Annotated in this window: 127 protein-coding genes (2 of these 127 cut by a window edge); 42 read left to right on the top strand and 85 right to left on the bottom strand. The window is 32.7% G+C overall.

The window, feature by feature from the left end; translation table 11 throughout:
* The 3 genes from A5893_RS01575 to A5893_RS01565 form a co-directional block, all read left to right on the top strand.
* A protein-coding gene (locus A5893_RS01575) for an APC family permease (protein WP_068820784.1) crosses the window boundary here: on the top strand, positions 1–820 show its 3' end. 977 nt of this gene lie to the left of the window's left edge; the window shows 820 of its 1797 coding nt (coding positions 978–1797); its start codon lies off the left edge, out of view; it ends in the stop codon at positions 818–820.
* Positions 821–823: 3 nt separating this feature from the next.
* A complete protein-coding gene (locus A5893_RS01570) occupies positions 824–1021 on the top strand; it encodes a YwbE family protein (protein WP_068820783.1) in 198 nt (65 codons plus the stop codon).
* Positions 1022–1110: 89 nt separating this feature from the next.
* The gene (locus A5893_RS01565; RefSeq protein ID WP_068820782.1) at positions 1111–1434 is read left to right on the top strand and encodes a DUF3817 domain-containing protein; all 324 of its coding nucleotides are present in this window, start codon (positions 1111–1113) and stop codon (positions 1432–1434) included.
* On the opposite strand, the gene A5893_RS01560 is transcribed toward A5893_RS01565, so the two are convergent.
* The 4 genes from A5893_RS01560 to A5893_RS01545 form a co-directional block, all read right to left on the bottom strand.
* Entirely contained in the window at positions 1424–2335 is a 912-nt protein-coding gene (locus tag A5893_RS01560) for a ribonuclease Z (protein WP_068820781.1), read from the bottom strand. The two genes, A5893_RS01565 and A5893_RS01560, sit on opposite strands and share 11 nt — an antisense overlap.
* 35 nt (positions 2336–2370) lie before the next feature.
* On the bottom strand, positions 2371–2748 hold the full coding sequence (locus A5893_RS01555; RefSeq protein WP_068820780.1) for an STAS domain-containing protein: 378 nt from the start codon (positions 2746–2748) through the stop codon (positions 2371–2373).
* Between the two features lie 55 nt (positions 2749–2803).
* A complete protein-coding gene (locus A5893_RS01550) occupies positions 2804–3748 on the bottom strand; it encodes a phosphoribosylaminoimidazolesuccinocarboxamide synthase (protein ID WP_068820779.1) in 945 nt (314 codons plus the stop codon).
* A 179-nt stretch (positions 3749–3927) separates the two neighbouring features.
* Positions 3928–4896, bottom strand: coding sequence for a PhoH family protein (locus A5893_RS01545; RefSeq protein ID WP_068820778.1), 969 nt, complete (start codon positions 4894–4896; stop codon positions 3928–3930).
* 101 nt (positions 4897–4997) lie between these two features.
* Here A5893_RS01545 and A5893_RS01540 point away from each other — a divergent pair, with 101 nt between their 5' ends.
* The 8 genes from A5893_RS01540 to miaA all read left to right on the top strand — a co-directional run bounded on the left by A5893_RS01540 (position 4998) and on the right by miaA (position 12221).
* On the top strand, positions 4998–5774 hold the full coding sequence (locus A5893_RS01540; RefSeq protein ID WP_068820777.1) for an SAM hydrolase/SAM-dependent halogenase family protein: 777 nt from the start codon (positions 4998–5000) through the stop codon (positions 5772–5774).
* On the top strand, positions 5774–6052 hold the full coding sequence (locus tag A5893_RS01535) for a putative quinol monooxygenase (RefSeq protein WP_068820776.1): 279 nt from the start codon (positions 5774–5776) through the stop codon (positions 6050–6052). Before A5893_RS01540 ends, A5893_RS01535 begins: the two co-directional genes overlap by 1 nt.
* A gap of 10 nt (positions 6053–6062) precedes the next feature.
* The gene (locus tag A5893_RS01530; protein WP_068820775.1) at positions 6063–6578 is read left to right on the top strand and encodes a hypothetical protein; all 516 of its coding nucleotides are present in this window, start codon (positions 6063–6065) and stop codon (positions 6576–6578) included.
* A gap of 63 nt (positions 6579–6641) precedes the next feature.
* Positions 6642–8465, top strand: coding sequence for an ABC transporter ATP-binding protein (locus A5893_RS01525; protein WP_068820774.1), 1824 nt, complete (start codon positions 6642–6644; stop codon positions 8463–8465).
* An 18-nt stretch (positions 8466–8483) separates the two neighbouring features.
* The gene (locus A5893_RS01520) at positions 8484–9050 is read left to right on the top strand and encodes an L-threonylcarbamoyladenylate synthase (protein WP_068820773.1); all 567 of its coding nucleotides are present in this window, start codon (positions 8484–8486) and stop codon (positions 9048–9050) included.
* Between the two features lie 70 nt (positions 9051–9120).
* Positions 9121–10533 carry a CCA tRNA nucleotidyltransferase gene (locus A5893_RS01515; protein WP_068820772.1) on the top strand — a complete coding sequence of 471 codons (1413 nt, stop codon included), beginning with the start codon at positions 9121–9123 and terminating at the stop codon, positions 10531–10533.
* 33 nt (positions 10534–10566) lie between these two features.
* Complete coding sequence (locus tag A5893_RS01510) at positions 10567–11178, top strand: IS1096 element passenger TnpR family protein (protein ID WP_068820771.1); 612 nt, start codon at positions 10567–10569, stop codon at positions 11176–11178.
* Positions 11179–11309: 131 nt separating this feature from the next.
* A complete protein-coding gene (miaA, locus tag A5893_RS01505) occupies positions 11310–12221 on the top strand; it encodes a tRNA (adenosine(37)-N6)-dimethylallyltransferase MiaA (protein ID WP_068820770.1) in 912 nt (303 codons plus the stop codon).
* On the opposite strand, the gene A5893_RS01500 is transcribed toward miaA, so the two are convergent.
* Complete coding sequence (locus tag A5893_RS01500) at positions 12205–12873, bottom strand: potassium channel family protein (RefSeq protein ID WP_068820769.1); 669 nt, start codon at positions 12871–12873, stop codon at positions 12205–12207. The genes miaA and A5893_RS01500 overlap by 17 nt on opposite strands.
* An 18-nt stretch (positions 12874–12891) precedes the next feature.
* On the bottom strand, positions 12892–13206 hold the full coding sequence (locus A5893_RS01495; protein WP_068820768.1) for a DUF3467 domain-containing protein: 315 nt from the start codon (positions 13204–13206) through the stop codon (positions 12892–12894).
* A gap of 117 nt (positions 13207–13323) precedes the next feature.
* On the opposite strand from A5893_RS01495, the gene A5893_RS01490 reads away from it, so the two are divergent.
* Positions 13324–13896, top strand: coding sequence for a hypothetical protein (locus A5893_RS01490; protein ID WP_157687345.1), 573 nt, complete (start codon positions 13324–13326; stop codon positions 13894–13896).
* Between the two features lie 148 nt (positions 13897–14044).
* On the opposite strand, the gene apaG is transcribed toward A5893_RS01490, so the two are convergent.
* On the bottom strand, positions 14045–14431 hold the full coding sequence (apaG, locus tag A5893_RS01485) for a Co2+/Mg2+ efflux protein ApaG (protein WP_068820766.1): 387 nt from the start codon (positions 14429–14431) through the stop codon (positions 14045–14047).
* 51 nt (positions 14432–14482) lie between these two features.
* Complete coding sequence (gene dusB / locus A5893_RS01480; RefSeq protein WP_068820765.1) at positions 14483–15475, bottom strand: tRNA dihydrouridine synthase DusB; 993 nt, start codon at positions 15473–15475, stop codon at positions 14483–14485.
* Between the two features lie 99 nt (positions 15476–15574).
* Here dusB and A5893_RS01475 point away from each other — a divergent pair, with 99 nt between their 5' ends.
* From A5893_RS01475 to A5893_RS01455, 5 genes are all read left to right on the top strand, one after another.
* Positions 15575–16462, top strand: coding sequence for a CPBP family intramembrane glutamic endopeptidase (locus A5893_RS01475; protein WP_198342237.1), 888 nt, complete (start codon positions 15575–15577; stop codon positions 16460–16462).
* The gene (locus tag A5893_RS01470) at positions 16455–16658 is read left to right on the top strand and encodes a putative signal transducing protein (RefSeq protein ID WP_068820763.1); all 204 of its coding nucleotides are present in this window, start codon (positions 16455–16457) and stop codon (positions 16656–16658) included. Before A5893_RS01475 ends, A5893_RS01470 begins: the two co-directional genes overlap by 8 nt.
* Entirely contained in the window at positions 16659–17462 is an 804-nt protein-coding gene (locus A5893_RS01465; protein WP_068820762.1) for a phosphatidate cytidylyltransferase, read from the top strand.
* A gap of 98 nt (positions 17463–17560) precedes the next feature.
* The gene (locus A5893_RS01460) at positions 17561–18226 is read left to right on the top strand and encodes a phosphatidylserine decarboxylase family protein (protein ID WP_068820761.1); all 666 of its coding nucleotides are present in this window, start codon (positions 17561–17563) and stop codon (positions 18224–18226) included.
* Positions 18227–18435: 209 nt separating this feature from the next.
* Positions 18436–18714 (top strand): DUF427 domain-containing protein, encoded by a 279-nt coding sequence (locus A5893_RS01455; protein WP_198342236.1) that lies wholly within the window; start codon positions 18436–18438, stop codon positions 18712–18714.
* Here the strand turns inward: A5893_RS01455 and A5893_RS01450 are convergent.
* The 14 genes from A5893_RS01450 to A5893_RS01385 all read right to left on the bottom strand — a co-directional run bounded on the left by A5893_RS01450 (position 18711) and on the right by A5893_RS01385 (position 28741).
* A complete protein-coding gene (locus A5893_RS01450) occupies positions 18711–19358 on the bottom strand; it encodes a 1-acyl-sn-glycerol-3-phosphate acyltransferase (protein WP_068820759.1) in 648 nt (215 codons plus the stop codon). The two genes, A5893_RS01455 and A5893_RS01450, sit on opposite strands and share 4 nt — an antisense overlap.
* The gene (locus A5893_RS01445; protein ID WP_068820758.1) at positions 19348–20175 is read right to left on the bottom strand and encodes an alpha/beta fold hydrolase; all 828 of its coding nucleotides are present in this window, start codon (positions 20173–20175) and stop codon (positions 19348–19350) included. Before A5893_RS01445 ends, A5893_RS01450 begins: the two co-directional genes overlap by 11 nt.
* A gap of 5 nt (positions 20176–20180) precedes the next feature.
* Complete coding sequence (locus A5893_RS01440; RefSeq protein ID WP_068820757.1) at positions 20181–20639, bottom strand: RES family NAD+ phosphorylase; 459 nt, start codon at positions 20637–20639, stop codon at positions 20181–20183.
* Positions 20639–21139: a type II RES/Xre toxin-antitoxin system antitoxin gene (gene parS / locus A5893_RS01435; RefSeq protein WP_068820756.1), complete on the bottom strand. Its 501-nt coding sequence runs from the start codon at positions 21137–21139 to the stop codon at positions 20639–20641. Before parS ends, A5893_RS01440 begins: the two co-directional genes overlap by 1 nt.
* Before the next feature lie 68 nt (positions 21140–21207).
* Positions 21208–21612, bottom strand: coding sequence for a holo-ACP synthase (locus A5893_RS01430; RefSeq protein ID WP_068820755.1), 405 nt, complete (start codon positions 21610–21612; stop codon positions 21208–21210).
* Positions 21602–22414, bottom strand: coding sequence for an enoyl-ACP reductase FabI (locus A5893_RS01425; protein ID WP_068820754.1), 813 nt, complete (start codon positions 22412–22414; stop codon positions 21602–21604). The genes A5893_RS01430 and A5893_RS01425 overlap by 11 nt, the downstream gene beginning before the upstream one ends.
* Complete coding sequence (locus tag A5893_RS01420) at positions 22411–23763, bottom strand: beta-ketoacyl-[acyl-carrier-protein] synthase family protein (protein WP_068820753.1); 1353 nt, start codon at positions 23761–23763, stop codon at positions 22411–22413. The genes A5893_RS01425 and A5893_RS01420 overlap by 4 nt, the downstream gene beginning before the upstream one ends.
* Entirely contained in the window at positions 23764–24024 is a 261-nt protein-coding gene (locus A5893_RS01415; RefSeq protein WP_068820752.1) for a phosphopantetheine-binding protein, read from the bottom strand.
* A complete protein-coding gene (locus A5893_RS01410) occupies positions 24024–24575 on the bottom strand; it encodes a hypothetical protein (RefSeq protein ID WP_068820751.1) in 552 nt (183 codons plus the stop codon). Before A5893_RS01410 ends, A5893_RS01415 begins: the two co-directional genes overlap by 1 nt.
* Positions 24576–25298 (bottom strand): SDR family NAD(P)-dependent oxidoreductase, encoded by a 723-nt coding sequence (locus tag A5893_RS01405; protein WP_082911269.1) that lies wholly within the window; start codon positions 25296–25298, stop codon positions 24576–24578. It lies immediately after the preceding gene.
* Positions 25299–25366: 68 nt separating this feature from the next.
* A complete protein-coding gene (rsgA, locus tag A5893_RS01400; protein WP_068820749.1) occupies positions 25367–26287 on the bottom strand; it encodes a ribosome small subunit-dependent GTPase A in 921 nt (306 codons plus the stop codon).
* A 95-nt stretch (positions 26288–26382) separates the two neighbouring features.
* Positions 26383–27534 carry an MFS transporter gene (locus A5893_RS01395; RefSeq protein ID WP_068820748.1) on the bottom strand — a complete coding sequence of 384 codons (1152 nt, stop codon included), beginning with the start codon at positions 27532–27534 and terminating at the stop codon, positions 26383–26385.
* On the bottom strand, positions 27531–28049 hold the full coding sequence (locus A5893_RS01390; protein WP_068820747.1) for a DinB family protein: 519 nt from the start codon (positions 28047–28049) through the stop codon (positions 27531–27533). Before A5893_RS01390 ends, A5893_RS01395 begins: the two co-directional genes overlap by 4 nt.
* Positions 28046–28741, bottom strand: coding sequence for a YjjG family noncanonical pyrimidine nucleotidase (locus A5893_RS01385; RefSeq protein ID WP_068820746.1), 696 nt, complete (start codon positions 28739–28741; stop codon positions 28046–28048). Before A5893_RS01385 ends, A5893_RS01390 begins: the two co-directional genes overlap by 4 nt.
* 128 nt (positions 28742–28869) lie before the next feature.
* On the opposite strand from A5893_RS01385, the gene A5893_RS01380 reads away from it, so the two are divergent.
* Together A5893_RS01380 and A5893_RS01375 are read left to right on the top strand one after the other, a co-directional pair.
* Entirely contained in the window at positions 28870–29880 is a 1011-nt protein-coding gene (locus A5893_RS01380) for a sugar kinase (RefSeq protein WP_068820745.1), read from the top strand.
* 97 nt (positions 29881–29977) lie between these two features.
* A complete protein-coding gene (locus A5893_RS01375) occupies positions 29978–30814 on the top strand; it encodes an alpha/beta fold hydrolase (protein ID WP_068820744.1) in 837 nt (278 codons plus the stop codon).
* A gap of 72 nt (positions 30815–30886) precedes the next feature.
* On the opposite strand, the gene A5893_RS01370 is transcribed toward A5893_RS01375, so the two are convergent.
* The 3 genes from A5893_RS01370 to A5893_RS01360 all read right to left on the bottom strand — a co-directional run bounded on the left by A5893_RS01370 (position 30887) and on the right by A5893_RS01360 (position 34075).
* Positions 30887–31612 carry a YebC/PmpR family DNA-binding transcriptional regulator gene (locus tag A5893_RS01370; RefSeq protein WP_068820743.1) on the bottom strand — a complete coding sequence of 242 codons (726 nt, stop codon included), beginning with the start codon at positions 31610–31612 and terminating at the stop codon, positions 30887–30889.
* 260 nt (positions 31613–31872) lie between these two features.
* Positions 31873–32943, bottom strand: a complete 1071-nt coding sequence (locus tag A5893_RS01365) for a WD40/YVTN/BNR-like repeat-containing protein (protein WP_068820742.1) — start codon at positions 32941–32943, stop codon at positions 31873–31875.
* Positions 32944–33127: 184 nt separating this feature from the next.
* A complete protein-coding gene (locus A5893_RS01360) occupies positions 33128–34075 on the bottom strand; it encodes an NAD-dependent epimerase/dehydratase family protein (RefSeq protein WP_068820741.1) in 948 nt (315 codons plus the stop codon).
* A 181-nt stretch (positions 34076–34256) separates the two neighbouring features.
* On the opposite strand from A5893_RS01360, the gene A5893_RS01355 reads away from it, so the two are divergent.
* The 3 genes from A5893_RS01355 (at position 34257) to A5893_RS01345 (ending at position 35608) form a co-directional block, all read left to right on the top strand.
* Positions 34257–34589 carry an ArsR/SmtB family transcription factor gene (locus A5893_RS01355; protein WP_068820740.1) on the top strand — a complete coding sequence of 111 codons (333 nt, stop codon included), beginning with the start codon at positions 34257–34259 and terminating at the stop codon, positions 34587–34589.
* A gap of 11 nt (positions 34590–34600) precedes the next feature.
* A complete protein-coding gene (locus A5893_RS01350; protein ID WP_068820739.1) occupies positions 34601–35050 on the top strand; it encodes a DUF6428 family protein in 450 nt (149 codons plus the stop codon).
* Between the two features lie 144 nt (positions 35051–35194).
* Positions 35195–35608, top strand: coding sequence for an arsenate reductase ArsC (locus tag A5893_RS01345; RefSeq protein WP_068820738.1), 414 nt, complete (start codon positions 35195–35197; stop codon positions 35606–35608).
* A gap of 138 nt (positions 35609–35746) precedes the next feature.
* Here the strand turns inward: A5893_RS01345 and A5893_RS01340 are convergent, their stop codons facing one another.
* The 5 genes from A5893_RS01340 to A5893_RS01320 all read right to left on the bottom strand — a co-directional run bounded on the left by A5893_RS01340 (position 35747) and on the right by A5893_RS01320 (position 40184).
* Complete coding sequence (locus tag A5893_RS01340; protein WP_068820737.1) at positions 35747–36130, bottom strand: VOC family protein; 384 nt, start codon at positions 36128–36130, stop codon at positions 35747–35749.
* A 17-nt stretch (positions 36131–36147) separates the two neighbouring features.
* Complete coding sequence (locus A5893_RS01335; RefSeq protein WP_068820736.1) at positions 36148–36564, bottom strand: DoxX family protein; 417 nt, start codon at positions 36562–36564, stop codon at positions 36148–36150.
* An 11-nt stretch (positions 36565–36575) separates the two neighbouring features.
* The gene (locus tag A5893_RS01330) at positions 36576–36929 is read right to left on the bottom strand and encodes a YciI family protein (protein WP_068820735.1); all 354 of its coding nucleotides are present in this window, start codon (positions 36927–36929) and stop codon (positions 36576–36578) included.
* Positions 36930–37008: 79 nt separating this feature from the next.
* Positions 37009–37578 (bottom strand): Crp/Fnr family transcriptional regulator, encoded by a 570-nt coding sequence (locus A5893_RS01325; protein WP_068820734.1) that lies wholly within the window; start codon positions 37576–37578, stop codon positions 37009–37011.
* Positions 37578–40184: a lamin tail domain-containing protein gene (locus A5893_RS01320; RefSeq protein ID WP_068820733.1), complete on the bottom strand. Its 2607-nt coding sequence runs from the start codon at positions 40182–40184 to the stop codon at positions 37578–37580. The genes A5893_RS01325 and A5893_RS01320 overlap by 1 nt, the downstream gene beginning before the upstream one ends.
* 61 nt (positions 40185–40245) lie before the next feature.
* Between A5893_RS01320 and A5893_RS01315 the strand changes: the two genes are divergently transcribed.
* Both A5893_RS01315 and A5893_RS01310 read left to right on the top strand, forming a co-directional pair.
* Positions 40246–41241, top strand: coding sequence for an aspartate-semialdehyde dehydrogenase (locus A5893_RS01315; RefSeq protein ID WP_068820732.1), 996 nt, complete (start codon positions 40246–40248; stop codon positions 41239–41241).
* A gap of 347 nt (positions 41242–41588) precedes the next feature.
* Positions 41589–42563, top strand: coding sequence for a DUF4365 domain-containing protein (locus tag A5893_RS01310; RefSeq protein WP_068820731.1), 975 nt, complete (start codon positions 41589–41591; stop codon positions 42561–42563).
* A 454-nt stretch (positions 42564–43017) separates the two neighbouring features.
* On the opposite strand, the gene A5893_RS01305 is transcribed toward A5893_RS01310, so the two are convergent.
* The gene (locus A5893_RS01305) at positions 43018–43920 is read right to left on the bottom strand and encodes a polysaccharide lyase (RefSeq protein WP_068820730.1); all 903 of its coding nucleotides are present in this window, start codon (positions 43918–43920) and stop codon (positions 43018–43020) included.
* 480 nt (positions 43921–44400) lie between these two features.
* Between A5893_RS01305 and A5893_RS01300 the strand changes: the two genes are divergently transcribed.
* From A5893_RS01300 to A5893_RS01290, 3 genes are all read left to right on the top strand, one after another.
* Positions 44401–44955: an REP-associated tyrosine transposase gene (locus A5893_RS01300; protein WP_068820729.1), complete on the top strand. Its 555-nt coding sequence runs from the start codon at positions 44401–44403 to the stop codon at positions 44953–44955.
* A gap of 167 nt (positions 44956–45122) precedes the next feature.
* Entirely contained in the window at positions 45123–45578 is a 456-nt protein-coding gene (locus tag A5893_RS01295) for a phage tail protein (protein ID WP_068820728.1), read from the top strand.
* Between the two features lie 3 nt (positions 45579–45581).
* Positions 45582–46187: a DUF2238 domain-containing protein gene (locus tag A5893_RS01290; protein WP_068820727.1), complete on the top strand. Its 606-nt coding sequence runs from the start codon at positions 45582–45584 to the stop codon at positions 46185–46187.
* Positions 46188–46250: 63 nt separating this feature from the next.
* On the opposite strand, the gene A5893_RS01285 is transcribed toward A5893_RS01290, so the two are convergent.
* Positions 46251–46982: a DUF3891 family protein gene (locus A5893_RS01285; RefSeq protein ID WP_068820726.1), complete on the bottom strand. Its 732-nt coding sequence runs from the start codon at positions 46980–46982 to the stop codon at positions 46251–46253.
* A 222-nt stretch (positions 46983–47204) separates the two neighbouring features.
* On the opposite strand from A5893_RS01285, the gene A5893_RS01280 reads away from it, so the two are divergent.
* The 4 genes from A5893_RS01280 (at position 47205) to A5893_RS01265 (ending at position 49219) form a co-directional block, all read left to right on the top strand.
* Positions 47205–47585 carry a DUF2237 family protein gene (locus A5893_RS01280; RefSeq protein ID WP_068820725.1) on the top strand — a complete coding sequence of 127 codons (381 nt, stop codon included), beginning with the start codon at positions 47205–47207 and terminating at the stop codon, positions 47583–47585.
* A gap of 259 nt (positions 47586–47844) precedes the next feature.
* Positions 47845–48270, top strand: coding sequence for a hypothetical protein (locus A5893_RS17790; RefSeq protein ID WP_068820724.1), 426 nt, complete (start codon positions 47845–47847; stop codon positions 48268–48270).
* A gap of 24 nt (positions 48271–48294) precedes the next feature.
* Entirely contained in the window at positions 48295–48588 is a 294-nt protein-coding gene (locus A5893_RS17785) for a histidine kinase (RefSeq protein ID WP_068820723.1), read from the top strand.
* Between the two features lie 106 nt (positions 48589–48694).
* A complete protein-coding gene (locus A5893_RS01265; protein WP_068820722.1) occupies positions 48695–49219 on the top strand; it encodes a GNAT family N-acetyltransferase in 525 nt (174 codons plus the stop codon).
* Here A5893_RS01265 and A5893_RS01260 read toward each other — a convergent pair.
* From A5893_RS01260 to A5893_RS01065, 40 genes are all read right to left on the bottom strand, one after another.
* Positions 49216–50454 (bottom strand): MFS transporter, encoded by a 1239-nt coding sequence (locus tag A5893_RS01260; protein WP_068820721.1) that lies wholly within the window; start codon positions 50452–50454, stop codon positions 49216–49218. The genes A5893_RS01265 and A5893_RS01260 overlap by 4 nt on opposite strands.
* A gap of 369 nt (positions 50455–50823) precedes the next feature.
* Positions 50824–52449, bottom strand: coding sequence for a cell division protein FtsZ (gene ftsZ / locus A5893_RS01255; RefSeq protein ID WP_068820720.1), 1626 nt, complete (start codon positions 52447–52449; stop codon positions 50824–50826).
* Positions 52450–52575: 126 nt separating this feature from the next.
* Complete coding sequence (gene ftsA / locus A5893_RS01250) at positions 52576–53919, bottom strand: cell division protein FtsA (RefSeq protein WP_068820719.1); 1344 nt, start codon at positions 53917–53919, stop codon at positions 52576–52578.
* Positions 53920–53921: 2 nt separating this feature from the next.
* Positions 53922–54791, bottom strand: a complete 870-nt coding sequence (locus A5893_RS01245; RefSeq protein ID WP_068820718.1) for a cell division protein FtsQ/DivIB — start codon at positions 54789–54791, stop codon at positions 53922–53924.
* Complete coding sequence (murC, locus tag A5893_RS01240; RefSeq protein WP_068821416.1) at positions 54784–56136, bottom strand: UDP-N-acetylmuramate--L-alanine ligase; 1353 nt, start codon at positions 56134–56136, stop codon at positions 54784–54786. Before murC ends, A5893_RS01245 begins: the two co-directional genes overlap by 8 nt.
* A gap of 3 nt (positions 56137–56139) precedes the next feature.
* A complete protein-coding gene (gene murG / locus A5893_RS01235; RefSeq protein WP_068820717.1) occupies positions 56140–57240 on the bottom strand; it encodes an undecaprenyldiphospho-muramoylpentapeptide beta-N-acetylglucosaminyltransferase in 1101 nt (366 codons plus the stop codon).
* A 120-nt stretch (positions 57241–57360) separates the two neighbouring features.
* Entirely contained in the window at positions 57361–58536 is a 1176-nt protein-coding gene (locus A5893_RS01230) for an FtsW/RodA/SpoVE family cell cycle protein (RefSeq protein WP_068820716.1), read from the bottom strand.
* 1 nt (position 58537) lies between these two features.
* Entirely contained in the window at positions 58538–59932 is a 1395-nt protein-coding gene (gene murD / locus A5893_RS01225) for a UDP-N-acetylmuramoyl-L-alanine--D-glutamate ligase (protein ID WP_082911268.1), read from the bottom strand.
* Positions 59933–59973: 41 nt separating this feature from the next.
* The gene (mraY, locus tag A5893_RS01220) at positions 59974–61269 is read right to left on the bottom strand and encodes a phospho-N-acetylmuramoyl-pentapeptide-transferase (RefSeq protein WP_068820715.1); all 1296 of its coding nucleotides are present in this window, start codon (positions 61267–61269) and stop codon (positions 59974–59976) included.
* Between the two features lie 7 nt (positions 61270–61276).
* Positions 61277–62737 (bottom strand): UDP-N-acetylmuramoyl-L-alanyl-D-glutamate--2,6-diaminopimelate ligase, encoded by a 1461-nt coding sequence (locus tag A5893_RS01215; RefSeq protein ID WP_068820714.1) that lies wholly within the window; start codon positions 62735–62737, stop codon positions 61277–61279.
* Positions 62738–64840 carry a penicillin-binding protein gene (locus A5893_RS01210; RefSeq protein ID WP_068820713.1) on the bottom strand — a complete coding sequence of 701 codons (2103 nt, stop codon included), beginning with the start codon at positions 64838–64840 and terminating at the stop codon, positions 62738–62740.
* A gap of 1 nt (position 64841) precedes the next feature.
* A complete protein-coding gene (locus A5893_RS01205; RefSeq protein WP_068820712.1) occupies positions 64842–65246 on the bottom strand; it encodes an FtsL-like putative cell division protein in 405 nt (134 codons plus the stop codon).
* On the bottom strand, positions 65243–66148 hold the full coding sequence (rsmH, locus tag A5893_RS01200; protein WP_068820711.1) for a 16S rRNA (cytosine(1402)-N(4))-methyltransferase RsmH: 906 nt from the start codon (positions 66146–66148) through the stop codon (positions 65243–65245). Before rsmH ends, A5893_RS01205 begins: the two co-directional genes overlap by 4 nt.
* On the bottom strand, positions 66138–66605 hold the full coding sequence (mraZ, locus tag A5893_RS01195) for a division/cell wall cluster transcriptional repressor MraZ (protein ID WP_068820710.1): 468 nt from the start codon (positions 66603–66605) through the stop codon (positions 66138–66140). The genes rsmH and mraZ overlap by 11 nt, the downstream gene beginning before the upstream one ends.
* A gap of 405 nt (positions 66606–67010) precedes the next feature.
* Complete coding sequence (locus A5893_RS01190) at positions 67011–68201, bottom strand: phosphoglycerate kinase (RefSeq protein ID WP_068820709.1); 1191 nt, start codon at positions 68199–68201, stop codon at positions 67011–67013.
* A gap of 109 nt (positions 68202–68310) precedes the next feature.
* Positions 68311–69621, bottom strand: a complete 1311-nt coding sequence (locus A5893_RS01185) for an ABC1 kinase family protein (RefSeq protein WP_068820708.1) — start codon at positions 69619–69621, stop codon at positions 68311–68313.
* Between the two features lie 99 nt (positions 69622–69720).
* Positions 69721–70368: a TetR family transcriptional regulator C-terminal domain-containing protein gene (locus A5893_RS01180; protein WP_068820707.1), complete on the bottom strand. Its 648-nt coding sequence runs from the start codon at positions 70366–70368 to the stop codon at positions 69721–69723.
* 88 nt (positions 70369–70456) lie between these two features.
* On the bottom strand, positions 70457–71113 hold the full coding sequence (locus A5893_RS01175) for a flavin reductase family protein (RefSeq protein WP_068820706.1): 657 nt from the start codon (positions 71111–71113) through the stop codon (positions 70457–70459).
* Complete coding sequence (locus A5893_RS01170) at positions 71114–71812, bottom strand: SDR family NAD(P)-dependent oxidoreductase (protein ID WP_068820705.1); 699 nt, start codon at positions 71810–71812, stop codon at positions 71114–71116.
* Entirely contained in the window at positions 71809–72507 is a 699-nt protein-coding gene (gene folE, locus A5893_RS01165; protein ID WP_082911267.1) for a GTP cyclohydrolase I FolE, read from the bottom strand. Before folE ends, A5893_RS01170 begins: the two co-directional genes overlap by 4 nt.
* Positions 72470–72889 carry a 6-pyruvoyl trahydropterin synthase family protein gene (locus tag A5893_RS01160; protein WP_068820703.1) on the bottom strand — a complete coding sequence of 140 codons (420 nt, stop codon included), beginning with the start codon at positions 72887–72889 and terminating at the stop codon, positions 72470–72472. Before A5893_RS01160 ends, folE begins: the two co-directional genes overlap by 38 nt.
* 179 nt (positions 72890–73068) lie before the next feature.
* Positions 73069–73902: an OmpA family protein gene (locus A5893_RS01155; protein WP_068820702.1), complete on the bottom strand. Its 834-nt coding sequence runs from the start codon at positions 73900–73902 to the stop codon at positions 73069–73071.
* A gap of 20 nt (positions 73903–73922) precedes the next feature.
* The gene (locus A5893_RS01150; RefSeq protein ID WP_068820701.1) at positions 73923–74591 is read right to left on the bottom strand and encodes a DUF2461 domain-containing protein; all 669 of its coding nucleotides are present in this window, start codon (positions 74589–74591) and stop codon (positions 73923–73925) included.
* Complete coding sequence (locus A5893_RS01145; RefSeq protein WP_068820700.1) at positions 74584–74973, bottom strand: DUF983 domain-containing protein; 390 nt, start codon at positions 74971–74973, stop codon at positions 74584–74586. The genes A5893_RS01150 and A5893_RS01145 overlap by 8 nt, the downstream gene beginning before the upstream one ends.
* A 46-nt stretch (positions 74974–75019) precedes the next feature.
* Positions 75020–75295: a hypothetical protein gene (locus A5893_RS01140; protein ID WP_068820699.1), complete on the bottom strand. Its 276-nt coding sequence runs from the start codon at positions 75293–75295 to the stop codon at positions 75020–75022.
* Positions 75296–75306: 11 nt separating this feature from the next.
* Positions 75307–75879, bottom strand: coding sequence for a DUF420 domain-containing protein (locus A5893_RS01135; protein WP_068820698.1), 573 nt, complete (start codon positions 75877–75879; stop codon positions 75307–75309).
* 35 nt (positions 75880–75914) lie between these two features.
* Positions 75915–76619: an SCO family protein gene (locus A5893_RS01130; protein WP_068820697.1), complete on the bottom strand. Its 705-nt coding sequence runs from the start codon at positions 76617–76619 to the stop codon at positions 75915–75917.
* Entirely contained in the window at positions 76612–76953 is a 342-nt protein-coding gene (locus tag A5893_RS01125; RefSeq protein WP_068820696.1) for a cytochrome C oxidase subunit IV family protein, read from the bottom strand. Before A5893_RS01125 ends, A5893_RS01130 begins: the two co-directional genes overlap by 8 nt.
* Before the next feature lie 15 nt (positions 76954–76968).
* Positions 76969–77667, bottom strand: coding sequence for a cytochrome c oxidase subunit 3 (locus tag A5893_RS01120; protein WP_068820695.1), 699 nt, complete (start codon positions 77665–77667; stop codon positions 76969–76971).
* Positions 77668–77700: 33 nt separating this feature from the next.
* A complete protein-coding gene (locus tag A5893_RS01115; protein ID WP_068820694.1) occupies positions 77701–78273 on the bottom strand; it encodes a cytochrome c oxidase subunit 3 in 573 nt (190 codons plus the stop codon).
* 2 nt (positions 78274–78275) lie between these two features.
* Positions 78276–79133, bottom strand: a complete 858-nt coding sequence (gene cyoE / locus A5893_RS01110) for a heme o synthase (RefSeq protein ID WP_068820693.1) — start codon at positions 79131–79133, stop codon at positions 78276–78278.
* Positions 79130–80194 (bottom strand): COX15/CtaA family protein, encoded by a 1065-nt coding sequence (locus tag A5893_RS01105; RefSeq protein WP_068820692.1) that lies wholly within the window; start codon positions 80192–80194, stop codon positions 79130–79132. Before A5893_RS01105 ends, cyoE begins: the two co-directional genes overlap by 4 nt.
* A 71-nt stretch (positions 80195–80265) precedes the next feature.
* Positions 80266–82161: a cytochrome c oxidase subunit I gene (locus A5893_RS01100; protein WP_198342235.1), complete on the bottom strand. Its 1896-nt coding sequence runs from the start codon at positions 82159–82161 to the stop codon at positions 80266–80268.
* A 20-nt stretch (positions 82162–82181) separates the two neighbouring features.
* Positions 82182–83351 (bottom strand): cytochrome c oxidase subunit II, encoded by a 1170-nt coding sequence (locus A5893_RS01095; protein WP_232456783.1) that lies wholly within the window; start codon positions 83349–83351, stop codon positions 82182–82184.
* 38 nt (positions 83352–83389) lie between these two features.
* Positions 83390–84586 carry a quinol:cytochrome C oxidoreductase gene (locus A5893_RS01090; RefSeq protein WP_068820690.1) on the bottom strand — a complete coding sequence of 399 codons (1197 nt, stop codon included), beginning with the start codon at positions 84584–84586 and terminating at the stop codon, positions 83390–83392.
* 15 nt (positions 84587–84601) lie between these two features.
* Positions 84602–85186, bottom strand: coding sequence for a c-type cytochrome (locus tag A5893_RS01085; protein WP_317040567.1), 585 nt, complete (start codon positions 85184–85186; stop codon positions 84602–84604).
* Positions 85179–85715: a DUF3341 domain-containing protein gene (locus A5893_RS01080; protein WP_068820688.1), complete on the bottom strand. Its 537-nt coding sequence runs from the start codon at positions 85713–85715 to the stop codon at positions 85179–85181. The genes A5893_RS01085 and A5893_RS01080 overlap by 8 nt, the downstream gene beginning before the upstream one ends.
* A 2-nt stretch (positions 85716–85717) precedes the next feature.
* Positions 85718–87190: an NrfD/PsrC family molybdoenzyme membrane anchor subunit gene (gene nrfD / locus A5893_RS01075; RefSeq protein WP_068820687.1), complete on the bottom strand. Its 1473-nt coding sequence runs from the start codon at positions 87188–87190 to the stop codon at positions 85718–85720.
* Positions 87191–87211: 21 nt separating this feature from the next.
* Complete coding sequence (locus A5893_RS01070) at positions 87212–90235, bottom strand: TAT-variant-translocated molybdopterin oxidoreductase (protein ID WP_068820686.1); 3024 nt, start codon at positions 90233–90235, stop codon at positions 87212–87214.
* A gap of 38 nt (positions 90236–90273) precedes the next feature.
* Positions 90274–91665 (bottom strand): cytochrome c3 family protein, encoded by a 1392-nt coding sequence (locus tag A5893_RS01065; protein ID WP_068820685.1) that lies wholly within the window; start codon positions 91663–91665, stop codon positions 90274–90276.
* 439 nt (positions 91666–92104) lie between these two features.
* Between A5893_RS01065 and A5893_RS01060 the strand changes: the two genes are divergently transcribed.
* Positions 92105–92320, top strand: coding sequence for a hypothetical protein (locus tag A5893_RS01060; protein WP_068820684.1), 216 nt, complete (start codon positions 92105–92107; stop codon positions 92318–92320).
* A gap of 81 nt (positions 92321–92401) precedes the next feature.
* Here the strand turns inward: A5893_RS01060 and A5893_RS01055 are convergent, their stop codons facing one another.
* Positions 92402–93382 (bottom strand): deoxyhypusine synthase family protein, encoded by a 981-nt coding sequence (locus A5893_RS01055; RefSeq protein WP_068820683.1) that lies wholly within the window; start codon positions 93380–93382, stop codon positions 92402–92404.
* Positions 93383–93488: 106 nt separating this feature from the next.
* On the opposite strand from A5893_RS01055, the gene A5893_RS01050 reads away from it, so the two are divergent.
* On the top strand, positions 93489–94622 hold the full coding sequence (locus tag A5893_RS01050) for a BamA/TamA family outer membrane protein (RefSeq protein WP_068820682.1): 1134 nt from the start codon (positions 93489–93491) through the stop codon (positions 94620–94622).
* Positions 94623–94719: 97 nt separating this feature from the next.
* Here the strand turns inward: A5893_RS01050 and A5893_RS01045 are convergent, their stop codons facing one another.
* The 9 genes from A5893_RS01045 to A5893_RS01005 form a co-directional block, all read right to left on the bottom strand.
* Complete coding sequence (locus A5893_RS01045) at positions 94720–95811, bottom strand: AI-2E family transporter (protein ID WP_068820681.1); 1092 nt, start codon at positions 95809–95811, stop codon at positions 94720–94722.
* A gap of 102 nt (positions 95812–95913) precedes the next feature.
* Positions 95914–96795, bottom strand: coding sequence for a 4-hydroxy-tetrahydrodipicolinate synthase (gene dapA, locus A5893_RS01040; RefSeq protein ID WP_068820680.1), 882 nt, complete (start codon positions 96793–96795; stop codon positions 95914–95916).
* The gene (locus A5893_RS01035; protein WP_068820679.1) at positions 96792–97325 is read right to left on the bottom strand and encodes a DUF6913 domain-containing protein; all 534 of its coding nucleotides are present in this window, start codon (positions 97323–97325) and stop codon (positions 96792–96794) included. The genes dapA and A5893_RS01035 overlap by 4 nt, the downstream gene beginning before the upstream one ends.
* A gap of 111 nt (positions 97326–97436) precedes the next feature.
* Positions 97437–99464: an NAD-dependent DNA ligase LigA gene (gene ligA / locus A5893_RS01030; protein WP_068820678.1), complete on the bottom strand. Its 2028-nt coding sequence runs from the start codon at positions 99462–99464 to the stop codon at positions 97437–97439.
* Positions 99465–99490: 26 nt separating this feature from the next.
* Positions 99491–100231 (bottom strand): LytR/AlgR family response regulator transcription factor, encoded by a 741-nt coding sequence (locus tag A5893_RS01025; RefSeq protein WP_068820677.1) that lies wholly within the window; start codon positions 100229–100231, stop codon positions 99491–99493.
* Positions 100228–101265 (bottom strand): sensor histidine kinase, encoded by a 1038-nt coding sequence (locus A5893_RS01020; RefSeq protein WP_068820676.1) that lies wholly within the window; start codon positions 101263–101265, stop codon positions 100228–100230. Before A5893_RS01020 ends, A5893_RS01025 begins: the two co-directional genes overlap by 4 nt.
* A gap of 2 nt (positions 101266–101267) precedes the next feature.
* Positions 101268–101606 (bottom strand): DUF4288 domain-containing protein, encoded by a 339-nt coding sequence (locus tag A5893_RS01015; protein WP_068820675.1) that lies wholly within the window; start codon positions 101604–101606, stop codon positions 101268–101270.
* Between the two features lie 15 nt (positions 101607–101621).
* Positions 101622–102434 (bottom strand): LiaF transmembrane domain-containing protein, encoded by an 813-nt coding sequence (locus A5893_RS01010; protein ID WP_068820674.1) that lies wholly within the window; start codon positions 102432–102434, stop codon positions 101622–101624.
* A 109-nt stretch (positions 102435–102543) separates the two neighbouring features.
* Positions 102544–103311, bottom strand: coding sequence for a DUF3891 family protein (locus A5893_RS01005; RefSeq protein ID WP_068820673.1), 768 nt, complete (start codon positions 103309–103311; stop codon positions 102544–102546).
* 163 nt (positions 103312–103474) lie between these two features.
* On the opposite strand from A5893_RS01005, the gene ald reads away from it, so the two are divergent.
* The 3 genes from ald (at position 103475) to A5893_RS00990 (ending at position 107682) form a co-directional block, all read left to right on the top strand.
* Positions 103475–104620: an alanine dehydrogenase gene (gene ald, locus A5893_RS01000; RefSeq protein ID WP_068820672.1), complete on the top strand. Its 1146-nt coding sequence runs from the start codon at positions 103475–103477 to the stop codon at positions 104618–104620.
* A 248-nt stretch (positions 104621–104868) separates the two neighbouring features.
* Complete coding sequence (locus tag A5893_RS00995) at positions 104869–106551, top strand: glutamine--tRNA ligase/YqeY domain fusion protein (RefSeq protein ID WP_068820671.1); 1683 nt, start codon at positions 104869–104871, stop codon at positions 106549–106551.
* 279 nt (positions 106552–106830) lie between these two features.
* Positions 106831–107682 carry a pirin family protein gene (locus A5893_RS00990; protein ID WP_068820670.1) on the top strand — a complete coding sequence of 284 codons (852 nt, stop codon included), beginning with the start codon at positions 106831–106833 and terminating at the stop codon, positions 107680–107682.
* Between the two features lies 1 nt (position 107683).
* Here the strand turns inward: A5893_RS00990 and A5893_RS00985 are convergent, their stop codons facing one another.
* Positions 107684–108169: a cupin domain-containing protein gene (locus tag A5893_RS00985; protein WP_068820669.1), complete on the bottom strand. Its 486-nt coding sequence runs from the start codon at positions 108167–108169 to the stop codon at positions 107684–107686.
* Positions 108170–108515: 346 nt separating this feature from the next.
* Here A5893_RS00985 and groES point away from each other — a divergent pair, with 346 nt between their 5' ends.
* The 4 genes from groES (at position 108516) to A5893_RS00965 (ending at position 111471) form a co-directional block, all read left to right on the top strand.
* A complete protein-coding gene (gene groES, locus A5893_RS00980) occupies positions 108516–108809 on the top strand; it encodes a co-chaperone GroES (RefSeq protein WP_068820668.1) in 294 nt (97 codons plus the stop codon).
* Positions 108810–108955: 146 nt separating this feature from the next.
* On the top strand, positions 108956–110602 hold the full coding sequence (gene groL, locus A5893_RS00975; RefSeq protein ID WP_068820667.1) for a chaperonin GroEL: 1647 nt from the start codon (positions 108956–108958) through the stop codon (positions 110600–110602).
* 254 nt (positions 110603–110856) lie between these two features.
* Complete coding sequence (locus tag A5893_RS00970; RefSeq protein ID WP_068820666.1) at positions 110857–111039, top strand: hypothetical protein; 183 nt, start codon at positions 110857–110859, stop codon at positions 111037–111039.
* A gap of 3 nt (positions 111040–111042) precedes the next feature.
* Positions 111043–111471, top strand: a complete 429-nt coding sequence (locus A5893_RS00965; RefSeq protein WP_068820665.1) for a type II toxin-antitoxin system death-on-curing family toxin — start codon at positions 111043–111045, stop codon at positions 111469–111471.
* Here the strand turns inward: A5893_RS00965 and A5893_RS00960 are convergent.
* Positions 111446–111640 carry a DUF433 domain-containing protein gene (locus tag A5893_RS00960; RefSeq protein WP_068820664.1) on the bottom strand — a complete coding sequence of 65 codons (195 nt, stop codon included), beginning with the start codon at positions 111638–111640 and terminating at the stop codon, positions 111446–111448. The two genes, A5893_RS00965 and A5893_RS00960, sit on opposite strands and share 26 nt — an antisense overlap.
* Before the next feature lie 147 nt (positions 111641–111787).
* Here A5893_RS00960 and nfi point away from each other — a divergent pair, with 147 nt between their 5' ends.
* Both nfi and A5893_RS00950 read left to right on the top strand, forming a co-directional pair.
* The gene (gene nfi / locus A5893_RS00955; protein ID WP_068820663.1) at positions 111788–112486 is read left to right on the top strand and encodes a deoxyribonuclease V; all 699 of its coding nucleotides are present in this window, start codon (positions 111788–111790) and stop codon (positions 112484–112486) included.
* 135 nt (positions 112487–112621) lie between these two features.
* The gene (locus tag A5893_RS00950) at positions 112622–114208 is read left to right on the top strand and encodes a M28 family peptidase (RefSeq protein WP_068820662.1); all 1587 of its coding nucleotides are present in this window, start codon (positions 112622–112624) and stop codon (positions 114206–114208) included.
* 263 nt (positions 114209–114471) lie between these two features.
* Here the strand turns inward: A5893_RS00950 and A5893_RS00945 are convergent, their stop codons facing one another.
* Positions 114472–115343: the 3' portion of a hypothetical protein gene (locus A5893_RS00945; protein ID WP_068820661.1), read on the bottom strand. Its footprint extends 508 nt past the window's final position; 872 of the gene's 1380 nt are visible here — the last part of the coding sequence; its start codon lies off the right edge, out of view — the gene reads right to left on this strand; it ends in the stop codon at positions 114472–114474.

Genomic DNA, 115343 nt, shown 5'->3' with positions numbered 1-115343 from the left:
ATTCTTTTTATTAAGTGTTTCTGTACTACTAATCACTAAAGGAAATGTTACCTTATTAGCAGGAGTTTATACGCTTTCCTTCTTATCTGTTATGGCACTTTTTGTTATTGGAAATATGTTGCTTAAAATTAAAAGGAAGCGTTTGCCTAGACCAGAAAAAGCAAAATGGACAGCCTTAATTTTTGCACTGGTTGCAGTAACTTGTGCAATTATTGGTAATATATTAATAGTACCAGAAAATCCTGCAGAACCAAGAAACGTTGTCGTATTTTTAGAATATTTTATTCCTACAATTCTGTTCTTAGTCATAATGCTGAACAGAACTACGCTCTTAAAATTTTTAATTAATTTTATTCAGTACCTATTTGCTCCGATTAAAAAAGCTATTGATAATAGTAATTTAGAGGTCCCATTAAGAAGGGCAGTAGTATCAATCAGTAGAAATCTACAAAAAAATATCAACAGAATAAATCAGCAAGAATTTGTTTTTTTTACAAAAGGTGATAATGTGGCGAATTTAAATCACGTAATGAACTATATTAGAAATAATGAGCATACCAAAAAAATTAGGATTGTTACTATATTAAAAGAGGGTGAAAAAGTGGCTGAAAATTTAGAAACTGATATTAATGTATTAGATAGAATGTACCCGGAAATTGATATACATTTTATAAAATTAATGGATAAATTTGGACCCGAATTAATAGACAAGTTATCCAACGAATGGCATATACCTCCAAATTTTATGTTTATTGGATCGCCTGGAGATCGTTTTCCATATAGAATTGAAGAACTTGGCGGGGTAAGATTAATAATTTAAAAAATGGATGGAACTGTAAGAGCAGATATTAAACCCGGGATGCTGGTTAACATCGTTTTAAAAAAAGACCAAAGAAGCGGTGAATTAACAGAAGGAATTGTGAAACGTATCTTAACAAGCGCACCAAAACATCATAGAGGTATAAAAGTGATGTTAGATGATGGACAAGTTGGAAGGGTACAAGAAATTATTGAAGATTAAATCCTTTATCAAGCAGCTAATTTTTATTCCTAGAAATCTCTGACAAATTTCTTAATCTGGGATACTATTTTTGAATTTTCTTATTTAACATGATTAAAGATTTAATAAAATCGCCTTTAGGTAGATTGAGAATTATAGGTTTTTTAGAAGGCTGCTCCTTTTTACTTTTAGGATTTACAATGGGCTTGAAATATCGATTTTTGATGCCATTACCTAACTATGTTGTTGGTATGGCTCATGGTGTGCTTTTTGTAACCTATGTAATTTTAGTTTTGCAAGTTTCTTATATAAAAAAGTGGAGCTTAATTATCATGTTTTGGGCTTTTATTGCTTCTCTTTTGCCTTTTGGAACTTTTTATGCTGATTATAAAATTTTTAATAGAACAGTTCCTGAAAAAGAAATTAAATCATAAAAGTTTCACCTTCTATGGCTAAATAAGTTTCTGGAAATATCTCTTTTGCCTCCATTAACAATGGAGATAAGTCTCTATATCTGGCAGAAAAATGGCCAATCATTAATTTTTTAACTACACAATTTTTAGCAATGATAGCTGCCTCTACAGAAGTAGTATGAAAGGTTTCCTTCGCCCTATCTACCATATCATGCATAAATGTGGTCTCGTGATAAAGCAAATCTACTTCTTCTAATTGCTTAAGGTATGAACCATCTGCAACAGTATCAGAACAATAAGCATAACTTTTAGGTGCATCTGCTTCAGTGGTTAAATCAATAGCCTTATGAATATTACCTAGTTCATCTTTAAAATCTATCCCTTTTTTTATTAGGGCATAATATTCTTCAGGAATGTTGAGTTTTTCTACAACCTCTTTATTTATCCTTCTTAACCTTTGCTTTTCTTTAAATAAAAACCCTGTAGTTGGAATTCTATGGTTTAAAATGATAGTCTCTACACTTACATCATTGGTTTCTAAAATAGTTTCCGCTTTATCATTTTGGATAGGATAATATTCTATTGGGAATTTAATAACCGTAGCCGAATGTTTAAATTGAAGTTCTAAAATTTCTTGAATTTGCGGAGGTGCAAAAAGATAAAGCGGCTTTTTACGTCCGTTTAAATGCATAGAAGAAATCAGGCCTACTAAACCAAAATAATGATCGCCATGTAAATGGCTAATAAAAATATAATCTATTTTATGGTACTTAATTCCGAATCGTAGCATTTGTTGCTGAGTGCCTTCTCCGCAATCAATCATCAAAAGTTTTTCGTTTACATTAAGTATTTGGGAGGTTGGGTTTCTATGAAAAATTGGTGTTGCCGAACTACTGCCCAAAATCGTGATTTCAAATTTCATCTTCGGATTTGGGGTTTAAATGAAAGGAAATAAACTTACTTCATCTCCTTTTTCAATTGTTTTTCAACTTCTTCCATAAAAATTAAATCAATAGCTTCTTCTACTTTAGGTACAATGGTAATCACATTATCTAGCTGAGAAATATTGATTAATCTTGATACGGCTTCATTAATACCTGTTAATATGAACACACCGTCAGAATTTTTACATAATCTATGTCCAACTAATAAACTACTTAAACCGCTAGAATCAGCATATTTTACATTAGACATATCTAAGATAATATTTCTTTGTCCTTCGGTATTAGTCAAGATTAATTCTGATTTTAATTGTGGCGAAACTAGGGAGTTTAATTTGCCTTCGTTCAGTTTAATTAAAATGTATTTTTCGTGTTTATCTATTGTAAATTTCATAATCTTAGTAAGCTGTCTAAGTTAATTATTTTCTTGTAAAATAAAACTGAAAAGTTTAAAGCATTTTTAATGCTGTTAAAACGTTATTTTCTACTCTGTTATAAATATTTTCATGGTTTTCTTTCACGAAAGATTTCCCTGTAATCTTCTCAAACAGCTCAATATATCTATCAGAAATAGATTTAACCTTCTCCTTATCCATTAAAGGTACTTGTTGCCCATCTTTTCCTTGAAAACCATTTTCTATTAACCATTTCCTAACAAACTCTTTTGAAAGTTGCTTTTGAGGCTCTCCTTTTTGTTGCAATTCTTCGTATCCGTTTTTATAAAAATAACGGGAAGAATCTGGTGTATGAATCTCATCTATCAAATAGATTTTTCCATCGGCTTTGCCAAATTCATACTTTGTATCTACTAAAATTAAATCTCTTTCTGCCGCAATCTCAGTTCCTCTTTGGTTTAAAGCTTTGGTGTATTTTTCTAATTGTAGGTAATCTTCTTCACTCACAATTCCCCTTGCTAATATATCTTCTCTAGATATGTCCTCATCATGCCCAACAGATGCTTTTGTTGTTGGGGTAATAATAGGTTCTGGTAATTTATCATTTTCCTTTAAACCTTCTGGCAATTTAACACCACAAACTTCTCGCTTTCCTAAAGCATATTCTCTGGCTGCATGCCCTGCTAAATATCCTCTAATTACCATTTCTACTTTAAATGGTTCACAAATTCTACCGATAGTTACGCTAGGATCAGGAACATTAATTACCCAATTTGGGACAATATCTTTGGTTGCTTCTAAGGATATTGCAGCAATCTGATTCAACACCTGACCTTTATAGGGAATTGGTTCTGGCAACACCACATCAAATGCCGAAATACGGTCACTAACTACCATCACCAAATACTTATTTTGTATTGTGTAAACATCCCTAACCTTTCCTTTGTAAAAATTGGTTTGGTTTGGAAATTTGTAATTTGTTTCTTTTATTGCTTGCATTCTTTTTAGATATACGTAATGAGATTTGAGTATTGAAAACTATTAAGAGTTTTTAAATTGATTCTCCTATCATTATTACAATTTTTGTTTTGTATAAGTCAACTTGTGATTGTTTATATTTTTTATTAATACATTTTGCAAGTGAGTCTCTATTCTCATATCTAGCGTCTCAATTCTAACTACTCTTGAATATCTCCGTAAGCTTCTAAAATCTTAACTACCAATTTATGACGCACTACATCTTTACCGCTTAGATAAATCACATCAATACCTTTAATTCCCTCTAAAATTCTCAGGGCATTATGTAAACCAGATTGTTGTTTTTTTGGTAAATCAATTTGAGTAACATCACCAGTAACTATAAATTTAGCTGATGGTCCCATCCTTGTTAAAAACATTTTGAGCTGCATATCAGTAGCATTTTGCGCTTCATCTAAGATCACAAAACAATTATCTAATGTTCTACCACGCATAAATGCTAAAGGCGCAATCTCAATGGTTCTATTCTCCAAAAAAGTCCTCAACTTATCAGGCGGAATCATATCGTCCAAAGCATCATAAAGCGGACGTAAATAGGGATCAATTTTTTCTTTTAAATCACCTGGTAAAAAACCTAAATTTTCTCCTGCCTCCACAGCTGGACGGGTTAATACAATACGTTTGATTTCTTTATTCTTTAACGCCCTTACCGCTAAAGCAACAGCAGTATAGGTTTTTCCTGTTCCGGCAGGGCCGATAGCAAATAGCACATCGTTTTTAATAATGCTTGTTACCATCTTACGTTGGTTAACAGTTCTAGCTTTTACCATTATCCCATTAGGACCAAAAACAATCACTTCAGAAGATCCCTGTGATTCTTCTCCTTCTTTGGCGTTGGCAGCTATTCTAGCAGAACTATCAGTTCCTAATATGCTATCAATATCTCCTGTTGATAAATTTTGATATTTATCTAGGTGAGAAATTATCGCGTTAAGCTTTTCATTGAAATTGTTGAGTTCTGTTTCATCTCCTAAAGCTTTTACTTCATTGCCACGAGTAACAATTTTAAGTTTCGGAAAAGATCGTTTTATAATGTCGTAAAACTCGTTATTTGGCCCCCAAAGCACTACTGGGTTAACAGATTCTAAAGTAATTAATAGTTCGTTCAAGTTAGAGATTTTATGTTTCTGATATGAATGTAAATTAAAAATTTAATATTTGTAGCATTAATCTTGTGATACAAGATTAAGAATAAATATTTACAATATTAATGGCAATTATTACTTTAACAACCGACCTAGGTTACAAAGATTTCTATCAAGCGGCATTAAAGGGAAGTATCTTAAATACTTTACCTAGCGTAAATATTATTGACATCACCCATGAAATTGAAGCTTTTAATATTTCTAAAGCTGCCTTTCTTTTAAAAAATAGTTTTTATTACTTTCCTAAATATACCGTTCATTTAATAGGTATTGATACCGTTTATAGTGCTTCAAATAAATATTTAGCCGTAAAATATCGTGACCATTATTTTGTAGGTTCTGATAATGGTATATTTTCATTGATTTTTGATGAAAATCCGCAAGAAATTGTGGAATTGAATATTTTACAAAGCTTAAAGTTTTTACATTTTCCTTTGGCTGATATTTTTGTAAAGGCCGCTTGTCATTTAGCTTCAGGTGGCGAATTAAAAGAAATTGGCGATTCAACCTTTGAAATTGAACATCGGATGAATTTTAATCCGGTAATAGAAAAAGATCTGATTAAGGGATGTGTTATTTTTATTGATTCTTTTGAAAACGTAGTCACTAATGTTACAAAAGATTTATTTACCAAAGTACAAAACGGCCGCAAATTTACGCTCCACTTTAAAAGGAGTGAATTTATTACTCAATTGAGCTGGCACTATGATGAAGTGCCCGAAGGAGAAAAATTATGCTTATTCGGAATCTCTGATCATTTAGAAATTGCCATTAATAAAGGAAAGGCCAGTGGCTTATTAGGTTTAAAAGCTAACGATATGATAAGAATAGAATTTCATTGATGATTGTACGTTTAGTGAAAATGGTCTTTAATGAATCTGAAATTGATAATTTTAAATCGATTTTTGAAAGTGCACAGCTTAAAATCGCAAAGATGCAAGGTTGTTTAAAAGTAGACTTGCGTCAGGAGATTGATAAACCAGAAATATTTTTCACTATTAGCCATTGGGAAAGTGAAAATGATTTAGAGAACTACAGAAAATCAGAATTATTTATTAATACTTGGAAGCTGGTTAAACCTTTGTTTAAAGAAAAAGCCGAAGCTTGGAGTTTATCCTAAAACAAAAAAAATGAAGTATATTTTATTGAGCATTTTTATATTGAGTTCTTTTTTCGCAAACGCCTTTCAAAATGTAGATAGCCTAACTTATAGTTTGCAACGAAATAAAATAAATGGAATGTTGCAAGCCAGAAGTTCTAAATTTGGACAATTTGATAATAGCCTGAGCGAAAGGACTGGCATTTTTGGTTTTAAAACCAAAAAAGATATGCAGCGCAGCATGGATATTTTAACACAAATTATTAAAACTGATAATGATATTTTAAGAGAAACAAAAACACTTTTAGACTATAAAACATATCAGCAAGAACAGGTTGCAACACAAGGTAAAGATTATGAGTATAAAAATTTAGCTTATATGAAAACCATCAATAAACTACAAGTAGAAAACGACAGACTAGTAAAAGATAATTTAGAATTCAAGAAAAGCAAAAAGTTTTTTCAGATTGTTTCTTATGCTTTAGGCTTGGCTATTATCAGTTTTGCTCTGTTTGTATTCCGTAAAATTTCACCAAAAAAATCATAGCTGCTTTTTATATAACTAATTTGCCCGCTTAAAGCATTTTTATTGCTTAAAATTAAATTTTAGATGGCTAGAAACGGATTAAATAGCAGCTCTTCCCGGGGCGAAGAATTTACAAAATCGAAGATCAATAAGGAGAATCTCCAAAAAATATCAGAACTTTTAAAATACTTAAAACCATATCAGGGTAAATTTGCTTTAGGGATGGTTTTCTTGCTTTTATCCAGTTTAACTGGCTTGGCTTTCCCTGCATTAATTAAAGTAATGGTGGATGTGGCACAAGGTATTAAACCTGATTATGGAATGCCAAATTCTGTAAATACCATTGGATATTTAGCATTTGCCATATTATTTGTACAAGCATTTGTTTCTTTTTTTAGGATAAGATTATTTGTAGAAGTTGCCGAAAAAGCTTTGGCAGATATTAGAAGAGATACTTATTTTAGGATGATTACGCTACCCATGAACTTTTTTGCAAATAGAAGAGTTGGAGAATTAAACAGTAGGATTTCCGCAGATTTATCACAAATACAAGACACCTTAACTACCACTTTAGCCGAGATGATTCGCCAAATAGTTTTGTTAATTGGTGGTATCTCTATATTGATAATGGTGTCTGGTAAATTGACGTTATTCAATTTATCAATCCTTCCTATTATCGTAGTTGCAGGTGTTTTCTTTGGTAAGGCAATCAGGAAAATATCCCGACAAGCTCAGGATAAATTAGCAGAATCCAATACCATTGTCGAAGAAACTTTACAAGGAATATCAAATGTAAAAGCCTTCGTAAACGAATCTTTTGAAGCAAATCGTTATGATAAAAGTTTAAGAGAAGTTGTTAAGATTGCGGTTAGGGGTTCTAATTATCGTGGTGGTTTTGCATCATTTATTATATTTTGTTTGTTTGGGGCAATAATGGGAGTGATTTGGTACGGCTCTATTTTGGTGCAACAAGGTGGTTTATCTGTTGGCGATTTATTGGCTTATATGCTTTACTCGGTTTTTGTAGGAGCAGCGATGGGAAGTTTTCCTGAATTATATGCAAATGTTCAAAAAGCTTTGGGCGCATCAGAACGCGTTTTAGAAATCTTAAAAGAAGAAAACGAACCTATTTCAATCAATTCAAATGACAATGAAATTAAAGATATTATCCATGGTAATTTAAGTTTTCAAAATATTCATTTTAGCTACCCAAGCAGAAAAGATATTGTGGTTTTGGATGGTGTTTCTTTTGAGGCTAAAGCTGGAGAAAAAGTCGCAGTTGTTGGTCCGTCAGGAGCTGGAAAATCTACTATTGCCAGTTTAATTTTAGGTTTTTATCATGCCCAAAGGGGAGAAATTCTTTTTGATGGAAAACCTTTCAAAGATTTTGCTTTAACTGATATAAGAAATCAGGTTGCAATTGTTCCTCAAGATGTCATTTTATTTGGTGGAACGATTAATGAAAACATCGCCTATGGCAAACTTACGGCAAGCGATGAAGAAATTGCCGAAGCCGCAAAAAAAGCAAATGCCCATTTATTTATTACTGGTTTCCCAGAAGGTTACGAAACTGTGGTTGGCGAAAGAGGTGTTAAATTATCAGGCGGACAAAGACAAAGAATTGCTATTGCAAGGGCATTATTGAAAAATCCAGCTATTTTAATTTTAGATGAAGCAACTTCTTCATTAGATTCAGAATCTGAAAGATTGGTACAAGAAGCGTTAGAGGTTTTGATGAAAGATAGAACTTCTATTATCATCGCACACCGTTTATCAACCATAAGAGAAGCCGACCAAATTATCGTTTTAGATAAAGGGAAAATTGTGGAAAAAGGTAATCATAAAGAGCTTTTACAAAATCCAGAGGGTTTATATAAGCATTTGAGTGCTTTGCAGTTTGAGGTTTAATTTTGCACACATCCATAAATGATAAAAGAAGAAATAAACAAAGCTTTAGAAGTTTTAAAAAATGGAGGAATCATTCTCTATCCTACTGATACTGTTTGGGGTTTGGGTTGTGATGCTACAAATGAAGAAGCTGTTGCAAAAATTTTCGCTTTAAAAAATCGAGAAGATAGTAAAAGCTTAATCATCCTTATTGATACAGAAAATAAGTTACAAAGCTATGTTTCAGAAATCCCAGATGTAGCTTATGATTTAATTGAATACACTGAAAAGCCTTTAACCATTATTTATGATGGCGCAAAAAATCTTGCTCAAAATTTAATCAATGATGACGGAAGTATCGCCATACGCATTCCTAAACATGATTTTTGTCAGCAACTGATTCAACGTTTTCGTAAACCCATTGTCTCCACCTCAGCAAATATAAGCGGAGAGCCTACTCCCGCAAATTTTTCTAAAATATCTGAAGAGATTATTGACGGAGTTGATTACGTGGTGGATTTAGAACAAGAAAACCTAGAAGAAAAACAATCCTCAACCATTATTAAATTAGGTGCTGGCGGACAATTTGCTTTTATTAGGAAATAATTGAATCTTATCCGAAATTTAAACCACGATGTATATTGTTATCTTTGAAAAAAAGAAATAATTATCAATATTGAAACAACAACTTTCACATCCTGTATTTAAAATTATATCAAAAGTTGCTACGCAACTAAACGTAGAATGCTTTGTGATTGGTGGTTTTGTACGTGATATTTTCTTAAGCAGACTATCAAAAGATGTGGATATTGTGGTTTTGGGCAATGGTCCTGATTTTGCATCGGCAGTAGCCAAAGAATTAAATGTTCAAGTAAATATTTTTAAAAGTTTTGGTACAGCAATGTTAAAATACCAGGATTTAGAAGTAGAATTTGTAGGTGCCAGAAAAGAATCTTATCGCATAGATTCCCGCAAACCAATTGTAGAAGATGGCACTTTAGAAGACGACCAAAAACGCCGTGATTTTACAGTAAATGCGATGGCAATCCACCTTTCTGATGACAAGTTTGGAGAATTAATTGATCCTTTTGATGGAGTGCAACATTTACAAGAAAAAATTCTTCTCACGCCTTTAAATCCAGAAGAAACTTTTTCTGATGATCCTCTAAGGATGATGAGAGCAATTAGGTTTGCTGCTCAACTTGATTTTAAAATTTCTGAAGATGCGTTAAAAGCCATCGAAAAAAATAAAACTCGACTTAGGATTGTTTCTAAAGAACGTATTACTGATGAATTGAATAAAATTATTCTCTCCCCTATTCCGTCAATCGGGTTTAATTATTTGTTTGATACTGGCCTATTGAAAGAAGTTTTTCCGCAAATGTGCGATTTATATGGTGTGGATATCATCAATGGAAAAGGACATAAAGATAATTTTTACCACACTTTAGAGGTTTTAGATAACATTTGCAAAACAACAGATGACCTTTGGTTGCGTTGGGCAGCTATTTTACATGATATTGCAAAACCTGCTACAAAAAGGTTTGAAAAAAACCACGGCTGGACATTTCACGGTCATGAAGATAAAGGAGCCCGAATGGTTCCAAGGATTTTTGCACAATTAAAACTCCCTTTAAATGAAAAGATGAAACTGGTACAAAAACTAGTTTTGCTACATTTACGCCCAATTGTTTTAGCACAAGATGTGGTTACGGATTCTGCAGTTAGGCGCTTACTTTTTGAAGCTGGAGAAGATATTGATGCTTTGATGCAACTTTGCAATGCAGATGTTACTACAAAAAACGAATATAAAAAGACAAAATATCGGTCTAACTTCGAACTCGTTAAACAAAAAATAAAAGATGTTGAAGAACGAGACCAACTTAGGAACTGGCAACCTCCAATTACTGGCGAGGATATTATGAAAGCTTTTGATATAAAAGCTGGCAGAGAAATTGGGGTGATAAAAAATCAGATTAGGGAAGCCATTTTAGAAGGTGAAATTAAAAACGATAGAAAAGAAGCAATAGATTTGATGGTAAATTTGGGTAAAAACTTAAATTTAGAACTAGCAAATCATATTAATTAGTAATAAAATCAAAACAAAAATTATTTTTGCAAAATGGCAATTTATAGATTTAGGATAAGCTTTGAAGACTACGATGAAGTAGTGAGAGAGATTGATATCAAGTCCAATCAAACTTTTAAGGATTTGCATGATTTCTTTTTGAAAAATGTAGGTTATGATCCCGAAAAAAGCTCTTCATTTTATGTGAGTAATGATCAATGGATAAAAAATGAAGAGTTGGCCTATCTTCCTAACGCTAGAAAAGTAAATAATGCAATAGCTTTAATGGAAGATTCTAAATTCTCTAAATTTATAGATGATCCACATCAAAAATTTTATTACATCTACAATTTTGAAAAACCTTATGAATTTCATGTCGAGCTAATTAAGATTTTAGAAAATAATCCGGCTTTAACGCTTCCAAGCCTATTTAAAACAATAGGCGAGGCTCCAAAAATTGTTGTTCCAAATTTTACTCCAGAAGATTTGATTGGTGATGAAGAAGATTTTATAGATGATAGCGAAGTGGAAATTGCCGATGAAGATGAATTAGAAGGCTTAAATACCGATACAGAAGGTAGCGATGCTGAAGAAGAAGAAGAAGATAGTTTTGCCGATGAATTTTCTGATAATGAAGGATTTGACGAGGAAGACGTAGAAAGATAATATATTACATTTTGAAACAATAAAGGTTTGGGCGTTCGAGCGGGCTTTACACTATACTCCGTTTGTCCGCCCAAAAGCGGCCAATCCGGGGTGCCGTTTCAATCCCTAACGCATATCATTAACTCAATTTTGTGAGTCAACAAAAAACATTAATCGTTATTGCGGGTCCAACGGCTATTGGGAAAACAGCTTTAGCAATAAAAATTGCTCAACACTATCAAACAGAAATTATCTCCGCCGATTCTCGTCAGTTTTTTAAAGAAATGAGCATTGGTACAGCTAAACCAAATGATGAAGAATTAGCATCAGCTCCACATCATTTTATTAATTCACATTCTATCAATCAGGATTTTAGCGTAGGCACTTTTGAAAAAGAAGCTTTAGCAAAAATAGATGAGTTATTTAAAACTCATGATATTTTAATAATGGTTGGTGGTTCTGGGCTTTACGTCAATGCGGTTTTATACGGTTTTGATGAAATTCCAAAAGCAAATGAAAATATTCGCGAACAACTAAACCAACAATTTCAAAAAGAAGGGATTGAGCCCTTACAAAGTCAGCTTCAACAACTTGATCCAGAATATTATAATGAAGTCGACATCAATAATCCTCAAAGAATGATTAGAGCATTAGAAGTTTGTTTAAGTACTGGAAAACCCTTTTCTTCTTTTCGCAATGCTCCAAAAAAGTCAAGAGAATTCAATACAATTTTAATTGGTTTAGATATTGAACGGGAAAAACTTTACCAACGAATAAACCATCGAGTAGATTTAATGATAGAAGATGGTTTACTAAACGAAGTAGAATCTTTAAAAGAATATCAGCATTTGAATGCATTAAAAACTGTAGGATATTCGGAGTTATTCAGCTACTTAAATGGAGATTGTACATTAGATCAAGCAGTCGATAAAATCAAACAAAATACCCGCAACTTCGCCAAAAGGCAATTAACTTGGTTTAGAAAAAATAAAGAGTTAATGTGGTTTGAGCCTGCAAATACAAAAAAAATCTTCGAATATCTTAATTCTATTCTTGTTGATTAGTTTTACCAGAAAAGAAATTAAAAAACAATACAAAAAAGGAAATAGAACTAAATATCTGTATCATAGCTAAAATTCTACCTGTATTAGTTACAGGAAAAATATCCCCATATCCAACTGTTGCACTGGTTATAAATGAAAAATAAACGGCCTCAATCGCACTTTCCATATGCATATTTAAATAGTTGCCAGCCATATAAATACCAGCAAAGGTTAACCCCGATTCAAAATAGTTTATCACCAACAACAATAAGGTTCTGATATTAGCTCCCTTTAAATGTTGAACTTCTAAAAATATTTTAGAAAACAAATAGATATAGGTTTCTATAAGTAAATAAACGGATAACGATATGACATAAATATTATCATACCAACCATAGCAGAGAATTAAAATGGGAAAAATAATTTTGAGAACAACATAAAACTCTACAATCAATTTCCTGTTTAAAGCACCTTTAGATTTAAAGATTTCGTCAATTAAAACGCCAGGGAAAAAAAGCAGGGAGATTACAATCAATAACCGAAAAATCCTGAGGATTCCGTAATCATAATACTTATTATTATCCCAAACTTCTGCAATTTTATTCAGTTGCAATTGATAACCGCCATTTAGGCTTTCTTCAAAAACAGTATTACCTTTTAAAATTTTCCTCACCCTCTATAGATTAACCCATTATGCTTGCGCTGTGGGCCCACCAAAGTTAAAAGGCATTCCTCCTTGGTCATTCCCGCCCACTTTAATATTCCCATTAATCATTTCAAATTTGGCAATATTATCTTCTAAAGCATTTAACAATCGTTTAGCATGATCTGGCGTTAAGACAATCCTACTTTTTACTTTTGCTTTAGGTACACCGGGCATTACCCTTATAAAATCCAAAACAAACTCACTGTTAGAATGCGTAATGATTGCTAGGTTTGCGTAAATACCTTCAGCCATCTCTTCAGAAAGCTCTATATTTAATTGATTGTCGTGTTGTTCTTCCATAAAGCACTAAATTAAAAATTATCTACTTAAAGCTATAATTGATTTGATATTATTATTATATGATTTTAAGAAAATCCAAAATTACATCTATCTTCATTGAACCATAAACCTAAAAAAATGAATATCAAGTTCTACTGTATTCTTTTTGTATTTGTGTTAACAGCGTTTTCTGTCCATTCACAAGAAACTAAAAGAAAGAAATTCCAAAACACGAATGACGATGTTTATGCTGATACTTTGAGAAATAATTCAAAGCTTATCACCAAAACACAAAAACCTACCCAACAAATTAATGCTGAAATATTAGGTCAGGGTTTAGGGTTATCTATTAATTATGATACTAGATTCAAGCCTGGCAGTACGGGTTTAGGATTTAATATAGGAGCAGGAATTACTTTGGGAGCAACAATTCCTGTTGCAATTAATTATTTGATCGGCAACAATAATAAAAGAAGCTTTTTGGAATTAGGAGCTGGTGGAACAATTTATTTTACTAATAATACATTCCACATTTATGAAGAAAATAAAATTATCCCAATAACCTATATCATGTATCGCTATCAAGCATTGAAAACTGGCAATACATTTAGAATTGGTTTAACACAACTCTATGCGTCTGAAGATGATTTTGCCAAAAGAATACAAATTTTACCGAGTTTAAGTTTAGGGCAAATTCTTGGGAGGAGATAATCTATCTGAAATATCAAAAAATAATTATTACTGCCCACAACTGTTAATTCTCCCTCATAATTGATAATCCATGATTAATATAAAACATTATTCATAAAAAAAGACCTACAAAATTTGTAAGTCTATTAATATAAATTTTAAGATTATTTTAATTTAATTTAAACGGAGCCACCAAATTAAACTCAGGTATTTTCACATCAAACAAATCATTATCAACTAAACGCTTCATTTGATAAGTGCCTTTCATGATTCCCATATCGGTTTTTAGATTACATCCAGAAACATATTCATGAAACTGACCTGGTTCAATTATCGGTTGCAGACCAACCACTCCTTCTCCTTCAACTTCTCTTTTTGTTCCATTAGAATCAAAAATATCCCAATGCCTACTTAACAATTGAACACTATACTCGCCTAAATTTTCGATCATCACCTTATAAGCAAACATATAATGTTCGTTAGCTGGATTTGAATATTCGGGTTGATACGTTGTTTCTACTGAAACCTTTACTCCGTCGGTGATTTTTATGACCATGCTTTTCTAGATTTTTCTAAATTTATTAGAAAATTATTTAAATAACAAAACTTAAGCCATTTCTGTTTCAAATTTATCTCCTATTTCTTCTAAAACTTCTTGTATCTGTTCCATATTTTCTAAAGAGACCAGCTTCATTCTGTATTCTTTAAAATTCGCGATTCCTTTAAAATAATTAGCATAATGCCTTCTCATTTCAAATATACCGGTTTTTGGGCCTTTCCATTCTATAGATTTTTTTAAATGGATGCTACAAATATCAATTCTTTCTTGCAAAGTTGGCCCAGCTAAATGCTCACCAGTTTCAAAAAAATGTTTTATTTCCCTAAATATCCAGGGATAGCCAATTGCAGCCCTGCCAATCATAATGCCATCAACCTCATATTCTAATCTCCAATTGGCTGCTTTCTCTGGCGAGTCTATATCTCCATTACCAAAAATAGGAATTTTAATACGAGGATTTCTTTTGATTTCTTTAATCAAACTCCAATCGGCAACTCCTTTATACATTTGCGAACGTGTACGCCCATGTATTGTTAATGCCTGAATACCAACATCTTGCAAACGCTCTGCAACTTCGTAAACATTTTTAGTGTTATCATCCCAACCTAAACGAGTTTTAACGGTAACTGGTAAATGAGTTGCTTTAACAACGGCAGATGTCATAGCTACCATTTTATCAATATCCTGTAACAAGCTTGCTCCTGCACCTTTACAAGCCACATTTTTTACAGGGCAACCATAATTGATATCTATTAAATCTGGATTTGCCATAGAAGATATTTCTGTGGCTTGCCTCATGTGATCAATCTCAGAACCAAATATTTGGATACCAATTGGCCTTTCATATTCAAAGATATCTAGCTTTTGTCTGCTTTTCGCAGCGTCCCTAATCAACCCTTCAGAAGATATGAATTCCGTATACATCATATCAACTCCGTTCTGTTTACAAACAAAACGAAATGGTGGGTCGCTCACGTCTTCCATCGGCGCAAGCAACAAAGGGAATTCTCCTAAATCAATATTTCCAATTTTAACCGACATTCAAAAATCTATTCTGTAATTTAACCGCAAATTTACCAAAAAGAATTTATTATGGTTCACATGCAAAAGTCAACTGCGTATCATCCTTTTATACAGCTGATGTTTTTGATAATAATGGCAATTGTAGGTGCAATTGTCTTTACAGCCGTTGGATTGGTTATTTATTTTTTAACCAGTAGCAGCGGTTTTGATATATCTAAATTAGCTGGAGGCAATATCGCAAATATGGATATTGGTTTTATCCAAGCTTTACAGATAAGCAGTTCTTTTGGGATGTTTATAGCTGGGCCTATCGCCTTTGCCTACATTATCGAAAGAAAACCTGCTCAATATTTCTATTTCGACAATCCATTAAGAGGAATTTTATTGCTTTTAGTTTTTGCAATCATGCTTTTTTCTTCTCCATTATTTGAGTGGGTAACGGTAATCAATCAAAAAATGAGTTTGCCAGATTCACTTAAAAGTTTAGAAATTTGGATGAAAAAAAGTGAGCTTGAAGCTGCCATGCTAACCAAAAAATTATTGGTCATGAAAGATTATGGAGATTTAGCAATCAATATTTTGATGGTTGCAATAATCCCAGCTATTGGTGAAGAACTATTTTTTAGAGGTGGAATGCAAAATATTTTTGGTCAATGGTTTAAAAATCACCATGTGGCAATTTGGGTTACCGCAATCATTTTTAGCAGTATTCACATGCAGTTTTATGGCTTTTTGCCGAGGATGTTTTTAGGAGCTTTATTTGGCTATGTTTTAGTTTACGGCAGAAGTATTTGGTTAGCCATTTTAGGACATTTTTTAAATAATGGAACTGCAGTTGTGATGGCTTATGTTTATCAAAAACAAGGCAAAAGCTTAGATAATTTAGATAATGAAACTTCATTTAATAATTATAGCTATCTTATTAGTGCAATAATTACTTTAATTTTGCTCATCATATTCTTTAAAAAAACAAAAGACAAAACAATTAAAATAACTTATGACTAATAATTGGGTTAAAATTTATACTTCAAATCAATTCTTTCAATCTGAAATGGTTAAACAAGTTTTGGTTGACCATGAAATAGATGCCATCATCATGAATAAACAAGATTCGTCTTATAAATTTGGCGAAGTAGAAGTTCATGTTAACCAGGAAAACTTTGATAAGGCTTTAGCAATTATCCTTGAAAACGATTTATAGATGAAAACCAGAGCTATAACAGGATTAATTTTTGTTTTGGTAATGTTGGCTTCGTTATTAACTGGCGCTTATGTATTTGTCGGTTTTTATATGTTTTTGAGCTTAGTTTGTTTAATTGAGTTTTTCACTTTGGTTAAAACAACAGGTTTAAGGCCGCATAGAACGATAGGATACGTGGCAGCTGTTATTCTTTTTGCATCAGTAGCTGGGCGGTTTTTTATCGCATTTGAAACCAAATGGCTTTTAATAAACATTCCTTTATTTTTTGGGATATTCATCAGAGAATTATATAAAAAATCTAAACTTCCTTTCAGCAATATAGCCTATACTTTTTTAGGATTAATTTATGCTGTAGTTCCTTTTATCTTTTACGTTGTGATTGCTTTTATATCTGGCAGCTATAATTTTCACTTAGCTTTAGGATTTTTTTTAATGCTTTGGGCAAACGATACAGGAGCTTATTTATTTGGCGTCAAACTCGGTAAGCATAGATTATTTGAAAGACATTCGCCAAAAAAATCTTGGGAAGGTTTTATTGGAGGGATTTTTACCAGCGTTTTAGTTGGCTACATTATATCCTTCTATTTTACTGATTATGCCTTTTATCATTGGTTAATTATGGCATTTATCATCTCTTGTTTCGGTACTTTAGGAGATTTGGTAGAATCTATGTTTAAAAGAAGTATCGAAATAAAAGACTCTGGTAAAATATTACCCGGACATGGCGGTGTGCTGGATCGCTTTGATGGTTTATTATTATCTGCTCCAGTGATATTCGTTTATCTCTATTTAATTACTTATTAGTATTTTTGCGACCTGAAATATAGCTAGCAAACAACACCAAAACTAACACACAATATCGGCCCCATAAACTAGTGGCTAAAAACTAACAAACTACACACATGACCATCCATAAAGAAGGATATACCTCATTAGCACTTTGCATTTTATTTATTTTTATTACCAACGCAATTATCCATTATTATTTACCAGATGTTACTTGGTTTGTGTGGTTTTGGTATGCTGTTTCCCTATTTTTATTTTTGACCATCTTACAGTTTTTCCGCAGCCCAACTAGACTTTGGAGTACTGATGATAGACAAATAATTTGCCCTGCAGATGGTAAAGTAGTGGTAATTGAAGAAACAGAAGAAACAGAATATTTTAAAGATAAAAGACTACAAATCTCGGTTTTTATGTCGCCAGTTAACGTACATGTTAATAGAAACCCAATCAGCGGAATTGTAAAATACTTCAAATATCATCCAGGCAAATATTTAGTGGCATGGGATCCAAAATCCAGTACCGAAAATGAACGCACAACAACCGTTGTAGAAGGAGAAAAAGGTTATCAGATATTATATAGACAAATTGCCGGTGCTTTGGCTCGTAGAATTGTTTGGTATGTAAAGGAAGGTGATCCAGTTAAGCAGAGCGAACAATTTGGCTTTATAAAATTCGGTTCTAGAGTAGATGTGTTTTTGCCAATAGGATCACAAATAAATGTTAATTTAAATGAAATGGTTAAAGGCGGAATGACAGTTTTGGCTACTTTACCCAATAAATAAATTTTAATCCTATTTAATTTGGGCGTTTTAACACGCTATACACTATATCTTTTTTTGCTACTTGCAACATGGTAAGAGCAAAAAAAGGATGCCGTTTCTATCGTTAACGCAACAAAAACCAAATCATTTAATTTAAATCATTCTTTAAACTTCTTTTATTTAAATCAAACAAAATCTAAATTGTTAGGTTCATTAAAAAAACAATAATCATGAAAGCAACTTGGAACGGGCAAACAATAGCAGAGAGTAATGACACTATCGTTATAGAAAATAATCATTATTTCCCTGCCTTATCAATAAAAAAAGATTTTTTCAAATCATCAAATAAACATACCAGCTGCCCTTGGAAAGGAGAAGCGTCTTATTATTCTTTAGATGTGGATGGAAAAGAAAACACTGATGCTGCATGGTATTATCCAAATCCAAAAGATGCCGCAAAAGAAATTAAAGGTTATGTAGCTTTTTGGAAAGGCGTTAAAGTAGATTAATCCTCAGTAAATCTAAATTGCTTTTTGATTGCTTCTTTATGATGAGCATTAATTTTTTGATTAAAATCCTCAAAATTAAAATCATGATTAGTTCCCGCATCTAAAAGATGAAAATATACAGATGGTTTTAAGCTCTCAAAATATTCAATCAAATTACTACTCCAAATCAACTGACAATTTCCTTTAATTCTAGGGATTATTGTTTTAATTCCATCTTTCATTACAATGTCCCTTACGTGGTTAGATTCTAAATTTCCTTGAGGAAAAATTAAAACTAAATTTCCAGGATTATCTAATAATTCGGCGGCGTAATTTAAACTTTCACTTACAGTTGTAGTTCCTGGTGAAATAGAAAAACATCCAAAATACTTTAACCAAGGATTTATTTGCATCTGCTTTTTGAGTACCATGATGTAAAACCCTTTAAGCTCCTGTTGTTTATGAATAGCATGTAAGGCTAAATAACCTGCCCAAAAGCCATCCCAAAAACTAAAATGATTGCACATTAATAAATAGGAATGATTATCCTTAATTGGAATACCATTGATCACCATTTTATTAAACCGCCTCCGAAATAACCAAGTAATAAAATGACCTGTGGCTTTAATTATTGCAGCTGGAAGTGGTTTTGCTTTAATGATCATTCAAACAAATTGATAAATGTTTAGCAAAATTCTGATTAATCATATCATGGTTTTCATCAATAATTAATTGCTTGCTATTACTTATTTGAGGAATTATATTTCTCCCGATTTTTACTGGATAACTTTTATCCCTCTTTCCAAAAATAAAAATACTTTCTATATGATAATGATTAAGCTGTTGAATAAATTTTTGTGGATTTAGCTTTAAAAATCTTAAATAAGAAGTACATGCATAAAAACTGAACCTTAATTCTGGCGTTGCAATTTCCCGGTGTAATATCTCATAAGCCTTCTCATCTATGATTTTACTTCTTTTTAATGATGAAAGTAACCTTAACATTCCATTATCGCTTAAAGCTAATCTTTCTAAGATTTTATTCCCAATACTATTTGTACTTAAAAAATTCACTACTCTACCCGGATTTAAACTTGATGGTGCGGCCGTAATAAATTTTTCAATTCTATCAGGAACTTCTTCTACCAAAGCAGTTGCATAAAACGAACCCATAGAATAAGATATAACTGAAAATTTATCTATTGATTTGGAATCGCAAAAAGCGAGAAAAAGCTCGCTCAATTCTCTTTTTGTTATTCCTTTTTTTACTTTTTCTACGCTTTGATCAATCAATTTGGTTTCTTTATGAAAAAATAAATCGAAACCATAAAAGGTGTATTTATCTCCTAAAGTTTCCTTTAAAACTTTAAATTGTTTACCATGCATCCCATAACCATGAAAACAAAGCATTGCCTTTTTACCTTTTCCAAATTGGTAGCAATGGAGTTTAACTAACTCATTTTCAAAAATATAATCTATCATTAATTCTATTTGAAAATACGTTTATCAAAAGGAAACTTTTCTTTTTTAGAGATCTTTATTATCTTAAAATCTTTATGATAGGGATTAATCAAAAAATTGAAATCGCCTTTGGTTACTACAGATGGTATTTTTAAAACACAATATTTACCCTCGTTAACAAATTCATTTCCAAATTTTTGAGTTGCCGATGGATGAGGAAAAAGATTCCAATTTAAAGGCAACTCTTCTGAATAAACCTCCTTAATAGATATAGAATCCGGAATCTCTATAGTCAGCATCATAAAATCAGATGGTAACGTCGCTAAAGTTAAGTAAACGGCAACTTCTGCCATAGCTAAAGAACGGTTACCTGCAGTGTAAATCAATTCTACACCCACCGAATTCCATCTTGCGCCTTTAATAGAAGAGCCTTTCCCAGAAAGTGAGTCGGAATACCTTTCTCTTGTAAGCCTAAAAACTTCCATTAAATAAAAATCCCTTGATTCATATTGCTTAGTGCTGTTAACACCAATTCTTTACCGTAAGAATCTTTTAAAAGCTCTATAGGCTTTAAACTTGCCAAACCATAATTAGGCGTATTTAGCCATAGTTTAAGCTTTTCCATATCCTCAAAAAAATCTAAACCTGCTTTAGTAACCTCTGCCATTTCAATTATTTTTTCTGAATGGATTGATTTAAAATGATGAGAAGGAGCGATTTTATAACGCTGTAAAGATTTAGTAGAAATATCCAGAAAATCTGCCCAATCTGTCTCGGTAAAAGGAGATTGCTCTTGAATTACATCAAATAAAGAATATGGAATGCCAGCCCTAATAGCAGAAATGATCATCATTTTATCATCCAAAAACTCTGAATAACTTATGCTTTTTGGCTTTGCCTGATAATACATTACCTGAGGCTCACTTACAAAAGAAGTTATTTCTTGATCTATTTTATAGGGTTTGCTTTTGTTTGTAGCTGACATAATTATCTAATTAGACTTATGTCTATAAAATTAAGACATTTGTTTTGGATAAACAAATTATATACTAATTATTTATCTTCAATTTTGAGAATCACAAAAGCCCAAACATAATCTCCATCATGGCTTATACTTAAACTAAAATTGAATTTATTATATAAATCTGGGAGTTTAATAGTTGGTATTCCAGCAACTTTAGAGCGAGATATTTCTATCTTTTTAAAGGAAATAGGGCTTGGAATAATTTGTTTAATGGCTTTATAAACTGCTTCTTTTGATGCCCAAGTAGAAGCATATCTTAGCATAGGATTTTCAAATTGCTCACAATAGGCAACTTCTTCCGTAGTAAAAATTTTATTTTTGAATAACGGGTTAAAGGAAGCTTTAAAATCAGGGAGAAAAACAACATCGTTGCCAACAGCAAAATCTTTGCTTATCACTAAATTTCCAATGTCTTTATCAAAATCATTCTTCATCTACAGCAACTCCCATAATGTTAAAACCTCCATCAACAAAATGGATATTTCCCGTTACCTTTTTAGATAAATCAGAGAAGTAATAAATGGCAGTATCTGCAACATCAGCGGCAGTTATGTTTCCTAATGGAGCGGTGATTTTACCCAACTTCCTCAATTTTCTAACCCCATTAATACCACCAGCAGATGTCGTCATTACTAAACCGGCAGAAATTGCATTTATTCTTACACCACTTTTTCTAAAATAACTCGCCAAATAAAGCATGATATTTTCTAAAGCCGCCTTATTAATAGACATCCCAGCATAACCTGGAAAAACTCTTTGTGAAGCGTTGTAAGTCAAAGTTAAAACGGAAGCATTTTTAGCAAAAAAAGGCTCGGCAACCCTGCAAATCCTCAATAAAGAATAAGCACTAATATTAAAAGAATCCATTAAATCCTCAAAAGGAATATCAATATAGGAAGGTGTTTTTTCTAAATTTCCGGGTAAAGAATAGCACATTACATTTTGGCTGCCAAAAGCTACACCATGTAAAATATAATCAATCGCACCTAAATTTTCATGAATATTTGACAAAAAACTTTTAATTTCTTCCTCGTTTCTAACGTCAACATTTGCGGCAAAAGTACTGTCCATACCGTTTTGCTCAATCAAAAAAATTACATCTTCTTTAGTGTCATCAACATAATTCAAAACTACTTTACAGCCTGATTGATGCAATTTTATGGCAACTTGAAAACCAATAGAACTATCATTTCTAACGCCAAAAACTACTGCAACTTTATACTGATTATTGATCATGAATTATCTTTTGAAATTAAAATGGCACTATTAGTACCACCAAAACCATAGTTTAAACAAGTAATATAATTGATTTCTTTCTCAAAACTTTGTTGAGGCAAAATATCTCTAAAATCTGCCAAAGGCGATGTTGGTCCTTGCCATTTATCGGTTTTTTGAAAGTTTTCTTGTTCTAGATTTAAATGGTTAGCATTTAAACAAGGTAAAACCTTTTGTTTTTGAAGCATTAAAATAGCTGTAATAAATTCCACAGCTCCAGCCGCACCCAACATGTGACCAAATTGTGATTTGGGCGCAGAAATATGATAATCTTTACTTCCTAAACAATCTACTATACTCAATAATTCGATGGCATCGCCAGCTGGAGTTGATGTACCATGAGCTTTTACAACATCAGGTTTTGTTCCAGTTTCGCCTAACAAACCTTTCCACAAACGTTGCTGACCATTAAATGAAGGATAAAACATATCCCCATCTCCATCAGAATTATTATGGTAATTATCAATAACGGCTAAAATATTTGCTCCTCTGGCCTTAGCCATTTCATATTCTTCTAAACAAACAATGCCTGCTCCGAAAGAACAAACGAAGCCATTTCTATCCTTATCAAAAGGTCTTGAACTTTCTTCGGGTGAAAACCCTCTGCTTAAAACCTGCATTGCATCAAAACCCACAAAAGTTTCTAAAGAAGTACCTTCAACACCCCCGGCAACTACTCTATCCTGCAAACCAAATTTTATCAGGCGATAAGCATAACCAATGTTTCCTAAACCTGTTGCACAAGCAGAACCAATTGACTCGCAAACTCCACGGTTTTTTATTAAACAAGAAACGTTTGCAGCATCTCTATAAACCATTGCTCGATCTACTGTATGAGATCCTACAGAACGACTTTTTTTATCAAGCTCAAAAAAATTATGCCAAGCATGACGCAAAATTTCATGTCCTGCACCTCCAGAACCTACCACTACACCAGTGCCTTCTGATTGCGTCTCATTGTTTGACCAACCGGCCATTTTTACAGCATCTAAAGAAGCTAACATGGCCCAAATGCTCCCAATATCTGCGGTAGAAAGATTAGAATCAGGAATGCGATTTAATAAATCAATAAAAACTTCTGGGTAATTTTCTAAAAGTGTAGAATAAACTGGCTCAATATTCATCTCCTTTTCAGTTACAAAACCAGAAACTTTTGAACGAATTTTTTTATCCTGCTCCAAAGCCTTATCCCATTCCCTGATCAAACTTTTATTAGAAAAAAGCTTTTCAGAAAACTCTTCTAAATTAGCACAGGTAGGAAAAACCCCTCCCATACCAACAACAGCTACTTTTCTACCCTTAATTTCCATTTAACCTTTTTCTTTGGTTCTGATAATTAAATCAACAATATCTTTAACTTTTGAGCCAAGATCATCAATATCATCATCATCAAATTCAACATCAAATTTTTGTTCTGCTTTGGCGGCGATGTTAATCAATTCTGTTGATGGTGTTCCTAAATCGGCAATAAAATCTGTCTCTTCAGTAACGCTTTTTAGTTTTTCTTGATCAATAGTTCTAATGGTTTTTAATATCTCCACTAAACCCTCTATTATTTCTTGTCTTTCCATTATAATTTATTAAAAATCTCTTTTTTTAATGCTCTCCCTATAATATCAAATAATTCTGCAACCAATATGAAATCATCGCTTAAAGCGTAATTTTCTAATTTTGATTCATCAAAATTCTTAAAATATTCATTTAAATCTAAGCCTTTAGGTACTTTATAAATTCTACCATCGGCAACCATTTGCCTAAACTTATAAAACTTAATTTTTCCGATGCTGATAAACGTTTCTCCTTCTTGCAGATAATCGTGAAAATTAACATTTCCAACACTTATAAAAGCTGGTATAAATTTATCCTTTAATTGAAGTGGAGTTAAATTATTTTTTTGACATTCTAAAAAAGTAGCGCAAGATACAATGGTTGCCTGGGCAAAAGCCTCAATTTGATCAACGCCCCTAAACAAACCAAAATGATCTTCAACATCTCTTGTTTTTGGAGTATAGCTGGCAATAATCCCAACTTTAGGTTGATGCCAGTGATAGTTATCCAACAAACGTTTTGTTGAACCATGCAAAAGCATTTGCTCTGGCGGAGTTCCAACTAAATTTTCCATTTAAAACAAACCTCCGTTAATATCAATATTACTTCCGTTGATGTACGCCGCTTTTTCTGACAATAAAAAAGCAACGGTTTCAGCTATTTCATCGGCTTTGCCAAATCTCTGTGCGGGTATCATTTTTAAATATTTTTCTTTTTCAGATTCTGGTATAGCATATGTCATGGGTGTTGCTATAAAACCTGGGGAAATACTCAAAACTCTAATTTCATGACCTTGGTTTAAAGCCGCAGCTTCTTTAGCTAATGATTTTGAAAAAGCGATTAAACCCGCTTTTGTAGCTGCATAAACAGATTGAAAGGCGTTACCCGTTTCCGCAACACAAGAACTCACGTTGATAATGACTCCTTTATTTTTTAATCCAAAAATTTTGAAAGCCGTTTTAGAAATCATGATTGGCGCTTTTAAATTTACCGCCAACATTTTATCAATTTCCTTTTCTGGTTGAAAAGTAAGCGGTTTATCTAACGCAATTCCAGCATTATTGATAATAGCATAAAGCTCATCACCGTGTTCGGATTTTAATTTTTTACAGAAATCTTTAAGTTCTTCGTTATTGGATAAATCGGCAGCAAGGATATGATTTCCTTCTCTAAATTGAGTAATGTTTTCTGTTTTGGAAGCATGTAAAATGAGGCAATAATCATTGTTTAAAACTTTAGCCATAGCCAAACCCAAACCTTTACTTGCCCCGGTAATTAAAACTTTTGGTTTACTCAATTGAAATATTTATTAATTATCCCAAAAATAGTAGATTTTTTGATTTTTTTGGGTTTGATAGAAAAGGTTTATGCCCTTGTTTCGTTATTAAAATAAATACTTTGGTAGCTATCGTAACGAGTAGGTTCTATGTCTCCGTTTTCTAAGGCCTGTAAAACTGCGCAACCTGGCTCATTAATGTGAACACAATTATTAAACTTACAATTGTTCATAATCGCCCGCATTTCTGGAAAAAAATGTCCCAATTCATACTTCTCTATGTCTGCAATTCCTAATTCTCTAATTCCTGGTGTATCAATCAGTTTTCCACCAAAAGGTAATTCGAAAAGCTCTGCAAAAGTTGTGGTATGTTTTCCCATATCGCTCCAGTCAGAAATTTCTCCTGTTCTCAATTCCTTTCCAGGGATTAATCGGTTAATCAAACTAGATTTCCCAACTCCAGAATGACCAGAAAAAAGAGATATTTTATCTTTAATTACAATTTCTAATGTTTCAATATTTGTCCCTTTTATTGCAGAAACCGAATAGCAGGGATAGCCTATGTTTTGATATAAATCGAAATAATTATCTAAAATCTCTAAGCCTTCTTTGCTGAATAAATCCAGTTTATTAAAGATTAAAATTGCTGGCACTCCATAAGCCTCGGCAGTAACCAAAAACCGATCTATAAAACCTAAAGAAGTACGTGGAGATGCTAAAGTTACCACCAAACAGGCTAAATCTAAATTGGCGGCAATAATTTGAACCTGTTTAGAAAGGTTGATTGATTTTCTGATGATGTAGTTTTTACGGTCATGAACTTTAGAAATTACCGCAGTTTCCTGATCAGGTTCTAATTCAAAATCCACCCTATCTCCTACTGCAACTGGGTTTGTACTGACCAAACCTTTCATGCGCAGTTTTCCTTTTATTCTACATTCGTACCTTGATTCATCATCGCCTAAAACGGTGTACCAACTCCCTGTAGATTTTGTAACTAGTCCTTGCATTTATGCGATAAAGGTAATTATAAAATGTACTTCTTTAAATTCAAAAAGCTAAAAACGGAAGGCTTAAAGCTAAAACTCAGTTCACAAATAATCTTTCAAGCAGGTTTTTTATATCCCAAAGCTAATAATCCTAGAAAAGGTCCAATTGCTAAAAACATATATAAATATTGAAAATCTATATGTTTAGCTATGATTTGCAAAAATTGAATGCTAAAAATAGTAATCGAAAAACCAATACAATTTACAATGGTTAACGCAGTTCCTTTATTTTGTTGAGGTGCATTTTGAGCAACTAAAGTTGAAAATAAGGGGGAATCTGCCACAACCATTACTCCCCAGAAAATCATGAAAATAATGAATATCCACAAACTTTGTTGGATAAAAATTGGTGATAGTAAACAGCAAATTCCTGACAAGGATAAAGCAATAAAAGCGATTTTTTTTGTCTGGTATTTTTGTGATAGTAAGCCACTAATTATGCAAGCTAAACTCCCCACAGCAATGATGATAAAACTCCAAATACTAATTTGATGACTATTTAAAAACGCATTATTTTTAGATAAAATAATAGGTACAAAAGCCCAAAAAGCATAAAGTTCCCACATGTGCCCGAAATAACCAAAAGCTGCTTTTCTAAATTCTTTATTTTTAAATCCCTCAAAAATAGCGTTGAGTTTAAAATTTAGATTTGGTTTTCTAAACGGTCCATCGGGTAAAAAATAGATTAGGCTTCCGCCGATGATTGCTAAAGTAGAAGTTCCGTAAATAACATTTTGATAAGGAAAATGGGCTGTAATGCTTTTTAATAAATGTGGGAAAGCTGTACCTAAAACCAAAGCTCCCACTAAAAAACCTAACGCTTTTCCTAATCCTTTCTCTTCATAATCGGCAGCAATTTTCATCCCAACGGGATAAATCCCGGCTAAGAAAAATCCAGTAAAAAATCTAAATATTAAAAGATTAGTTTCAGAAATGATATTGATAGCCATTCCTAAATTAAAAATGGCGGCAAAAAAAGCACTAAATGCAAATACTTTTGATGGCGAAAATTTATCTGAAATACTGAAAAAGGCAAAAAGGAAAGTTCCAGTAATAAACCCGAATTGAACGATACTGGTTAAATCAGTTAAAAAAGAAGTAGGTAAATGAAGTGTACTTATTAAATCGTTGATAACGGCATTACCCGCAAACCATAAGGAAGTGCAAAAAAATTGTGCGACAGCAATTATTATGAGCGACTTTTTCAATCGAAACTTTCTGCTATTCTCTTGATTTGTTTTTCGTGATGTCTGGTATGGATCACCATAAATCTGAGCCAATTTTTAGCATCTAAATAACCTAAACGAGGATGTTTCATTTTATAATTAGCATCAAAGTTTTTGAAATTAATGTTTAATTCCTCTATCTTTTTTCTAATTCTTATTAGCTGATTGCTAGCTTCTTCTTTAGTGATTTTTTTCACTAAATCTGCAACTGAATCTGGTACCTTTAATTTTCCTGGAGGGAATCTTCCTAAAAATAAAATCAACCTTACTCGCCAATCTGGTTTCTTGGTTTTAATTTCCGCAGTTTTATTCAGGCATTTTTCCAGCGCAATAAAAGACATCAAATTTGCACCTAAAATGTGCGAGTAAACTTCAGAATAAGCCCAACCATCAATTGGCGGAGTTGTTAAAAAAACATCCTCATTAACTGTCTTTAAAAATTCTTCATAGAATTTTAAGGATTGCAACAAAGTTTGTTTGTCAGATTTTATGCTCATAAAATATCCACCAATTCTTGCAAATGATTAATGTGCCATTTAACATCTGCGGGTGGTTCAGTAAAGTTAGGATTAAAATAAATAGCATCCATACCAAAACCAATTGCGCCCCTTATATCTGCTTCAATGCTATCGCCAATCATGATACTCTCCTTTGCTGTGGTTCCAGCTTTATCAGTAGCATATTCAAAAATCGCTTTATCCGGCTTATTAACCCCAACCACTTCAGAAATAATTACATTTTTAAAGTAAGGAGTTAAATTGGTGTTTTTAACCTTATACTCTGTAGATTCTTTAAAACCATTAGAAATTAAATGCAAATGATATTTGTTTTGCAGATAGCTTAAGGTTTCATGCGTATGAGGAAAAAGATTGGTTTTTGTTGGACAAATATTTACATAATCATCTTCAAATTGATTAGGAATTACATCGGGTGAAAGCCCAAGATCTAAAAATGTTTTCTTAAATCGAGTTTCTCTTAAAGCCTCTTTTGTTATTCTACCTAAATGATAATCCGCCCAAAGCTGATGATTATTGATGGTGTAAGTCTCAATAAAAACATCACAAGAGTTTAGGCCTAAATCGCAAAGTTTATAAGTGGTATAAAGTTCATTTAAAGTTTCTTCTGCATTTTTATCAAAATCCCAGAGAGTGTGGTCTAAATCGAAAAAAATATGTTTGTAGGTTTTCAAAAAAGTTAAATTTAAGAATGATATTGTTATTGATTTTAAGCTTAACCGCTAATTTATAAAACGGTTTTATAATCTGTTGTTATAAACTTAATTTTTAAATTGCACTTACAAACCAATTATCAAAATTCATGAAAAAAGTATTGTGCTTTGGCGAATTATTATTACGAGTTTCCCCCTCTCCGGTAGATGATGCAGAAAAAAATCCTTTTATTCTTTATATGGGCGGTGCAGAAGCAAATACCGCAACTGCTTTAGCCGGCTGGAATGTTCCTGTTAAATATTGTACCGTTTTGCCCGATAATTTTATGTCTCGCCATGTCATCGACTATTTAGAATTTCATGGAATTTTTACTTCTTCTATTTTATTTGGCGGAGATAGAATTGGCGTTTATTACCTGGAACGTGGTGCCGATTTAAAAGGAAGTATGGTTTACGACAGGGCACATTCTTCTTTTTCTGAACTTAAAAGAGGGATTATTGATTGGGATAAGGTTTTTAGAGACGTTTCGTGGTTTAATTTTACGGCTATTAGCCCTGCATTAAATGAACGTGTTGCTGATGTTTGTCTGGAAGCATTAGAAGTAGCATCAAAAAAAGGGATTACCATTTCTTGCGATTTAAATTATAGGGCTAGACTCTGGAAATATGGAAAACAGCCTATTGAAGTAATGCCTAAATTAATAGAATATTGCGATGTGGTTATGGGAAATATTTGGAGTGCCAACAGCTTATTAGGCACTTACGTTGATACAGACATCCATAAAAAAGGAAAAAGAGGAGATTATTTGGCCCATGCAGAAAGTACCTCAAAAGAAATAATAGCCAAATTCCCGAAAGTAAAAAGTGTAGCAAATACTTTTAGGTTTGATAGCGACGCCAATGAATTAAAATATTTTACCAGTTTATATACCGATAACAAATCCTACAATTCATCAGAACATAAATGTGAAAGAGTGGTAGATCGTTCGGGCAGTGGAGATTGCTTTATGGCTGGCTTAATTTATGGTTTTTATAATCATCACTCACCGCAAGAAATAATTGAATATGCAACAACGGCAGCTTTTGGGAAACTACAAGAATACGGTGATGCTACGGGGCAAGATGTGATAACCGTAAAAAAGAAATCGAGAGAAGTATAACTTGATATTAGTTTATAGGCATGCTTTTTTTAATGGTATAGAAAACAAATAGTATTTGTTTTGGCAATAAGTTTGTTTAAGCTTTATTAAAAAGAACATGAAAAATCTAAAAATTAACGAAGGACAAGCAAACGAAATCAATATAGCCTATCAAGATTCTGGTGAAGGAAAACCTTTAATATTAATTCATGGTTGGCCGTCAACAAGTCAAATGTTTGAATCGCAATTGGTAGAATTACCCAAACAAGGTGTGAGATGCATTGCTTACGATAGAAGAGGTTTTGGCAAATCTGACCAGCCTTTTAATGGTTATGATTATAATACTTTAGCAAACGATTTAAACCAACTCATCAAAAAATTAGATTTAACAGATGTCACCCTCCTTGGATTTTCTATGGGCGGCGGAGAAGTGGTGCGCTATTTATCTAAATACAATGTTGAAGGACGAGTAACCAAGGCGATTTTAGTGAGTTCAATTATTCCATATATCAAAAAAACAGATAGTAATCCTCATGGAGTTCCAATTGAAATGATAGATGGTTTTGCAGAAAAGATAAAAGCTGATAGACCTGCTTTTATGGCAAATTTTAATAAAGCTTTTTTTGGCGATACAGTGATTGGGAGTCCAGTAAGTGAAGCATTTCTAAACTGGAATTTTGATTTATGTATGCAAGCCTCTCCGGTTGCAACTTTAGAAGCGATGTATTCTTGGGCAGAAACAGATTTTAGGGAAGAAGTAAAACATATTTCAATCCCTACACTAATTATTCATGGAGACGCTGATAAAACAGTGCCTATTGAAGTTGCAGGGAAACAAGCTAGTGAGTTAATTCCTAACAATAAGTTTTTGATTTATGATGACGAACCTCATGGATTAGCATATACTGCAAAGGATCAACTCAATGCAGATATTATAAGTTTTATGAGGCAATAAAATAGATTAACTAAAAAAAAAGCAGTTCAGATATAAATCTGAACTGCTTTTTTTTAGGTTTTAACGTTAATTTTATTCTTCCATATTATGATAAACCGCCTGCACATCTTCATCTTCCTCTAGTTTATCTAACAATTTATTTACATCTAAAGCCTGCTCTTCCGTAACCTGAGCATGGGATAAAGGAATACGTTCTAATTTAGACGACCTTAATTCGATACCTTTTTCTTCTAAAGCTTTTTGCATATTTCCAAAATCTTCGAAAGTAGCATGGACAACAGCAATGTCATTACCATCTTCATCGGCTTCCACAAAAATATCCTCTAAGCCAAAATCGATTAAATCTAATTCTAGTTCTTCAATATCCATTTCTTTGGGATCAAAAGTAAAGGTTGAAACTCTTTTAAAAATGAAATCTAAAGACCCTGTTTTACCTAAAGAACCATTTGTTTTAGTAAAATAACTTCTCACATTAGCAACGGTGCGATTGGTATTATCTGTAGCGGTTTCTACCAAAATAGCAACTCCATGTGGCGCATAACCCTCATATACAAACTCCTCATAACCGGCCATATCTTTATCCGAAGCTCTTTTAATGGCAGCATCTACTCGGTCTTTAGGCATATTAACTGCCTTTCCGTTTTGTATTGCTGTTCTTAGTTTTGAGTTAGTTTCTGGATGTGGTCCACCTTCCTTAACCGCAATTGCGATATCTTTTCCAATACGTGTAAATTGAACCGCCATTTTGGTCCAACGTTTAAATTTTCTTTCTTTACGGAATTCAAATGCTCTTCCCATTCTTTCTTTAGTATTGTGTAATTAGTATTGAGTAGTTAGTATCAAGTATCAAGACTATTTGCGTAATGTAATTTATTTGCGTCTTAAATCTTGATTCTTGTATCTTAAATCTTATTTCTTTAACCCTTTCGCAAGTTTAAAAACATTTCCAAAGTTAATTTTTCCTGAATAAATTTTAGGATAGATTTAAAATTACTTAGGCTAAAGAACTGTTATCAATAACAGCATGAATAAGTCCATAGACTAACATCAAACAAAAGTTATGGCATATTTTGAAGTTTGTAAACATTTACTCCAATAGCATAACCGTAAGTTTTATTTTCTGGTGTTTTATATATTCTAATTTTATTACAGGCAATTCCTAAATCTGCTTTTTGCCAAGTTTGCCCACCATCTTTTGTTTCAAAACCTCCAGTATAAGTACCCACAAATCCGTGATTTTCAGTTATAAAACCTACCCCAAATTCTCTAGATCTGTTTTCTTCAACTAGATTTTGTTCTACCCAGGTTTTACCCCCATCTATTGTTTTAGCAATTCTTTGTTGTTTTATATTAGGATCTGGATTATATGATTGAATGGTAACATACGCAACATTAGCTGAAGGAACAGCTATTTTCCATGTAGTTTCAAAAGGACGTTCAGATTCATAAACTTTTTGCCATGTTTTTGCACCATCTATTGTTTTTAAAATCACAGCATGTGAGGTTGTAATGTCATCGCTAGATGCTGCACAAGCAAATCCTTGGTTCTTATTTAACATCTTTATATCAAAAAGCATTTTACAATTACCCTCCATACTGCTGGATATCCATGTTTCCCCAGCATCATGAGAAACCATCATATTTGCTGGGCTACCTACCCTGCCCACTGCATAAACATGGTACTTAAAATCTATTTTACCATGGTTAATATATTGTTCTTTCACTACATCAATTGCGCATAAACCCTTAACATAATTACCTTTATAAGTTACAGGAGCCCAAGTATTACCCCCATCCTTTGTACCGTATAGTGGAATAGTATCTGTTACATTTGGGAAATAATCCGTTCCTACAGTACCAGCAAAGCCTACACTTTCATTTAAGAATGCAATGGTTCTGAAAAATGTTCCTTTTTTCTCCAGCTGTTTTGCCCAAGTTAGGCCGCCATCAATAGTGTGATAAATAGCACCATAACCATTAACATACCAACCTTTTTGTTCATCAATAAAGGAAATATCATCTTGCTTACCAGGATAAGGGTCTGTATTTAGCTTTTGCCAACTAAAATTTTGTGCATTTACTGTTCCCAATAAAAATAAAAGGAAACCAATTGTCAATATTTTTTTCATGAAAAATTAAGTTTAAGATTTTGCTTAGATAAGTATCCGTCAATCAAAAAATATTACAGACAAAATGAAATTTTGCTAATGTAGGATTGCTAAGGTATTCCTTTGTTTTATTTAAAATGAAAAATCATTAAAAAGTATATAAACTACAGCAATACTTTATTAATGATGAAATGGTTTTAATAGCTTAACTCTTTTTTAAGTTTCTAAGCATTTCATAAGTTAATTTTTCCAAATCAAATTTTGGTTGCCAATTCCAGTCTTTTTTTGCCACTTGGTCATCAATAGATTTTGGCCAGCTATCAGCTATTTTTTGTCGGGGATCATTTGCTGTATAATTAAGCTTAAAATCTGGGATATGTTTCTTTATTTCTGAAGCTAAATCTTCTGGATTAAAATTAACTCCACCAAAATTATAGCTAGAGCGTATATTAATTTTATCTTCTGGTGCATCCATTAATTCTATGGTTCCTCGGATGGCATCATCCATATACATCATTGGTAATTCGGTTTCTGCAGAAAGAAATGAAGAATAACTTCCCTTTTTTAAAGCTTCATGAAAAATATGGATGGCATAATCTGTCGTTCCGCCGCCTGGCATTGCTTTCCAACTGATTAAACCTGGATAACGAATACTACGAACGTCTAAACCGTACTTTTGAAAATAATATTCGCACCAGCGTTCACCTGCTAATTTACTGATTCCATAAACTGTGTTTGGATCCATGGTGCAAAACTGTGGTGTTTGTTGCTTTGGAGAATTCGGCCCAAAAACAGCAATGGAACTTGGCCAATAAACCCTTTTGGTGCCAAAATCTATAGCGAAATCTAAAACGTTTAACAAGCCATTCATGTTTAAATCCCAAGCCAATTTTGGATTTTGCTCGCCTGTTGCAGAAAGCAAAGCTGCCAACAAATAAACCTGTGTAGGCTTATATTTTGTAAAAATCTGCTTCAGATTTTCTTTATCTAAAACATTCACAAACTCAAACGGACCGGCATTCTTAGTATCATAATCGGGGCGACGAATATCACAAGCAACTACTTGGTTCACATTGTGAATCCTACGTAATTCGGTGACCAATTCCGTTCCTATTTGTCCGTTAGAACCTATTACTAAAATAATTTCTGCCATGTTTTTGTAGAATGCTTAAAGAGTAAAGGTAAAAATTTGAGTTGGAACTTGTTAAGTTTTTAAATACTAAGTTTAAGTAATAAGTGCTAAAAAGTAAATTTAATGATGAGGAAAATATAAACTGATTAAAATTCTTAAACACAACTTATTATCGTAATATTGCAATATTAAATTAAGTTAAATGGGAGCTTCAAAAACTGATCACTTTACAGACAAGCAAAATGAGATTGCAATCCTTGCAAAAGCATTGGGACATCCCGCAAGGATAGCCATTTTAGAATACTTAATGACCGTTGACACTTGTATTTGTGGCGATATTGTGAATGAACTTCCATTGGCACAACCAACTGTTTCTCAACATTTAAAGGAACTTAAAAATGCTAATCTAATTAAAGGAAATATCGAAGGAAATTCCATTTGCTATTGCATAAATGAAATAGAAATCGATAAAATGAAAAGCTACTTCGAAAATATTTCTAATGCCCTATCAACAAAAAAATTAAACTGCTGCTAAAATTTAACATTATGACTCTTTCAGAAATAAAAAGCATTCTTCCAAAATTAGAAAATGTAGTATTTAAATTAGAAGATGGAACTTCAGTTCCTGAACATTTTCATGTAACGGAAGTTGGGATGATTACCAAAAATTACATTGATTGCGGCGGAACCTTCAGAAATGAAAAAACTGTCGGCTTTCAATTATGGAATGCAGATGATTTTGACCATCGGTTAAAACCCATTAAGCTTTTAAATATTATTAAATTATCTGAAGAAAAATTAGGTATAGAAAACCTGGAGATTGAAGTAGAATATCAAGCCCAAACTATTGGTAAATATGGTTTAGCATTTGAAAATGATACTTTCATTTTAACTAACAAACAAACCGACTGTTTAGCTAAAGACAGTTGCGGTATTCCATCAATTAAATTAAATGTTATACAATCTGCTTGCACACCTGGCAGTGGCTGTTGCTAGTTATCAATGGCAAAAAAAATTATTATTAAGTACAAAAGGCATATTATCATTACAATATCAATTACAGTATTGCAAATTATTTGGGGGTTTGATCCTAAGTTTTGCATAATTAACATCATTTGGCTTTTTGTTTAAATCATCAAAATGAAGAAAATATTAGTACTCTGTACAGGCAACAGTTGCAGAAGTCAAATTGCGGATGGTTATTTAAATTATTTTGCTAAAGAAAAAGCTCAAATTTATAGTGCTGGTGTAGAAACTCATGGAGTTAATCCCAAAGCTATTGAGACCATGATAGAAGATGGGATTGACATTAGCAAAAACACTTCTAATAATGTTGAAGAGTATACCGATGTAAATTTTGATTTTATCATTACCGTTTGCGATCATGCAAAAGAACGCTGTCCGTTTATTCCATCACAAGCGAAAAAATTCCATTATAACTTTCCAGATCCTGCTAAAGCAAAAGGAACAGAAGACGAAATAAAACAAGAATTTAGAAGAGTTAGGGAATTGATTAAAGAATACTGCGAGCAATTTGTGAAAGAAAATTTATAAAGAATCCCTAGTTATTATATTTTCTATCATATAGTAGAATCAGCATTTAATAGATGGATGAATATCTAATTGCCATTATTTAAAAACAAAAAAAGCAAAACTCTATTGAATTTTGCTCTTAATTAAACTAATAATTGCTCACGTCATAGAATGCACCCCAACTGAATTTCCCTCAGTATCAATAAAAAATGCCATAAAGCCATTATCACCAATGTTTGTTTTAGGCATTGTCAACATTCCTCCAGCGTCAATAACTTTATCCAAAACAATTTGCAAATCTGGATTTGCATTCAAGTAAACAATGCTTCCTTCTGTACTTGGTTTATGATTTGGACTTTGAGCTAATCCACCGCCTACGAGTGGGCTTTGAGAGGGGAATACTGCCATCTTCATGCCCATCATTTCCATTTCGAAAAGTTGAGTTTCAAAAATCGTTTCATAAAAGTTTTTTGCTCTTGCTATATCAATAGCAGGAATTTCGAACCAGTTTAACGCGTTGGTTTGCGCACTTAATTTTTGCATATTATTTATATTTAAGATTAACCAATTATTCTTTTGTCTTTAGCGATGAATTTCGCAAACGCCAATAAAGCTCCTGTTACCATTATGTTTCTAAATAAATTTACTGTTTCAAGTTCCTTTTCACGGGCTAAACTTTCTGTCATGTTTTCTAATCCTAACTCATAACCCATAGAGCGTGGAAGATGAACCATTAATGCCATCAAAATCACAAAAAGAGCCATTAAGGTATAAGCAAGTTTATCATATTTACCAATTAATGCACTTACAATAAAGGCGAGAATACAAATAGCAGTAAAATAGTTCCAGAAATAAGGGAATGGTAAATAATCTGGGACAAAGGCTGCTCCAACTTCTGGTTTGCCAAAATGTAAGCCAACATACATTAAAAAAGAAAGTGGAAATATCCACCTGCCGAGATTTAAAATCTTATCCATTTTGTTTTAAATTAATTGTTTGGGAATGGGATAATTGGGCGAATTTCTACACTTCCGTGTGGATATTTTAAGATAGGACAGTTTTTACTCCAGCCTTCCACTTCAGTTAAATCATCGGCTTTGCAAATGAGATAACCCGCAACCAATAAGTTGCTTTCTGTTTTATCAGGACATTGATTTATTCCTTGATTGGAAACTATCTTCCCTTCGTATTCTATAGGTTGAGTAGAAATTAACTTGCCTTGCATCGCAATGTTTCCAATCCAACTTTGCCATGCCGGCATATCCTCTGCCATATCTTGCGGAGTAAGGATATAATTGTTTTCTCCGCTAAGGTTGCGGAATAATAAAAGGTACTCTTTCATGTATTTAATAATTAAATTGTGAATGATGTGTTAAAATTCTACAATTTGAAATCATTAAATATTGACAAATGTCAATGTTTTAAACTTTTGCTTTAAGCCTGCTGAAAGTTTCTTGTGAGATACCCAAATAAGATGCGATGAGCTTGCTGGACAGCCGGCTCATTAGTTTTGGGCGATAATCCATTAACCATTTTATTCTTTCTAAAGCGGTTAATGCTACAAAAGTATTGATGCGGTAAACAGAATTGGCATAAGATGCTTCCAGAATTTGTTTGTAAACTTTATCAAACTGAGGAACAGTTTCCATCATATTTTGAAAGCCTTGTCTATCTATTGCTAAAAGTTCAGATGGCTCTACTGCCCTGATGTTTTCAGTTGCGGGTTGCTGAGATCCAAAACTTATTAATTCTGAACACCAATTATCCTCAATAATTAAATCTCTAGTAGTTTCATTAAATTCTTTATCATAAACATAAACCTGTAAACAACCAGAAACAATAAAATAAACGTATTTACAAACCTCTCCTTGATTTAAAATAGTTTCATTTCGGCTTACTTTTAGTGATTTAAAATTTTGTAAAACTTCATTTAAATTAGTTACGTCTTCACCTAAACGACTAATGATATGTTGTTTAAGTATTTCTATCATCAATTAAACTTTCCAGCTAAGACCGCTGTCCTTTTATATTTCTTCACATTACCATCTAAATCGAAAAGCTCTGTATAAATAATGTAAATACCTGTTTTGGCTTTTTGGTTTGTTTGATCTAAACCGTCCCAAATCCATTGGCCAGATGTTGCCAAAGTTTGGTTTTGTATCAGTTTACGCACCAATGCACCTTGATCATTATAGATAGTGACGTTTGCTGCATAGTTTGGTTGTGAGAATTGATAAAGAATTTGAAGTACATCTTCATAACCATCATTATCTGGAGAAAAAGTTTTGGAGACAAATGAGATTTCCTCTACAGGATTTACATCTTCTAGAAACTGGGAATTTTTATATCCTGGCGTAGCGTAACCGGCAGAAGCGGCAGCAGATCTAAAATTACCAACTGCATTTGTAGGTTGGGTAAAACTGCTTCTTTCTAATGAAACTCCGTTTAAATCCTTTAACAATGCAAACTGCATCTTCTTATTATAATCTAACTGATCTAATTTAGAACTGTCTTTATTCAATAGGATTGCCGTTCCGCTATCATCATTAAAGGAAGGTAAACTGCTCAGTTTAATAAAATTATTGTTTTGAGTGGTGTATTGAGCCTTCACCGTATCTGGATTGGTGGTAATTACCCAATAAGTTTTAGATTGGAATAATAATGTTGTAGCACTTACTGCCCTAATACTCACCACAGAATCTTTAATGGCATCTTTTGTCGCGATTTTTAAATCCTTAAAATCTAAAATCTTATCAGAAACATTGTAAACTTCTACAAAATCTACTCCCCCACTTTTTGGGTTATACAAAAGTTCGTTGATTAAAACATCGCCTTTGGCAATTAAAGCTGGATAAACAAAGCTTAAAGTTTGGTTGCTGATGGTATTTGCTCCACAATCTGTAACGCCATTTACAGTAATGGTATAGGTTTGGTTACGGCTTAAAGCCTGATTATATTTTAAATCTACGCTAGAAAAAGACGGGCCAATTGGCAATGCGCTTTGAGGAATTCCCGCTCCATTATTAATTGAATAATGAGAAGGCAAAGTAGCTTGCAAACTATCTAAACCTCTATTAAAAGTTAAGGAAATGGTTTGTCCGTCCTTTAAAACCGCACTAAGCAATTGTAAAGGAGCAGTAGTCTTGTTGGTTAAATAAATGGAATTCTGTTTACCGGGCGTTCCTCCGCTTACATCTATACTTGCCGAATAATTTTGTGAGGGATTGCAAGTAGAAAGAGGATCAATTAACTCTAATGTCCAACCGCCATTTTTCTTTACTGCATCTTTATACCAAGCATCGGTATAATTAACCTGAGAAATCAAGTCTCCATTTTGATTAATCAGTTTTATCTGATCGCTAGCATTGTTTAAACTTGGCCAAGGTGAAAGCCCAATTACTTTACCATATTTCTTAAATTCTAAAGTATCCGCTTTAGCGCATAAAACAATGTATGAATTGGCTTTAATACTATCGTTGCCAAAAGTGGCGATAGTAGTTGGGTCGCTGTATTTAAAACCGACCAAACCAATATCTTCCGTACTGCGATTCCAAATTTCTATAAACTCTACAGAAGGTAAATCTACTTGCGGACTTGGATCGGCAAAAATTTCATTAATTACAATATCGTTTAGTTTTGCGGTATAAGGTTTTTTATAAAAAAAGCCTTTGTTTTGTGGCGCAGCAACGTTTCCCTTTAAATCTTTTACCGTACTCACCGCAACCGTATAATTTCCTGTTGCCAGCTGATTGGCTAAATTTAAAGTGACTAAGTTCCCATTAACTGTAGCGCTTGTTGGTTGGATATTTCCCGGAGTAATGTTATAGTGAGTGATTATGGCTGCATCAGTTGCATCGACTGGTTCATTAAAACTTAAGTTAATATTAGTTCCATTTGTGGTAGTAGCCGAATTTAATACAGGCGGAGCAGTATCAACTATAATATCTTGAATGATAATGTTATCAAAAAAATGTTTTTGCTGAAAAGAGGCTGTAGATTGTTGAACTAAAAAACCAAAAGAAGTAGTGGTCGTAAAACTATTATCAACTATAGAACCTTCAGTCAAAAAAGAACTTCCGGTACCGGTGCTATCTCTTTCTAAAGTGAAGTTCCCGTTGCTTTCTCTCGTTATTTTAAATTTAAAAGGATTATTTGCAGAACTGCCAACCGATCCATTTTTCCCATCAATAATTTTTGTAGTGGTAACAATTGTCCCGCTCCTTTTATATAAAGCAACCTCATCGTCTGTGTTTCCCATCCTTAAGAAGTAGCCATTAATGTTGGTGCTTTTTAAATCAGCAACATTACTAATTAAATAAACATCAACATAGTTAGCTCCAGAAGTTGAAAATTGTAAATTCACATCAAACTCCCAAGTGCAGTTTAAAGCTTTTGTATTTGGTGTTGAGATATAAAAATTGGAGTTTAACGTAGTAGAATTAGAACGCAACTGCCCATTTACGACTGTAAAATTTGTAGCTACATCTGCCTGCCAGGCAGGGTTTTGCGTAAAATCTCCATCAGTAAAGTTGTCGTTAAGTTGCGAAAATGCAACTTTTGAAGAAAACAGAATTAAAACTAGTAAAAACTTTCCCATATTTGCGCCAATAAAACAAACACAAGATATTAATAATTAATTATTTAAATAAAATCAAATCATGAAAGTTGCAGTTGTAGGCGCAACCGGCCTTGTTGGTACGGTAATGTTAAAAGTTTTAGCAGAGCGCAATTTCCCAGTTACAGAATTAATTCCGGTTGCTTCAGCAAAAAGCAAGGGTAAGGAAATTGATTTTAAGGGAAAGAAGTACAAAGTGGTAACTGTTGATGAAGCCATTGCCATGAAGCCAGATGTGGCCTTATTTTCTGCAGGTGGAGACACTTCTAAAGAGCAAGCCCCAAAATTTGCAGCCGTTGGAACTACTGTTATTGATAACTCTTCAGCCTGGAGAATGGACCCAACAAAAAAATTGGTTGTACCAGAAGTGAATGCCGATGTTTTAACTGCCGAAGATAAAATTATTGCCAACCCAAATTGCAGCACCATACAAATGGTAGTGGCTTTAAAACCACTTCACGACGAATATAAAATTAAAAGAGTGGTGGTTTCTACCTACCAATCTGTTACCGGTACTGGCGTTAAAGCTGTTGACCAGTTAATGAACGAACGTAAAGGAATTATGGACGGCCCAATGGCTTATGCTTATCCTATCGATTTAAACGTAATCCCTCAGATTGATGTTTTCCAGGATAACGGTTATACCAAAGAGGAGATGAAGATGATTTTGGAAACCAAGAAAATTATGGGCGATGACAGCATCCGCGTTACCGCAACTACCGTAAGAATTCCAGTAATGGGCGGCCATTCCGAAGCATTAAATATTGAGTTTGAAAACGATTTTGATTTAACAAAAGTGCGTGAGCTTTTAGCTGCTACTAGCGGAGTGATTGTAGTTGATGATCCTGCAAATGCGAAATACCCAATGCCGATGGATGCCCACGAAAAAGATGAAGTTTTTGTCGGTAGAATACGGAGGGATGAATCTCAAGATAACACTTTAAATATGTGGTGCGTTGCCGATAATTTACGTAAAGGTGCCGCTACTAATGCGGTTCAAATTGCGGAGTATTTGGTAAGTAAAGGTTTAATAGGATAATTCAAAACCCCTAAATAAATTATAAAGCCTTCAGATTTTTCGGGAGGCTTTTTTATTTTTATTACCGTCATGCTGAAGATAAGGAGCATCTCACAAACAGATTATTTATGTCTTTAACAAATGAAGGTGCATCATTCTTAGCTTCCGATAGAAAGGCTGTACAAGGCTCCACTTCGTTGCGGTGCTTCGTTTCACTTCGCACTAAAGCCTTACTATACGATTTATAGAGGGTTTACTTATAATTAAATAAATCAAATTTTAAAGTTTTTCGTATTTATAAATGATTATTAGCTTATGTAATTTTATATAACTATCCAAAATCTGTAAATTATAATCAACATGAAATTATGTTTAATAGAGAAGAAAGAATAGGAGTTTTTTCTGTAGCTAAAATTTTTGTTGAAGATTTCAAATGGATATTTCGTGAACAATCTTTAAATGATTTTGGGATAGATGCCTTTGTTGAAGTAACCCAAACATTGAATCCATATCAAAATAAAACTTTTCCAACAGGTAGAATATTTGCAATTCAAATAAAGTCAGGAATTAGCTTTTTTAAAGAGCTAAATTCAAATTCATATATTTATAGAGGTTCCAGAAAGCATTTAAACTACTGGTTAAACTTCTCTGTATCAGTAGTTTTAATAATATATGATAAATCATCAAATTCTGCTTATTGGCAAGAAATATGTGAATCAACCATAACTCGAACGGTAACTGGTTTTAAGGTTTGTATACCAAGAACCAACTATTTAAACATTCAAAGTAAAGAACGATTAAATAAAATAAGCTACTTTAAAGATGATTATCAATATAAGTTGAGTGTATTGAGAAATTCAATTGATATTATAAATGCAGTTATAATAAAGAAGCACTTTCTATATGTTGAATTATCTTCATGTAATTGGACAAAGGATTTTCAAGTTAGTTTATCAATTTGTGAAGATGAAATGGAATTTGCATTTGAAGCTTTTTACAGTGAAAATTCATATAGTTATTTCTTTTATCTCCCTAAGAATAAATGTTTAGTGGAAGGAATTAAAGATATTCTTCCCTGGGTTGATTTGGAGTATAATGGATTACCATTCTCAAATGATATATTTTGTAAAAATGTGAGAGAGGATACAATTGAATTTGCTAAAGCTTTTGGTATACCTGCTGATTTTCTTTCCAGTGAATCAATTTATGAGATTGCTTGTCAAATGATTGGAGATTATAATTTCAGATTGGAAATTCAATCCAATGAACTAGCTCTTAACTTCTTAAACCTAAATAATTATTTAAGTACCGAATCAAAAGTTGAACAAAGATTTTTTATATAAAATAACATTAAAGCTAGTTTAATCTGTTAAAAACGATAGCGTTTAAACTTTATTAATACCCATTCTTAACCTAGCAACGTCCCACTGTCAGTAGAATTTAGCGAAGCGCTCTCTAGAGATTATCAAATAAATAAGAGTCTCAAGACTCGATAAAATAGATTATTTTAGCTGCTGTTCAGGTATGTTCCGAAGGGCATTTCGAACTCAAAAATAAAGTGGATTTGCAATCCACAACTGCACATTTCTTTTTTCTAAAATGGATTGAAAATCCAATTCATTACAAGTTCGAGATGCGCTACGTTAACATCAAGAACAGCTTGGATTTAATGAGAACCTAACCAGACTTTGTGAGGTTATTAAAATAGGTATAAATGGTATTGAGATTTAAGAATATATTATCATACGAGCTAACTCGTATGATATATATTTAATTGACGCTTATAATTTCATCTATTTAATTAACGATAATATCATCATAATAAATGTAACTATCGTTAGAATTTGATTCCCATGTAGAATCATTGCCGCCTCTAAATGTATCAAACATTACAGCTTTAATAATTCCATTACTTTGGTCGGGTGAGTTATTGCCCCAATAAATCTGATTGTTGTATAATACAGTAGTGCCATTAATTTTTATATTTATAGTACCATTGTTACTTGTACCAGTATTGCTTGTAGCTGTCATATCTACTGTATACCAAGTATCACGACTTATACTACCAGAGCTTGGGTAGACATTAGTATAAACGATATTGGTACCATAATATTTACCTTTAGAATCTACAGGCATATTAGTATAGTACAAATAGGGTTTAAGCTTCCAATTTGCACCATCTCTCTTCCACATCAAGCGAGCGCTACCACCCTGACTTCCATTTACATTTGGCTTAACACCATTATTCTCGCCTGATAGTACTGGCCCCATACCTAAACCTACACCCAATTTTCCACCTTCAGCAAGATCCATATTTGCACTAAACTTAACTCGATATGATACATGATATATGTTTCTAGGAATTATATTTGTTCTTCCGAGAACACCTGATGCTCCCTCTGTTGCCATAGGCATTAATTTAATGCGAAGACTGGCATTACCAGTTGGGTTAGATATATAGGTTCTATCATAAAACCAATTATTGCTTGAATTATTTCCAAATTTACTAATGTAAGATCCTTCATAATAATAGGCCCCATTGGCAAAGGAGTTAAACTTTTCATCAATTGTGTCGTAAATAGCTCGTGGAGATGTTGTAGAGTCGTTTGATAATACCTTTACATCTTTTTTGCAAGAAGACATTGTTCCTGTGGCAGCTAGTAGGCATACTACTGCAGCGGTTTTTAAATTTTGTTTCATAATAGTTTATAAATTGGTGTATAAAAAATTCCTTTTCGGACAGCTTGGTTAGGGGCTGTTGGTTCCCGATAGGGGTTAATAATGATTATTACAAAAAGTCAAGATTGCTGAGTTTTATAAAAGCACTGCCAGAACTAAATGTTGAATCTAATATCGGAGAATGGAGGGTACTCAGTGAGTATCATTTGTATCCAAAATGAGCATCATTTGTATTCTACAAATTGCGGTAAATGATTATTTAACATCCAAAGAACCAACTGTCTGTAGAGTTAGCGAAGCGTTTACTATGGATTAGTTAATAAATAAGAGTCTACAGACTTCATAAAATAGATTATTTTAGATTTACAATGTCTAAAGAGGTTATTTAACTAGAAATCAGCAGGCCTCTACTGTCCGTCGAGTTTAGCGAAGCGTTCTCTACGGATTAGCAAATAAATAAGAGTCTCCAGACTCGATAAAATAGATTATTTTAGCTTCACAATGTCTGAAAGAGGTTATTTAATTAAAAATCAGCAAGCCGTTCATTTTATCACTTTTGCAGTGGTTCAATGGGTTGATATTTTTACGAGAAAAGTTTATGCCGATATTGTAATTAATAGTCTAGAATTTTGCCAGAAAAATAAAGGGCTTAAAATTCATGCTTGGTGTTTAATGAGCAATCATATCCATTTAATTATCTCTACAGAAGAGCCAAACAAACTTTCGGATTTATTAAGAGACTTCAAAAAATTTACTTCAGTTAAAATTTTAGAGGAATTAAATAATAGTAATATTGAAAGCAGAAAAAACTGGATGCTTTGGATCTTTAAAAAAGCAGGAGAAAATAACAATAGAAATAAAGAATTTCAATTTTGGCAACAAAATAATCATCCCATTGAATTAGATAATGTGAAAATATTTGATTCTAAAATGGCTTATCTCCATCAAAACCCGATTAGAGCAGGCTTTGTTAGAGAGGAAAAAGATTATTTACTTTCTTCCGGACTTGATTATTATGGAAATGAGCAAGGTTTGCTTAAAATTGATTTTTTGTAGTATCGAGAGTTTGAAAACTCTCTAATATTATTAAATCTGTAGTCACGCTACGCTTAAGACTACAGACAGAAATGGTCTGAAGAGGTTATTTAACTAGAAATCAGCAAGCCGTTCATTTTATTTTAATTGTTTGATGAAACTTATTTATTAAATGATAGATTAGATTTATGCCATACGACGGAACAACACAAGATACAATATGGCCTTTGCCTAAATTTAATTTTTCAGTAATAATATGCGGTCAAGTAGTACCATTTCAAGAAGTTTCTGGATTAGAAACAGAAGCTCAAATAATTGAATATCGGGCTGGCAACAGCAAACAATTCTCTACCGTTAAAATGCCTGGAATAGCTAAATATAAAAATGTAACGCTTAAAAAAGGAATCTTTCTGAGAGATAATAAATTTTTTGATTGGTTTAACAGCATTACTATGAATACTTTGAAAAGAGAAACCATCACTATTCAACTGTTAGATCAAACAGGAAATCCTACCATGACATGGACTTTATTAAATGCTTGGCCAACAAAAATTTCAGGAACAGATTTGAAATCTGATGGAAACGAAGTAGCCGTAGAAACTATTGAAATTGCACATGAAGGAATAACCATAGCCAACTCATAATCCGTGAAAAAATACTATTTACTCATCATATTATTCTTCGTTGGTCTTGCGGTTTCAGCAATAAACCCTCATGATTATTTCACTTGGCTATTAGAGGTTTTTCCGGCTATCATTGGCTTTATCGTTCTACTTTTAACGTTTAAAAGCTTCAAATTTTCTTACCTAACCTATGTTTTTATTTTAATCCATTGCTATATTTTATTTATTGGTGGGCATTATACTTATGCAGAAGTTCCTTTATTTGAGTGGATTAAAGAAGCATTTCATCAAACTAGAAATAACTATGATAAAGTTGGACATTTTATACAAGGATTTGTCCCAGCTATGATTGCCAGGGAATTGTACATCAGAAAACAAGTTATAAGAAAAGGAGCTTGGTTATCTTTTTTAACCGTTTGTACTTGTGTTACCATCAGTGTATTTTATGAGTTTTTAGAATGGTTTGTTGCCATTGCATCTGGAGAATCTGCAGAATCATTTTTGGGAACACAAGGTTATGTTTGGGATACTCAATCCGACATGCTTTACGCAATGATTGGTGCAATCTGTATGGTTGTTTTTTTATCTAAAATTCAGGATAGGCAAATATTGAAAGTAAAAAACGTTTGAAATGATTGAAAAGCAACATTTATTATTAAAAATCAATTCAAATTCATTTACCAAGAGCTAAAATCATTTAGAAAAAATAAATTCTTCTCTTTGTACTTCTGCAGCTTTACAAACTTTGTCAAACTCCTCAATGGAATCAAACTTTAATTGCTCCACAATTTTATATTCATAAAATACTTTGAAAGTATCGTTTTTAAATACCCAAGGCGATACTGTAATTACATTTTCTGCTTTATAAGAAACTTGGTTCATATCCCCATCCGGACTTTTAGATATTTCCATTTTTCTGCCTTCAGGTTGTATTTTATCCATGCAAATAAGAAGTGAAAATGCATCGCACCACTCTACAAATCGATATAAACGATCTGCATAATTTTGATCAATATCTAAATGTTTAAGAATGTTTTTTCTGATTTTTCCTTGCTCTTTTAAAAAGGCTTCTAATTTTTTGTCGCCATTATCTTCAGATATAAAATCAATATGCAAAGATGTGAGCAAAGCATTTAACTGACTTTTTGAAGTAGCTATTTCCATCACATTTATTTGCCGCTTTAAATCTGTTTTTTTAGACCCATCACTAACAATAAAATGTCGTGGTGCGCCGGCTTGTGTAAGATTTTTACTTTCTGTTGTTTCTTCAACACCATCATCATGTTCTGCAATGGCTATTATTGTTGGTACCATAATATCATTTGGTAAATCGATATCATATTGATAGGCCAACATGGCTGCTAACAAACCATGAGAACGTTGGTTGATAATTTTCCAACCTTTTTGATGAGAGATAACAATCATTATTTAAAATTTTGAACTTATTTTTAGAATAGATTTATTGTTAACTAGTTTCAAAAATTATACCATGCAAATAATGATTTGTTTTTAAAATTTTGATTGATTTGCAGACAATAGTTATTTTAAATTAAATGCTAAGAGCAAATCATGAAAATATAATTTAAACATTCACAAATTAATTGCGTTAACATTCTAGCAACCAAATCATATTTTTAAGATTTAGACATGACAAAAACTCATCCCATAGATAAAAACGTTTTAGGAACTCCATTACAAATTGCAGGAACTAACCCTTTAACTGGATTTTATAGAGATGGTTTTTGTTGTACTGGTCCACAGGATATTGGTAAACATGTTGTGGCTGCGGTAGTGTCAGATGCTTTTTTAGAATTCACTTTAGCTTTAGGAAATGATTTGATTACTCCATATCCTGAAAGTAATTTTCCGGGTTTAAAAGCTGGAGACAAATGGTGCTTATGCGCCTTAAGATGGAAAGAAGCTTTTGATGCTGGTTTTGCACCCTCTGTTATTTTAGAAGCAACTCATGAACATGCTTTACTTTACGTAACCTTAGAAGAATTGAAAGCAAAACAGTTTAAAATATAAATGTTGATTGATTTTAAAACCAAACAGCATTTAAGTGAGAGTATTAATCTTTTTTTAGAAAAATTTGACATCTTAAAAGCCTGATAAATAGCTATTTATCTAATATTAAAATATCTATTAATCACATAAAATTAAAGAATTCTAAACAAAAAATAATAAACCGATTACCCTAAGTAATTATTTTAAAAAATTAATATCTTGCTTTTAAATTATTAAGATTAATTTTTTTTGTTTTAAAACCTTAGTTAAAAGCTGTAAGATGGCAAATCATCAAGATTCTGAAGAATTAATTATTGCAAAAAGAGAAATTGAGTTTCAAAAAGTAGAAATAGAAACACTTACTAACGAACTCATCATAATCAAAAAAGATTTTATTTTTCAGAATGGAGAAAAACAAAAACGAGCAGAAGAGTTAATTCTTGCAAACAAAGAATTAGCCTTTCAAAACGATGAAAAACAAAACCGGGCAGAAGAGTTAATTCTTGCAAATAAAGAACTGGCTTTTCAAAACGACGAAAAGCAAATCAGAGCAGATGAGCTAGTTCTTGCAAATAAGGAACTGGCTTTTCAAAATAATGAAAAACAAAATCGAGCAGATGAGCTAAACCTCGCAAATAAAGAACTAGCTTTCCAAAATGATGAAAAACAAAACCGAGCAGATGAACTAATCCTTGCAAATGAGTAACTTGCATTTCAAAAAGAAGAAAAAGTGAAACGCTCCGAAGAGCTAACTGTAGCTTATGAGGAACTTAAAAAGACAGAAGAATATTTAAAACAGTATATTAATGGGCTAGAAGAAATGATGTTTATTACTTCTCATAAAGTAAGACAACCTGTTGCAAATATTTTAGGTATATCAACACTTCTTGACTCTGGCACTAATTATTCTCATGAGGAATTAAAAAAAATAGTGAACTATTTGAAACATTCAGCAATCACTTTAGATAATTTTACAAGAGAACTTTCTACATTTATGATTTCCCTAGAGAGGAAAATAAAATAATGATCCTCTAAATATCAGTTAAACTCAAATAAGGTTAGCTTATGCTACTTATAATCATTTTGTTAAAATCAAATTGATTTCCTTTACAAACTTATACCTTTAAATTATGAATGTTGAACTTCAAAAAGCTGATCACTCTCAGGCTGTAAAAATTTGGGAAATTTTACAAAAAGCTATTCAAAGAAGAAAAGCAGAAGGAAGCAATCAATGGCAAGATGGTTATCCAAATCTCGATATTATAAAAACCGACATTGAAAAAGAACAAGGTTTCGTTTTAATTGATGGGGAAGATATTTTAGGTTATTGTGCTTTGATATTAAATGATGAACCCGCTTATGCTGAGATTGAAGGTAAATGGTTAAGTGACGATGATTTTGTTGTTTTTCATAGGGTTGCGATTGATGATGGGCATTTAGGTAAAGGTTTAGCAAAAAAAATGATTTCTTTAATTGAGGAATATACTCTAGAAAATAATATATATAGTGTTAAAGCAGATACCAATTTTGATAATATGGCAATGCTTAAAATTTTTAAAAACCTAGGCTATACTTATTGCGGAGAAGTTTATTTTAGAGGAGGAGCCAGAAAAGCTTTTGAAAAAGTTTTAAGCAAGACCTCAATCAATATTTAATTACTAACCAACTCCAAATTCGCTCTTCTTTTTTTATCCAAAAAGTAGATTAAATACATGATAACTAAGGAGGCAACGATCAAAAGAAAATAACTGTAACTAAGATTAGTTTCATCCTTTGCAGGGAAGATTTCGATGATGAAATAACTCAGGAAAGAAACCATAACGTATGCTAACCCACCAGTTAAACCACCAGAAATTCCAGCATTTTTAGGAAACTTAGCTAAGCAATAAGTAAAATAATTATTGAACGTAAACCCAGCAGCAATATGTATTAAAAATGCGAAACCTATTAAACTATAAATGTTGCTAATAAAGCCAAGGCTTAAAATCATAACAATTACAAATGACATTTGAGCTAATAAATTTACTGAAAGTCGCTTAATAAAAGGTTTTTCTATTGTTGCCTTACCAATAAATCCACCAATCATCCAGGCAATTCCTAAAATTAAGGAGCTATATCCTGCATAAACTACAGAAAGATTAAGATGATGTTGGATGATGAAAGGACCTGTCATATTAAAAACCATCACCATGCTGTAAGCTAAACCTAACATCATTATGCCTAGTGTAAAACTGGCGGTCAAAATCATTTCTTTATAAATAGTAGCTATTTTTTTGATTTTAAATTCTTGAAAATTCTTAAGAGTTTCTCCGCTAAAAGCATATTCTAAACCTGCAAAAACAATTGCAAAAATGGCCAGGAAATAAAAGTTTGACTCCCAACCAAAAGACTTCTCTAAATAGCCACCAACAAATGGCGCAACGATTGGTCCGGTAGACCAGATAATTGTAAATAAACTTAAATAATGTTTTAATTTTTCTCCAGTAAATAAATCTACAAAATAGGCTCTTTTAGACACAACAATTGCGCTTACTGTTATCCCATGAATAACTCTCATGAAATAAATAAGATAAATATTATGCGTATTTGCCACCAAAATACAAGATGCCGCCAATATTAATAAAGAATAAAAACTAATTTTAAAACGACCAAAACTGTCTAAAAAACTACCTATAAAAAGTTGCGAAACGCCATAACTAATTAAGAAGAAACTTAAAGTAAGCTGAACTTGCAGTTCGCTAACGTGTAACTCATTAGCCATATTTGGCAAAGAGGGCAAATAAACATCTGTCGCAAAACCGGATAAAGGAATGAGTGCAAAAGCTAAAAATGTAGCAATATTTTGATGCTGCTTTTTAATCTCTTTATATTTATTTGGTTGGGTTTGCATTACTGGAAAAAATATTCTTGAATCTAAATCTTGAAAAGCTGCAAAGCTAAAAGTTTAATACTTAATCAACTTGCTATAACACCAATGTTTCAAAATTTTGACTTTTTGATTATCTGTTCCAATAAATTGAAAAATATTTATTATTGATTTTTTTTTGCGTCAACGATATTAGTTAATGACGATTCTATAAAATTATAAAGCTTCGTCATGTTGATCCGCTAGCTAGCGGAGAAAACATCCCACTGGCAAAATTGCCATTCTAAATAAAAACCTATTTGTGAGAGGTCTTCTATCGTCGACATGACAGAATTTATTCTAAACAAAAAACCACCTATAAAAGGTGTTTTTAATGTATAAGGTTTGGGTTTGTTAATCTACATTATCATGCAAAAAAGAATTGTTCTGTCTAATTTCAGTTTGTCCGTCTTCGTTACTTAAAGTAAACCTTGAAACATGAGACTCTGAAGAATGAGGAACTTCTTTTAATGGCATTTGTCTTCTCTTATATGCTGGTTCATTTTCTAATTCTTGTACTCCAGAGCTAGAACGTAATTTCATGCTTAAATCTTTAAGGCGTAAAATACGTTCTTTCGATTTACGCAATTGCTCTTCCATCGTTTCATCGGTTTTGTTGTCATCTACGCTGGCAACAATAACTTCTGGCTCTTCTTCTTCAATTTCTTCTTCTTGAGCGTAAGATTGTCCAAATTCTGATTCAGAAAACTTCATACTGAAACCGAAATCATCTGTTTCTACAACTTCTTCTTCTCTTTCTTCTTCAATCAATTGATGTTTAACTACATCTTCATATGTTTCTTCTACTTGTTGTTTAGCAGAAACAAAAGGAATTTCCGCAAAAAGATCAGCTTGTTTTTTTGGCTTATCTTCATCCTTTGCTAAAACATAAGGAACTGTTTCTTCCATTTCCACAACTGGTTCTGCTTTTTTAGAGAACTCGTTTATTGGTCTTATTAATGGAGTATCGCTAGTTAAGAACTGCTTTTTTGGTGCACTTTGTTTCGACTGTAATCTTTCTTCTTGAGTTTGGAAACCTGTAGCTATAATAGTTACAGAAACATTATCCCCTAATTCTGGATCGGTACAATTACCCCAAATTAAATCGGCAGATAAACCAGCTTGTTCCTGGATAAAATCAGTAATGATACTTACCTCATCCATCGTTACTTCTTTATCGCCAGAGCTGATGTTTAATAATATATATCTAGCACCTTCAATTTCATTATCTTTTAATAATGGAGAAGCTAAAGCACCTTCAACTGCTCTTAAAGCTCTGTTTTCGCCTTCAGCAGAGAAACTACCCATGATTGCAACACCGCTATCCTTCATTACGGTACGCACATCTTTAAAATCGACGTTTATATACCCAGGAACAGTGATGATTTCTGCAATACCTTTAGCCGCTGTGGTTAAAATATCATCAGCTTGGCCAAATGCCGAACCTAAAGTCAAGTTTCCGAAAATCTCGCGTAAGCGATCATTGGAAATAACTAAATAAGAATCGACGTATTTTTTTAACTCTTCTAAACCTTCTTCGGCTTGCATTTTTCTACGCTTGCCTTCAAAAGAAAATGGAGTGGTAATAATTGCAACAGTAAGGATATCTAATTCTTTTGCAGCTTTTGCGATAATTGGACTTGCGCCAGTACCTGTACCACCACCCATTCCTGCTGTTATAAATAGCATTCTGGTATTTGATCCAAGCATTTCTTTTACATCGTCAATATTTTCTATTGCCGAGTTTTTACCCACTTCTGGGATAGAACCAGCTCCCATTCCCTCAGTTAAACTAGCACCTAATTGTACTTTGTTTGGGATTGGACTTAACTCTAAAGCTTGAGCATCAGTATTACAGATAATGAAATCTACACCTGTAATTCCTTGCCTGTACATGTGGTTTACTGCATTACCACCGCCACCGCCAACACCAATAACTTTGATGATGGATGACTTTTCTTTTAACATTTCAAACTGCATATCCTTAATTATCAGTTAGTAAGTTTTTATTTAAATTCAACTTAATCTACTCGTAATATTAAATAATATTCCACATTAGTTATCCACAAATGTTAATTGTGTGGAAAACTTGATTGTTGTTGAAAATTACTTTAAAAAATCCTGGTCGGATATATCATCCTTAATGAATTTTTTAGTTCCTTCTAACAATGAAGCAAACAAACCTCTGTTTTTACGTGGGGCTTCTGCAACTTCTACTTTCTTACTTGGTCTGCTTTCTCTTAGTGCATTTAATTCTTCCTTCTCAATTCCTTTTATTAACAAACCAATACCGGTTGCATACATAGGGCTTTTTAAATCCTCATAAATGGCCTTAGATAGTGTTTCGTTTTTAGCTAGATGCTCATTTGGATAACCAACTCTGCAATCTAAACCTGTAACATATTCAATTAACTGAGGTAAATGTTTTAACAATGCACCTCCACCAGTAACTACTATACCACCAATTAATTTCTTCTCATATCCAGAAGATTTAATCTCGTAATGAACATGATCAATAATTTCTTCCATTCTAGCCTGTATCACAAAAGCCAAGTTTTTAACGGAAATTTCTTTAGGCTCACGTCCTCTTAAACCCGGAACGCAAATGATTTCGTTTTCTTTATTTTCTTCTGCCAAAGCAGAACCAAATTTCACTTTTAATAATTCTGCCTGGTTACGCATTACAGAACATCCTTCTCTTATATCTTCTGTTACACTATTGCCACCAAACGGAATAACCGCTGTATGTCTGATGATGCCTTCATGGAAAATAGCTACATCAGTTGTACCGCCGCCAATATCTACCAAAACTACGCCTGCTTCTTTCTCTTCATCACTTAAAACGGCTTCAGAAGATGCTAAAGGTTCTAAGATTAAATCTTGGGTCTCAAGATTTGCTTGGTCAACGCATTTCATGATATTTTTGATAGCCGTAACCTGACCTGTAATGATATGAAAATTAGCTTCCAGTCTTACACCAGCCATACCAACCGGGTCTTTAATACCAGGTTCGTTATCTACTGTAAATTCTTGAGGTAAAACATGGATAATTTCTTCACCAGGATTCATGGCTAGTTTATACATGTCGTCTATCAACTTATCAATATCTCTTCTAGATATTTCGTTACTTAAATCTTTACGAGTTAAAATACCTCTATGCTGCAAACTTTTGATGTGTTGCCCGGCAATCCCAACGTTAACGATTTTAACATCCACATTTGATTGTGAACTTCCTTCGTCAACTGCATGTACAATTGCTTTTACGGTTTTGGCAATGTTAGAAACAATTCCTCTGGTTACCCCAGAAGACTCTGCTTTACCCAAGCCCAAAATTTCCACCTTCCCGTGTTCATTCTTTCTGCCAACTATGACACAAATTTTTGTTGTACCGATGTCCAAACCGACAACGATAGAGGAACTTTTTGATGGTTTGGTTATACTTTTTTCCATGATTAGTATATATTATTAGTTGAATCCAGATTTATGTTTTTATTGATAGTGTTACTGTCTATTTTTATTTCTGTTGGCATTTTCTTAACCAAAGTAGAATCTGCTCTTACACATACAATTTGACCTTGAAATTTTAAGTTAATTGCACTGTAAGTTTCCCAGCCAACTTTTGGGATAGCCTGTTTATAAAAAACGAGCAAGTTTTTAAACTTATCTACTAGCATATCCGCATTACCTAAAATTATCTTTTGTTTGCCAACCCTTGGCACTAATTCCATATCTTTTTGGTCGTTAACGTATATCTGTACAATTTGCTGACTCCATAAACTATCTGCATCTATAAATTTTGCGGTCGTAAACAAGTCTTTTGCTATTTGCGTTTTTAACGTATCTATTTTATCGTTAAATGTTTCTAAAATTGCTCCGTTTGCTGCTAAAACCCTGGCTGTAAAATGATCTGATAAAGGAATTTTTAATCCGTTTTGATCAATATAAAAATCTTGACCAGCTATATTAAAAACTCTTAAAATAGGTACTCTCTGTTTTACATCTGCATGAAGAATCCCATCCATATCTATGTAAACCTTTGCATACTCTACAAAAGGATTCGCTTTTAATTTATCCTCTAGTTTTTGAATGTTGATGTTCTCTAATCGCCTGCCAACTAATAGTCCGTTTCTATCTTTTAAAATTTCATCAACTTCGGCTCTTTCCACAAAAAACTGGTTTCCAGGCAATATCACTTCTACCTTTTCGCAAGTATTCTCTCCTTTTTTTATCTCGATGAAACTCATCAAAGTAATTACGCTACCAAGGCTGATTATCCATGCAAACGCAATCCCAATTGCTTTCCAGTTGATTCTCTTAAACATGGTTCATTACATTTTTAAGAGGTAAAACCAAAGTGTCAATATCGCCAGCGCCAACCGTTAAAAGTAGTTCCGGATTTTCGTTTCTTATAATTTCTAAAGTTTCTTCTTTTCCACAAACACGTACTTTTCCACTATCCATTTGATTTGCCAAAACCTGACTAGTTACTCCAGGAATTGGTTTTTCCCTAGCAGGATAAATGTCTAGTAAAATCAATTCATCAACTGTATTTAAAACTTCTACAAAATCTTTCTCAAAATCCCTGGTGCGTGAAAATAGATGAGGCTGAAAAATTACAGTCAATTTTTTTGTGGGATATAAAGACCTTACCGCTTCAAAACAAGCTTTTAATTCGGCAGGATGATGCGCATAATCATCAATGTAAATTCTCTCTTCTTTTACATGATATTCAAACCTGCGTTTTACTCCTTTAAAAGAGGATAATCCTAATCTAATTTGATCTGGATTCAATTTCATCTTAAGCGCAATATCAACGGCAGCAACTGCATTTTCAACATTATGCTTTCCGGGTAAACCAAGCTCTAAATCTTTAATTGAAGTGTTTTCATTTTCAAAATCAAAAAAGAAAGTGCCATTTTCTATTCTTACATTTAATCCTTTGGCTTTCGCCGATGATGACAATGCATAAGTGGTTCCGTTTTCAAGATTTAATCCTTCCCTAAAAATCAACTCCCCATTATCCTTAACCTGTTTTGCAAACAGATGGAAGGATTCATGCAATTGCGCTTCTGCACCATAAATATCCAAATGATCGGCATCCATAGAAGTAATTACCGCTAAATTAGGGTGAAGCGTTAAAAATGAACGATCATATTCATCAGCTTCTACAACTAAAACATCACTTTTTCCAATGATTAAGTTAGAATCATAATTAGTGGCAATTCCTCCTAAAAAAGCAGAACAATCAATATCTCCGCATTTTAATAAATGAGTTATTAAACTACTGGTAGTGGTTTTTCCGTGTGTCCCCGCTACCGCAATTGTGAATAAATCTTTAGAAATCATCCCTAAAACCTGGGAACGTTTATAAAGCTCGAAACCTTTATTTTTAAAATATTTTTGAATTTTACTTTCGGCTGGAATTGCTGGGGTAAAAATGATTAATGTTTCTTTATCTTTTTGTTGGAAAGAAATTGGGATTAAATTTGGTTCATCCTCATAAGAAATACAAATACCTTCTTTTACCAATGCTTGTGTTAAACCTGTTGGCGTTTTATCATAACCGCAAACCAAAAATCCTTTTTGATGGAAATAACGAGCGAGCCCACTCATCCCAATTCCGCCAATGCCGATCAGGTAAACTCGTTTTATGTTATTTAAATCCATCATTTAACTAGCAATATTTATTACTTCTTTCGCTATTAATTCATCGGCTTTAGCCAATCCCATTTTTGTTATATTTTGTGAAAGAGAAAGCATTTTCGCTTCGTCTTTTAACAATTTCATTGTTTGATCCACCAATTCCGATTCTGCATGACGATCTACAATTAAAATGGCAGCTTCTTTACTTACCAAAGCATTTGCGTTTTTGGTTTGATGATCTTCAGCAACATTTGGTGATGGCACTAAAACCACAGGTTTATTAACCAAACAAAGTTCTGCAATAGTTCCCGCTCCTGCTCTAGAAATAATTACATCTGCTGCGGCAAAAGCTAAATCCATTCGATCTAAGAACTCATAAATTCTTATTCCTTCTGCCTTTGATTGATTGCCATAACGCTCAATAATATTTTTATAGTAGAATTTACCGGTTTGCCATATCAATTGTACCTCAGCTTCTTTAAAGGTTTCCAATCCGGCCAACATACTGGTATTTAAAGTACCTGCTCCCAAACTCCCACCTACTACCAAAACGGTTTTTTTATTTGGATCTAGTTCAAAAAAATTGAAGGCTTCTTCCCTTTTACCAGCAACATCAATAGCACTTTCCCTTACAGGATTGCCTGTTTTTATAATTTTATTAACAGGAAAAAATTTCTCCATCTTATCAAAAGCTACACATATTTTTTTAGCTCCCTTACCTAAAAATTTATTGGTAACACCGGCATAAGAGTTTTGCTCTTGAATTAAATAAGGCACTTTTTTTAAAGATGCCGCATATAATAATGGCCCGGATGCATAACCGCCAACGCCTACAACTGCGTCTGGTTTAAAGTTTTTAATGATTTTAAAAGACTTTAAAAGACTACCGATAATTTTAAAAGGCAATAATAAATTTTTTGCTAATCCGCTTCTTTGAAAACCTTGAATATCTAAACCTATAATTTTATAACCTGCTGCTGGTACTTTTTCCATTTCCATACGCCCCGTTGCACCAACAAATAATATTTCTGTTTTGGCATCTAATTTTTTCAAAGCATTGGCAATAGCAATTGCAGGGAAGATGTGTCCTCCTGTGCCGCCTCCGCTTATGATTATTCTTTTTGCCATGTATCTAAATTTTGAATGAATGAATTTTGAATGATTGAATAAGCTATTCTATATCCTTCAAAATTTATTCATTATTTTTCATTCACTCCTTCACTAATTTTATCCTTCAATCATTAATCCCTAAGCCATTGCAGGTATTTCTCCAATTATTATTTTATCGGCTTTGCCTAAATTTTCTTCTTTATATTCTTCTACATCTTTACTTACTGATAAGATGATTCCTAACGCTACGCTTGTAAATAAAATGGATGTACCACCCATGCTAATTAGCGGTAAAGGAACTCCAGTTACTGGAAATAAATTTACTGCTACTGCCATATTAGCCAATGCCTGTATGGTTAAACTGAAACCTAAACCTGCTGCTAATAATGCCCCGAATGCTTTTGGAGCTTGTGTGACTATCTTCATGATGCGATACATGAGAAAAACGTATAAGAATACCAAGGTGAAACCTCCAACTAAACCGTATTCTTCAACTATAATCGCAAAAATAAAATCGGAATAGGGATGAGGAAGAAAATTTCTTTGGGTGCTATTGCCTGGTCCTTTGCCCATAATGCCACCTGTTGCAACTGCTATCTTAGCCTGATTTTGTTGAAATGTTTTATCAGAATTTTGCATCTCTGGATGTAAATAAGCTTTCACCCTTGAAATATAAACCCCACGTCTTGGACCCAACAAAACAACTATCAGTAATAAAATTAATAAGCCACCGCCTACAACGCTGATTTGTTTAAAGCTTACCCTGCCGATTAACAATAGTAAAACACCAACACCTGCTAACATCATAGCTGTAGATAAATTGGCATAAGCAATTAATAAGAAAATGCTTCCCATGGGTAATAAAAGCCATAATACTGTGCTTTTAAAATCTTTAATATTAGTTTGTTGCTTTGTTAAAGTTCTTGCTAAATAAGTGATTAAAGCTAATTTGGCTAAATCTGAAGTTTGGAAAGTTAAACCTGTTCCTGGTATTGCTATCCAACGACTTGCATCATTTACGTGACTACCAAAAACTAAAGTATAAATCAATAAGGGAATGGTAACCACCATTAAAACTTTAGAAATACCAGCGTAATATCGATAATCTAAAAGGTGTGCAAAATATATCAATACAAAACCCAAAATAATAAATAGCAGATGCTTAAACATTAAAGATTCTGACCCTACACCTCTTTTATAAGCTAAAGTGCCTGTTGCACTATAAACTGCTAAAACAGATATCAGCGAAAGCAAAATGATAATAATCCAAATCCAGCGATCTCCTTTTGTATGATCAAGTATTGCTTTTATCATATTAAAGTTCTTTTACAGCAGCTTTAAACTGGTTTCCTCTATCCTCGTAATTTTTAAATAAATCGAAACTTGCACAAGCAGGAGAAAGTAAAACTGTACTTCCTTTTTTAGCCATGTGATAAGCGATTTGAACGGCTTCACTTGCAGAAAAAGTATTTACCATCACTTCTACATCATCTTCAAAAGCATCATGAAGTGCTTTATTATCCTTTCCTAAACAGATAATTGCCTTCACTTTTTGGCGCATTAACTCTTTTAACATGGTGTAATCATTCCCTTTATCAACTCCACCCATAATTAAAACCACATCTGTATTTAAACTTTCTAAAGCGTACCAAACAGAATTAACATTTGTTGCCTTAGAATCGTTAATAAAAGTAATTCCTGAAATATTGGCCACAAATTCTAAGCGGTGATCAATATTTTTATAATTACCCATGCTTTCTCTTATCGTCTCATTTCTGATTTCTAAAGTTTTAGCGAGAATACCAGAGGCCATAGAATTATAGGTATTGTGTTTACCCTGTAACGCTAGGTCTTGGATGGTCATTTCGAATTGATCGGAGTTGGTGAGGTTTATCATTAGATTATTTGCTTTTAAATATGCGCCATTCTTCAATTCATGTTCGATTGAAAATGGATGTTTTTGACTTTTTATATCGGCGTAAGCCATATAATTTTTTATCTCCAAATCATCATCACAATAAATGAAATGGTCTGATGCTGTTTGGTTCTGTACAATCCTAAACTTAGATTTTACATAGTTTGCCATTTGATAATCGTATCTATCTAAATGGTCTGGTGTGATATTCAACAAAACCGCAATATCTGCTTTGAACTCATACATATCATCCAACATAAAACTGCTGATTTCTAATACGTAGTAATCAAAATTTTCTTGAGCTACTTGTCTCGCAAAGCTTTTTCCGATGTTTCCTGCCAAACCAACATTTAAACCCGCATTTTGTAAAATATGGTAGGTTAACATGGTGGTAGTTGATTTACCGTTAGAGCCAGTAATACAAATCATCTTTGCATTGCTATATCTACCGGCAAATTCTATTTCAGAGACTATAGGAATATTTTTCTCTTTTAGTTTTTTTACGATGTTTACTTTATCTGCAATACCTGGGCTTTTAACCACTTCAGTTGCATTTAAGATTAACTCCTCTGTATGTTTCTGAGCTTCAAAAGGAATTTTATATTGATTTAATTCATCCTGATAAGCTTGTTTTATTTCTCCAAAATCTGATACAAAAACTTCAAAACCCTGCTTTTTCGCTAAAATTGCCGCACCCACTCCGCTTTCTCCTGCACCAAGAATAACTAGCCTCACCCCAGCCCTCTCCAAAGGAGAGGGAGTTTGAAGTGCAGAATTTTGGTGGCTATTATTCATTTTCTTTGTTCTTTTTATCTTGATTCTTGTGTCTTGATTCTCTATCTTAATTTCAACGTCACTATGGTGATGATTGCTAATAAAATTCCTACAATCCAAAAACGGCTTACAATTTTAGATTCGTGGTAGCCCTTTTTCTGAAAATGATGGTGTAAAGGCGCCATTAGAAATATTCGTTTGCCTTCTCCAGATTTTCGTTTAGTATATTTAAACCAGCTTACCTGCATTATTACTGATAAGTTTTCTATCAGAAATACGCCACATAAAATAGGAATCAGTAATTCTTTACGAATCATGATTGCAAAAACAGCAATGATTCCTCCTATTGTTAAACTACCTGTATCGCCCATAAAAACTTGAGCTGGATAGGCGTTGTACCATAAAAAACCGATGCAAGCACCAACAAAAGATGCTGCAAAAATTACCAGCTCTCCAGAGTTTGGGATGTAAATAATCTTTAAATAATCAGCGATAATAGTGTTACCAGAAACATAAGCCAGCAAAGCCAAAGTAATCCCGATGATTGCTGAAGTTCCCGTCGCTAAACCATCAATTCCATCGGTGATATTTGCGCCGTTGGAAACAGCTGTAATAATTACGATTACAAAAAGTAGAAATACAACCAATGAATACTTTTGATAATCATCGCCTAAAAATTTTAAAACCTTGGCATAATCAAACTCATTATTTTTATAAAAAGGAATATTTGTGATGGTAGATTTTACGTCCTTAGCATAATAAATTCCGTTATTTTTTTCTACCCTAATTAGTTTTTCACCTTTTTCGTTAAAAATTTCTTCTTTAAAAGTTATGTTGCCTTTTGTAGATTTTGTCACCTCAGAAACTTGACTAACTGTTTGTCTTACCAAAATATCAGGATGGAAAAACATTGTCCAACCAATAATTAAAGACAAACCAACTTGACCAACAATTTTAAACTTTCCCGCTAAACCCTCTTTATTTTTTTTAAATACTTTGATATAATCATCTAAAAACCCAATCGCTCCCATCCAAACGGTGGTTATAATCATTAAAATGATGTATATATTTTCTATCCTCGCAAAAAGCAAAACCGGAATTAAAATCCCTGCAATAATGATTAAACCGCCCATTGTTGGCGTTCCTTGCTTTTGGTTTTGACCTTCTAAACCTAAATTTCTTACTGTTTCGCCAACTTGCTTATATCTTAAATAGCTAATTAATCTATTACCGTAAACAGTAGTAATAATTAAAGAAAGAATCATAGCCATCCCAGCTCTAAAAGAGATAAACTGGAAAAGTCCAAAACCTGGAAAGTCGAACTGTTTATCTAAATATGTAAAAAGATGGTATAGCATATTCTAATTAGCTGAGTTGATTAAAACATTCCATTAATATTTTCTTATCATCAAAATCCGATTTCACTCCTTTTATGTCTTGGTATTTTTCATGACCTTTACCCGCAACCAAAATAATATCACCTGGTTTTGCCAAATGACAAGCTGTTCTAATCGCTTCCCGTCTATCGGTTATAGAAATAACTTTCTTTTGATTTACCGGAGAAACACCAACTTGCATATCTTTAATAATAGCTTCAGGATCTTCAGACCGGGGATTGTCAGAAGTTAAAATGACTTTATCGCTCCAATCACAAGCTGTTTTAGCCATAATTGGGCGTTTGGTTTTATCTCTATCTCCGCCACATCCAACTACCGTAATTACTTGTTCTATTTTTGTGCGGATATTATCAACGGTAGATAAAACATTTTCAATCGCATCTGGCGTATGTGCATAATCTACAATTGCAATTATCCTGTTAGGAGAAATCATGTAATCAAAACGACCTTCAGCTCCACTCAACTTGCTTAATATGGTTAAGACTTTGGTTTTATCTTGATCTAAAAGCAAAGCAGTTCCATAAACAGCCAATAAATTTGAAGCATTAAAACTCCCAACCAATTTGAAATAAACATCTTCACCATCAATATCTAAATGCAAACCAGAAAATTGATTTTCGATGATCTTGGCTTTAAAATCTGTCATTGATTTTAAACCATAAGTTTTTTTATGAGCTGCTGTGTTTTGTAACATCACCATCCCGTTCTTATCATCGGTATTGGTTAATGCAAAAGCAGATTTATTTAATCCATCAAAAAATGCTTTCTTGGCTTTTATATAATTATCAAATGTTTTATGAAAATCTAGATGATCATGTGTGATGTTTGTAAAAATGCCACCCGCAAAATTTAAACCTTCAATTCTTGCTTGTGCAATTGCATGGGAACTTACTTCCATAAAGCAGTAATCACAACCTTTTGCAACCATGTCTGACAACAATATGTTTAATGCAATTGGATCTGGAGTGGTGTGAGTAGATGGAATAACGATATCATTTATTTGATTTTCTACCGTAGAAATCAAACCCACTTTATAACCTAATTCCCTAAATAATTTGTAAAGCAAAGTTGTAACTGTAGTTTTTCCATTTGTACCTGTAACACCTACTAATTTTAAATCTTTTGAAGGGTTTTGGTAAAAATTTGCTGCAATTATTCCTAAGGCTTTCGCCGAATCTTTAACTTTTATATAAGTTATTCCATCTTTTAAATCGATTGGTAACTCATCACAAATAATAGCAACAGCTCCTAACTCAATGGCTTTACCAATAAATTGATGTCCATCTGAAATTGTCCCTTTTACAGCAATAAAAAGTGTATGGATAGCAACCTTCCTCGAATCAAATTCTATGGCAGCAACATCCAATTCAGTTGTGCCAACAACTTGTTCTAAAGAAACCTGATATAATATGTCTTTTAAGTTTGCCACTTATTCTAGTTCGATTAAAATTCTTGTTCCTTTATAAATTGGTGTTCCAGCCGCCAAAGATTGAGTTACAACTTCTCCCTGACCTTTAACAATCGGCTTTAAGCCAGAATTGCCTAATACAAAAAGTGCATCCTTCAAACCCATTCCACTTACATTTGGCACCAACCCTTTGTTCATTTTTACTTCTTTATAAGCGATACCGTTGTTGGTGTCAATTCCAATTTCGTTTTCATTTACAGAAGCTAACAATGTTTTAATTCCAAAGGATTTATAAACAGATTGTGATGATTTTTTATAACCCTGCTTTACTGATGGTAATTTTGTATTGCCAACCAATTGAGGTAATTTATGATTGTTATCCAGCTCTAAATCACTTCCAATTACTACATCAGCAATCTCTCTAAAAACAGGTCCAGCTACAGAGGCAGCATAATAAGATCCTTTTGTTGGATTATGCACCACCACAATCATAGAATATTTAGGATTATCGGCAGGAAAATATCCTGAGAATGATGCTTGATATTTTCTATTTCCTTTATAACCATTTGCCCCATCGGCAACTTGGGCAGTACCCGTTTTACCTGCTATTTTATAAATTGGACTTGCAATTTCCTTTGCAGTTCCTTCGGTAACTACACCTTCTAACATTTCCTTTAATAAGCTTAAAGTTTTGTCAGAACATATTTTTTCTTTTATTACTCTTGCTTTAAAAAGTTCGACAGTGTTTCCTAATCTCCTAATTTCATGAACAAATAATGGTGCAATCATTTTTCCGTCATTTGCTACTGCATTATATAGAGTTAAAAGCTGCATTGGAGTTATTTTTAACTCATAACCATAAGCCATTTGAGGTAATGTTAAACCGCTCCATGATTTACTTTTTGGTGTTTTAATCAAGGGTGTTCCTTCTCCTGGTATTTGTAAACCCAATTTTTCCCCTAATTGTAAATCTTTTAATTTACTTGTAAATGCATCTGGATTATCCTTGTAGTGGCTGTAAATTTCCTTAACTATTGCAACGTTAGAAGACCTTTCAAAAGCAACTTTCATTGGAATTACACCTTCATTTTCGTGATCTCTGATGGTGTGATTATAAACTTTAAATGTACCCCCTTGGGTATCCATCATATCATTTAATCCAAATTTCCCATCTTCAATTGCTACTAAATAAGAAGCCAATTTAAAAGTAGAGCCGGGTTCTGCACTTTGTGCTATCGCATAATTAAAAGTTTCTTTGTAATCATCCTCACCTACTTTTGTAAAATTAGAAATAGCCTTAATTTCACCTGTTTTAACCTCCATTACAATCACACAACCAAAATCTGCTGCAGATTTTATCAATTGCTTTTTTAAAGCATTTTGAGCTAAATCCTGCATATTAACATCAATTGTAGAAATAACATCGGCCCCATCTTTTGGTGCAATTTCCGCATCGTCATTTACAGGCATCCAAACACCACCTGCAATTCTTTGCACTAATCTTTTTCCTGTTTCGCCATTAATATAATCGCCATACGCACCTTCTAAACCAACCGCAGCTTTAGAATTTGCATTGTAATAACCAATAGTACGATATGCCAAATCCCTAAAAGGTAAAATTCTTTTGTTTTCCTGAACTGCTATCATTCCGCCTTTGTATCTTCCTAAATTGAAAATTGGGAATGTTTTTAAAGCTTTTAATTCTTGATAAGTGATATTTCTTTTCACTAAAAAGTACCTTTCCTTATCTTTCCTGGCGTTTCTTAAAGCCCTGGAATATTCACTTTCGGATTTATCTTTAAAATAGTTAGATAAGCTGCTTGCTAGTGAGTCCACTTTAGAGTAAAACACTTCGTCGTCTTCAATTGCGCCTGCTAATAAATCCATTCTGATATCATATTCAGGAACTGAAGTGGCTAACAAACTGCCATCTATAGAATAGATATTTCCTCTTGCTGCTTCAACATTTGCATATTTTGTACTTAAGCTATCGGCCATAGCTCGATATTTATCGCCTTGCACTAATTGTACGTGAGCCATTTTTACCAAAACAGCAACCGCAAACAAGATGATGAGACCGAAGGCCGCATATACTCTAAGCAATATGTTTGTTCTGATATTCATTTTATTTTGCGTTTAATTTAATTGGGGGTTCTACTGATACTTTTAACCCTAAAAGTGAATCAACTTGTTTTATCACTTCTGTTTGGCGACTTTTAAACATTAAATCTGCTTTTAGCGTCTTAAAATCCCAGCTTAATTCTTTTACTTCTTTTTTTAAACCTTCTATTTTTCTGATATTATTCTCTGCACTATGACGGTTTCCGATATAAATCATCCCTAATAAGGAAAGAAAAAGTACAAATGGTAAAGCTTCTGTTGCTGCCTCTTTAGAAACAGCTCCTCTAAAAAAATCAGTTAGCGCATTGTTAGATTGCTCTTTTACAACTTTAGGTTTTTGCACCTTTAGTTTAGGTTCTTCTAACTCCCGCTCTTCCTCTTCTATTTCAGATCTTAGCCTATTTGTCATCTTTTTACAGCTATTCTTAACCTTGCACTTCTTGCCCTATTATTTAATTTAATTTCTTCTTCTGATGCAGTAATTGATTTTTTAACTACCAAATCGAAAGGCTTAATTTCATTACCAAAAAAATCCTTTTCTACCGATCCAGAAAATTTCCCTTTTGCCAAAAAGTTTTTAACTAATCTATCTTCTAAAGAGTGATAAGACATCACAACTAATCTTCCGCCTTGTGCTAAAACATCTAATGTTTGCTCTAAGAATTCTTTCAAGGCTTCCATTTCCTGGTTAACCTCTATTCTTAAAGCTTGAAAAACTTGGGCTAAATATTTATTCTCTTTTCCTTTAGGGATATTTTTAGCTATAGCCGATTTTAAGTTTGCAATGGTTATTATTGGTTGATTTAACCTAGCAGTTACAATTGCTTTGGCTAAAGATTTTGCATTTTGAATTTCACCGTAAATGCCAAATATTTTATGAAGTTGATCTTCAGGATATTCATTAACCACTTTTTGAGCAGTTAAATCTCCATTTTGATCCATCCTCATATCCAAATCAGCATCAAAACGAGTTGAAAATCCACGTTCAGGTACATCAAACTGATGCGATGAGACTCCTAAATCAGCTAAAATTCCGTCTACGGGAATTAAATCATGAGCTCTCAAATTATTTTTTAAAAACCTAAAATTTTGATCTATAAAAATGAAACGTTCATCATCAATCTGATTTTTCTTGGCATCTTCATCTTGATCAAAAGCAGCCAAAATCCCATCCTGATCTAAATTTTTTATGATTTCTCTAGAATGTCCGCCACCGCCAAAGGTTACATCTACATAAATTCCATCTGGTTTAATTGCCAATGCATCAATACATTCTTTTAGCATTACAGGAATATGGTAACTATTCTCCATTTATGCTCCTTCCCTTGCTGCCCATAACTTCTTCCGCAAGATTTGCGAAATTTTCTGGCTCATCATCCATTTGTAATTCGTAAGCTTCTTTGGCCCAAACTTCAACCTTGTTAAATTGACAAGAAAGAACCACTTCACTTCCTATTTCCGCATATTCTAACAATGATTTTGGTAAAAGAACCCTTCCGGAAGCATCTAAACTTAATTCTGATGATCCACGAGTAAAATATCTGATGAATTCACGGTTTTTCTTTTCGTATTGATTTAAATGAGAAAGTTCTTCAGAGATCTTGTCCCATTCTGTTTTAGAATAAATAGTTAAGTGTTTTTCAAAACCACGGTTAATTACCAATCCTTCTACATCAACTGAAGGCAATTGCTTTTTTAGACCGGAAGGAACCATTAAGCGGCCTTTCGCGTCAAGTTTGCAATCAAATTCTCCAATTAAGTGGGACATCGTTAAAACTATAACTTTACTATAATGTAAAAGTAAGGATAGTTACCACTTTTTCCCACTTTACCCCACAAAAAGTTTTCAACAAAACAAACTGTCTCTAATTATATTTAAAGGGGCTTTTTTGTTAGAAGCAAATTAAATTTTAATAAAAAATTGGCAGAAATTAATGGGATAAGGCTCTGAATTTCAGATTAATTACACTTTTTAAAGCATAAGTGGGAAATACAGATTATAAATTTTTGATTTAAGTAAAAAAGTGGGAATAAATTTAAAATCTGAATTTTTAAGTGAATTTATTGGGATTTATTCTCTCAAAAATTGAATTTTAATATGAACAAATTATACCAAAAAAAAAACAGCGATAAGAATTTCCCATCGCTGCTTTTAAAAGAAAATTATCGGAATTTAATCCATAATGGCTTTTACACCTGGCAATTCTTTTCCTTCCATATATTCTAATAAAGCACCGCCACCAGTTGATACATAACTAACTTCATCTTCATAACCAAACTTGGCAACTGCTGCTGCTGAATCTCCACCTCCAATTAAAGAAAATGCACCATTTTCTGTTGCTTCTACAACCGCATGAGCAATCTGCTTTGTACCATTCTCAAATTTAGACATTTCAAAAACCCCCATTGGTCCGTTCCATAAAATGGTTTTAGATTTTTTGATGATTTCAGAAAATTTCTCAATCGTATCATCGCCAATATCTAATCCCATCCAGCTGTCTTTAATATGATCATTGTAGGCATTTCCAGTCTCAGCATCATTAGAAAAAGAATCTGCAATTACTGAATCTGTTGGGATAACCAGTTTTACACCTTTTTCATTGGCTTTTTTAATCAACTCTTTGGCTAAATCTAATTTATCTTCCTCTACTAAAGATTTACCCACACTACCGCCATTAGCCTTAACAAAAGTATAAGTCATACCGCCACCAATTAATAAATTATCTACTTTATCCAATAATTTCTCGATCAATAAAATTTTGTCTGAAACCTTAGCTCCGCCCATAATAGCTGTAAAAGGGCGTTTTGGATTATTTAGAACTTTTTCTGCATTAGCTAATTCTGCACCCATTAGGTAGCCGAAGTATTTCGCATCAGGGAAAAATTTTGCAATTATAGCTGTAGATGCGTGTGCTCTGTGAGCAGTTCCAAAAGCATCGTTTACATAAACATCACCTAGTTTAGATAGCTTTTCAGCAAAAGCTTCATCACCTTTTTCTTCTTCTTTATAAAAACGAAGATTTTCTAATAATAGAACACCAACTATTTTTAGATTTTTTGCTTTTTCTTGGGCTTCTTTACCGATACAATCATCCGCAAAATCTACTTCAGTACCCAATAGTTCTGATAAATGAGGAACAATATGTTTTAAGGAATATTTATCAGTTGGTCCATCTTTAGGTCGACCTAAATGAGACATTAAGATTATACTGCCACCATCCTTTAATATTTTTTTGATGGTTGGCATAGCTGCCGTCATCCTTTTATCATCGGTAATGTTAAAATTATCGTCTAAAGGAACATTAAAATCTACCCTTATTAAAGCTTTTTTACCTGAAAAATTTATATCGTCTATTGTTTTCATTATTTTTAAAATTATGCCCTAAACTAATAATAGTAAAAGGAATATTATAATTGAATTTTTAAGACTTGATTATAAGGAGATTGAAAATAGAATATAGAATAGATTAAAATTAAAACTCCAGTTTTACATGGGGTTTGTAAGTATCAGTTTTAACTTTTGCACCAAGTTCATGTAAAATATTATATAGCCCAAAATTGGTGCGATTTACATAGATAAAGTGCTTAACGCCTCTGGCTTGCTTAAATTCTGGCATTTTTGCAATTTTTTCTCCAAACCCATATAATGAATCAAAGAATTCTGTTTGACTAAAATCAAATTCTCCACTCATATATGGTTGTGCAAAAAGTGTAATCATTTCTTTATAAGCCTGATAGTAAAATTCTACTTGTTGTGGGTTATCTTTTGGTAAAATCATTTCTAAAGCTTTAAAAGCTTTGATTGTTTCATCTTTATTATTTAATAAATCGGTAGAAGTGGTAGAAAAGAATGGATAGTAAAAATCATCGGGAAGTGTTTTAATGCAACCAAAATCAATAATTCCTAAATTACCTTCTGGAGTAATTAGGAAATTTCCAGGATGTGGGTCAGCGTGAACTGCTCTTAACTCATGCTGTTGGAAATTGTAAAAATCCCAAAGTGCTTGTCCTATTTTATTTTTTAATTCTTGTGAGGGATTGGTAGCTAAAAATTCTTTTAGATGCTGCCCTTCTATCCAACTCATGGTAATGATACGTGGACCTGAAAGCTCTTTATAATATGTTGGAAATATGAGATTTGGTAAATCGGCACAAGCCTTAGAAATCTTTAATGAATTGACTACTTCTAGCTCATAATCAGTTTCTTCTACCAAACGTTCCTCTACTTCTTTCATGTAGATATCCAATTCCTTTTCACTCATTCCTAATAAGCGAAATGCGAATGGTTTAATCAGTTTCAAATCTGATGAAATAGAATTTCCTACTCCAGGATATTGAATTTTTACCGCTAGTTTTTCTCCATTTAATTCGGCTTTGTGTACTTGGCCAATTGAGGCTGCATTTGTGGATTTTAAATCGAATTTATCAAAAATTTTATCTGGTGTTTTACCAAAATGCTTTTTGAAAGTTTGCATAATCAGTGGCCCACTTAAAGGTGGTGCACTATATTGTGATAAAGAAAATTTATCTACATAAGCTTTTGGAAGGATATTTTTATCCATACTAAGCATTTGGGCAACCTTTAAAGCACTTCCTTTTAACTCGCTCAAAGAACTGTAAATATCAGCAGCATTATCCTCATTTAATTCATCTCTTGTGAGTTCTGGATTAAATAATTTCTTTGAATAATGTTTGATATAATTACCACCAATTTTAAAACCTGTACCTACAAATTTTGCAGAACGGGCTACTTTACTGGCTGGTATACTATTTTGTTCTTTCATTTTTTTTTGAGATGTGAGATGCTAGATATGAGAATTGAGACAATAGATATTAGGAATAGCAGAAGTCTCAATTCTCAAGACTCTATTCTCAATACTAAATTAAAAACCCATTTTAAAACCTGCATTTTGAAACAAGAATTTACCGTAATCTAAAATACTATCTAATGGTGTGGTATGTAATAAATCAAAAGTTACATTTATGCCTCTTTCAATGGCTTCATCTGTTTTTTCGAAGTTGGCGGAGTAATCTTTAAGCCAGAATTTTAAAACGAACATTAGCTGAATCCATAAAGCATCTTTGTATTTATCTGTCAAGAATTTTCTATCGGCAATTTCTCCTGTTTCTAATCCTTGTTCAATTAAATCATGACTAAATTCTTCAAAAACAATTTTGCCTGATTTTAATTGCATTGGAGTGTGCAAGCCTTTTTTGAAGTTTTCTGTGCTGTAATTTACGTAGCTTCTCTTAGTTTTTAAAAGTTCGAAAAAGCTATAAAAGAAAGAAAGTGCTTTTTCTCTGGCAGAATAAGTTTCCCAAACTTCTTGAGATTTTACTTCTTTTATGGTTTCTCTAAATAAATCTGCCCAAATTTCTCCATCAATACTATCAAAAGAACCAAAGTGTTTATAAAACTCTTCTTCCGGAAACTTATTTTTTTTTGCAAACGCAAATACTGTAGCTGGCTTTTTGCCCTCAGTTAGTACATGATTAATGTAGTCGTTTTGTATTTTTTGTTTAGTTGCCATTTTTTATATTTTTTGCGTTAGGGATAGTAGTGAAAATCCTTTTTTGTTTTTACAAAAAAGATTGCAGCGGATAGCCCGCTCGAACGCCCTAATTATTTCTTTTATTATTAACGTTTAGCTCTTCCACTTGTTTTCCTGGCTTTGCATAACTTAACCTAGCCAAAGGGTTTGTGGTGTAATAAGCATCTAAACCAGCTGATGTTACCGCATTTGCCATATTTAAATCAACAAATCCATCCCCACCAATTAAATCATCATCAATTAAAATATGTTTTATTTCTCCGATAACAATCTTGGTTTTATTTAAAAGAAAAGGTAGGTATTCTTTAAACTCGAGACCAATTTTAATATTAGATTCTTTTACAAAAGGAGCTGCAAAACCTTCAATATACTCTTCTGTAAAATCACAGGCACTAAATTCCGATTCTCCCGCTAAATACCTTGCACTGGTTTGATGAGCGTTTTTATAATTGTTACTGATGACATTATTTAAAGTATAAACATTATTGAACATGATGTTTTGAATGGTTTCATGTTCATTGCCATCTGGTCTTACAACCATTCCTAAATAAGGTGGATTTGCACCAACATGAAAAATTGAACTAAACAGCGCTAAATTGGTATTCCCTCCATTATTGATAGTACCTACCATTTGCAAACTTTTAAATCCCGAAATACTATTAATAAAAATAGTGCGGAAACGTTGTTCCATTTGCAAAATCTCTGCTGAGTCAATCTGCCTCATTTATAAATTCTTAATTGATGACATACCGCCATCTATACCTAAAATTTGTCCTGTTATCCAGGAGCTTTGAGGTGAAATTAAGAAAAAAGCGGCATCCGCTAGCTCTTCTGCGGTACCAATTCTGCCTAATGGATGTCTTTTATCTGATGCTTCTTTACGTTCTGGTGTTGAAATTAATTGATTTGCCAAAGGAGTTGCCGTTAATGAAGGCGCCAAGGCATTTACTCTTATTTTCATCCCAACAAATTCTGCCGCTAAAGATTTAGTTAATCCTTCTATTGCCCCTTTTGCTGCTGCAATACTGGCATGAAAACCCATCCCTTGTTGTACGGCAACCGTACTAAATAAAACAATGGATGCACCTGTAGAATTTTTTAAATTATTGATAACATTTTGGATTACTTTGACAGCACCCAATACATTTACTTTATAATCGTTTAAAAAGTCTTCTTCCTTTAACCTGGCAAATGGCTTTAAATTAATTGTTCCTGGGCAATATGCAAGTCCATCAATAGTTTCTGGCAAAGCCGATTTTAAACTATCTACATTTTCTAAAACATCTAACTCGATAAATTTAGCTTCATCTGGCAAATCTCCTTTATGGCGTGAAGCTGCATAAACATCGTTTCCTTCTTTTAAAAGTTTTTTAACTAACGCTAAACCAATTCCAGAGCTTCCCCCAATAACTAAATAATTCATGCTATGTATTTTAAAAATTCGTTACGAGTTTCATAATCTAAAAATTTACCACCATATTCTGATGTAACGGTTGAGCTTCCAGTATCCCTGATTCCTCTTGAAGAAACACATAAATGATCTGCTTCAATTACCACTGCAACATCTTCAGTATTCAAAACCTTTTTTAATTCGTTAGCTATCTGAATATTTAAACGCTCTTGTACTTGTGGTCTTTGAGAATAGTATTGTACAATTCTATTTAATTTAGATAAACCTATCACTTTACCGCTACTAATGTAGGCAACGTGAGCCTTTCCAATAATTGGCACAAAATGATGCTCGCAATTGCTAAAAAGAGTAATATTTTTTTCTACTAACATTTGGTTGTATTGATATTTGTTATCAAACAACTTAACTTCTGGCTTATTAGCTGGATTTAAACCACTAAAAATTTCTTTGATGTACATTTTGGCTACTCTTTTTGGAGTTCCTTTTAAACTGTCATCAGTTAAATCTAAACCCATAATTTCCATAATGCTTTTGAAATGCTTTTCTATCATTTCAACTTTTGTGGCATCATCTAATTTAAATGCGTCTTCCCGTAAAGGAGTATCATAAGCAGTACCAACATGGTCGTCACCAATAGCGTCAATTAAAATATCCTCTTGCGGATAAGTGTTAAGCGGGGTATTCAACATAGTTTCTTTCAGTTTCAAATAAGGTTATCTTCAAGTCTAAATCTGTATTTATTTCTGATCTTAATTGATCGTAAATTACCATTGCGATATTTTCGGCAGTTGGATTTAGTTTTTTAAATTCTTCTACATCTAGATTAAGGTTCATGTGATCGAACCTATCTAGTATTTTTTCTTTTATGAGGTCTGATAATATTTTCAGATCCATCAAGTAACCAACTTCTTCATCAACAAAACCACTAACTTTCACTATTAAATCATAATTATGCCCGTGATAGTTGGGATTATTGCATTTACCATATACGGATTGATTGCGTTCATCACTCCAATTTGGATTATTTAATCTATGAGCAGCGTTAAAATGCTCTTTGCGATATACTGCAACTTTTTGTTTTTGATTCATTGCCTTGTTAACGATTAAATGATTTGTTTTGTTTAGGAGTTTTTAAAATAAGTTAAACATTAAATTGTCATTTAGAACTGATCCTAAAAAATTTGAGGTAAATTAATTTCTAAAATTTAGTAAAATAAAAAATCCGAGATTTTGTCTCGGATTTCTTAATGCTATTTAAACTCCAAATATTATTTTATGAGATTATAAAGTTCATCCAATTTTGGTGATAGTACAATTTCTATCCTTCTATTTCTGCTTCTATCTTCTGGCGTATTTGCCAACCCAATTGGTTGATATTGTCCTTTGCCTGTGGCAGTTAATCTCTCTGGACTGATGCTTTGTAAATCTGTAAGGTAACGCACTACCGAAGTTGCCCTTAAAACACTTAAATCCCAATTGTCTTTAATCTGACCTAAATTACCCACCTTTTGATTATCGGTATGACCTTCTACAGCGATATTAATTTCTGGTTGGGTATTTAAAACTTTAGCTAACTCTTGTAAAGCTTGTTTTCCTTTATCATCAATTATGATTGAACCTGTACTAAATAATAGTTTATCCGTTAAGGAAACATATACTTTTCCATTCTTAATTTCAACAGTTAAGCCGTTTTGCTGAAACCCTAAAAGCGCTTTTTGTAATTTTTCCTTTAAAGCGTTGGTGGCTTCATCACGCTTTTTTAAAATCTCTTCTACTTCTTTTAATCTTGCTTCACGTTTTTGTAAATCGCCAGAAAGTTTGGTAATTTCTGAAGACGTGTTATTTCTTAATGTTGCATAATTTGTATTTAAACCTTCTAATTGAGATTGATAATCTGCAATTTTTGCTTTTAAATCTGAAGTATCTCTCTGTAAAGATTTAATTTGTTCATTTAAGGAAGCCGTCATAATCTGCTCTGCATCCCACCCTTTACTTAGAGAATCTTTTTGAGCAATTAGTTTTTCATATTTCTTTTTAGATAAAACCACACAAGAACTTAAGAACAAAAGTGTGATTATGGCTATAAGTGCTGATTTTTTCATTTATCTATTAATTTGAGAATTTAATTATTTCCGATGGCTTGTTTTAGAAATACAGTAAGTGGGTTGATCATTTTTAAAGATTCAACGATAGTTTCAACAGCTTTAGATGAATTCAATACATTATCATTTAATTTTTCAAAAACCGTAAAGCTTTTTAATCTCAATAATTCTATATATTCATGCTCTGCATCATAACCTTTAGGTGTAGTTTTAAGTTTATCTTCTTGATTTAAACCACCAAAGTGGGCTACAAATTCCTTGGATTCTATAATTTTTAAAAAATCTTGAGTGTTATAATCAATTTCCTGTCTGATAGCTTTTAGATGATCGGCTTGTGGCATCCAATATCCACCAGCTACAAAACTTTCTCCTGGTTGTATCTGAATATAATAACCAGGATTATCACCTCCTTTACCGGTCGAGGAAATGCCAATGCCAAAATTGTTTTTATAAGGCAGTTTATTCTTGCTAAATCTTACATCTCTGTAAATTCGCATCATAGATTTTTTACCAGAAAACTCGGGTGGAATGCTGGAGTCTATTTTTTTTATTTCTATTAAAATCTCATCAGCAAATTCTTCTACGTTTTGCCTGGCTTCTTCGTATTTCGCTTTATTTTCTTGAAACCAATCTCTATCATTATTGGCCATCAAATCTTTCAAAAATTGAAAAGTTTCTTTTTTAATCATGGTCGTAATGTTCCAAGTATTTTATCTTCGGCGAAAGCCAATATAATAATATTACTCTTGAATATCTGAAATTAAGGGGAGCTAACACTAATGAGAATAAAAATATGGTGATAACATATATCCAAGGTGACTCTTGTTCTCCTGTGATGAGATAGGTTACAATACCAACAGTTACTGCTAATGCTACATTAAAAGCATAGCCAACATACATTGCTGCGTAAAAATACCCTGGCTCAATCTCGTAGCGAAGATTACATTTTGGGCAATTATCGTACATTTTTTGGGATTTGAAACCGTACATACTGGTTTTAAACATCTCTCCTCTTCTGCATCTTGGACATTTAGCATGAAGTAATGCTTGTAATTGAGGTGTTTTTACCATGGCATAAATAAAAAACCCAATCAGGATTAATGATTGGGACTGTAAATTAATTTAAGTTAATCTTTTGCTCTTTAATATCTATGGCTACATCTTTTTTACGATATTTTTTATACCAAAGTAAACCAATTCCACTAACAACAACGTATGGAGCTGCCAATAAGTACATAATTCCTTTATTTAAACCGGCTGCAGCTGTACCTCCTCCTTTTAAATTTGATTCGACAGTTGCTTGGCACATTGCACATTGAGCAAATGAGCTATTACTTATTAAAATTAATCCTCCAATAAAAAAAAGGATACTTAACAGTTTTAAAATTTTCATAATCGTAAAAATTAAAAATTATAATATGGAGAAATCATCACATAAACAATCACTCCGGTTACAGTAACATAAAGCCAAATAGGAAAAGTCCATCTAACTAATTTTTTATGGCGTTCTACCTGCATTTTTAAGCCCCTAAAAAAGCTTAGTAAAATTAGGGGTAAAACACCAGCAGCCAAAACAATATGTGTAATTAAAATAACATAATAAACATATCGTAGATTGCCAGACGATACAATTTCTTTTGAATTTAAAACTCCGTCGTTATTTAAATCTCCAAATTTAGTTTCTGGAGCGAAATAATGAAACAAGATATAAGAAACCAAAAACAAAGAGGATAATATAAAAGTGATGATGTTGGTTCTTTTATGAGCTGTAATATTTTTGTTTTTGATAAAGTATAAAGAAACCAAAAGTAGTATACTGCATGTACCGTTAATAAAAGCATTTAGTTTTGGTAAAAAATAAACAAAACTTGGTATCTCTATAGTTACAGGGATAATTTTTCGGTTTAAAATAACTACTACTAAAAAAACAAAGATTGAAATCCCAATTATCAATCTAAAAATAAATTTATCGCTCATTGATCTATAAACATTTAAAAAACATTAAGGTTTTATTATTCTGCTTTAATTTTCCTTAATTCTTCGGTAATCATCACCTTTGTTTCATCGCTTAACCTTTTAATATCATTATAAGAAGTAGCAGTATAATATCCTCTTATTCTTTGTTCAGCATCTAAAAGAATCAGTTTATCACTAAAAATAAATCTAGACTGATTTTGTGGGTCTTTTAATACGTTAACGAAAAATTGATTTCTAATTATAGGATATAACGTTGTTGTATCTGTGGTGACAATTTCCCACTTTCCTTTCTTTGCGTTTAATTTTTTAGCATACTGAAATAAGACTGGAATACTGTCAGACTTTGGATCCACCGAAATAGATAAAAACCTAATCAAATTATTATCATTATACTCTTTGTATAAACTTAAAAGTCCCTCATTAATTCTAGGAACAATTTCTTTGTTATTACTATAGAAAAAATTAACGATTGTAAGCTTACCCTTAAAATCTTGAATATTTAATAATTCTCCATTTGAGGTTTTTAATTTTAAAGAGGGAATTTGATGATAAATTGTATCAGGAATTTTAACACCACGTTTGACATGAAAAGTTGATGATACCTGTTTCGGACCAAAAATTGGCAATGGTTTATACCTATTTTTTCCCTTTTCCTGAAGTAAATAATATAAAAATCCTGGTACTGCCAATATGGTTACCAGGATTAAAATTTTTGCTAACGGAAATTTATTCCTATACATTCATGTGTTGATGTAGATAATTACCTTCCGAAAGCATTAAAATTATGAAGTAAATGATGAAGATAAAAGACAGTGTTACCCCTACAATCATAGTATATTTTTCAAATTTTAAATGCATAAAAAATGCTACTATATAAAATGCTTTAACCAATGTTAAAATTATATATACAAAATTTTTAATAAACTGTGGAATTATAGTATCGGGTATAGCTAATGCGAATATAAACTCAACAACAGTTACTCCTAAAAGAATAAAAAAAACTTTCCAAATTTGTGATTTAGACATTGTCTCATGCTGTTCTGCATGCTCTAAATTGCTATGTTCTGATGACATTATAGTAATATTAAGTTAAACTAAATAAAAGAAAGTAAATACAAATACCCAAACCAAATCTACAAAGTGCCAGTATAGTCCCACTTTCTCTATCATTAAATAATGACCACGTTTTTCAAATACACCAGCCATAGTCATAAATAAAATGATCACATTAATTAATACTCCAGTAAAAACGTGAAAACCATGAAAACCAGTTATTGTAAAGAATAGATTCGCAAATTGATGTGCGCTAACTGTGTCGGCACCAAGCTCTTTTAATACCTCTGGGCCAGGAATTTCTCCCCACCAAAAACCTTCATGATGTAAGTGAGACCATTCTAAAGCTTGGCAGCCTAAGAACATAAAGCCACCAATAATAGTAGCAACCATCCACCAAATTACTTCCTTTTTTGAATTTCTATGACCAGCTTCTACAGCCAATACCATAGTTACAGAACTGGCAATTAAAATAAATGTCATGATACCTACAAAAACCAATGGAGCTCCTGTATCTGTAATGCCAGGTATTGATTGGAAAACCTTATCAGGATCTGGCCATGTCATTTTACTAAAGCGTTGTGCACCGTAATAAATTAAAAATGCAGAGAATGTAAAAGCATCTGATAACAAGAAAAACCACATCATCAATTTTCCGTACTCCACTTGAAATGGAGACCTTCCACCTGACCAAGGTGAGGTTTTAACTTCGTCTAATTTTGCTACTGTATCCATTAAATATAAAAGTTGTAAATTCTAAGTAAAATTTTACTGGTTCAAAAGTAAGAAAAGGTATAAATAAATCCATAGAATATCTACAAAATGCCAAAAAATAGAAGAAATTTCCATTCTAAAGGTATTCTTAACGTTTGGCAAATTACCATAACTACCTATAATTGCAGCAATTAAGATAATTAAGCCCGCAATAATATGTATAATATGTAAAAAAGTAAATGCATAAACAAAACTAATTGAAGCATTAGAATTGATAAAAAACACTCCTAAATTAGTCCAAACTGACCACCCATATATTTGTAAACCAATAAAAACTACTCCTAAAACAAATGTCAGCCACAAACCTAATCTTTGCTGAGTAAATCTTAATTTTTTATTCTGTAAAAAAGACCAATGCAAAGTAAGGCTACTTAATATAATAACTGCTGTGCTGTAAATAAAAACATTTGGTAACTGAACGTTTAATGTTTTTCCAACATCACCAGTATAAACAATGAATCCACTTGTTAAACCAGCAAAAAATATAATAGATGAAACGATGAACAACCAAAGAATAAATTTTTTAGGTTGAAGATTGTATCTGTCTATTTCCTTATTTAAAACCATTTTTATATTAAATTAAATAATAAAACTAATTGAACTATCGGCAAATATAAAAAGCTACCAAACATTAAGCTTCTTGCCGATTTAATATCTAATCTATTTACCAAAACTAAAGCTTGATAAGAAAAGGCTAATCCTGCAACTATTGATACGATCGCTATTACATTACCTCCAAAACCATAATAAGTGGGCAATAAACTGACTGGAATTAATATTAATGTAGAAAGCCAAGTTATTATAGCACTAGTTTTATCTCTTTTAGTAGTTGGTAATAATCTAAATCCAGCTCTTTTATAGTCATCATCTAAAACCCATGCTATAGCCCAAAAATGTGGAAATTGCCATACAAACTGAATTCCAAATAAAATTAAAGCAATATGATCTATATATCCATGTGCTGCAACATAACCAATTAGAGGTGGCAATGCACCAGGAATTGCTCCAACAAAAACCGCAATTGGAGATTTTCTTTTTAATGGAGTGTAAATAAATGCATAAAAAAATATAGAGAAAACAGAAAGTAAGCCTGTTAATATATTTAAGCTTCCTAATAAGAATGTTCCAAAAACACCCATTATTAAACTTAATACTAAAGCCTGTCCAGTATTCATCCTTCCTGAAGGTAAAGGACGATCAGCAGTTCTTTGCATTAACTTATCTAAGTCTTTTTCAATAATCTCATTAAATCCGTTAGCAGCAGAAGTAACTAAAAATCCTCCTATTATTAATTTTACCCAGCTTGTCCAATTAATGGCAACACGGCTTTCTTCTGCTATCAAAAAAGAAATTGATGCAGAAAATACTACTAAAAAGGTTAATCTTAGTTTAACTAAATTTTTAAAATCTTTTAAAAATGTATTCAATTGTTATTAATTAAAAGAGGCTTTTTAAATAAAATGAGAAGTAAATAAAATTGTGCACTAAACATTAAAGTTGCTAATAAAATATGAGGCGCCTGCCCCCAGGGTGTTAGACTAAAATTTGAAAGTATCAAACCCGTTAAGATTTGAAATAGTAATAAAAAAATAATGTACTTGCCATACAAAACGGTTTTGATATTATAATTGTTTCCTCTTTTTAATAGAAAGAATAATAATCCATTCGAAATTAGTAATATCATAGCTAATTCTTTATGTTGTGTAAAAACTTGTCCCACTTCATTTAACCATTCGCCTCTATTTAATTCGGTAAATCGACTTTGAACAGCATCAACTTCTTCTCTAACTTCTGTGCCCACTGTAATTTGAATTATAGATAATATGGTAATTAGCAACATAAATATTTTCATTCCGATGTAAACCTTATTATTATTAAAATCAGCATTTCTATAATTCTTTATATCGAAATAAGTATAAATAGTTACTGCTAAGATTAAGATTGCAACTAACATATGAACGGTTATAATCCAAGCCATTAAATTAGTTGAAACAACTATAGACCCTAACCAAGCTTGAAACAATACCAACAAAAGATTAATTCCACTCAACCAAAAAACTCTTTTCCTAACCTTTAATAATCTAATTGATAAAATAAAAGTTGATAATAAAAGCAATCCTGTTAAGGCACCGATTAAACGATTAATATATTCTGTATAAGTTTTAACAGCATTAAATTCTTCAGGTATCTTAATCGATTTATCATTTCTTACTTTAATAGCTAAATCAGCATACCCAGATTTATCTAAAAGTTTAGCAAACCTTTCGTTTTTTATTAATCTTTGAGTTACATATTTCTCTTTATAATCTACAGGAAGTCCAGAAACATCTGTTGGTGGTATATAATGATCAAAACATTTTGGCCAATCAGGACAACCCATTCCAGATCCAGAACTTCTTACAACACCTCCTGCAAGAATCAAGAAAAATAAAGAAATGATGGTAATTAGATTTACTCTTAAAAATGATTTTTCTGTCTTGGAATACATTTTTACTTTATAAAATTGGGGTATCTACTTAAAGTATGATACCCCAATTAAAAAACATTTAGAAAAAAGAATTATTTAACTTCTTCTCTACTATCAACATTTTTATGTTCAATATTCCATTGCTCTTGAATTCTTTCCGCTTCTTCATTTCCTTCAAAATCATGAGGAAGATTTGAACTCATAGTTGCAGACAATGGAGTATCTTGAGTAATGAAATCCTCATCATGGCCTGGCTTACTATAATCATAAGACCATCTATAAACAGTTGGAATTTCTCCTGGCCAATTTCCGTGGATTCTTTCAACTGGTGTAGTCCACTCTAAAGTATTAGCTTGCCAAGGATTTTGGGTTGATTTCTCACCAAAAAATATTGAATAAAAGAAATTAAATAAGAAAGCAACCTGTGCAACCGCACCTAAAATTGCAGCCCAAGTAATAAATACATTTACAGATAACCATTTTTGCATTGATTCAAACTCTGTAAAAGCATAATATCTTCTTGGCACACCGTCTAAACCCATAAAGTGCATCGGAAAGAAAACAAGATACGCAGAAGCAAATGTTAGCCAAAAATGTAAATATCCTAATTTAGGATTCATTAATCTTCCAAACATTTTTGGAAACCAATGATAAATTCCAGCCAACATTCCAAATATCGCTGCTGAACCCATAACTAAGTGAAAGTGAGCAACAACAAAATATGTATCATGTAAATTAATATCCAAAGCGGCATTTCCTAACCAGATACCAGTTAAACCACCAGATATGAAAAATGAAACTAGACCAATTGCAAATAACATTGCTGGGGTAAATCTTATGTTACCTCGCCATAAAGTAGCCAACCAATTAAATGTTTTAACAGCTGAAGGAACTGCAATGATTAATGTGGTAATCATAAATACTCCTCCAAGAAATGGATTCATCCCAGTAACAAACATATGATGACCCCAAACTATAAACGACAATACCGTGATTCCTATTAAAGAATATACCATGGCATGGTATCCGAAAATTGGTTTTCTGGAATTCACAGACATTACTTCTGATGCAATTCCCATTGCAGGCATAATTACAATGTATACTTCTGGATGTCCTAAGAACCAAAATAAATGTTCCCATAAAATGGGACTACCACCTTCATTAGCTAAAGCCTGACCGCCAATATATATATCCGATAAGTAAAATGAGGTTCCAAAACTTCTATCGAAAATTAACAAAACTACCCCTGCCACTAAAACTGGGAATGATAAAATTCCTAAAATGGCTGTTAAGAAGAAAGCCCAAATTGTTAGGGGCATTTTCCATAAATCCATTCCTTTAGTACGCATGTTTAAAATCGTAGAAACGTAATTAATACCTCCCATTAACGAAGAAGCAACAAATAAAATCATTGAAACTAACCATAATGTCATTCCTAAACCTGAGCCAGGCATCGCTTTAGGTAAAGCCGATAAAGGTGGATATATAGTCCATCCGCCTCCAGCAGGTCCTGATTCAATGAAGAATGTAGATAACATAATTACACTAGCAGAAAAGAATAACCAATATGAAAGCATGTTCATAAATGGGGATGCCATATCTCTAGCTCCTAATTGTAATGGGATTAAAAGGTTAGAAAACGTACCACTTAAGCCGGCAGTTAATACAAAAAATACCATAATGGTACCATGTATTGTTACTAAAGACAAATAAAAGTTTGGGTCTAATCTTCCTTCTGGTGCAAATTTACCAAGTAATACTTCCAATAATGGAAAACTTTGATCTGGGTAAGCAAGCTGAATTCTAAAAAGTATTGAAAGCGTCATTGCGATAACGCCCATAATGATACCAGTAATTAAAAATTGTTTGGCAATCATTTTATGATCCTGACTAAAAATATATTTAGTTAAGAAAGTTTCTTTATGATGTTCATGAGCATGATCATCATGATGCATTGTTGCTGAGTTGGGAATTGCAATTGTGGACATAATCTCTTTCAGTTTTAATCTTAATTATTTAATGCAATTTTATTTTCTGTTGCCAAATTATCTTTCATGGCTAATTGATATTCCTTTTTCATATCGTCTGTAACGATAGGTTTTTGTTCTTTAATCCATTCATTGTATTCTTTTTGAGAAACAACTTTAACAGCAAATTTCATGTTGTAATGGGAACCACCGCAAATTTTTGCGCAATATAATTGATAGTTATATTTTCCATCGCTTGTTTTCTCACGCATTTCTGCAGTAGTAATTGTGGGTGTAAATTGAAAAAAAGTTGCCATTCCAGGAACACAATTCATCTGCACTCTAAAATCAGGCATATAGAAACTATGGATAACATCTTGTGAACCTAAAGTAAATCTTACCGACTTATTTACAGGAAGTACAATTTCTGTTACTTTTAAATCATCATAATTCCTTTTATCAGACAAATCTAAACCCAAATTGTTTAAACCATTAAGACTGCCAATAAGTTTATAACTTTTGTTTCCAGCGATATTATCATTACCTGCATATCTAACTTCCCAGGCAAATTGATGTGCTGTAACATCGACTTGAATAGCACTGGCCATTTCATTTTTAGAAATATTTGTAATTCCTCTCCAAGTAAAGAAACCCATTAATACTAAAACAGTTAAAACAATTGCAGGCGTAATAGTCCAATATTTTTCTAATGTGTTATTATGTGGATAGTAGTATGCTTTTTTCTTTTTACTGAATTTATAACGATAAGCAAAAGTGAAAAGTAAAATATGTGTTATAACAAAAACAATGGTTGTTAAGATTAGGGTGATATTCAACATTGAGTCTATTTTAGCTCCATGTTCAGATGCCGCATCAGGTAATATTTGGGCGCCTTGTACGGTGTAACACCAATAAGATCCATATAAACCTAATACTAAAAATATCGCAAAAATAAGCCCATTAATATTATCCCATTTAATGCCTTCCTTTTTACCTTGAATTTTTTTGGTTAAATCATAAATAGCAAGAATTTTGCCTACAATACCAATAAAAACACAAATTAAAAGAAAGATTAAAAGATAATAACTAACCATTTTGGCTAATCCATCGGTTTTACTTGTTTCTTCTACCGCACCGGCTACCGCATCTTGAGCCATAACCTGATTAAAAGCTAAAGCTAACAATGCAAATAATGAGAAGATTTTTTTCATATTTAAAAACTTATAAATGTTCATTTCTTAATATCAAATTAAATTTGATGATTTAAACTTTCTTCTAAAAAAGGATGATTTTTAGGTGCCAACGGAACTTTACTAACTGCTGTTAAAACTGAAAATGTAAATAATCCAACAAAGCCTATTATCGTTCCAAGTTCTATAATACCAAATCCTGCTTCTTCTCCTAATGTACCAGGCATAATCATCATATAATAATCTAACCAATGACCGCACAATAATATTATACAAACAACTAATAACATATTTGTTTTTCTCTTAGCGTCTCTTGACATTAAAATTAAAACTGGTGACAAAAAGTTGATAATTAAATTTAACCAGAACAGTGGCATATAAAAACCTTCTAGCCTTTTATAGAAATAAACCGTTTCTTCTGGAATATTAGCATAATAAATTAACAGAAACTGTGCGAACCAGATGTAAGTCCAGAATATGGAGAAACCAAAAACAAACTGACCCAAATTGTGAAAATGATTTTCATTTATCCAGCTTAAATATCCAGCCTTTTTTAATAAAATGGCTGTTATGGTTATTGCTGCTAAACCAGAAACCCACATTGCAGCAAAATTGTACCAACCAAACATTGTAGAAAACCATTCAGCTTCTAAAGACATTATCGTATCAAATGCCCATATAGGAGTGGTGAAACCAAAAATCACCAAAAAGATTGCTGAAAACTTAATGCTTTTTTTATAACTATTTAATCCTCCATGTAAATCTTCATTTACAGAAGCTTTTGTTAAAATCCCGGCAAAAATGCTGTAGGCTGCTAAAAACAATACAATTCTTACTAAGAAGAAAATTGGACTTAAATAAATAGCTTTAGAAGCACTAAATTCTTCTGAACCCTCTGGAGTGTTCCAGTGGTAGAGGTTATGAGTAAATAAACCTGAAGCAACAACAATAATCAAGATTATACTTGCTATAGGTAAAACCCTACCAAAAGCTTGTGGTACTCTTAACAAAGATGCTGACCATCCTGCTTGAGCTACAAATTGTATCGCACAGAAGAAAACTCCCGCAGAACAAACACAAGTAAAGTAATAACTCATTAATAATAAGTTTAAGAAAGTTCGCTCTGTATGTCCTGTGAAGAAACCATACGCTACAGCAATAATCCCAACTATAACTCCAATTATGCTAAGGGTTTTAACTTTACCACTAAAGTCAAATGTTTCTGATAAATTATATGAATGATGATAAGCTCCCATATTTTTGATATTCGATTATTGTGGTTTTTGTAATTGATGAACATACATGATAACTTTCCATCTCTCTTCTGGAGATAGTTGGGAAGAATAAGAACCCATTAAGTTTAATCCGTACTGTATAGTATGATAAATTTTTCCGTCAGTTAACTGGTTCATAGCTCCACCTCTAGAGGAGTTACCGGTAGAATACGATGGTGGAGCTGGAAATTTTCCTAACTCAACAATATGACCATTACCCATTCCTTTTGGTCCATGACAAGGACCGCACATTGCAATATATAATTGCTGACCTTCTACCAAATTCTTTTTTGTTACCGGTAGAGGATTAGTAATTCCTGTACTAGCAGCTGTGTAGCCTTCCGGAGTATTTGGAAATTCGTCAAATTTTGTAAATCCGATTGGGGTTGTACCAATTGGTGGTACCTGAGCTGAAATTCCATTTTCAAAAATTGGATTTTTTTGATCTGGATTATATGCAATTGGATAATACATGTTAGGGGCATACTCTAAACCTCTACTGCGTTTATCATGGCAAGAGCTTAAAATAGTAGCTACTGCTACCATAATAATAGCTAAACCTAAAATATTTGTTTTATTCATAGCTAACATATTTTCTATCATTGTGCTTAATCTCAATAGCACCTGCTTCTTTTAATAATTCATCAATTTTTTGGCTGTCGAAACCTTTTTTTGCATCAATTGCGATTACAAATCTGTCAGCACTAGCTCTTAATTCCATAACTCGTGGTGCTCTTCCTGGAAATAAATGGGTTCTGAAAAAGAATGCAGAAACCATCCCAAAAGCACAAAAAAGAACTGTTAATTCAAAAGTAATTGGAATAAAATCTGGAATAGCAAAATTTGGTTTACCTCCAATGTTCATTGGCCAATCTACTGCCATCATGTAGTAAATCATTCCAAATCCGGTAAAGGTTCCTGTTATACCGCAAATAAATGCCACTATATCAAGTCTACTTCTTTTAACACCTAATTTATTTTCAATACCATGAATAGGCATAGGTGTATAAACATCATATATACCGATGTTATTTTCTTGTAGCTTATCAATCCCATGTAACATCTCATCTGGATCTTCAAATAAGCCTAAAATATATTTAATATCGCTCATTATTATATTTTTACGTAATCCGCTTGTTCTACACTATCATAGCTATCTAAAGATTCCACGTAGTATTCAACTTCTTCTTTATTTACTTTACCCTCGGCAATTAACTTCTTTTTAGCTTGTTCTGATGATGTTTTAAGCAATAGTCTAACCTCAGCCATTGCTACTGAAGGCAATACTCTAATAAACAACAGGAATAAAGTAAAAAACACTCCGATAGACCCAATAAAAATCGAAATATCTACCCATGTTGGATAAAACATTGCCCAACTTGATGGCAAGTAATCCCTATGTAACGAAAGCACAATAATCACAAAACGCTCAAACCACATACCGATGTTTACTATAATAGATAAACACCATGAAATTGCAATATTAGTTCTTATCTTTTTAAACCAGAATAATTGAGGCATTACCACATTACATCCGTACATCATACAACCTGCCCACCAATATGGACCTGTAAACCTATGGATGAAAGTATATTGTTCGCCTTCTACTCCAGAGTACCAAGCCACAAAAAATTCACTTAAATAAGCTACACCTACAATTGAACCTGTTAAAACAATAATTTTATTCATTGATTCTATATGGAACATGGTGATGTAATTCTCTAATCCTAACACTTTTCTTGTAACTAATAATAAGGTTTGAACCATTGCAAATCCAGAAAAGATTGCTCCTGCTACAAAGTAAGGAGGAAAAATAGTGGTGTGCCATCCAGGAATTACAGAAGTTGCAAAGTCCATAGATACTATAGTATGTACAGAAAGTACAAGAGGTGTAGCTACACCTGCCAATATTAATGAAACAGTTTCAAATCTTTGCCAAGATTTTACTGAACCATTCCATCCAAAAGATAAGATTGAATAAATTCTTCTTTTTAAACCTGTTGCTCGGTCTCTAATAGTAGCAATATCAGGCAATAAACCAACGTACCAAAACACTAATGAAACAGAAAAATAAGTAGAAATGGCAAATACGTCCCAAACCAATGGTGAGTTAAAATTAACCCATAATGAACCAAATTGATTTGGTAATGGTAAAGGCCAATAAGCTAACCATGGACGACCCATGTGAGACACAACATAAGTAGCAGCACAGATTACAGCGAAAATAGTCATCGCCTCTGCAGATCTGTTAATTGAATTTCTCCATTTTTGACGGAATAGCAATAATACAGCTGAAATTAATGTTCCAGCGTGACCAATACCTACCCACCATACGAAACCCGTAATATCCCAGGCCCAACCTACGGTCTTGTTTAATCCCCAAGCTCCTATTCCATTCCAAAATGTATAACTTACAGCAAAAAGCCAAAGGCAGGCGCCCATAGCAGCAACTATAAAACCTATCCACCAAGCTCTATTTGGCTTATTTTCTACTGGCCATAAAACATCCTCCGTTATTTTTGCGTAGGTAATGTCTTTACCAGTAATTAATGGTTCTCTTAATATTGATTCGTTATGAGATGACATATTTTAAATTATGTTTAAATATTAAGCTTCTTGTAATCCTTTATTTGTGATTTTTGTCATGTAACCCACTCCAGATTGTACGTTTAACTCTTCCAAAACATAATAAGTTCTTTCATTAGTTAATGCTTTTGAAACTTCAGAATTAGGGTCATTTGCATCTCCAAACACAATTGCATTTGCAGGACAAGTTTGCTGACATGCAACTTTTACATCGCCATCTGCCAAAGTTCTTTTCTCTATTTTTGCTTTTAGTTTACCTGCTTGTATACGTTGTACACACATTGAGCATTTCTCCATTACTCCACGGAAACGAGTGGTAACATCTGGATTTAATACCAATTGTGTAAATTCATTATTTAGGTAGTTATCAAATCTTGAATCGTTCCAGTAATTAAACCAATTAAAACGACGTACTTTATATGGACAGTTATTTGCGCAGTATCTAGTTCCAACGCAACGATTATAAGCCATATGATTAATACCTTCATTTGAGTGTACAGTTGCTAAAACTGGACAAACTGTTTCGCAAGGTGCATGTTCGCAATGTTGACACATCATTGGTTGGTGTACTACAGAAATATTTTCCATATTACCTTCCATTTCTACGATAGCATCCTCCTCAGTTAATTGCTTTCCGCCATCATCAAATGTATAGTACCTATCTATACGTATCCAATGCATTTCCCTTCTACGTCTTACTTCATCTTTACCAACAACAGGTACATTATTTTCTGCATTACAGGCAACAATACAAGCACCACAACCAGTACAAGCATTTAAATCAATAGCCATAACCCAATTATGACCAGGTTGATCATATTTATTCCAAAGATCATGGGTTTCATGCTTTTTACCATGATTACCACTTCCATGTGCTGGATCTTTTTTATATTCTGCAAAAGAAGCTTCATTTATAATACTTCTACCCTCAAAAGTATGGTGAGTTTGTGTTTGTGCCAGTTCTTCATAACCACCTGTTTTAGTTAAAGTAACAGTAGTATTATTTTGAAGTGTGCCATTTAACAAACTTAAGAATGGATAGGCATTTTGACCAACGTTATCACCTACTTTACCAGCATTTTTTCTACCATATCCTAAAGCAACTGAAACAGTTCCTTGAGCTTGACCAGGTTGGTGAAGTATTGGTAAATCAATAGAATAGTTAGAACCTTTTACAGTTACAATATCATACTGAGCCAATCCTAATGACTGAGCATATTTTGGATTGATGGCTACATAATTGTCCCAAGTTACTTTTGATACCGGATCTGGAGTTTCCTGTAAAAAAGGATTGTTAGCTTGCTCACCAGAACCTATTGCTACTGATTGATAGACTTGTAATTGAATATCTTTTTCTAGTGATTTACTTTGTTTAATAATAGTCGAAACTGAATTAGAAACATCAGCTACAGTTTGAGTGGTAACCATTGGCTTAGCAGCAATTGTTACAAAACCGGACTGTAGTATATCATCCCACTTTAATCCTGCAGAAGCTAAAACTGTTTTCTCCCAATTCGCTCTTACATAAGAGTAATAATCTTGAACTGGACTATTAGCCCATTTCAGCATGCTCATTTCGGCTTGACGCGTATTGTATATTGGATTAATGGTAGGTTGAACGATAGTGAAATATCCATCAACTACATTATCATCTCCCCAACTTTCTAAAAAATTACTATTTGGAGCTGTAATTTGACATAGCGAAGCTGTTTCGTCTATTCTATCAGCAAATGAGATTGTTAGATTTACTTTTTTAATATTTTCTGCAAAATCTTTAGCCGCAGATGAGAAGTAAGCTGGATTAGAATTTAAAAACATTACCGCTCCTACTTTCCCTGCTTTCATATCTGATAGCAAAATTGCAAAAGCAGCATCATCTCCCAAATATTGATAAGAAGGATTATCTAAATCGATAGTAGTTCCGTAAGCGCCTAAAGCACTGTTAATTGAGTTTACTATATTCTGAATGGCCACATCATTAGATCCTGAAACTACCAAAGCAGCGCCTTTTGCTGCTAATAGTTCTCGGGCTACTAATTTTACAGCTGCATCCGCTGCATTATTTGCTGAAAGTGAAGCACCTCCATTAGATGCACCAGTTATGGCTGCATATAAATTTAATAATGCTGGTCCTTCTTCTGATAATTTTATAGCTATTCTTGAATCAGCTTTGGTACCTGTCAAACTCAAACCAGATTCAAACTGGATATGACGAGACATTTTCTTTTCTTCTAAAGAGGCTAGATTTCTATTCTTTACATATTGTTTAGTAAATTGAACAGGAGAAATCCAGGAACCTAAGAAATCTGCACCAAAACTTACGATTACATTTGCTTTATCAAAACGATACTGAGGTAAAACAGCTTTACCAAAACTTGCCTGGTTTGCTTTTAATATTCCAGAATAAGAAACTGGATCTACCATGACATGTTTTGTTGCTGGATAAGCAACAGAAAAATCTGCAATAGCTGCTTTTGTTGATGGACTGCTAACAGTATTACTTACTAAAACAATTGATTTACCAGAAGCTTGAACTTTAGCTAGTTCTTGCTTAACATGATTATCAATTTCTTCCCAAGATTTATCAACTCCGTTAAAAACAGGACCTTTTAATTTTGAAATATCATATAAATCTAAAACAGCAGCTTGTGCTTGCGCATTTAAACCTCCATTATTAATGATACATTTTGGGTTACCTTCTATTTTAATAGGACGGCCTTCACGTGTTTTAACAATGATACTTCCGCCTTTGTAACTAGAATTATAAAAATTTGGGATACCTGGTGTAACCTCTTCTGGTTTAATTAAATAAGGAACAGATTTTACAACTGGAGCAACGTTGCAAGCCGCTAAGCTTACTGCTCCTAATCCAAAACCCATTGCTTTTAAAAAATCTCTACGAGGCGTAGATGCATTTAAACCAGAACCTTCTAATAATTCTTCTACAGGAAGTGGTTCAGCAAATTCGTGTTTATTTTTTTCAACGAAATCAGTGGTTTTTTGAACTTCTTCTAAACCTTTCCAATATTTTTTTGTGCGCTCCATTTAAGCTATATAAGACTGTAATGTTTTGTTGCTAACTATTAATAATGACATTTACCGCATTCAAGACCACCTAAAACCGCTGCAGTAACTTTTTCTCCTTTTTTGATCTTCTCATGAGCGGCAATTACCTTATCATAATATGGATTCCCTTTTGAGTTAACCTCAGTTTGTTTATGACAATTGATACACCATTTCATAGTAAGTGGAGAATATTGATAAACTTCTTGCATCTCTTGAATAGGACCATGACACTTTTGACAAGCAATACCCGCAACTTTTACGTGTTGAGAATGATTGAAGTAAGCTAAATCAGGTAAATTATGAATTCTAACCCATTCAATAGGTCTTGGATTATCTCCGTATTTTTGTGTCTCTGGACTATAATCTAATGCTGCATAAATTTTAGAAATTTCTGGTGAAATTTCTCCATTATATTTCTCAGTTGCTTGTACGTATTTATGACAATTCATACAAATGTTTAAAGAAGGAATTGTAGCATTTTTAGATTTCCAAGCTCCAGAGTGACAATATTGACATTGTATTTGATTTGTACCAGCATGTAGCTGGTGAGAAAATTTAATAGGTTGAACTGGTTGGTAACCTTGTTGTACACCAGTATTCCATAAACCCATCCAACCGAAAGAACCTAATGTAATTATAATGGCTATAACAACAAAAGCCACTAACTTTTTATTCTTTGCTAATTTCTTTACGGTGGCTAATCTATCCTTTGGCTCTGCGTTATCATTCTCATCATCTTCTATTAAGATAATATCTGTTCCTTTTTTAAGTAATAAACGCTCTAGAGTTCCTATAACTCTATTTAATACCAGTATAACTAGAAAAGCAATAATAACGACTGCAATTAAACCTATCAGCATAAAATCACTTACTCCAGATTCTGCAGTTGTTGTGGCACCAGTGGCTCCTGCTGCAACAGCGTCGGGTTTTTTATCCCCTTCTATTTGTATATAAGCTAAAATATTCTCTACATCTCCATCACTAAATTGAGGAAATGGTGTCATCGCAGCTTTATTGTATTCTTCATAAATTGCAACAGACCTTTTATCGCCAGATGCAATCATTGCAGGAGAGTTTTTGATCCACTTAGTTAAATAAGTCTGATCATTGTATTTCTGATTTATTCCGGCCAACGCAGGACCCAATACTCTTTTATTAAGCGCATGGCAGGAAGTACAATTAGCCTTAAACAATGCTTCGCCAGCTTTAGGATCACCAGCTACCGTAGAGCCAGCTGCTGCAGCATCTCCTCCAGTTGGGGCAGCACCAGCAACAGTAGGGGCAGCAGTTTTTGAAGTATCTGCAGGGGCAGTTTGAATAAATGATGAACCTAGAGCACCCAATGCAATAGCTGTAACTATAACAAAAGGTCTTAAAAATCTTCTAAAGTCAGATGAGAAGTTTCTCATATTGAGTTTCTTATACACTAAATTAAAATATTAGGGTTTAAAAATGTGTTATTGACATTGTCCTATAAACATTTCCGATGGACAAAAGTATAATTATTTAGTCATGGGCTGACAAATTCATGACGTGTATTAATAATTTAGAATAATTCTAAACAAGATTATTATACTATCATAGTTGAGAGAATTAGCCCTTTTGAATTGAATTTTAGTGAATGATTAAAACTGCATTTAAGTTTATGATCTTAAATATTTAAAAATAAAACTAAAATCATTTTTAACCAGCTAATTTTTGTGTAAACAAAGTTGAATTTTTTTATAATCCATTTTATGAATAAAAAAATAACGAGGAAATTTAAATAGCGTTTGAAAATTCTATTTAAAATAATTGTGATTAAAATTTAAACAGTTTATTATATTTGCCACATTCAAATTTAAAAAGATGAAAAAAACACTTGGGATTGCCATAATTGTTATTGGAGCATTAATCTTATTAGGAGCTGTGGTTTTAACCCCTGCTGTTTCTTTTAATCCAGCCGATTCTAACAACGGAACCCATGCAGCTGCAATGTACTTCTTTGGCGGTTTATTTATTGCTGGGGTTGGTGTCGTGATTTTTGCAAATTCTTTACCAGATTATAAAACGAAGAATAATTAATATTTTTATTAAAATCTATTAAATAAAAAAGCAGGTTCTTTAAATGAAGATCCTGCTTTTTTGTTTATGTTTTTTTGTTGATTATTGCCTTAATATCCAGGCAAATATTAATGGTGCTACAATAGTTGCATCAGACTCTACGATGAATTTAGGTGTATGGATATCAAGTTTACCCCATGTTATTTTCTCGTTTGGAACTGCCCCGGAATAAGATCCATATGATGTTGTTGAATCTGATATCTGACAGAAGTAACTCCAAAAGGGAATATTTTCCATCTCCATATCCTGATATAACATTGGTACTACGCAAATTGGAAAATCACCGGCAATGCCCCCACCTATTTGAAAGAATCCAATTCCTTTTCCTCCAGAATTCTTAACATACCAGTCTGCCAACCAAGCCATATATTCTATTCCGCCTTTTACGGTAGTTGCTGTTAACTGCCCTTTTATCACATATGAAGAGAATATATTACCCATTGTAGAATCTTCCCATCCTGGCACCACTATCGGTAAGTTTTTTTCAGCTGCAGCTAACATCCAGGAGTTTTTTGGGTCTATTTCGTAATACTGTTCTAAGTCTCCACTCAGTAACATCTTGTACATAAATTCATGAGGAAAATATCTTTCGCCTGCAGCTTCTGCATCCATCCAAATTTTTTGAATGTGTTTTTGTAAACGGCGAAAAGCCTCTTCTTCTGGAATACATGTATCTGTAACACGGTTGTAATGGTTTTCCAGTAAATCCCATTCATCTTGAGGGCTTAAATCACGGTAATTTGGAACTCTTTTATAATGAGAGTGTGCCACCAAATTCATGATGTCTTCTTCTAGGTTTGCACCAGTACAAGAAATGATGGCCACCTTATCTTGTCTAATCATTTCTGCTAATGATATTCCCATTTCGGCAGTACTCATTGCACCAGCTAAGGTAATCATCATTTTACCGCCTTCAGCTAAATGAGTTTCATAACCTTTGGCCGCATCCATCAATGCCGCTGCATTAAAATGAAGGTAATTTTTTTCTATAAACTGTGAAATTGGACCTCTTTCTTGATTCATAATGTGCTTTAATTTTTTCCAAAAATAAGATTTTAGGATCTATCAAAAGAAAAGGATTAACTTTTGTAAGCTGATTTTCCTTTAATTTGCATTTTTAAAAATAATAATGAAAAGAATTTTTTACACTATTTTAATCTTAACTATCTCGATTGGCGCTTCGGCGCAAAAGAAAATTATAGATAAATTATTTTCTAGCGATACTACAAGGCATAACAGTTTTTTACCAGTCCCTTTAATTGGTTTTTCTCAGGAAGCTGGATTTGAATTTGGAGCCGTTGGTATTTATTCTTTTTATGTAGATAAAACAGATAAAACCATCAGAGCATCACAAATATATGGCGTCGCATTCACTAGTACAAAAGGAGTTAGTCAGTTATCTGGTAAAGGTGACATCTGGAGTAAAGGGAATAAATGGCACTCTCTTTACGAAGCAAGATTCTCTAATATTCCATTTAACTTTTATGGATTAGGTAGTGCTACAAAAAAGGATGATGAAGATTTAATAGTACAAACAAGATGGAGAGTTGGAGCCGAAATTGAAAAACAACTGACTAAATTTTACTATCCAGGTATTGGTGTAGAATTTGAGTCTTTAAATTTTAAGGACAAAGAGATAGGTGGCATATTTGACTTGGAAAATCAAGCCACATTAAATGACAAAGATGGAGGTAGGTATTCATTTTTAAAAATTACCCAGCTTTTGGATACTAGAAATAGTAACACTTATACGACAAAGGGGTTCTATGGCAGGTTCAGATATGGTTATGCTCCCGATTTTTTTGGAGGAAATAATTTTAGCGGCAATTTATTTACTACAGATTTAAGATATTTTAAAGCCCTTAATAAAAACTTGGTTTTGGCTAACCAAGCATTTTATGAAGCTATTAGGAGTAACAAGGACATTCCATTTTATATGTTGCGACAAATGGGAAATGACCAAATTATGCGAGGATATTATTTGGGGAGATACAGAGATAAAAATTATATGGCTTTACAAACTGAACTTAGATACAGGATAATACCTAGATTAGGTATGGTGGCTTTTGGTGGGGTTGGTGCTGTATATAATAATGGTTTTCTACCAAAAGAAAATTTAAAGCCTAGTTATGGGATAGGCGCAAGAGCATTTTTTGATTTAGATAAAAGCCTGGCATTAAGACTTGATTATGCTTGGGGCGAAAAACCAACTGGAGAAAATAGAATCTCTGGTTTATATATTTCTTTAGGAGAGTCTTTTTAAGACAGAGGAATATTATTGATTAAAGTTCGGCTGAGATAAAACTAGAAACATAATGGATGATATATAATTCCTAAAGAAATAGATTATCAAATTTTTCTCAACTTAAAATTTCTTCTAAAGGTTCAAAAACCTTTTCATCTTCTCCCATAATCATTCCCCAGGGTTTAAAACTCTCTATCCTATCAAAAATGATTTTGAGAACTGCCATAACTGGTATAGAAAGAAACATCCCAGAAATACCCCAAAGCATTTCACCTATAACCACACCTAAAATTGTAATTAAAGCATTTATCCTGACTTTTGAACCCACAATTATTGGCAATAAAATGTTACTATCTATTAAATGTATAATGATTATGGTGATGAGGACTAATAAAGTTTTGGAAAGAATTGTTGCTGTTGCAAAAGTGATGAGGACGCTAATAACCAATGCCACAAATATCCCTATGTAGGGAATGATATTAAAAATCCCTGTTATTAAACCTAATAAAATTGCATATTTTATTCCTAATGCCCAAAATGCTAAACAAGCAATAGCTGCTACAATTGCCATTTCTAAAAGTAACCCGAGAATATATTTCCTGATAATTGATTGTACATTCTCAATAACATCAATCACCACCAAACTATTCTCATCTTTAAAAACAGCCATTAAAAATTTCTTAATTAGTCTGCGATAAAGCAAAAAGAAAAAGGTATAAATGAAAGTGAAGATCAAAAACAAGAATATAGACGATAAAGACAATAAAGTTGCCGCAGCAAAAACAGTGCTTGATGATAGCAACTTTGTAGTGGCTTGATGAATGTAATCTAGTTGTTTAGACGCTTTGATGTGTAGCGTACTTTCTATATAAATTTGCGCTTTTTGTACTGTAGAATTAAGTTGACTTTGAAAACGTGGCCAATCATCAGCCAAATTGCTTACTTGAGAACCAATAAAATATAGGACAAGGATAATTAAGCTTAACAAAAGTAATACTGAAACCATTGCGGCCAAACCACGATGGAACTTCCATTTTTTTTCAAAAAAGTTTGTTAAAGGCATTAAAACCATAGAAAACAAACAAGAAAATATCAATGGTGATAAGAGTTCTTTTGTGTAAATAGCAATGTAACATAAAGCTATAATACTTAACAAAATACAGGCTAATTTTAGGTAGAACGGGTATTCTTTATTTACAACTTGCATTTAAAAGAGAATGGATTTATTAAAAAAATTAAGTACCCAATAAAACTGCCAAAAAATTAAACATTAAGTAAATAAACTAATGTTTAATTTCTTTTCATCTTTTCAATTACCTGAAAGCATTTTAATCTCTACTTCAATTTTAGAACGAGTTTGTTCTGTTACCTTAACTAGTGGCAATCTTAAATGATCATCGCAAATATTTAAGGCTTTCATACCTGCTTTTACACCAGCTGGGTTGCCTTCTATAAAACATAGCTTGGTGAATTCTAATAGACTAAAATGAGCAGCATGGGCAGCGCTGAAATCTCCTTTTAAACCATGGCGCACCATTGTAGAAAGTTGCAATGGAACTGCGTTCCCGATTACCGAAATAATCCCAACTGCACCAATAGCCATCATTGGTAAAGTAACCGGATCATCGCCAGAAATCAATAAAAAACCTTCTGGTTTGTTGGCTGCTATCTCGTTAAAAATATCAAAATTTCCGGATGCCTCTTTTGTGGCGATGATGTTTTTTTCTTTAGCTAAACGCAAAGTTGTTTCGGCAGACATGGTAACACCCGTACGGCCTGGAACATTATAAAGAATGATAGGTAATTTTGAAGCTTCGGCTATAGCCTTATAATGCTGATAAATGCCTTCTTGATTAGGCTTATTATAGTACGGAACAACAGAAAGCACTGCCTCATAACCTGCCATATCAAATTTTGAAACTGCTTCTACTATTTCTGCTGTATTATTTCCTCCAATCCCGGCAACTAATGGAATTCGATTGTTTACTTTTTGAGCAGTGAATTGGAAGATTTTCTGTTTCTCTTCTTTAGTTAAAGTTGCCGATTCGGCAGTGGTGCCCATTACCACAATATAATCTACTTTTCCGCTGATTAAGTGCTCAATAACTTTTGTTAAAGCATCAAAATCAACATTTCCATCCTCAAGAAAAGGCGTAACCATGGCTACTCCGGTCCCAAAAAATTTGCTCATTTTATTTTATCTAAATAGTATTTTAATTCGGTTGTAAAACCGGTTATGCTATGTTGCTGGGTTGCCAACATAAAATCGAAGAAAGGGGAGTTCTTTTTATCATAAGCCCCAACTTTAAACAACGATTTTGATAATGCAGTAATATAAACCAAAGGGAAACAAATTTCTGTACAAAGGTTTAAAAGGATATCAAACTCATTATTTACAAAGTTTTTGATTTTATCTTTTTTAGGGATAAGATTCCATTCAACGTCTTCTAATGAGATTAGATCTATAATATTAGATTTTAGCTTTAAGCTTTTATCAGAAATGAAACCCAATAATTTAACTTTCTTATTATTTCCTGATAAACTTTTTACTATATCTTCTGCTTCGGTTAACTGATTTTGGTTTTGGATATTTACCAATATACCTATGTTTTTAGCATCATCTAAAGAAACAGATTTGTTTTTACGCATCTGTTTTTTTATCTCTTGTTTTAACTGATGAAAGCCAAACCTCAAACGTATTTGATTTATTAGTTCAATCATTTATTTATTTCTTAAATCGTTTTAAAACGATATTTAAATTTTAATTGCTGTTAAATAGGATTGCGAAAGTACTAAATAAAATAAAACTTAATATAAAGTGATTTTTGAAATTTATTGCGGTTGCTTTCCTGCTATCAATTCCAACAAAACTACATCAGAAATCATATCAATCTTTAATTTTTGGGCTTTTTCTAACTTAGCTGGACCCATATTATCTCCTGCTACCAAAAAATTCAATTTTGCAGAAATACTGCTCAAAATCTTTCCTCCATTCGCTTCTATCATTTCTTTTAATTCATCACGACTGTAGTTTTCAAAAACGCCAGAGATTAAGAAAGTTTTTCCACTTAAATTTTCTGAAGCTAAAATGATTTCCTTTTCCTCAATCTTGAAATTTAAACCATCTTGTTTTAAATTCATGATTTCATTTTCATGAACTTGTTGCATAAAATAATCTATTACACTCTGAGCTATACGTTCACCAATTTCATCTGCAGCTATTAACTCTTCAAAACTAGCTTTTATGATATTGTCGATATTCTTGAAATGTTGAGCTAATTTTTTAGCGACTGTTGCACCAACATACCTAATCCCCAATCCAAATAAAACCCTTTCAAAAGGCATGTTTTTAGATTTCTCAATACCATCTAGCATATTTAAAATCGATTTTTCTCCAAATCGATCTAATTCTTTCAGTTCTTCTATTTTGTTTTTAAGTTGATAAATATCGCTAATATGCCTTAACAGTCCTTTCTGGAAAAAGGCATCTACCGTTTCCGCACCAATCCCTTCAATATTCATCGCCTTACGGCTGATAAAATGCTGCATACGCCCAATAATTTGGGGCGGACATTCTTCATCATTTGGGCAATAATGTACTGCTTCATTATCTTGTCTAATCAATATAAATCCACATTCTGGACATTTGTTGAGGAATTCTATTTTTTCAGCATTTAATAAGCGTTTTTCTAAATTAACACGAATAATTTTGGGAATAATTTCCCCTCCTTTTTCAACTAAAACTGTATCGTTTTCATGCAAATCCAACCGCTCCATTTCATTTGCATTATGAAGTGTAGCTCGTTTAACGGTTGTACCAGCCAATAAAACAGGTTTTAAATTTGCTACTGGTGTAACCGCCCCTGTCCGGCCAACCTGATAGGTTACTTTTTCTAAAATGGTTTCAACTTCTTGCGCTTTGTATTTATAACTGATTGCCCATCGTGGCGATTTTGCTGTGAAACCTAATTCTTGTTGCTGAGCGTAGCTATTTACCTTCAATACAATTCCGTCAATATCATAACTTAGCTTAAAACGCTTCTCGTCCCACTCAGCAATAAATGTTAAAACATCTTGAATATTATTGCATAACCTGCTTTCTTCCGAGATTTTAAATCCCCAACTTTTTACCGCTTGCAAACTTTCCCAATGTGTTTTAAAAGGATTTTTATCACTATAAAAGAAATATAGAAAACAATCTAATGGACGCTTTGCAACCTCAGCAGAGTCTTGCATTTTTACCGTTCCGGATGCAAAATTTCTTGGGTTTGCATAAGCTACTTCTCCGTTTTCTAAACGTTCTTCGTTCAGTTTTTCAAATGCTGCTTTGTGCATAAAAACTTCCCCACGTATATCAAAATCATCAGGCATACTTTTACCAGAAACTTGAAGGGGAATGGTTCTAATCGTTTTTACGTTTGCGGTTACTTCATCTCCTTTTGTGCCATCGCCACGGGTTACCGCTCTTAATAATTTTCCATCTTGGTAAGTTAAACTCATGGATAATCCATCAAACTTTAACTCACAAACGTATTCAAAATCATCGCCTATGGCTTTTCTTATTCTTTGATCAAAATCTATTAAATCTTGTTCGTTATAAGTATTTCCCAAACTCATCATTGGCCATTTATGGACAATGGTTTTAAAGTTTTTGGTAATTTCTCCACCTACTTTTTGAGTTGGGGAATCTGGATTTAAAAATTGTGGATTTGCTTTTTCTAAAACTTCTAGTTCTTTCAGTTTCTGATCAAAATCATAGTCAGAAATTGAGGGCATTGCCAATACATAATAATTGTAGTTGTGCTGTTTTAATTCCCGCACAAGGGCATCTATTTGGTCTTTTGCATCAAAAAGCGACATGGCAACGAAGATACATTTTTGGGAGATTAAATTCCTAAAACTGCTTTTAATTTTGGATAACCTGTTTTGCTTACAGGTATTTTTTCACCTGTTTTTAGGATAATTAAATAACCGTCTTTGTCATAAGGTTCTAGCTTTGTGATTTGGTCTATTTTTACAATGTAAGACCTATGAACCCTCACAAATAATTTAGGATTTAAATTTTTCTCGAAAAAAGCTAAAGTCTGATTTTTTAAAAATGCGCCTTCGGCAGTATGGATGTTCACATAATCATCGTCAGCGGCTAAATGAGTAATGTCATAAACCGAAATTACCTTTATTTTATTTCCTGTTTTTACAACGATACGCTCGTTTTGAGTATTATTTTGTTGTGCAGTGATTTCTATTTTTTCTTTTTGTTGATGATTTTGAGTTTGGCTGTTAGCTAAAAATTTATCAACTGCTTTATTAAATCTTTCCTGATCAAATGGCTTTAGCAAATAATCTATCGCGTTAGCTTCAAATGCTTTTAGCGCAAATTCATCATAAGCTGTAGTGAAAATAATCGATGGCATTTCATCTAATAATTCTAGCATCTCAAAACCTGTAATCTTAGGCATTTGAATATCCAAAAAAACCAATTGTGGTTGATGTTCATTTATGGCTTTTAATCCTTCAAAACCATTTCCACATTCTGCAACGATCTCAATATCGGCGTAAGCCAAAAGATATTGCACAATAATACTTCTTGCCAAAGGCTCATCATCTATAATTAAAGCTTTGATCATGTGGTTTGAGGGATTAAAATTGTGGTTGTAAAAGTGTTTTTTGTTATTGATGTTTTTAATAAGTCCGTACGGCTATATAATAAAGCCAACCTTCTTTGAGTGCTGTTTAGGCCGAAACCTGTTCCTTTATTAGGATGCGCCGTTTCTGGGTCAAAGGGATTAGAAATGTTAATTTTTAAATATGGATTTTCAAAACTTGTTACTATTTGTATGGTAACGTTATCTAATGTATCGTAAAGACCAAATTTGATGGCGTTTTCTACAATGGGTTGCAACAACATTGGCGGAATTAGTTTTAGTAAAGATTCTCCATCATTTAAGATTTGAGTATTTAAACGATTACCAAACCTTACTTTTTCTATCTCTAAATAAAGGTCCAGATGTTCTAATTCTGATTGGAGATTTGTTAAATCATCATTTTTTTTAATGGTTCCCCTTAAAAAATCCGACAATTGTTGCACCATTTTCCTGGCTTCTTGCGGTTTGCTTAAAGTTAATGCCGAAATAGAATTTAAACTATTGAATAAAAAATGGGGTTGTAATTTCTCTCTTAAAGATGACAATTCTGCATCTCTTGTGAGCTTTTCTGCCTCGTTTTTACGTTCGATTAATTCCTGATGATCTTGTTGGTTATAATATAAAATGCTAATGGCAGACATACAGCCAATCAATAAAAAACAAAAAGCAAACCGAATTGGCAATGATGTGATGATGATATTCTGATAAATTAAATCATTGCTAATCAATTTAAAAAACGAATACCTAATGATAGCTGCATATTTTGCAGATAAAATTAAACACAACACAATTACATAAATATATTTTGTGCCTTTAGGTCGATAATAATAAAATACGTTTGAAATTATCCAACAAACCAAGCCTAAAATGGCATTTGAAACTACACTATCCTTTAAAGCAACGTTTTCTGATATGCCTAAACTTAGCAAAGTATAGTATTGCAAACTCCCCAAAATTATCAGTATGGATAAAAATGCCCACTTAAACTTTCTATCAGATAATGGAGAATTTGCCACAATTATGCTGTTTTCCTTTTTCTTAACGCATTTGCTTTCTCATCAATAAAACAAAGATAATTTTCTAGGTTGTCTGGTTCTACAATGTGATAATGTATTTCTTTGCCATGTTCTAAATTGCCCAAATGTTCTAATTCTGTTACTGCAACAAATTTCCATTTTACTGTTGTTTGTTTATTAGATTTCAGTTCATCTTGATAGATGTAACCTAATTGATGCGCCATTTCTAAAGCTAATTCTTCATTTATGGCATCTATTAATCTTAATTGCTCATCAAATTGAGGATAAGAACTTTCGCTACCCTCAATCTGAAATATCATTTTTGCTACAAACCAATTCATCGTTTAATCTTTATGTTAAAAATTTCTGATTTCTATACCGGCAAAAATAGAAGTGCCTTTTATTAACAATATTTTACTTCTATCTGGTAACACTTGTACCAATGATCTTTTGTCATCAATCCCACCAAAAATAGCGGTCATTTCTGTTACCACATCCCAGGTTGGTGGAATCACTATTTTAGTGCCTCCCATTATTTGGGTAACATCTAAAACTACTGTTCCAATAATATCAGCATGAAGAAAATTAATTTCACAGCCTCCCATAATGGTTACAATATCTCCTCCTTTAAAATCCTTTGATAGGACGTTTTTCTTATTTCCACCAAAAACAGATACACTGTCTAAAAATTCATCGCCTGTAGTGCGGTGGGTTTCATTAGCTACAGGCTCTTCATTTTTTGGTGTTTGGCTATCGTAATTTTGAGCAGCAGAATCATAAGTTAAATCGAAATTTTCTCTCCATTTATTTCTTCCATTTGCGTAATCTTTCCTTTTATATCCTTTGCCAAAAATAAACCATATCCCTATTCCAATTAAAATAATTGGCCAAGTTACGTTACCAACATTCCAGTCGGAATTCATTTTTTCTAAAAGAAAAACCCCTCCAATCAAAATCATGATAAATGAGCCTGGTTTTTTAAAATTATGCTTTACACCGCTTGCTAATCCAATTACAATCAATATCATTGGCCAGCTAAACAGCCAGGACGGGAATTGGATTAAATTAAATTGTTTCACTAATAGCGCAACTCCTACTAAGAGTATCGCTGCCCCAATAACTTTTTTTCCGTTAGGATTTGGGTGTCTTTTTATTTCTTGATTTTCCATTACTTTTTAATTTATAGGATAAATGTAAAGGCTTTTGAAAAATTGTGGAATGGAATTCCGACAAGTGGCATTAGAAACTCGGTGAACTGTGCTATTTTATCGGTAAAATCTAGGTGATTCTTAAAGCATAATAACTAGAATTGGCTTGTTGATAAGCAGAAGCTAAACCTATTTCTTTAATTAAACTTTTGGTTACTGTTTTATAAATGATTTTAACATCAAAATGATGCTCAAATGGAGAGTAATTAAATTTAACCTTTAGCTTGCCCTGGATAAACATAGGGACAATACCTCTGTAACCAGACTGATTAAAGAAATCTGAATTTTCAAATCCTTTTTCAAACATAGGATGTTCATAATCTTTTCTAATATTTGGCTGGGTCATGCAAACATATAATGCAATGTTATCGCAAAGGTTTAGTATTTTAATTTGATAATCAAGTATCTCAACTTCGTTTTGGGAAAGTTTTAACTTATTTATTAAATGTTTCTGGCGCAATTTTTCCTTTTCTACAAATACTTTACAATCGTTAGAAACATTGTTTTTCACCAAACTACAATAGTGTAAACTGCATAATATTGCTGCGTAAGAATTGGCCATGTTTACCTGCTCTATACCAAACTTATAAAACTGTAATTTTAGTTTTTCAGGATAGTTAAGAAAACTATATGGTTTCCCAGTATAATCATCTAATAAAGGATGAGAATCTGGTATAACCCATGCCCTATCATGCTGATGTATTGCGAATTTTAAAGACTCATAGTGTTTACTTGGAAGAAATTCCTTTTTTAGATTAGAAAACATCTCTCCTGCTATGTATGCATGATCATGTTGGGTTATAAAAAGGTACTGGTCTAGCTCTTCTCTTATGATCATTTTCAAAAAATAAATTTACAATTTAAAATTTCGTTTCAAAACCTAAATGTTACATTTTATAATTTATCATTTTTATATATTTTTAATAAAATCATTAACTTTTTAATATTTTTCTTAATTATTATTGATAAATAACTACTTTTAGTTTAAAAATATTGAGATTATGATTATCGGAGTGCCTAGAGAAATGAAAAATCATGAAAATAGAGTGGGTTTAACCCCTGCCGGAACTCATGAATTGGTAAAAAGAGGACATCAAGTGCTCATAGAAACTCATTCTGGTGCTGCTAGTGGTTTTAGAAATGATGATTATGAAGAAGCTGGTGCAGAAATTATTTCTACTGAGGATGAAATTTGGGGAAGGGCAGACATGATTATTAAGGTTAAAGAGCCTGAAGAACATGAATATAAAATGGCTCGTAAAAACCAATTGATTTTTAGCTTTTTCCATTTTGCATCCAACAAAAAACTGACTTATGCCATGATGGATAGTGGTGCAATATGTTTGGCTTATGAAACTGTAGAAGCAACCGATAAATCATTACCTATTCTAGTACCAATGAGTGAAGTGGCCGGCAGAATGGCCATACAACAAGGTGCTAGATATTTAGAAAAACCAGTAATGGGTCGTGGAATTTTATTAGGTGGCGTACCAGGCGTTACACCTGGAAAAGTTTTAATTATTGGTGCTGGTGTCGTTGGTGTTCAAGCTGCAAAAATGGCTTCGGGTCTAGGTGCACACGTCACCATAATTGATACCAATATCCAAAGATTAAGATACGTAAACGATATTTTGCCGCCACATGTGGTAACTATGTACAGTAGCGAATATAATATCAGAAAATTAGTTGCAAATCACGATTTAATTGTTGGTGCGGTTTTAATTCCTGGCGGTAAATCGCCGATGGTTATTACCAGAGATATGCTTAAATTAATGAGACCAGGAACTGTTTTAGTTGATGTCTCTGTTGACCAAGGCGGCTGTATAGAAACCTGCAAACCTACTACTCATGAAAATCCAACCTATATTGTAGATGGTATTTTACACTATTGCGTTACCAATATGCCAGGTGCAGTTCCTTATACATCCACTATTGCATTGACAAATAGTACATTTCCTTATGTTTTAGAATTAGCCGATAAAGGCTGGAAAAAAGCCTGTTTAGATAATTACGAACTGTTAAAAGGTTTAAACATTATAAAAGGAGAAGTGGTTTACCGAGGCGTTGCCGAAGCATTTGACTTACATTATAAAGCCGTTCATCATTTTTTAGACGGTGGTTTGGAAGAAGGAACAGAAGAAGATTGAAATGATCTAATTTTTAATCTTACCTATGAAATAATTTATTAGGGCGTTTTCACACGCTTTCCACTATATCTTTTTCTGAAAAGAAAAAAGCTTGCCCGACTACTGGCGTGGGATGCCGTTCCAATCGTTAACGCTCGCATTTTACAGCCTTTTTGCTTTAAATAATTTATCGCAACATTTAATACAAATTTATCCAATGGATAAAAATATTTAAAAATTCTTACTTTTGCGACTTGTAATTTTAGAGCATGTCAGAAGAAAAATCATTAAATTTTGTTGAAGAGATTGTAGAGAACGATTTAAGTTCTGGCAAATACGATAAAATTATTACCCGCTTCCCACCAGAGCCAAATGGCTTTTTACATATAGGGCATGCTAGTTCTATTTGCCTAAATTTTGGATTAACCCAAAAATTTAATGGCTACACCAATCTTCGTTTTGATGATACCAATCCCGTTACAGAAGATACCATTTATGTAGATGCCATCAAAAAAGACATCGCATGGTTAGGTTTTAAATGGGAAAACGAACTTTACGCTTCAGATTATTTTGATACGCTATATGAATTTGCTGTAAAGCTGATAGAAAAAGGTTTTGCCTACGTAGATGATTTAAGTGCAGAGGAAATGGCAAACTTAAAAGGAACACCAACAGAAATTGGAAAAGATAGCCCTTTTAGAAATCGTTCTGTAGCAGAAAATTTAGCACTTTTTGCTCAAATGAAAAATGGTGATTTCCCTGATGGCAGCAAAACTTTAAGAGCAAAAGTAGATATGGCTCATGTAAATATGTTAATGCGTGATCCTATTTTATATCGAATTAAACACGCAAAACATCACCGTACGGGTGATAAATGGTGTATTTACCCAATGTATGATTTTGCCCACGGACAAAGTGATGCAATTGAACATGTTACCCACTCTGTTTGTACTTTAGAATTTATTCCGCATAGAGATTTATACAATTGGTTAATTGAGAAATTAGGAATATATCCATCTCACCAATATGAATTTGCCCGCAGAAATTTAAACTATACCGTAACTAGTAAAAGAAAATTACTGCAATTGGTAAATGAGAATTTTGTAAACGGCTGGGATGATCCAAGAATGCCAACCATCAGCGGGTTGCGTAGAAGAGGTTTTACCCCTTCTTCTATTCGTAATTTTTGTGAACGCATCGGCATTGCTAAAAGAGATAATTTAATTGAATACAGTTTATTAGAATTTTTTATCCGTGAGGATTTAAACAAAACTTCTTGGAGAAGAATGGCGGTTTTAGATCCAATAAAAATGGTCATCACCAATTATCCAGAAGGCCAGGAAGAAATGTTGCATGGTGAAAACAATCCAGAAGTTGAAGGGCATGATGGCGAAAGGCAAATTCCTTTTAGCAACGAACTTTGGATAGAACGTGATGATTTTATGGAAGAACCTCCAAAAAAATTCTTTCGTTTAGGCCCTGGATTAATGAGTCGTTTAAAGAACGCCTATATTGTTAGATGCGATGATTTTGTAAAAGATGCAGCAGGAAATGTTACTGAAATCCATTGTACTTATTTTCCAGAATCTAAATCCGGAGAAGATACATCGGGTTTAAAAGTTAAGGGAACCATGCATTGGGTGAGTGTTAAACATGCAAAAACTGCCGAAGTAAGATTATATGATCGTCTTTTCACATCAGAAGAACCTGATAGAGAAGAAGGTGATTTTAAAGAATATTTAAATCCAGAAAGCTTAACTGTTTTAAAAAACGCTTATATAGAACCAGATTTAGCAAACGCTCAACAACAATTAGAAGAAAATCCAGATAGGCGTTACCAATTTATCCGTAAAGGTTATTTTTGTTTAGATGCGGATTCTACCGCAGATCATTTGATTTTTAACAGAACCGTTACTCTAAAAGATACCTGGGCTAAAGAGATTGGGAAATAGTTTTTTGTTTGAATTTTTTTGTTTGAATCTTTAGTCTGAATCTCGATTTTCAGCATACAAAGGATTTTGAAAAATTGGTAAGGTAGAAAGTTTAATAAACATCAAAAAAAACCTATAATCCTGTAAATCAATATTTAGACAAATAAAATCAATATTCAGAAAATTTTAATCTCATCAATTTAATGTAAATTAAAAAAGTGCAACTGTCAATTGGACTAATTTTTGGTTCTTTTGAAACAAAAATGGTACCTACTGTTTTATTAATTAACAGATAAGATGATGAGAAAGATTAAAGCAATTCACAAAGCCGTTTATTCCCCAATTGATGATTTAGAAACTTTTAGGGCAATACCTACTCAAAGTATTGATTACCTGGATCCTTTTCTTTTTTTAAACCATCATGGACCACAATTTTACAGAAAAAATAATAACGGATTACCTTTTGGTCCGCATCCTCACCGAGGTTTTGAAACCTTAACCTACGTTATAAAAGGAGACATTACTCATCAGGATTCTGGCGGCGGAGAAAGCGTAATTAAAGAAGGTGGCATTCAATGGATGACGGCCGGAAGCGGTTTAATTCATTCTGAAGTTTCTTCTCAAGAATTTAAGGATAATGGTGGCGAAGTAGAAGTTATCCAATTATGGTTAAACTTAGCTGCAAAACACAAAATGGTAAAGCCTAATTATGTGGGTTTGCCTTTCGGCGATATTTGCCATTTCGATTTAGACAATGGAAAAGTTAATGTTGATTTGATCTCTGGAAATTGGGGAGAAAATAAAGGGCCAAGAGATTCTTTAAGTAACCTCACCATGACAAGCATCAGGCTTAAAGCCGATGGAATACTTGATTTAGAAATTAATAAAAAAGATGAAATTTTGTTTTATTTAGCTAATGGCGAATTGGTTGTGAACGGAACTGAAATTCAAAAACATCAGTTGGTTCAGTTTGAAAATGATGATACTAAAATCTCTATAAAAGCAAATAAAGATTCTTATTTAATATTAGGATATGGAGAACCTTTCAACGAGCCAATGGTTGCGCAAGGTTCATTTGTAATGAATACTCAACAAGAAATTATGGATTCTTACGCTGATTTTAGATCAGGGAAAATGGGAACTTGGAAGTAAATTAATCCAGGCACATTTCTTCTAAAACTGCGCTTAACTGAGGATGAGTTTTAATTAATTCTTGTTTTTTAGCCATTTCAAAATCTGCAAAATCAAAGCCTGGAGAAACTGTACAGCTTACTAAACCAAAGCTTTCATAATTTTTCATTCTTGAGGCGAACCATGTATTTGCAGGAATTGTTGCCTGCAAAACTTCTCCATTTTCCACATCATTTCCTAAATAAATGGTTTTCAATTCATCTTTTTCAATATAAAGAATTTCTAAAGTAGCACCGAATTGATGAAACCATAATTCATCTGATTTAATTTTATGGAAATGAGATTTATTATCATTTTCTAACAAGAAATAAATAGCGGTGGTTAAGTTTCTTTTATTTCCATGCTCATTTTCTACCTCTTCTTTAGCTCGGTAAGTTTCTTTATAAAAACCACCTTCGGGATGCGTTTGTAAACCAAGTTTTTCTATGAAATATTTTGCTGTTTTCATGAGTTTAAAATTATAAAATAAATGAAATGGATTGATAATTAAAATTTAAGATTGAGGTTGTTTTTTGCGTAAGGGATAGTAATGAAAATCCTTTTTGTTTTCACAAAAAGATTGTAATGGATAGCCCGACCCATCCGCTAGCTAGCGGATGGGAAACGCCCAAATCATTAATTTTTATAGTCAAAACTTAACAATTTTAAAACCAAACTGACAAGCTGACACTCTCATTTTACGATAGAATAATCCTGTCTGACTTATACTGCGAAAATTTGACATTTTCTTTCTTTGGCATATTCTGTGTACAAACAAGGATACAATATAAAATTTAAAAAAAACAAAATAGATTATGGCATTGAACATTAAACCTATCGCAGACAGAGTAGTGGTAGAAGCTGCTGCTGCAGAAGAAAAAACAGCTTCGGGAATCTATATTCCAGATACAGCTAAGGAAAAACCTTCGCAAGGAATAATTGTAGCAGTAGGAAGTGGAAAATTTGCAGATTCTACAGGTGCGCAAATTCCGATGGATGTAAAAGTTGGTGATAAAGTTTTATACAGCAAATATGGTGGTACAGAAATTACCTACGAAGGTAAAGAATACTTAATCATGCGTGAGTCAGACATTTACGCAGTTCTTTAATCAGTATTGAGTATAGAGATTTGAGTATTGAGAGTTCAACTCTGTCTCTAACTAAAAAAATAAATTAATTTAAAATTTGTTTGGTTTTGTTTATTGCGATTTATAAGTCTCATTACTCAAAACTCAAATCTCATATCTAAAATAAAATGGCAAAACAAGTTAAATATAATGTAGAAGCTCGCGATGCTTTGAAACGCGGTGTAGATATTTTAGCCAATGCGGTTAAAGTAACCTTAGGTCCAAAAGGAAGAAACGTAATTATCGATAAGAAATTTGGTTCTCCAATTATTACTAAAGATGGTGTTACCGTTGCTAAAGAGATTGAATTATCAGATTCTTTAGAAAATATGGGTGCACAAATGGTAAAAGAAGTAGCTTCAAAAACTGCTGATATTGCTGGTGATGGTACTACAACTGCAACAGTTTTAGCTCAGGCTATAGTTACTGCAGGTATTAAAAACGTAGCATCGGGTGCAAACCCAATGGATTTAAAACGTGGCATTGATAAAGCAGTTGCTGCGGTTGTTGCTAACTTAAAATCTCAGTCTAAAACTGTAGGTGATGATAATAACATGATCAAACAAGTTGCGTCTATCTCTGCAAATAATGATGATGTTATCGGTTCTTTAATTGCTGAGGCAATGGCTAAAGTTGGTAAAGACGGTGTAATTACTGTAGAAGAAGCAAAAGGTACTGAAACTGAAGTTAAAACTGTTGAAGGTATGCAGTTTGATAGAGGTTATTTATCTCCTTACTTTGTTACCAATGCAGATAAAATGGAGGTTGAATTAGAAAGTCCTTACATTTTAATTTACGATAAAAAAATCAGCAACATGAAAGAATTGTTGCCAGTTTTAGAAAAACAAGTTCAAACTGGTAAGCCACTTTTGATTATTGCAGAAGATTTAGACGGAGAAGCTTTAGCTACTTTGGTTGTAAATAAAATCCGTGGTTCTTTGAAAGTTGCAGCTGTTAAAGCTCCAGGTTTTGGTGACAGAAGAAAAGCAATGTTAGAAGACATCGCAATTTTGACAGGCGGAACCGTAATTTCTGAAGAAAGAGGTTACAAATTAGAAAACGCTGAATTGTCTTACCTTGGTCAGTGTGAGAAAATCACTATCGATAAAGATAATACAACGATCATTAACGGAATTGGTCAGTCAGAGGATATTAAAGCTAGGGTTAATCAAATCAAAGCTCAAATAGATACTACAACTTCAGATTACGATAAAGAAAAATTACAAGAACGTTTAGCCAAATTATCTGGTGGAGTTGCTGTTCTTTACGTTGGTGCTGCTACAGAAGTAGAAATGAAAGAGAAAAAAGACCGTGTTGACGATGCTTTACATGCTACAAGAGCAGCTGTTGAAGAAGGAATTGTTGCTGGTGGAGGTGTTGCTTTTATTAGAGCGGTAGAATCTTTAAAAGATTTGAAAGGTGCTAATGAAGATGAAAATACTGGTATAAAAATCATTACAAGAGCTATTGAAGAGCCATTACGTCAGATTTGTGCTAATGCAGGAATTGAAGGTTCTATCGTTGTTCATAATGTAAAACAAGGTACAGCAGATTACGGTTACAATGCCCGTACAGATGTTTACGAAAACTTAATTGGAGCAGGTGTTATTGACCCAACTAAAGTATCTCGTGTAGCTTTAGAAAATGCAGCTTCAATTGCAGCTATGTTATTAACTACAGAATGTGTGTTAGCAGATGAGCCTGAAGAGGCTGGTGCTGGTGCAGGACATGGAATGCCACCAATGGGCGGCGGCGGCATGGGCGGCATGATGTAATTTTTAAAGGCTTAAAGCAAAAAGCTAAAGGCTTAAAGCTGAATTGCTTAATATATAAAAAATCCTTGTTCATTAATTTGGGCAAGGATTTTTTTTGTTTTGGAAAAGTAAGGTTTGTGGTAATAAATTTAGGATAGTTAGGATTTATTTTCATAATCAAAAAAAAATTTCAGTTGACATATACACTTTTAATCAAATCTGAAGAATAGATACATATAAAAATTTTCTTCGTAACTTTAAATAAAAAATCAGATATGGACACACAACATCAATACACAGTTGAAGAAGTATTAGAGATTGCATTGAAGCTTAATGATGATGACAGAAAATTAATAAAAGAAGAAATACAAAAATCTTTATTAAACAAAGAAGAGATTCTTAACAAGATAAATCCTATTCATAAAAAGTATGAATCAACTTACAAGGCTTTATCGTAGAAAATGCGATTTTTAACCAAAGCAGAAATTATTTTTTTAAATAAAAATAATGTTCAGAGATTCGGTGGAAATTTTGTGCCTCCAAGTAATTTATTAAATGAAAATCCACTAGATTATTTAGTAGAAATAGTAAATTCTGAATATTTTGGTCAAAAACTCTATCCAGAAATTTATGATATAGCAGCCGTTTATTTATTTAATATTATTTGTAATCATGTATTTACAGATGGGAACAAAAGAGCAGGCTTGGATAGTTGTTTGCTATTCTTAAATTTTAACGGCTATCAACTTCAAGATAAAATAACAAATGAAATTTTAACAGATTTCATTTTGTCAGTCGCTTCAGGTCATGAAACATTAGAATCTGTTCAAGGTTGGTTGAAACTACATATTGAAGTATTAAATTTTAATACTCAGAATAAGCAAGAGTAGCTAAAATATCACCTTCTCTCAATTGAGGGAAATCAGAAATTATTTCTCGAATAGACATCCCCTCCGATAACCAACTCAAAATATCGTAAATAGCAATTCGAGTTCCTTTTATACAAGGTTTTCCAAAACGGATTTCAGAATTAATTTGAATATGCTCACGGTAGTCCATTATCAAATATAATTATAAATAAGAAATTAACATCATAGATTTAAACCTCACCTCTTGCTTAATACTAAACAAATCATCACTACAAAAGAGAAATAAAGAACTCCAAAGCTTATTAATTTTTGGAGCATTCATTGCTTAGAAATAACTATGTCTTTCCCAGATAATTATGATCATTTAAGTACCTCAGAAGCTATTGCCATTCAGTGGGAAATGAGAAAAAACATTAACCTTACACCGCTAAATAAAGAAATAAAATTAATTGGTGGTGCTGATATCTCCTTCAATAAAAATGAAGATTATGTTTATGCCGGTATCATAGTTTTAGAATATCCTTCCATGAAAATAGTTTCAAAAACAACTGTTAAAGCTATTTCAAAATTTCCTTACATTTCTGGTTTTTTGGCTTTTAGAGAAGTGCCTGCTTTATTAAAAGTTTGGGAATTATTACCACAAAAACCAGATGTCATGATTTTAGATGGGCAAGGAATTGCTAATGAAAGAGGGATGGGAATTGCAACCCATTTTGGTTTATTAACGGATGTTCCTTCCATCGGATGTGCTAAAAGTAAGCTGACAGGAAATTATCAGGAACCAGAAAATCAACGCTTTGCAAACTCGCCATTAAATAGGCGTGAAGAACAGATTGGCTATGCTTTAAAAACAAAAGTTAATTGTGAAACAGTTTATATTTCTCCGGGTCATAAAATAAGTTTAACGCAAAGCCTGGAAATTATGAAAAATTGTACACTAAATCACCGCATTCCAGAGCCTACAAGATTGGCTCATTTAATAGTAAATGAAGCGAGAGTTAAGGATTTGGATAATAAGCAGACAAAGTTATTTTGATTTTCGCTATCGATTTTAATTACTAAAAAATATTATCATTAAACATATACCCATCAAATCTTTACAAAACCATTTCACAAAATATCATACATTTGAAATTGCAATAAATCTTAATTCATTAATATTTTTAAACGAATGAAAAAACAATTATTTATAATTCCATTTTTAGCCTTGGCTTTTTTGGCAAACGCTCAAGATAAAACTGCAATGAAATATGCAGCAACTATCACGAAAGAGGATGCGTCTACAAGATTAAATATTTTAGCAGCAGATGGCATGGAAGGTCGTGAAACTGGTAAAGCTGGAGCTTTAAGAGCTGCAGAATATATTAAAAGTCAGTTTCAAAGTTTTGGATTAAAAGGTCCGGTTAATAGCTCTTCTTATTTCCAAATGTTAGATTTAAAAGAGAAGTCTTTAGATAAAAGAGAGATTGTAGCAAGTGGTAAAACTTTAGAATTTTTAAAAGATTATTACATTTTACCCGGCACATTTAATGACACAAAATCGAATTATAAAGAATTTGTTTTTGTAGGTTATGGAATTGCCTCCGAAAAATACGACGATTTAACCAATGCCGATTTAACTGGTAAAGTAGCCATCATTTTAACCGGCGAACCTATGGTTGATGGGAAATCATTAATTACCGGAACCACAAAAATGTCTGAATGGAGTACCAGTAGAAATAAAAAGTTAGCTGCTTTAAAGGCAAAAAATCCAATTGCAATTATCACTTTAAGTAATGATATGGCTAGAATGCAAAACGCTAAAGCTTTTTTTGAAAGACCTTCTTTAGTCTTAGGAAAAGAAACTGCTAATCAAAATTTGCTGAATTTATATTTTAGCAAAGAGGCAATTAATAACCTCATGTCAAAATCAGACAAAAATATTGATGGTTTAATTAACAGCATTAAAGAAACCTCGAAACCTGCTACTTTCGGTTTCTTTTCTGATTTAAGCGTTGATATAAAAAGCAAAATGACCGCACTAGAAGCTAAAAACGTTTTAGGATTTATGGAAGGTTCTGATGCTAAATTAAAAAGTGAAATCTTAGTGGTAACTGCTCATTATGATCATGTTGGAGTTGGAGAAGATGGAGATGTTTTCAATGGTGCTGATGATGATGGATCTGGAACTACGGGAGTTTTAGAAATTGCTGAGGCTTTTTCTAAAGCGAAAAAAGCTGGTAAAGGGCCAAAAAGAAGCATATTATTTATGACGGTTGTTGGAGAAGAAAAAGGTCTTTTAGGTTCTGAATGGTACTCTGAAAATCCGGTTTTTCCTTTAGAAAATACCATTGCCGATTTGAATATTGATATGATTGGAAGAGTTGGCGAACTTTATAAAGGAAAGCAAGATTCGGCAAATTATGTCTATGTAATTGGGTCTGAGAAATTGAGCTCTACGCTAAAAGAAATTAGCGAAAAAACCAATAAGACTTACACTAACATGGTTTTAGATTATAAATATGATGAGCCAACAGATCCTAACAGATTCTACTATCGTTCTGATCATTATAACTTCGCTAAACATGGAATTCCAATAATATTTTATTTTAACGGAGTTCATGAAGATTATCACAAAAAAACGGATGAGGTTAAAAAAATCAATTTTCCGTTGCTTACAAAAAGAGCACAATTGGTATTTTATACCGCTTGGGATTTAGCTAACCGAGCTGAAAGACCAAAAGTAGACCGTGAAAATGATATGCCAAGTAATAGATAAAGCATAATTTAACTATTTAAAAAAGCAGGTTGATGAAAATTTAATCTGCTTTTTTTGTTTATAAGCTAGAGAGTGCACCAAGTTTTTCAAAAAGAAAAACTATAAGGATCACGATTTATCATCACCATATTATGGCACAAAAACTTTAAAAAAAGGAAAAGGCGAAGTTCTTATGAACTCCGCCTTCTCTAATCTAAATTAACGCTCTCGAATATTTTTACGTAAGCTTATCTACTAAGGTTACATAAAAAATGAAAATATTTTTATTTTTCGTAACAACCTAATGATGAGGGAAAAACCCTTGTTTTGCCCGTTAAATCTTTATTTAAATAATCATTAAAATAAATATTTGTACTTAAATCTTTTCCCTTTCCATGAATTCCACTATTTGATGGGATTTGATAATTTTCTCTCCTGCTATTTAAGAACAAAGGATCTTCATTATAAATATTAATTGGACCTAAATCTGGCTTATCAGTTTTAATATCATTGTTTTGGAAATCAGTTACAAAAGCCAGATTTCCTTTTTTATCAAAATCCAGTTCTTTTTGTAAGCTTCCATAAATGATGTTGTTAAAAAATTGAGCTTTTAAAGCATAAATTTTATTTGCATCGCCATTTAAATTATCGCTAAAATAAACGGAAGGTGTTTTACGTGGAAAGTTGAAATTGAAATTTGCCAAAGTATTTTGGTAAAAATTATAATCACCACCATATAAACCTATCATTAAATATTGACCACAATTATAAATTAAATTATTAATTGCGGTGATACTGGCTGTATATCCTAAAACTCCAGCTACCTCATGATTTTTAATGATAGAGTTGGTGATTAATAATTTGGGATTAGTATTATTACTCAAAGAATCTACCCTGATGCCTGCCAAAGCATTTTTTACAACCGCAAAATTAATTTTATTGTTGATGCTTGGTCTTAAAAAATGTAAACCTTCCCATTGTCCAGGTTCATCATCATAAATTCTTTCTGTTCTATCGCTTGTAAAAGTGATGCTATCTGTTAAAGTTCCCGTGGCATTTAATGTCCCTGAGATAAAAAGCTTGGCATCTTTATGAAAATAAATTCTAGCTCCAGGATTAACCGTTAAAACAACATTCGGGTTTACTATTGCATAAT

This window comes from Pedobacter psychrophilus (assembly GCF_001652725.1).
Classification (GTDB): Bacteria; Bacteroidota; Bacteroidia; order Sphingobacteriales; family Sphingobacteriaceae; genus Pseudopedobacter; species Pseudopedobacter psychrophilus.
This window is presented reverse-complemented; position numbering and strand designations above follow the sequence as displayed.

What these genes read in the sequence shown, in the direction of transcription:
- A5893_RS01420 (WP_068820753.1), bottom strand. Translation starts at nt 23,763, where the DNA reads ATGGAAATTAAGGGTAGAAAAGTAGCTGTTGTTGGTATGGGAGGGGTT.
- A5893_RS01455 (WP_198342236.1), top strand. Translation starts at nt 18,436, where the DNA reads ATGAAAGCAACTTGGAACGGGCAAACAATAGCAGAGAGTAATGACACT.
- A5893_RS01010 (WP_068820674.1), bottom strand. Translation starts at nt 102,434, where the DNA reads ATGGAAAATCAAGAAATAAAAAGACACCCAAATCCTAACGGAAAAAAA.
- A5893_RS01190 (WP_068820709.1), bottom strand. Translation starts at nt 68,201, where the DNA reads ATGAAAACAATAGACGATATAAATTTTTCAGGTAAAAAAGCTTTAATA.
- A5893_RS01555 (WP_068820780.1), bottom strand. Translation starts at nt 2,748, where the DNA reads ATGAAATTTACAATAGATAAACACGAAAAATACATTTTAATTAAACTG.
- A5893_RS01320 (WP_068820733.1), bottom strand. Translation starts at nt 40,184, where the DNA reads ATGGGAAAGTTTTTACTAGTTTTAATTCTGTTTTCTTCAAAAGTTGCA.
- groES (WP_068820668.1), top strand. Translation starts at nt 108,516, where the DNA reads ATGGCATTGAACATTAAACCTATCGCAGACAGAGTAGTGGTAGAAGCT.
- A5893_RS00970 (WP_068820666.1), top strand. Translation starts at nt 110,857, where the DNA reads ATGGACACACAACATCAATACACAGTTGAAGAAGTATTAGAGATTGCA.
- A5893_RS01525 (WP_068820774.1), top strand. Translation starts at nt 6,642, where the DNA reads ATGGCTAGAAACGGATTAAATAGCAGCTCTTCCCGGGGCGAAGAATTT.
- A5893_RS01560 (WP_068820781.1), bottom strand. Translation starts at nt 2,335, where the DNA reads ATGAAATTTGAAATCACGATTTTGGGCAGTAGTTCGGCAACACCAATT.
- A5893_RS01330 (WP_068820735.1), bottom strand. Translation starts at nt 36,929, where the DNA reads ATGAAAGAGTACCTTTTATTATTCCGCAACCTTAGCGGAGAAAACAAT.
- A5893_RS01090 (WP_068820690.1), bottom strand. Translation starts at nt 84,586, where the DNA reads ATGGGAGCTTATCATCATTCATATAATTTATCAGAAACATTTGACTTT.
- A5893_RS01120 (WP_068820695.1), bottom strand. Translation starts at nt 77,667, where the DNA reads ATGGATACAGTAGCAAAATTAGACGAAGTTAAAACCTCACCTTGGTCA.
- A5893_RS01170 (WP_068820705.1), bottom strand. Translation starts at nt 71,812, where the DNA reads ATGAATTATTTAGTTATTGGGGGAAGCTCTGGAATTGGTTTAGCGTTA.
- A5893_RS01550 (WP_068820779.1), bottom strand. Translation starts at nt 3,748, where the DNA reads ATGCAAGCAATAAAAGAAACAAATTACAAATTTCCAAACCAAACCAAT.
- A5893_RS00950 (WP_068820662.1), top strand. Translation starts at nt 112,622, where the DNA reads ATGAAAAAACAATTATTTATAATTCCATTTTTAGCCTTGGCTTTTTTG.
- A5893_RS01370 (WP_068820743.1), bottom strand. Translation starts at nt 31,612, where the DNA reads ATGGGAAGAGCATTTGAATTCCGTAAAGAAAGAAAATTTAAACGTTGG.
- A5893_RS01305 (WP_068820730.1), bottom strand. Translation starts at nt 43,920, where the DNA reads ATGAAACAAAATTTAAAAACCGCTGCAGTAGTATGCCTACTAGCTGCC.
- A5893_RS01510 (WP_068820771.1), top strand. Translation starts at nt 10,567, where the DNA reads ATGGCAATTTATAGATTTAGGATAAGCTTTGAAGACTACGATGAAGTA.
- A5893_RS01470 (WP_068820763.1), top strand. Translation starts at nt 16,455, where the DNA reads ATGACTAATAATTGGGTTAAAATTTATACTTCAAATCAATTCTTTCAA.
- A5893_RS01135 (WP_068820698.1), bottom strand. Translation starts at nt 75,879, where the DNA reads ATGAGCGATAAATTTATTTTTAGATTGATAATTGGGATTTCAATCTTT.
- A5893_RS01105 (WP_068820692.1), bottom strand. Translation starts at nt 80,194, where the DNA reads ATGTATTCCAAGACAGAAAAATCATTTTTAAGAGTAAATCTAATTACC.
- A5893_RS01310 (WP_068820731.1), top strand. Translation starts at nt 41,589, where the DNA reads ATGTTTAATAGAGAAGAAAGAATAGGAGTTTTTTCTGTAGCTAAAATT.
- A5893_RS01035 (WP_068820679.1), bottom strand. Translation starts at nt 97,325, where the DNA reads ATGATTGAACTAATAAATCAAATACGTTTGAGGTTTGGCTTTCATCAG.
- mraZ (WP_068820710.1), bottom strand. Translation starts at nt 66,605, where the DNA reads ATGTCCCACTTAATTGGAGAATTTGATTGCAAACTTGACGCGAAAGGC.
- A5893_RS01260 (WP_068820721.1), bottom strand. Translation starts at nt 50,454, where the DNA reads ATGCAAACCCAACCAAATAAATATAAAGAGATTAAAAAGCAGCATCAA.
- apaG (WP_068820766.1), bottom strand. Translation starts at nt 14,431, where the DNA reads ATGGTCATAAAAATCACCGACGGAGTAAAGGTTTCAGTAGAAACAACG.
- A5893_RS01025 (WP_068820677.1), bottom strand. Translation starts at nt 100,231, where the DNA reads ATGATCAAAGCTTTAATTATAGATGATGAGCCTTTGGCAAGAAGTATT.
- A5893_RS01245 (WP_068820718.1), bottom strand. Translation starts at nt 54,791, where the DNA reads ATGTTTAAGAGAATCAACTGGAAAGCAATTGGGATTGCGTTTGCATGG.
- dapA (WP_068820680.1), bottom strand. Translation starts at nt 96,795, where the DNA reads ATGAGCAAATTTTTTGGGACCGGAGTAGCCATGGTTACGCCTTTTCTT.
- A5893_RS01185 (WP_068820708.1), bottom strand. Translation starts at nt 69,621, where the DNA reads ATGAAAGAACAAAATAGTATACCAGCCAGTAAAGTAGCCCGTTCTGCA.
- A5893_RS01390 (WP_068820747.1), bottom strand. Translation starts at nt 28,049, where the DNA reads ATGAGCATAAAATCTGACAAACAAACTTTGTTGCAATCCTTAAAATTC.
- A5893_RS01490 (WP_157687345.1), top strand. Translation starts at nt 13,324, where the DNA reads ATGAATATCAAGTTCTACTGTATTCTTTTTGTATTTGTGTTAACAGCG.
- A5893_RS01345 (WP_068820738.1), top strand. Translation starts at nt 35,195, where the DNA reads ATGAAGAAAATATTAGTACTCTGTACAGGCAACAGTTGCAGAAGTCAA.
- A5893_RS00985 (WP_068820669.1), bottom strand. Translation starts at nt 108,169, where the DNA reads ATGAAAACAGCAAAATATTTCATAGAAAAACTTGGTTTACAAACGCAT.
- A5893_RS01155 (WP_068820702.1), bottom strand. Translation starts at nt 73,902, where the DNA reads ATGAAAAAATCAGCACTTATAGCCATAATCACACTTTTGTTCTTAAGT.
- A5893_RS01425 (WP_068820754.1), bottom strand. Translation starts at nt 22,414, where the DNA reads ATGATCAATAATCAGTATAAAGTTGCAGTAGTTTTTGGCGTTAGAAAT.
- A5893_RS01125 (WP_068820696.1), bottom strand. Translation starts at nt 76,953, where the DNA reads ATGTCATCAGAACATAGCAATTTAGAGCATGCAGAACAGCATGAGACA.
- murD (WP_082911268.1), bottom strand. Translation starts at nt 59,932, where the DNA reads ATGAATAATAGCCACCAAAATTCTGCACTTCAAACTCCCTCTCCTTTG.
- A5893_RS01570 (WP_068820783.1), top strand. Translation starts at nt 824, where the DNA reads ATGGATGGAACTGTAAGAGCAGATATTAAACCCGGGATGCTGGTTAAC.
- A5893_RS01205 (WP_068820712.1), bottom strand. Translation starts at nt 65,246, where the DNA reads ATGACAAATAGGCTAAGATCTGAAATAGAAGAGGAAGAGCGGGAGTTA.
- A5893_RS01065 (WP_068820685.1), bottom strand. Translation starts at nt 91,665, where the DNA reads ATGAGAAACTTCTCATCTGACTTTAGAAGATTTTTAAGACCTTTTGTT.
- A5893_RS01415 (WP_068820752.1), bottom strand. Translation starts at nt 24,024, where the DNA reads ATGGAAAGACAAGAAATAATAGAGGGTTTAGTGGAGATATTAAAAACC.
- nrfD (WP_068820687.1), bottom strand. Translation starts at nt 87,190, where the DNA reads ATGTCATCTCATAACGAATCAATATTAAGAGAACCATTAATTACTGGT.
- A5893_RS01520 (WP_068820773.1), top strand. Translation starts at nt 8,484, where the DNA reads ATGATAAAAGAAGAAATAAACAAAGCTTTAGAAGTTTTAAAAAATGGA.
- A5893_RS01210 (WP_068820713.1), bottom strand. Translation starts at nt 64,840, where the DNA reads ATGAATATCAGAACAAACATATTGCTTAGAGTATATGCGGCCTTCGGT.
- A5893_RS01530 (WP_068820775.1), top strand. Translation starts at nt 6,063, where the DNA reads ATGAAGTATATTTTATTGAGCATTTTTATATTGAGTTCTTTTTTCGCA.
- A5893_RS01495 (WP_068820768.1), bottom strand. Translation starts at nt 13,206, where the DNA reads ATGGAAGAACAACACGACAATCAATTAAATATAGAGCTTTCTGAAGAG.
- A5893_RS01175 (WP_068820706.1), bottom strand. Translation starts at nt 71,113, where the DNA reads ATGAGGCAGATTGACTCAGCAGAGATTTTGCAAATGGAACAACGTTTC.
- A5893_RS17790 (WP_068820724.1), top strand. Translation starts at nt 47,845, where the DNA reads ATGGCAAATCATCAAGATTCTGAAGAATTAATTATTGCAAAAAGAGAA.
- A5893_RS01565 (WP_068820782.1), top strand. Translation starts at nt 1,111, where the DNA reads ATGATTAAAGATTTAATAAAATCGCCTTTAGGTAGATTGAGAATTATA.
- A5893_RS01265 (WP_068820722.1), top strand. Translation starts at nt 48,695, where the DNA reads ATGAATGTTGAACTTCAAAAAGCTGATCACTCTCAGGCTGTAAAAATT.
- A5893_RS01280 (WP_068820725.1), top strand. Translation starts at nt 47,205, where the DNA reads ATGACAAAAACTCATCCCATAGATAAAAACGTTTTAGGAACTCCATTA.
- A5893_RS01340 (WP_068820737.1), bottom strand. Translation starts at nt 36,130, where the DNA reads ATGCAAAAATTAAGTGCGCAAACCAACGCGTTAAACTGGTTCGAAATT.
- A5893_RS01055 (WP_068820683.1), bottom strand. Translation starts at nt 93,382, where the DNA reads ATGAATCAAGAAAGAGGTCCAATTTCACAGTTTATAGAAAAAAATTAC.
- A5893_RS00990 (WP_068820670.1), top strand. Translation starts at nt 106,831, where the DNA reads ATGAGAAAGATTAAAGCAATTCACAAAGCCGTTTATTCCCCAATTGAT.
- ftsZ (WP_068820720.1), bottom strand. Translation starts at nt 52,449, where the DNA reads ATGCAGTTTGAAATGTTAAAAGAAAAGTCATCCATCATCAAAGTTATT.
- A5893_RS01045 (WP_068820681.1), bottom strand. Translation starts at nt 95,811, where the DNA reads ATGCAAGTTGTAAATAAAGAATACCCGTTCTACCTAAAATTAGCCTGT.
- A5893_RS01295 (WP_068820728.1), top strand. Translation starts at nt 45,123, where the DNA reads ATGCCATACGACGGAACAACACAAGATACAATATGGCCTTTGCCTAAA.
- rsgA (WP_068820749.1), bottom strand. Translation starts at nt 26,287, where the DNA reads ATGCAAGGACTAGTTACAAAATCTACAGGGAGTTGGTACACCGTTTTA.
- murC (WP_068821416.1), bottom strand. Translation starts at nt 56,136, where the DNA reads ATGGATTTAAATAACATAAAACGAGTTTACCTGATCGGCATTGGCGGA.
- A5893_RS01160 (WP_068820703.1), bottom strand. Translation starts at nt 72,889, where the DNA reads ATGAATCAAAAACAAAAAGTTGCAGTATATCGCAAAGAGCATTTTAAC.
- A5893_RS01100 (WP_198342235.1), bottom strand. Translation starts at nt 82,161, where the DNA reads ATGTCCACAATTGCAATTCCCAACTCAGCAACAATGCATCATGATGAT.
- A5893_RS01140 (WP_068820699.1), bottom strand. Translation starts at nt 75,295, where the DNA reads ATGAAAATTTTAAAACTGTTAAGTATCCTTTTTTTTATTGGAGGATTA.
- A5893_RS01180 (WP_068820707.1), bottom strand. Translation starts at nt 70,368, where the DNA reads ATGGCAACTAAACAAAAAATACAAAACGACTACATTAATCATGTACTA.
- A5893_RS01115 (WP_068820694.1), bottom strand. Translation starts at nt 78,273, where the DNA reads ATGGTTTTAAATAAGGAAATAGACAGATACAATCTTCAACCTAAAAAA.
- A5893_RS01315 (WP_068820732.1), top strand. Translation starts at nt 40,246, where the DNA reads ATGAAAGTTGCAGTTGTAGGCGCAACCGGCCTTGTTGGTACGGTAATG.
- A5893_RS01085 (WP_317040567.1), bottom strand. Translation starts at nt 85,186, where the DNA reads ATGAATAAAACAAATATTTTAGGTTTAGCTATTATTATGGTAGCAGTA.
- nfi (WP_068820663.1), top strand. Translation starts at nt 111,788, where the DNA reads ATGTCTTTCCCAGATAATTATGATCATTTAAGTACCTCAGAAGCTATT.
- A5893_RS00960 (WP_068820664.1), bottom strand. Translation starts at nt 111,640, where the DNA reads ATGGACTACCGTGAGCATATTCAAATTAATTCTGAAATCCGTTTTGGA.
- A5893_RS01460 (WP_068820761.1), top strand. Translation starts at nt 17,561, where the DNA reads ATGACCATCCATAAAGAAGGATATACCTCATTAGCACTTTGCATTTTA.
- A5893_RS01365 (WP_068820742.1), bottom strand. Translation starts at nt 32,943, where the DNA reads ATGAAAAAAATATTGACAATTGGTTTCCTTTTATTTTTATTGGGAACA.
- parS (WP_068820756.1), bottom strand. Translation starts at nt 21,139, where the DNA reads ATGTCAGCTACAAACAAAAGCAAACCCTATAAAATAGATCAAGAAATA.
- A5893_RS01535 (WP_068820776.1), top strand. Translation starts at nt 5,774, where the DNA reads ATGATTGTACGTTTAGTGAAAATGGTCTTTAATGAATCTGAAATTGAT.
- A5893_RS01050 (WP_068820682.1), top strand. Translation starts at nt 93,489, where the DNA reads ATGAAAAGAATTTTTTACACTATTTTAATCTTAACTATCTCGATTGGC.
- groL (WP_068820667.1), top strand. Translation starts at nt 108,956, where the DNA reads ATGGCAAAACAAGTTAAATATAATGTAGAAGCTCGCGATGCTTTGAAA.
- A5893_RS01450 (WP_068820759.1), bottom strand. Translation starts at nt 19,358, where the DNA reads ATGATCATTAAAGCAAAACCACTTCCAGCTGCAATAATTAAAGCCACA.
- A5893_RS01380 (WP_068820745.1), top strand. Translation starts at nt 28,870, where the DNA reads ATGAAAAAAGTATTGTGCTTTGGCGAATTATTATTACGAGTTTCCCCC.
- A5893_RS01335 (WP_068820736.1), bottom strand. Translation starts at nt 36,564, where the DNA reads ATGGATAAGATTTTAAATCTCGGCAGGTGGATATTTCCACTTTCTTTT.
- A5893_RS01300 (WP_068820729.1), top strand. Translation starts at nt 44,401, where the DNA reads ATGTCTGAAAGAGGTTATTTAATTAAAAATCAGCAAGCCGTTCATTTT.
- A5893_RS00965 (WP_068820665.1), top strand. Translation starts at nt 111,043, where the DNA reads ATGCGATTTTTAACCAAAGCAGAAATTATTTTTTTAAATAAAAATAAT.
- A5893_RS01080 (WP_068820688.1), bottom strand. Translation starts at nt 85,715, where the DNA reads ATGAGCGATATTAAATATATTTTAGGCTTATTTGAAGATCCAGATGAG.
- A5893_RS00995 (WP_068820671.1), top strand. Translation starts at nt 104,869, where the DNA reads ATGTCAGAAGAAAAATCATTAAATTTTGTTGAAGAGATTGTAGAGAAC.
- ftsA (WP_068820719.1), bottom strand. Translation starts at nt 53,919, where the DNA reads ATGGAAAAAAGTATAACCAAACCATCAAAAAGTTCCTCTATCGTTGTC.
- A5893_RS01360 (WP_068820741.1), bottom strand. Translation starts at nt 34,075, where the DNA reads ATGGCAGAAATTATTTTAGTAATAGGTTCTAACGGACAAATAGGAACG.
- ald (WP_068820672.1), top strand. Translation starts at nt 103,475, where the DNA reads ATGATTATCGGAGTGCCTAGAGAAATGAAAAATCATGAAAATAGAGTG.
- ligA (WP_068820678.1), bottom strand. Translation starts at nt 99,464, where the DNA reads ATGTCGCTTTTTGATGCAAAAGACCAAATAGATGCCCTTGTGCGGGAA.
- A5893_RS01005 (WP_068820673.1), bottom strand. Translation starts at nt 103,311, where the DNA reads ATGATCATAAGAGAAGAGCTAGACCAGTACCTTTTTATAACCCAACAT.
- mraY (WP_068820715.1), bottom strand. Translation starts at nt 61,269, where the DNA reads ATGCTATACCATCTTTTTACATATTTAGATAAACAGTTCGACTTTCCA.
- A5893_RS01130 (WP_068820697.1), bottom strand. Translation starts at nt 76,619, where the DNA reads ATGTATAGGAATAAATTTCCGTTAGCAAAAATTTTAATCCTGGTAACC.
- A5893_RS01060 (WP_068820684.1), top strand. Translation starts at nt 92,105, where the DNA reads ATGAAAAAAACACTTGGGATTGCCATAATTGTTATTGGAGCATTAATC.
- A5893_RS01355 (WP_068820740.1), top strand. Translation starts at nt 34,257, where the DNA reads ATGGGAGCTTCAAAAACTGATCACTTTACAGACAAGCAAAATGAGATT.
- A5893_RS01145 (WP_068820700.1), bottom strand. Translation starts at nt 74,973, where the DNA reads ATGGTAAAAACACCTCAATTACAAGCATTACTTCATGCTAAATGTCCA.
- A5893_RS01440 (WP_068820757.1), bottom strand. Translation starts at nt 20,639, where the DNA reads ATGGAAGTTTTTAGGCTTACAAGAGAAAGGTATTCCGACTCACTTTCT.
- A5893_RS01325 (WP_068820734.1), bottom strand. Translation starts at nt 37,578, where the DNA reads ATGATAGAAATACTTAAACAACATATCATTAGTCGTTTAGGTGAAGAC.
- dusB (WP_068820765.1), bottom strand. Translation starts at nt 15,475, where the DNA reads ATGTCGGTTAAAATTGGAAATATTGATTTAGGAGAATTCCCTTTGTTG.
- A5893_RS01015 (WP_068820675.1), bottom strand. Translation starts at nt 101,606, where the DNA reads ATGAATTGGTTTGTAGCAAAAATGATATTTCAGATTGAGGGTAGCGAA.
- A5893_RS01430 (WP_068820755.1), bottom strand. Translation starts at nt 21,612, where the DNA reads ATGAAGAATGATTTTGATAAAGACATTGGAAATTTAGTGATAAGCAAA.
- A5893_RS01465 (WP_068820762.1), top strand. Translation starts at nt 16,659, where the DNA reads ATGAAAACCAGAGCTATAACAGGATTAATTTTTGTTTTGGTAATGTTG.
- A5893_RS01095 (WP_232456783.1), bottom strand. Translation starts at nt 83,351, where the DNA reads ATGAAAAAAATCTTCTCATTATTTGCATTGTTAGCTTTAGCTTTTAAT.
- A5893_RS01150 (WP_068820701.1), bottom strand. Translation starts at nt 74,591, where the DNA reads ATGATTAAAAAAGAAACTTTTCAATTTTTGAAAGATTTGATGGCCAAT.
- A5893_RS01285 (WP_068820726.1), bottom strand. Translation starts at nt 46,982, where the DNA reads ATGATTGTTATCTCTCATCAAAAAGGTTGGAAAATTATCAACCAACGT.
- A5893_RS01410 (WP_068820751.1), bottom strand. Translation starts at nt 24,575, where the DNA reads ATGGAAAATTTAGTTGGAACTCCGCCAGAGCAAATGCTTTTGCATGGT.
- rsmH (WP_068820711.1), bottom strand. Translation starts at nt 66,148, where the DNA reads ATGGAGAATAGTTACCATATTCCTGTAATGCTAAAAGAATGTATTGAT.
- A5893_RS01070 (WP_068820686.1), bottom strand. Translation starts at nt 90,235, where the DNA reads ATGGAGCGCACAAAAAAATATTGGAAAGGTTTAGAAGAAGTTCAAAAA.
- A5893_RS01375 (WP_068820744.1), top strand. Translation starts at nt 29,978, where the DNA reads ATGAAAAATCTAAAAATTAACGAAGGACAAGCAAACGAAATCAATATA.
- A5893_RS01350 (WP_068820739.1), top strand. Translation starts at nt 34,601, where the DNA reads ATGACTCTTTCAGAAATAAAAAGCATTCTTCCAAAATTAGAAAATGTA.
- A5893_RS01445 (WP_068820758.1), bottom strand. Translation starts at nt 20,175, where the DNA reads ATGATAGATTATATTTTTGAAAATGAGTTAGTTAAACTCCATTGCTAC.
- A5893_RS01230 (WP_068820716.1), bottom strand. Translation starts at nt 58,536, where the DNA reads ATGATAAAAGCAATACTTGATCATACAAAAGGAGATCGCTGGATTTGG.
- murG (WP_068820717.1), bottom strand. Translation starts at nt 57,240, where the DNA reads ATGGCAAAAAGAATAATCATAAGCGGAGGCGGCACAGGAGGACACATC.
- A5893_RS01540 (WP_068820777.1), top strand. Translation starts at nt 4,998, where the DNA reads ATGGCAATTATTACTTTAACAACCGACCTAGGTTACAAAGATTTCTAT.
- A5893_RS01475 (WP_198342237.1), top strand. Translation starts at nt 15,575, where the DNA reads ATGTTTTTGATAATAATGGCAATTGTAGGTGCAATTGTCTTTACAGCC.